97 protein-coding genes are annotated in these 113,756 nt (G+C 67.2%); 43 read left to right on the top strand and 54 right to left on the bottom strand.

Features of this window, described 5'->3' with window-relative positions; translation table 11 throughout:
* Positions 1–238 precede the first annotated feature (238 nt).
* Positions 239–2,215: a UvrD-helicase domain-containing protein gene (locus tag AC5P68_RS11235; RefSeq protein WP_164209180.1), complete on the bottom strand. Its 1,977-nt coding sequence runs from the start codon at positions 2,213–2,215 to the stop codon at positions 239–241.
* A gap of 99 nt (positions 2,216–2,314) precedes the next feature.
* On the opposite strand from AC5P68_RS11235, the gene AC5P68_RS11230 reads away from it, so the two are divergent.
* The 3 genes from AC5P68_RS11230 to AC5P68_RS11220 are packed head-to-tail and all read left to right on the top strand — an operon-like array spanning position 2,315 to position 4,445.
* A complete protein-coding gene (locus AC5P68_RS11230) occupies positions 2,315–3,043 on the top strand; it encodes an SEL1-like repeat protein (RefSeq protein ID WP_033833542.1) in 729 nt (242 codons plus the stop codon).
* A 40-nt stretch (positions 3,044–3,083) separates the two neighbouring features.
* Positions 3,084–3,815, top strand: a complete 732-nt coding sequence (locus tag AC5P68_RS11225) for an SEL1-like repeat protein (protein WP_111188660.1) — start codon at positions 3,084–3,086, stop codon at positions 3,813–3,815.
* A gap of 9 nt (positions 3,816–3,824) precedes the next feature.
* Positions 3,825–4,445: a thymidine kinase gene (locus tag AC5P68_RS11220; RefSeq protein WP_033833540.1), complete on the top strand. Its 621-nt coding sequence runs from the start codon at positions 3,825–3,827 to the stop codon at positions 4,443–4,445.
* 552 nt (positions 4,446–4,997) lie between these two features.
* Here the strand turns inward: AC5P68_RS11220 and AC5P68_RS11215 are convergent.
* The 4 genes from AC5P68_RS11215 to AC5P68_RS11200 all read right to left on the bottom strand — a co-directional run bounded on the left by AC5P68_RS11215 (position 4,998) and on the right by AC5P68_RS11200 (position 9,071).
* Complete coding sequence (locus AC5P68_RS11215) at positions 4,998–6,602, bottom strand: OpgD/OpgG family glucan biosynthesis protein (protein WP_033833539.1); 1,605 nt, start codon at positions 6,600–6,602, stop codon at positions 4,998–5,000.
* A 105-nt stretch (positions 6,603–6,707) separates the two neighbouring features.
* Positions 6,708–7,520, bottom strand: coding sequence for a bifunctional DNA-formamidopyrimidine glycosylase/DNA-(apurinic or apyrimidinic site) lyase (gene mutM / locus AC5P68_RS11210; RefSeq protein WP_005407488.1), 813 nt, complete (start codon positions 7,518–7,520; stop codon positions 6,708–6,710).
* A 19-nt stretch (positions 7,521–7,539) separates the two neighbouring features.
* Positions 7,540–7,872, bottom strand: a complete 333-nt coding sequence (locus tag AC5P68_RS11205; protein ID WP_231522473.1) for an EF-hand domain-containing protein — start codon at positions 7,870–7,872, stop codon at positions 7,540–7,542.
* Positions 7,869–9,071: a DesA family fatty acid desaturase gene (locus AC5P68_RS11200; protein ID WP_049452585.1), complete on the bottom strand. Its 1,203-nt coding sequence runs from the start codon at positions 9,069–9,071 to the stop codon at positions 7,869–7,871. Before AC5P68_RS11200 ends, AC5P68_RS11205 begins: the two co-directional genes overlap by 4 nt.
* 151 nt (positions 9,072–9,222) lie before the next feature.
* Between AC5P68_RS11200 and AC5P68_RS11195 the strand changes: the two genes are divergently transcribed.
* Entirely contained in the window at positions 9,223–10,044 is an 822-nt protein-coding gene (locus AC5P68_RS11195; protein ID WP_049452584.1) for an ABC transporter ATP-binding protein, read from the top strand.
* A 183-nt stretch (positions 10,045–10,227) separates the two neighbouring features.
* Here AC5P68_RS11195 and AC5P68_RS11190 read toward each other — a convergent pair whose 3' ends face one another.
* Together AC5P68_RS11190 and AC5P68_RS11185 are read right to left on the bottom strand one after the other, a co-directional pair.
* A complete protein-coding gene (locus AC5P68_RS11190; RefSeq protein ID WP_231522474.1) occupies positions 10,228–11,430 on the bottom strand; it encodes a DUF4785 domain-containing protein in 1,203 nt (400 codons plus the stop codon).
* An 11-nt stretch (positions 11,431–11,441) separates the two neighbouring features.
* Positions 11,442–12,320: a hypothetical protein gene (locus tag AC5P68_RS11185; protein WP_049432421.1), complete on the bottom strand. Its 879-nt coding sequence runs from the start codon at positions 12,318–12,320 to the stop codon at positions 11,442–11,444.
* A 262-nt stretch (positions 12,321–12,582) separates the two neighbouring features.
* On the opposite strand from AC5P68_RS11185, the gene AC5P68_RS11180 reads away from it, so the two are divergent.
* Positions 12,583–13,422 (top strand): acid phosphatase, encoded by an 840-nt coding sequence (locus tag AC5P68_RS11180; RefSeq protein ID WP_033833533.1) that lies wholly within the window; start codon positions 12,583–12,585, stop codon positions 13,420–13,422.
* A gap of 112 nt (positions 13,423–13,534) precedes the next feature.
* Here AC5P68_RS11180 and AC5P68_RS11175 read toward each other — a convergent pair whose 3' ends face one another.
* Positions 13,535–15,805, bottom strand: a complete 2,271-nt coding sequence (locus AC5P68_RS11175) for a TonB-dependent receptor (protein WP_049402969.1) — start codon at positions 15,803–15,805, stop codon at positions 13,535–13,537.
* A gap of 158 nt (positions 15,806–15,963) precedes the next feature.
* On the opposite strand from AC5P68_RS11175, the gene AC5P68_RS11170 reads away from it, so the two are divergent.
* Positions 15,964–16,980, top strand: coding sequence for a TIGR00266 family protein (locus AC5P68_RS11170; RefSeq protein ID WP_049432424.1), 1,017 nt, complete (start codon positions 15,964–15,966; stop codon positions 16,978–16,980).
* Positions 16,981–17,164: 184 nt separating this feature from the next.
* Positions 17,165–18,157 carry a patatin-like phospholipase family protein gene (locus tag AC5P68_RS11165; protein ID WP_423373151.1) on the top strand — a complete coding sequence of 331 codons (993 nt, stop codon included), beginning with the start codon at positions 17,165–17,167 and terminating at the stop codon, positions 18,155–18,157.
* A gap of 46 nt (positions 18,158–18,203) precedes the next feature.
* Here AC5P68_RS11165 and AC5P68_RS11160 read toward each other — a convergent pair whose 3' ends face one another.
* Both AC5P68_RS11160 and AC5P68_RS11155 read right to left on the bottom strand, forming a co-directional pair.
* Positions 18,204–18,947, bottom strand: coding sequence for a hypothetical protein (locus AC5P68_RS11160; RefSeq protein ID WP_414497991.1), 744 nt, complete (start codon positions 18,945–18,947; stop codon positions 18,204–18,206).
* 147 nt (positions 18,948–19,094) lie between these two features.
* Positions 19,095–19,580 (bottom strand): Lrp/AsnC family transcriptional regulator, encoded by a 486-nt coding sequence (locus AC5P68_RS11155; protein ID WP_005411782.1) that lies wholly within the window; start codon positions 19,578–19,580, stop codon positions 19,095–19,097.
* A gap of 125 nt (positions 19,581–19,705) precedes the next feature.
* Between AC5P68_RS11155 and phhA the strand changes: the two genes are divergently transcribed.
* Positions 19,706–20,599: a phenylalanine 4-monooxygenase gene (phhA, locus tag AC5P68_RS11150; protein ID WP_049402965.1), complete on the top strand. Its 894-nt coding sequence runs from the start codon at positions 19,706–19,708 to the stop codon at positions 20,597–20,599.
* Positions 20,600–20,709: 110 nt separating this feature from the next.
* On the opposite strand, the gene AC5P68_RS11145 is transcribed toward phhA, so the two are convergent.
* Positions 20,710–21,765, bottom strand: coding sequence for a LacI family DNA-binding transcriptional regulator (locus AC5P68_RS11145; RefSeq protein WP_495216999.1), 1,056 nt, complete (start codon positions 21,763–21,765; stop codon positions 20,710–20,712).
* Between the two features lie 238 nt (positions 21,766–22,003).
* Between AC5P68_RS11145 and AC5P68_RS11140 the strand changes: the two genes are divergently transcribed.
* The 4 genes from AC5P68_RS11140 (at position 22,004) to AC5P68_RS11125 (ending at position 24,991) form a co-directional block, all read left to right on the top strand.
* The gene (locus tag AC5P68_RS11140; RefSeq protein ID WP_005411799.1) at positions 22,004–22,594 is read left to right on the top strand and encodes a cysteine dioxygenase family protein; all 591 of its coding nucleotides are present in this window, start codon (positions 22,004–22,006) and stop codon (positions 22,592–22,594) included.
* 113 nt (positions 22,595–22,707) lie between these two features.
* The gene (gene eda, locus AC5P68_RS11135) at positions 22,708–23,346 is read left to right on the top strand and encodes a bifunctional 4-hydroxy-2-oxoglutarate aldolase/2-dehydro-3-deoxy-phosphogluconate aldolase (protein ID WP_049402962.1); all 639 of its coding nucleotides are present in this window, start codon (positions 22,708–22,710) and stop codon (positions 23,344–23,346) included.
* Between the two features lie 96 nt (positions 23,347–23,442).
* Entirely contained in the window at positions 23,443–24,471 is a 1,029-nt protein-coding gene (adhP, locus tag AC5P68_RS11130; protein WP_049402961.1) for an alcohol dehydrogenase AdhP, read from the top strand.
* A 127-nt stretch (positions 24,472–24,598) separates the two neighbouring features.
* Positions 24,599–24,991: a hypothetical protein gene (locus tag AC5P68_RS11125; RefSeq protein WP_414497992.1), complete on the top strand. Its 393-nt coding sequence runs from the start codon at positions 24,599–24,601 to the stop codon at positions 24,989–24,991.
* A 71-nt stretch (positions 24,992–25,062) separates the two neighbouring features.
* Here the strand turns inward: AC5P68_RS11125 and ligD are convergent, their stop codons facing one another.
* The 3 genes from ligD to AC5P68_RS11110 form a co-directional block, all read right to left on the bottom strand.
* Complete coding sequence (ligD, locus tag AC5P68_RS11120) at positions 25,063–27,549, bottom strand: DNA ligase D (RefSeq protein WP_414497993.1); 2,487 nt, start codon at positions 27,547–27,549, stop codon at positions 25,063–25,065.
* A 3-nt stretch (positions 27,550–27,552) separates the two neighbouring features.
* Complete coding sequence (gene ku / locus AC5P68_RS11115) at positions 27,553–28,473, bottom strand: non-homologous end joining protein Ku (protein ID WP_414497994.1); 921 nt, start codon at positions 28,471–28,473, stop codon at positions 27,553–27,555.
* A 164-nt stretch (positions 28,474–28,637) separates the two neighbouring features.
* Positions 28,638–29,036, bottom strand: coding sequence for a hypothetical protein (locus AC5P68_RS11110; RefSeq protein ID WP_014035432.1), 399 nt, complete (start codon positions 29,034–29,036; stop codon positions 28,638–28,640).
* Between the two features lie 148 nt (positions 29,037–29,184).
* Here AC5P68_RS11110 and AC5P68_RS11105 point away from each other — a divergent pair, with 148 nt between their 5' ends.
* Positions 29,185–29,529 (top strand): hypothetical protein, encoded by a 345-nt coding sequence (locus tag AC5P68_RS11105; RefSeq protein ID WP_033833524.1) that lies wholly within the window; start codon positions 29,185–29,187, stop codon positions 29,527–29,529.
* A gap of 155 nt (positions 29,530–29,684) precedes the next feature.
* On the opposite strand, the gene AC5P68_RS11100 is transcribed toward AC5P68_RS11105, so the two are convergent.
* Complete coding sequence (locus tag AC5P68_RS11100) at positions 29,685–31,778, bottom strand: TonB-dependent receptor family protein (protein ID WP_231522477.1); 2,094 nt, start codon at positions 31,776–31,778, stop codon at positions 29,685–29,687.
* 171 nt (positions 31,779–31,949) lie between these two features.
* Here AC5P68_RS11100 and AC5P68_RS11095 point away from each other — a divergent pair, with 171 nt between their 5' ends.
* From AC5P68_RS11095 to AC5P68_RS11085, 3 genes are all read left to right on the top strand, one after another.
* Positions 31,950–33,152 carry an amino acid aminotransferase gene (locus AC5P68_RS11095; RefSeq protein ID WP_033833522.1) on the top strand — a complete coding sequence of 401 codons (1,203 nt, stop codon included), beginning with the start codon at positions 31,950–31,952 and terminating at the stop codon, positions 33,150–33,152.
* A 342-nt stretch (positions 33,153–33,494) separates the two neighbouring features.
* Complete coding sequence (locus AC5P68_RS11090; protein WP_049402951.1) at positions 33,495–34,511, top strand: class 1 fructose-bisphosphatase; 1,017 nt, start codon at positions 33,495–33,497, stop codon at positions 34,509–34,511.
* A gap of 109 nt (positions 34,512–34,620) precedes the next feature.
* Positions 34,621–35,328, top strand: a complete 708-nt coding sequence (locus AC5P68_RS11085) for a 2OG-Fe(II) oxygenase (RefSeq protein WP_033833520.1) — start codon at positions 34,621–34,623, stop codon at positions 35,326–35,328.
* A 56-nt stretch (positions 35,329–35,384) separates the two neighbouring features.
* Here AC5P68_RS11085 and AC5P68_RS11080 read toward each other — a convergent pair whose 3' ends face one another.
* The 15 genes from AC5P68_RS11080 to dnaA form a co-directional block, all read right to left on the bottom strand.
* Positions 35,385–36,476: a PA0069 family radical SAM protein gene (locus AC5P68_RS11080; RefSeq protein ID WP_288415879.1), complete on the bottom strand. Its 1,092-nt coding sequence runs from the start codon at positions 36,474–36,476 to the stop codon at positions 35,385–35,387.
* A 123-nt stretch (positions 36,477–36,599) separates the two neighbouring features.
* Entirely contained in the window at positions 36,600–37,343 is a 744-nt protein-coding gene (locus AC5P68_RS11075; protein WP_005414976.1) for a pyridoxine 5'-phosphate synthase, read from the bottom strand.
* Positions 37,344–37,352: 9 nt separating this feature from the next.
* Positions 37,353–37,622 carry a hypothetical protein gene (locus AC5P68_RS11070; protein WP_005411742.1) on the bottom strand — a complete coding sequence of 90 codons (270 nt, stop codon included), beginning with the start codon at positions 37,620–37,622 and terminating at the stop codon, positions 37,353–37,355.
* 40 nt (positions 37,623–37,662) lie between these two features.
* The gene (gene cls, locus AC5P68_RS11065) at positions 37,663–39,123 is read right to left on the bottom strand and encodes a cardiolipin synthase (RefSeq protein ID WP_414497995.1); all 1,461 of its coding nucleotides are present in this window, start codon (positions 39,121–39,123) and stop codon (positions 37,663–37,665) included.
* A gap of 102 nt (positions 39,124–39,225) precedes the next feature.
* Positions 39,226–39,639 carry an ExbD/TolR family protein gene (locus AC5P68_RS11060; RefSeq protein ID WP_005411740.1) on the bottom strand — a complete coding sequence of 138 codons (414 nt, stop codon included), beginning with the start codon at positions 39,637–39,639 and terminating at the stop codon, positions 39,226–39,228.
* A gap of 3 nt (positions 39,640–39,642) precedes the next feature.
* Positions 39,643–40,068 carry an ExbD/TolR family protein gene (locus tag AC5P68_RS11055; RefSeq protein ID WP_005411739.1) on the bottom strand — a complete coding sequence of 142 codons (426 nt, stop codon included), beginning with the start codon at positions 40,066–40,068 and terminating at the stop codon, positions 39,643–39,645.
* Positions 40,069–40,130: 62 nt separating this feature from the next.
* Complete coding sequence (gene exbB / locus AC5P68_RS11050; protein ID WP_005411738.1) at positions 40,131–40,892, bottom strand: TonB-system energizer ExbB; 762 nt, start codon at positions 40,890–40,892, stop codon at positions 40,131–40,133.
* Between the two features lie 94 nt (positions 40,893–40,986).
* Positions 40,987–41,655: an energy transducer TonB gene (locus AC5P68_RS11045; RefSeq protein WP_033833517.1), complete on the bottom strand. Its 669-nt coding sequence runs from the start codon at positions 41,653–41,655 to the stop codon at positions 40,987–40,989.
* Positions 41,656–41,798: 143 nt separating this feature from the next.
* Positions 41,799–42,986, bottom strand: coding sequence for a tetratricopeptide repeat protein (locus AC5P68_RS11040; protein WP_005411736.1), 1,188 nt, complete (start codon positions 42,984–42,986; stop codon positions 41,799–41,801).
* A gap of 132 nt (positions 42,987–43,118) precedes the next feature.
* Entirely contained in the window at positions 43,119–43,925 is an 807-nt protein-coding gene (locus AC5P68_RS11035) for a M48 family metallopeptidase (protein WP_005411735.1), read from the bottom strand.
* 71 nt (positions 43,926–43,996) lie between these two features.
* A complete protein-coding gene (locus tag AC5P68_RS11030; RefSeq protein WP_033833516.1) occupies positions 43,997–44,842 on the bottom strand; it encodes a CPBP family intramembrane glutamic endopeptidase in 846 nt (281 codons plus the stop codon).
* 67 nt (positions 44,843–44,909) lie between these two features.
* Positions 44,910–47,369: a DNA topoisomerase (ATP-hydrolyzing) subunit B gene (gene gyrB / locus AC5P68_RS11025; protein ID WP_005411733.1), complete on the bottom strand. Its 2,460-nt coding sequence runs from the start codon at positions 47,367–47,369 to the stop codon at positions 44,910–44,912.
* A 112-nt stretch (positions 47,370–47,481) separates the two neighbouring features.
* Positions 47,482–48,576, bottom strand: coding sequence for a DNA replication/repair protein RecF (recF, locus tag AC5P68_RS11020; RefSeq protein WP_184013937.1), 1,095 nt, complete (start codon positions 48,574–48,576; stop codon positions 47,482–47,484).
* A gap of 994 nt (positions 48,577–49,570) precedes the next feature.
* On the bottom strand, positions 49,571–50,671 hold the full coding sequence (gene dnaN, locus AC5P68_RS11015) for a DNA polymerase III subunit beta (RefSeq protein WP_423373150.1): 1,101 nt from the start codon (positions 50,669–50,671) through the stop codon (positions 49,571–49,573).
* Between the two features lie 275 nt (positions 50,672–50,946).
* A complete protein-coding gene (dnaA, locus tag AC5P68_RS11010) occupies positions 50,947–52,278 on the bottom strand; it encodes a chromosomal replication initiator protein DnaA (protein WP_005411730.1) in 1,332 nt (443 codons plus the stop codon).
* 256 nt (positions 52,279–52,534) lie between these two features.
* On the opposite strand from dnaA, the gene rpmH reads away from it, so the two are divergent.
* The 6 genes from rpmH (at position 52,535) to AC5P68_RS10980 (ending at position 59,776) form a co-directional block, all read left to right on the top strand.
* Entirely contained in the window at positions 52,535–52,675 is a 141-nt protein-coding gene (gene rpmH, locus AC5P68_RS11005) for a 50S ribosomal protein L34 (RefSeq protein ID WP_005411729.1), read from the top strand.
* 5 nt (positions 52,676–52,680) lie between these two features.
* Positions 52,681–53,175, top strand: a complete 495-nt coding sequence (gene rnpA, locus AC5P68_RS11000; protein ID WP_005411728.1) for a ribonuclease P protein component — start codon at positions 52,681–52,683, stop codon at positions 53,173–53,175.
* The gene (gene yidC, locus AC5P68_RS10995) at positions 53,175–54,893 is read left to right on the top strand and encodes a membrane protein insertase YidC (RefSeq protein WP_111173401.1); all 1,719 of its coding nucleotides are present in this window, start codon (positions 53,175–53,177) and stop codon (positions 54,891–54,893) included. Before rnpA ends, yidC begins: the two co-directional genes overlap by 1 nt.
* A 163-nt stretch (positions 54,894–55,056) precedes the next feature.
* Entirely contained in the window at positions 55,057–57,729 is a 2,673-nt protein-coding gene (locus tag AC5P68_RS10990) for a polysaccharide deacetylase family protein (protein WP_049453513.1), read from the top strand.
* Positions 57,730–57,732: 3 nt separating this feature from the next.
* Positions 57,733–59,082, top strand: a complete 1,350-nt coding sequence (gene mnmE, locus AC5P68_RS10985; RefSeq protein ID WP_049453515.1) for a tRNA uridine-5-carboxymethylaminomethyl(34) synthesis GTPase MnmE — start codon at positions 57,733–57,735, stop codon at positions 59,080–59,082.
* Between the two features lie 106 nt (positions 59,083–59,188).
* On the top strand, positions 59,189–59,776 hold the full coding sequence (locus AC5P68_RS10980) for a sce7726 family protein (RefSeq protein WP_080264262.1): 588 nt from the start codon (positions 59,189–59,191) through the stop codon (positions 59,774–59,776).
* On the opposite strand, the gene AC5P68_RS10975 is transcribed toward AC5P68_RS10980, so the two are convergent.
* Positions 59,724–60,818, bottom strand: coding sequence for a beta family protein (locus tag AC5P68_RS10975; protein WP_231522871.1), 1,095 nt, complete (start codon positions 60,816–60,818; stop codon positions 59,724–59,726). The genes AC5P68_RS10980 and AC5P68_RS10975 overlap by 53 nt on opposite strands.
* 194 nt (positions 60,819–61,012) lie before the next feature.
* Between AC5P68_RS10975 and AC5P68_RS10970 the strand changes: the two genes are divergently transcribed.
* Entirely contained in the window at positions 61,013–62,119 is a 1,107-nt protein-coding gene (locus AC5P68_RS10970) for a glycerophosphodiester phosphodiesterase (protein ID WP_049453517.1), read from the top strand.
* A 158-nt stretch (positions 62,120–62,277) separates the two neighbouring features.
* Here AC5P68_RS10970 and AC5P68_RS10965 read toward each other — a convergent pair whose 3' ends face one another.
* Positions 62,278–63,048, bottom strand: a complete 771-nt coding sequence (locus AC5P68_RS10965; protein ID WP_049453518.1) for a rhomboid family intramembrane serine protease — start codon at positions 63,046–63,048, stop codon at positions 62,278–62,280.
* A gap of 106 nt (positions 63,049–63,154) precedes the next feature.
* Positions 63,155–64,117, bottom strand: a complete 963-nt coding sequence (locus AC5P68_RS10960) for a TerC family protein (protein ID WP_010487446.1) — start codon at positions 64,115–64,117, stop codon at positions 63,155–63,157.
* Between the two features lie 350 nt (positions 64,118–64,467).
* Between AC5P68_RS10960 and AC5P68_RS10955 the strand changes: the two genes are divergently transcribed.
* A complete protein-coding gene (locus AC5P68_RS10955; protein ID WP_005411721.1) occupies positions 64,468–65,637 on the top strand; it encodes a class I SAM-dependent rRNA methyltransferase in 1,170 nt (389 codons plus the stop codon).
* 210 nt (positions 65,638–65,847) lie between these two features.
* Complete coding sequence (locus AC5P68_RS10950; RefSeq protein WP_033833558.1) at positions 65,848–67,089, top strand: dipeptidase; 1,242 nt, start codon at positions 65,848–65,850, stop codon at positions 67,087–67,089.
* Positions 67,090–67,137: 48 nt separating this feature from the next.
* Here the strand turns inward: AC5P68_RS10950 and AC5P68_RS10945 are convergent, their stop codons facing one another.
* Positions 67,138–68,565, bottom strand: a complete 1,428-nt coding sequence (locus AC5P68_RS10945) for an amino acid permease (RefSeq protein WP_005411719.1) — start codon at positions 68,563–68,565, stop codon at positions 67,138–67,140.
* Positions 68,566–68,740: 175 nt separating this feature from the next.
* Positions 68,741–69,736, bottom strand: coding sequence for an aldo/keto reductase (locus tag AC5P68_RS10940; RefSeq protein WP_033833557.1), 996 nt, complete (start codon positions 69,734–69,736; stop codon positions 68,741–68,743).
* Between the two features lie 123 nt (positions 69,737–69,859).
* On the opposite strand from AC5P68_RS10940, the gene AC5P68_RS10935 reads away from it, so the two are divergent.
* Complete coding sequence (locus AC5P68_RS10935; RefSeq protein WP_033833556.1) at positions 69,860–70,762, top strand: LysR family transcriptional regulator; 903 nt, start codon at positions 69,860–69,862, stop codon at positions 70,760–70,762.
* 23 nt (positions 70,763–70,785) lie between these two features.
* Here the strand turns inward: AC5P68_RS10935 and AC5P68_RS10930 are convergent, their stop codons facing one another.
* Genes AC5P68_RS10930 through AC5P68_RS10920 form a run of 3 tightly spaced genes read right to left on the bottom strand, consistent with a single transcriptional unit; the run spans position 70,786 to position 72,832 of the window.
* A complete protein-coding gene (locus tag AC5P68_RS10930; RefSeq protein WP_033833555.1) occupies positions 70,786–71,220 on the bottom strand; it encodes a hypothetical protein in 435 nt (144 codons plus the stop codon).
* Positions 71,217–71,846, bottom strand: coding sequence for a leucine efflux protein LeuE (leuE, locus tag AC5P68_RS10925; protein WP_005411716.1), 630 nt, complete (start codon positions 71,844–71,846; stop codon positions 71,217–71,219). Before leuE ends, AC5P68_RS10930 begins: the two co-directional genes overlap by 4 nt.
* A 14-nt stretch (positions 71,847–71,860) precedes the next feature.
* Positions 71,861–72,832, bottom strand: coding sequence for a LysR family transcriptional regulator (locus AC5P68_RS10920; RefSeq protein WP_049402899.1), 972 nt, complete (start codon positions 72,830–72,832; stop codon positions 71,861–71,863).
* 91 nt (positions 72,833–72,923) lie between these two features.
* Here AC5P68_RS10920 and AC5P68_RS10915 point away from each other — a divergent pair, with 91 nt between their 5' ends.
* Positions 72,924–73,931, top strand: a complete 1,008-nt coding sequence (locus AC5P68_RS10915; RefSeq protein WP_033833553.1) for a zinc-binding alcohol dehydrogenase family protein — start codon at positions 72,924–72,926, stop codon at positions 73,929–73,931.
* Between the two features lie 79 nt (positions 73,932–74,010).
* Here AC5P68_RS10915 and AC5P68_RS10910 read toward each other — a convergent pair whose 3' ends face one another.
* A complete protein-coding gene (locus AC5P68_RS10910) occupies positions 74,011–74,616 on the bottom strand; it encodes a glutathione S-transferase family protein (protein WP_049402896.1) in 606 nt (201 codons plus the stop codon).
* Between the two features lie 45 nt (positions 74,617–74,661).
* Here AC5P68_RS10910 and AC5P68_RS10905 point away from each other — a divergent pair, with 45 nt between their 5' ends.
* The 3 genes from AC5P68_RS10905 to AC5P68_RS10895 all read left to right on the top strand — a co-directional run bounded on the left by AC5P68_RS10905 (position 74,662) and on the right by AC5P68_RS10895 (position 77,365).
* Positions 74,662–76,212: a DNA recombination protein RmuC gene (locus tag AC5P68_RS10905; protein WP_231522870.1), complete on the top strand. Its 1,551-nt coding sequence runs from the start codon at positions 74,662–74,664 to the stop codon at positions 76,210–76,212.
* A gap of 71 nt (positions 76,213–76,283) precedes the next feature.
* On the top strand, positions 76,284–76,682 hold the full coding sequence (locus tag AC5P68_RS10900; RefSeq protein ID WP_033833550.1) for a hypothetical protein: 399 nt from the start codon (positions 76,284–76,286) through the stop codon (positions 76,680–76,682).
* Positions 76,683–76,819: 137 nt separating this feature from the next.
* Positions 76,820–77,365, top strand: a complete 546-nt coding sequence (locus tag AC5P68_RS10895; protein ID WP_005411710.1) for a glutathione peroxidase — start codon at positions 76,820–76,822, stop codon at positions 77,363–77,365.
* Positions 77,366–77,471: 106 nt separating this feature from the next.
* On the opposite strand, the gene AC5P68_RS10890 is transcribed toward AC5P68_RS10895, so the two are convergent.
* The 6 genes from AC5P68_RS10890 to AC5P68_RS10865 are packed head-to-tail and all read right to left on the bottom strand — an operon-like array spanning position 77,472 to position 81,571.
* Complete coding sequence (locus AC5P68_RS10890; RefSeq protein ID WP_005414957.1) at positions 77,472–78,488, bottom strand: MlaA family lipoprotein; 1,017 nt, start codon at positions 78,486–78,488, stop codon at positions 77,472–77,474.
* 1 nt (position 78,489) lies between these two features.
* Complete coding sequence (locus AC5P68_RS10885; protein WP_033833548.1) at positions 78,490–78,801, bottom strand: STAS domain-containing protein; 312 nt, start codon at positions 78,799–78,801, stop codon at positions 78,490–78,492.
* Entirely contained in the window at positions 78,791–79,453 is a 663-nt protein-coding gene (locus AC5P68_RS10880) for an MlaC/ttg2D family ABC transporter substrate-binding protein (RefSeq protein WP_005411707.1), read from the bottom strand. Before AC5P68_RS10880 ends, AC5P68_RS10885 begins: the two co-directional genes overlap by 11 nt.
* Positions 79,450–79,974 carry an outer membrane lipid asymmetry maintenance protein MlaD gene (mlaD, locus tag AC5P68_RS10875; protein ID WP_005411706.1) on the bottom strand — a complete coding sequence of 175 codons (525 nt, stop codon included), beginning with the start codon at positions 79,972–79,974 and terminating at the stop codon, positions 79,450–79,452. Before mlaD ends, AC5P68_RS10880 begins: the two co-directional genes overlap by 4 nt.
* 59 nt (positions 79,975–80,033) lie before the next feature.
* Positions 80,034–80,783: an MlaE family lipid ABC transporter permease subunit gene (locus AC5P68_RS10870; RefSeq protein ID WP_005414955.1), complete on the bottom strand. Its 750-nt coding sequence runs from the start codon at positions 80,781–80,783 to the stop codon at positions 80,034–80,036.
* Positions 80,783–81,571 carry an ABC transporter ATP-binding protein gene (locus tag AC5P68_RS10865; protein ID WP_033833547.1) on the bottom strand — a complete coding sequence of 263 codons (789 nt, stop codon included), beginning with the start codon at positions 81,569–81,571 and terminating at the stop codon, positions 80,783–80,785. Before AC5P68_RS10865 ends, AC5P68_RS10870 begins: the two co-directional genes overlap by 1 nt.
* A 189-nt stretch (positions 81,572–81,760) precedes the next feature.
* Here AC5P68_RS10865 and recC point away from each other — a divergent pair, with 189 nt between their 5' ends.
* The 3 genes from recC to recD are packed head-to-tail and all read left to right on the top strand — an operon-like array spanning position 81,761 to position 90,662.
* A complete protein-coding gene (gene recC / locus AC5P68_RS10860; RefSeq protein WP_164208918.1) occupies positions 81,761–85,108 on the top strand; it encodes an exodeoxyribonuclease V subunit gamma in 3,348 nt (1,115 codons plus the stop codon).
* Positions 85,105–88,785: an exodeoxyribonuclease V subunit beta gene (gene recB / locus AC5P68_RS10855; protein WP_495216988.1), complete on the top strand. Its 3,681-nt coding sequence runs from the start codon at positions 85,105–85,107 to the stop codon at positions 88,783–88,785. Before recC ends, recB begins: the two co-directional genes overlap by 4 nt.
* Positions 88,782–90,662 carry an exodeoxyribonuclease V subunit alpha gene (gene recD, locus AC5P68_RS10850; protein ID WP_495216987.1) on the top strand — a complete coding sequence of 627 codons (1,881 nt, stop codon included), beginning with the start codon at positions 88,782–88,784 and terminating at the stop codon, positions 90,660–90,662. Before recB ends, recD begins: the two co-directional genes overlap by 4 nt.
* 543 nt (positions 90,663–91,205) lie before the next feature.
* Here recD and AC5P68_RS10845 read toward each other — a convergent pair.
* The 6 genes from AC5P68_RS10845 to AC5P68_RS10820 form a co-directional block, all read right to left on the bottom strand.
* Entirely contained in the window at positions 91,206–91,604 is a 399-nt protein-coding gene (locus tag AC5P68_RS10845) for a hypothetical protein (protein ID WP_049403448.1), read from the bottom strand.
* Between the two features lie 94 nt (positions 91,605–91,698).
* On the bottom strand, positions 91,699–93,738 hold the full coding sequence (locus AC5P68_RS10840) for an FUSC family protein (RefSeq protein ID WP_495216986.1): 2,040 nt from the start codon (positions 93,736–93,738) through the stop codon (positions 91,699–91,701).
* Between the two features lie 3 nt (positions 93,739–93,741).
* Positions 93,742–95,211 (bottom strand): efflux transporter outer membrane subunit, encoded by a 1,470-nt coding sequence (locus AC5P68_RS10835; RefSeq protein WP_049403450.1) that lies wholly within the window; start codon positions 95,209–95,211, stop codon positions 93,742–93,744.
* Positions 95,208–96,125 carry an efflux RND transporter periplasmic adaptor subunit gene (locus tag AC5P68_RS10830; RefSeq protein WP_005411697.1) on the bottom strand — a complete coding sequence of 306 codons (918 nt, stop codon included), beginning with the start codon at positions 96,123–96,125 and terminating at the stop codon, positions 95,208–95,210. Before AC5P68_RS10830 ends, AC5P68_RS10835 begins: the two co-directional genes overlap by 4 nt.
* A complete protein-coding gene (locus AC5P68_RS10825; RefSeq protein WP_010487502.1) occupies positions 96,122–96,331 on the bottom strand; it encodes a DUF1656 domain-containing protein in 210 nt (69 codons plus the stop codon). The genes AC5P68_RS10830 and AC5P68_RS10825 overlap by 4 nt, the downstream gene beginning before the upstream one ends.
* A 109-nt stretch (positions 96,332–96,440) precedes the next feature.
* Positions 96,441–96,896 carry a MarR family winged helix-turn-helix transcriptional regulator gene (locus AC5P68_RS10820; protein WP_012481667.1) on the bottom strand — a complete coding sequence of 152 codons (456 nt, stop codon included), beginning with the start codon at positions 96,894–96,896 and terminating at the stop codon, positions 96,441–96,443.
* A gap of 685 nt (positions 96,897–97,581) precedes the next feature.
* Between AC5P68_RS10820 and folE the strand changes: the two genes are divergently transcribed.
* The 4 genes from folE (at position 97,582) to AC5P68_RS10800 (ending at position 103,860) form a co-directional block, all read left to right on the top strand.
* The gene (folE, locus tag AC5P68_RS10815) at positions 97,582–98,193 is read left to right on the top strand and encodes a GTP cyclohydrolase I FolE (protein WP_004141296.1); all 612 of its coding nucleotides are present in this window, start codon (positions 97,582–97,584) and stop codon (positions 98,191–98,193) included.
* Positions 98,194–98,305: 112 nt separating this feature from the next.
* The gene (locus AC5P68_RS10810) at positions 98,306–99,775 is read left to right on the top strand and encodes a DUF3375 domain-containing protein (RefSeq protein ID WP_495216984.1); all 1,470 of its coding nucleotides are present in this window, start codon (positions 98,306–98,308) and stop codon (positions 99,773–99,775) included.
* Positions 99,762–100,463, top strand: a complete 702-nt coding sequence (locus tag AC5P68_RS10805; RefSeq protein WP_005411692.1) for a DUF4194 domain-containing protein — start codon at positions 99,762–99,764, stop codon at positions 100,461–100,463. The genes AC5P68_RS10810 and AC5P68_RS10805 overlap by 14 nt, the downstream gene beginning before the upstream one ends.
* Positions 100,464–100,479: 16 nt before the next feature.
* A complete protein-coding gene (locus tag AC5P68_RS10800) occupies positions 100,480–103,860 on the top strand; it encodes an ATP-binding protein (protein WP_033834568.1) in 3,381 nt (1,126 codons plus the stop codon).
* A gap of 152 nt (positions 103,861–104,012) precedes the next feature.
* Here AC5P68_RS10800 and AC5P68_RS10795 read toward each other — a convergent pair whose 3' ends face one another.
* Positions 104,013–104,792, bottom strand: a complete 780-nt coding sequence (locus AC5P68_RS10795; protein WP_005411690.1) for a sulfite exporter TauE/SafE family protein — start codon at positions 104,790–104,792, stop codon at positions 104,013–104,015.
* Between the two features lie 102 nt (positions 104,793–104,894).
* Between AC5P68_RS10795 and AC5P68_RS10790 the strand changes: the two genes are divergently transcribed.
* A complete protein-coding gene (locus AC5P68_RS10790) occupies positions 104,895–105,287 on the top strand; it encodes a YchJ family protein (protein ID WP_495216983.1) in 393 nt (130 codons plus the stop codon).
* A 3-nt stretch (positions 105,288–105,290) separates the two neighbouring features.
* On the opposite strand, the gene AC5P68_RS10785 is transcribed toward AC5P68_RS10790, so the two are convergent.
* Entirely contained in the window at positions 105,291–106,571 is a 1,281-nt protein-coding gene (locus AC5P68_RS10785; protein WP_495222152.1) for a GGDEF domain-containing protein, read from the bottom strand.
* A gap of 150 nt (positions 106,572–106,721) precedes the next feature.
* Here AC5P68_RS10785 and egtB point away from each other — a divergent pair, with 150 nt between their 5' ends.
* The 5 genes from egtB to AC5P68_RS10760 all read left to right on the top strand — a co-directional run bounded on the left by egtB (position 106,722) and on the right by AC5P68_RS10760 (position 112,048).
* Positions 106,722–107,993, top strand: a complete 1,272-nt coding sequence (gene egtB, locus AC5P68_RS10780; protein WP_049454827.1) for an ergothioneine biosynthesis protein EgtB — start codon at positions 106,722–106,724, stop codon at positions 107,991–107,993.
* The gene (gene egtD, locus AC5P68_RS10775; protein ID WP_495216979.1) at positions 107,990–108,964 is read left to right on the top strand and encodes an L-histidine N(alpha)-methyltransferase; all 975 of its coding nucleotides are present in this window, start codon (positions 107,990–107,992) and stop codon (positions 108,962–108,964) included. Before egtB ends, egtD begins: the two co-directional genes overlap by 4 nt.
* Positions 108,965–109,048: 84 nt before the next feature.
* Positions 109,049–110,317, top strand: a complete 1,269-nt coding sequence (locus tag AC5P68_RS10770) for a lytic murein transglycosylase (RefSeq protein ID WP_495203761.1) — start codon at positions 109,049–109,051, stop codon at positions 110,315–110,317.
* Positions 110,318–110,357: 40 nt separating this feature from the next.
* On the top strand, positions 110,358–111,224 hold the full coding sequence (locus AC5P68_RS10765; RefSeq protein ID WP_329755801.1) for a D-hexose-6-phosphate mutarotase: 867 nt from the start codon (positions 110,358–110,360) through the stop codon (positions 111,222–111,224).
* A gap of 50 nt (positions 111,225–111,274) precedes the next feature.
* Entirely contained in the window at positions 111,275–112,048 is a 774-nt protein-coding gene (locus tag AC5P68_RS10760) for a DUF2628 domain-containing protein (RefSeq protein WP_495216978.1), read from the top strand.
* A gap of 6 nt (positions 112,049–112,054) precedes the next feature.
* Here AC5P68_RS10760 and AC5P68_RS10755 read toward each other — a convergent pair whose 3' ends face one another.
* Positions 112,055–113,242, bottom strand: coding sequence for a benzoate/H(+) symporter BenE family transporter (locus AC5P68_RS10755; protein WP_495216977.1), 1,188 nt, complete (start codon positions 113,240–113,242; stop codon positions 112,055–112,057).
* Between the last annotated feature and the right edge of the window lie 514 nt (positions 113,243–113,756).

Below are 113,756 nucleotides of genomic sequence, written 5' to 3'. Positions count from 1 at the left end.
GAGGCCGGCCGGGTGGGCTGGGCGGGACCGTCCGCGGCATGGGCCCGAGGCATGCCTCGGGCGGGTTGGGCAGGACGCCCAACCCCGGTCTTGCCGTGTGCGCAGGACAGCGCACACGAGCAAGCCGCGGCCGAGCCCCCATGGATGGGTTTACGGCGTGTCCCGACCGGCCCCCCGCCCGGCCCCCACGAATGCATTGCGAACGGCGCCAACCACGAGGGGCTGCGCCGTTCGCCGATCAGTCGAACAACGCCTCGATCGCCGCCAACCCCGCACTCGCCCGTTCCTTCTTGCGCGCCGCATCGGCCACCGGATCAGCGCCATCACGCTGGATCTCCTCGGCCGGGATCTCATCGAAGAACCGGCTCGGCTTCAGCCGCACATGCTCACCGAACTTGCGCGTCAGCTTGCTGTAACTCATCCACAGCTGGATCTTGGCGCGGGTGATGCCCACGTACAGCAGCCGCCGCTCTTCCTGCAGGTTGCCCTCGTCCAGGCTGACCTGGTGGGGCAGCACGCCATCCTCGCAGCCAACGATGAACACGTACGGGAATTCCAGGCCCTTGGAGGCGTGCATGGTCATCATGCGCACCTGGTTGCCACCCTCGTCCTTGTCGCTGCGTGACAGCAGCGCCAGCTGGCCGGCCAGGTCAGCGGCAGTGGCGCCGCGCGGGCCGCCCTCGAACCACTGCGCCAGTTCCTCGATGTTGTTGGCGCGGCGCTGGTAGCTGGCCTCTTCCTTGGCCTGCTGGCGCAGTTCGCTGAGCAGGCCCGATTCCTTGGCGACCTTGCGGATCATGTCGCCCGAGGTGACCTGACGCATCTGCGCGCGCAGGTCGCGCAGGATGTCGGTGAAGCGGGCCAGGCTGTTGGCGGCGCGCGGCGGTAGCTGCTGCAGGGCGCCGATCGCCTCGGCAGCCTGTGCCATCGGCATGTCCTTTTCCTGCGCCAGCTCGGCCAGCCTGGCCAGCGTGCCGGCACCGACGTCGCGCTTGGGCGACTGCACCGCACGCATGAACGCGGTGTCGTCGTCCGGGTTCACCAGCAACCGCAGCCAGGCCAGCGTGTCCTTCACTTCCTGGCGCTCCAGGAACATGGTGCCGCCGGTCAGGTGGTAGGGAATGCGCAGCAGCTGCATCGCCTTTTCCAGCGGGCGCGACTGGAAGTTGCCGCGGAACAGGATGCAGAAATCACTCCATGGCACGTTGCGCGACTGCGCCACGAAGGCGATCTCGGCCGCGACCTTTTCCGCCTCGTGCTCGCTGTTGCGGCACTCCCACACGCGGATGCGCTCGCCGTCGGCCTGGTCGCTCCACAGCTTCTTCAGGTGCTCGTGCGGGTTGTTGGCGATCAGCGCATTGGCGGCGCGCAGCACGCGGTTGGAGCAGCGGTAGTTCTGCTCCAGCTTGATGATCTCCAGCGTGGGATAGTCGCGCCCCATCTGCTGCAGGTTTTCCGGGTTGGCACCGCGCCAGGCGTAGATCGACTGGTCATCGTCACCCACGCAGGTGAAGTTGCCCTTGTCGCCGGCCAGCTGCTTGAGCAACCGGTACTGCGCGTCGTTGGTATCCTGGCATTCGTCCACCAGCAGGTAGCCGATGCGCTCGCGCCACGCCAGCGCGATCTCCGGATTTTCCTCCAGGATCTGCACCGGCAAACGGATCAGGTCATCGAAGTCCACCGCATTGAACGCCGTCAGGCGCAGCTGGTAGCGCTCGTAGACGCTGGCCGCTTCCTTCTCGCGGTTGCTGCGCGCGGCGGCCATCGCCTGCTCGGGCGACAGGCCGGCGTTCTTGGCGCGCGACACCAGGTTCTTCATGTCCTCGATGTCGTCGGGCTTGGCCCCGTACATCAGGTCCTTGATCTGCGCAGCGGCATCATCGGCATCGAAGACCGAGAAGCCACGCTTCAGGCCCACGGCCGCGTGTTCGATCTGCAGGAACTTCAGGCCCAGCGCATGGAAGGTGCAGATGGTCACCTCGTCGGCGTCCTGCTCGCGCAGGCGCTTGGCCACACGCTCGCGCATTTCCTTGGCCGACTTGTTGGTGAAGGTGATCGCTGCGATGCGGCGTGCCGGGTAGCGACCGCTGCCGATCAGGTGGGCGATCTTTTCCACGATCACGCGCGTCTTGCCGCTGCCCGCGCCGGCGAGCACCAGCAACGGACCTTCGATGTGCAGGACGGCGGCGGCTTGGGGGGGATTGAGACCGTGCATGGGAATGGGATTGTAGCGGGGCCGCAGCGGGCGGACCTGACTTGCATGCACACCGTTCCTAAGCTATTGATTCGCCACCGGAGCACTGGAGCCAGGTGCATGCGCCCGACCGCCCCTGCCGCCCTGCTGGGCACCCTGCTGTTGCTGCTGGCGCCGTTGGCTGCCCGCAGTGCGGACTGCGCGCCCGATGCTCGCGCATCGTTGCGGTCTGCGCTGATGACCCCGGGCTTCCTGCAGGCTCATCCTGACCTGCACTGGCGCGAGCTGGGCCTGCAGTCGTGGCGCCAGGGCCGGCCCGATCATGCGCTGGTGCGTTTCAAGCGGGCGGCCGCGCACGCCGACAAGCTGTCGCAGTCGCTGGTCGCGCGCATGTACCAGGAAGGCACGGGTACCGCCCCTGATCCGGTGCTGGCCTACATCTGGATGGACCTGGCCGCCGAACGCGGCTACCGCGACCTGCTGCTGGAACGCGAGCGCTACTGGAACCGCCTGGATGCCGCGCAACGGCAACGGGTGCTCGCCGAAGGGCCGGCGCTGTATGCGGCCTACGGCGATGCCACGGCCAAGCCGCGCATGGAGGCTGCCATGCGCGTGGACCGCAGCGGCATGACCGGCAGCCGCACCGGCTGGGTCAGCTCGATGCTGCAGGTGGAACTGTCCGACGGCCCGGAAGCCGGCTGGCCGACCCGCGGCGATGACTATTATCGGGATGCGTACTGGGACCCTGCAGCGTACTGGTGCATGCAGGACCGCATCTGGGAACAGGAGTTCGGCGGCCGCAGCGTCGAGGTCGGCCCACTCAGCCCCGTGGAAGGCGCGGGGCGCTGACGTTCGTATTTCATGGTCATTGCCAGGAGGGCGATCAAGTATGAAAGCGAAGCACGCTCCACGCTTCTGCCTGCTGCTGGGCCTGTCGATGGCCGCTGCCGTGACCGCCAGGGAATGCCCGGTGGAGGCCCCGCGGCAGATCCCGCCTACCGTCCTGACCGGAGGCTTCTTCGATGCCCATCCGGACCTGTTCTGGCGCAGCATGGCCCAGCGGGCCGAACGGGACAGACAGCCCGCCAGGGCGCTGGACTACTACAAGCGTTCGGCGCGCTACGCCGACAAGTTCTCCCAGGCCATGGTGGCGCGGCTGTACCAGGAGGGCGTCGGTACCCGGGCCGATCCGGTGATGGCCTACATCTGGATGGACCTGGCCGCCGAGCGCATGTATCACGACTTCCTGGTGCTGCGGGAGCACTACTGGGCACGCCTGGACGCACTGCAGCAGGCACGGGCGATCGAGCGCGGCCAGCAGGTCTATGCCGACTACGGCGACCGCGCAGCCAAGCCTCGCATGGAGCGCGCCCTCAGGGACGGCCGCCAGCAGATCACCGGCAGCCGCCTCGGGTACGTGAGCTCCGGCCTGATCGTCGTCCAGCGCCGCGGCAACGAGCAGGGCATCGTGACGCCGGGCAGCATCGTCTACGACAACGACTACTGGCGCGCCGCCGACTACTGGTGCCTGCAGGACAACTACTGGCGCCCCGCGCGGACCCCCAGCGTCGAGATAGGACGGCCGGACACGGTCCGCGACGACGAGGCGGTGGACGACTAGAATTGGCCGATGGCCAAGCTCTATTTCTACTATTCGGCGATGAACGCCGGCAAGACCACGACCCTGCTGCAGAGCGCGCACAACTACCGCGAACGCGGCATGCGGGTGGCGATCCTGACCCCGCGCCTGGATGATCGTGCCGGCGCCGGCGTGGTGGCCTCGCGTATCGGCCTGCGTGCGGACGGCATGGCCTTCGACCGTGACACCGACCTGCAGCACTGGGTCGAACAGGACCTGGCCGCCAACGGCCCGATGGGCTGCGTGCTGGTGGATGAAGCGCAGTTCCTCACGCGCGCCCAGGTCTGGCAGCTCAGCGAGGTGGTCGACCAGCTGCGCATTCCGGTGCTGTGCTACGGCCTGCGCACCGATTTCCGCGGCGAGCTGTTCGAGGGCAGCCAGTACCTGCTGGCCTGGGCCGACGAGATGCAGGAGATCAAGACCATCTGCCACAGCGGCAAGAAGGCAACGATGACGGTACGCGTGGACGAACATGGGCACGCGGTGCAGGACGGCCCGCAGGTGGAGATCGGTGGCAACGACCGCTACGTGTCGGTCAGCCGTGCCGAGTTCAAAAAGATCACCCGCGGTGAAGGGCGGATCGATCCGGCGCAGGCGCCCCTGCCGCTGTAAAGGGTGTTCTTTTGCAGGGCTTGCAGCCCTGCACCCGCGGTAGTGCCGGCCGCTGGCCGGCAACAGCAACAGCAACAGCTGGCATTGCGTGTGATGGCGGGCCGGTGTGGGTGGGCAGGACACGCCGTAAACCCGTCCCTGGGGGCTCGATGGCGCCATCCATGGCGCCAACGGTCCTGCCCACCCACACCGCCCCACCTCTGACAGATCCCCGCGGCTGTTGGTGGGTGCCGACCGTTGGTCGGCACATCTGTCAGATATCGAAATTCATCTATCGAAATTCATCTGGGGTCAGAGCCCGTTGCGCAGCAACGGGATCCGACCCCGTGCTCCGACAGATCGCGGAGGTCTGTCGAAGGCGGGGTGGGTCCGGTGGCGGGAGTGTCCGCGGCATGGATGCCGCGGCCAAGCCCCCATGGACGGGTTTACGGCGTCTCCCGCCACCGGACCCACCCCGACTACCCACAGAAAACCAGCTTCTGCTTCGGCTGTTGCTGTTGCTTTGGCCTCGGCAGGTGCAGGGCTGCAAGCCCTGCAAACCCAACACCCCTCTCAGTACAGCGTGCGCTCCGGCGCACCCGCCGGCGGCGGGGTGTACTGGTACAGCCAGGTCTCGGTCAGGGTCTTGCCGCCACTGCGCAGGAACAGGCGGATGTCGATCTGCTCGGTACTGCCCTCCGGCGGCACCAGGTCGAACATCGCGCGGTAGCCGTTGATCTCGCGCAGCGGACGCGCCGACACGATCTCGACCCGGCCGCGGCTGGATTCCACCACCGCCTCGACCTCGCCCTTGTCGATCAGCCTGGCCAGCTCGCCACCTTCGAAGTCCACCGCGAAGCGCCAGCTGAAGTACTCGCGCTTCTTGCCGACCACGCCACCCAGGCCGGTGCGGCTGGCCACGCAGTGCGCCAGCGGCGGCCGTGCCGGTGGTTCGGCACCCCAGTACAGGCGGTAGCCAACCAGCAGTTCCTGGCCCGGCTGCGGTTTTTCCTTGGGGTTCCAGAACGCCACGATGTTGTCGAAGGTTTCGTCCACGGTGGGGATCTCCACCAGCTGCACCGAGCCCTCGCCCCACTCGCCCTTCGGCTCCACCCACAGGCACGGGCGCTTCTCGTAGAACACGCCGTCGTCCTGGTAATGGTCGAAGTTGCGGTCGCGCTGCAGCAGGCCGAAACCACGCGGGTTGCGGTCGACGAACATGTTGAAGCGCAGGTTGCGCGGATTCAGCAGCGGCCGCCAGATCCACTCACCGGCACCGGTCCACAGCGACAGGCCGTCGGTGTCGTGGATCTCCGGGCGCCAGTCCCAGGCCATGCGGCGGTCGTTCTCACCCACCTGGTACATGCTGGTGCACGGGGCGATGCCCAACCGCTCGATCGCCTTGCGCGGGTACAGCGCGCTGTCGATGTCCATCAGCAGCACGTCGCCATTGGTGATCGCGAAGCGATAGGCGCCGGCCACGCTGGGCGAATCCAGCAGGCCGTAGACCACGATCGTGTCCGAATCAGCCGAGGGTTGTTCCAGGTAATAGGCGATGAAGTCCGGGAATTCCTCCGGCTTGCCCATGCCGGTATCGATTGCCAGGCCACGCGCGGACTGGCCGTACTGGCCTTCCTTGCCGACCGCACGGAAGTAGCTGGCGCCGAGGAAGGCGGCGAAATCGCGATCGGTGTCCTTGCGGGTGTTCAGGCGGAAACCGGCGAAGCCGAGATCGGCCGGCAGCTCGCCGTCCTTGATGCCGCTCTTGCCGTAGTTGAAGGCCGCGCCGTCATAGGCCAGCTCCTGCGCCTTGCCGTCGACCACGTCGAACATGCGCACCGGCGAATGGAAGTACAGGCCCAGGTGGAAGAACTTGGCCTGGAACTTGCCCGGCTGGTCGGCCCACAGCGCATGGTCCTGGCGGTAACCGATCGACTGGTACTGGTCCCAGTCCAGCCCTTCCAGGCGGCCCGGCAGCACCCGCTTGTGGCTCTTGTAGGGCGCCTGTGCCAGCGCGCGCGCCTGGCCCTTCAGGGTGGCGAAGTCGAACGGCTGCGGTTGGCCGAGGCGGCGCAGGCCCATCTGGCCGCTCCTGCTGGCCGCGCACGCGGGCAGGGACGGCAGGCCGAATGCAGCCAGGGCGAGGGAGGCATTGCGGATGAAGTCGCGTCGTTGCATGCAGGCGCGTCAGGCACAGAAGGAAGGTCGGCCATCATAGGCAGACAAACGTTAACGGGCAGCGGAGACGTGCCCTGCCCGTTCAGCTGCCGCTGGCCGCCCGCCTCAGCGCTGGCAGTGGCTGCACCAGACGCTGGCGCGCTGGCCGATGGTGGCGTGCTTCAGCGCGCGGCCACAGTTCGGGCAGGGCAGCCCGTCACGGCCGTACACCAGCAGTTCCTGCTCGAAGTAACCCGGCGCGCCATCGGGGCTGATGAAGTCACGCAGGGTGGTGCCACCACGGGTGATGGCGTAGCCGAGGATCTCCTTCACCGCATCGGCCAGCCGCTGGTAGCGCTCGCGCGAGATTTTCCCGGCCTCGCGCAGCGGACTGATGCCGGCCTTGAACAGGCTCTCGGCGGCGTAGATGTTGCCCACGCCCACCACCACCGCCTGGTCCATCAGGAAGGTCTTCACCGGCGCGCTGCGGCCACGGCTGCGGGCGAACAGGTAGTCCCCGTCGAAGGCATCGTCCAGCGGCTCCGGGCCTAGCCCCTGCAGCAGCGGGTGGACTTCGCCGGCCGGCTGCCACAGCAGGCTGCCGAAGCGGCGCGGGTCGTTGAAGCGCAACAGGCGGCCGTTGTCCAGGCTGATATCCACATGGTCGTGCGCGCGCAGCGGGGTATCGCCGGGCAGCACACGCAGGCTGCCGGACATGCCCAGGTGCAGCACGGCGCTGCCGATGGCGGTGTCCAGCAGCAGGTACTTGGCGCGACGGCGGATGTCCTCGATGCGCTGCCCCGGCAGCAGCTCGGCCACTTCCGGCGGAATCGGCCAGCGCAGGTCGGCGCGGCGCAGGATCACGCCATGCACGCGGCGCCCCTGCAGGTGCGGCGCCAGGCCGCGGCGGGTGGTTTCGACTTCGGGCAGTTCAGGCATGAACCGATTCTACGCCCGCTCAGCGTGGCGGCGCCGCCAGCTCTCGCGCATCCAGGTAGCCATCGCCGTTGGCATCCTGCTTATGGAAGCGCTGCACGATCACCTGCCGCTGCTGCTCGCGGCGGATCGCCCTGCCCTCGCGGCCGGGCAGCTCGTCAGCGCTCAGCACGCCATCACCATTGCGGTCCATGCGGTCGAAGGCATACAGCATCCACTGCACGTACTCCGCTTCGCTGACCTTGCCGTCGCCATCGCTGTCCATCCGCTGCAGGTAGCTGGCGGTATCGGTGACCTGGGCCAGCGCCGCGCCTGGCAGCAGCGCGGCCAACACAAGCCCATACCCTGCCCTCACGCGCCCACCAGGCTGTAGCCCTTCAATCGCGCAGCGTAGGCCTGCAGCGCCGCGATTCCGCTTTCCTCGGCCTCGCGGCACCAGGCCTGCAGCTGGTGCAGGCGCTCGGCGGCATCGTGGCCGCGGGCCTCGAGCAGCGCCGCCAACCGCGCGCGGTACTCGACCAGGGTGTGGATGCGCGGGCGCTGTGCCACCCATGCGCTGAGCTGGGCGCGACTGTCCGGCTTCAGCCAGCGACCGTCGTTGACCAGGCCACGGCGCAGCCGGCGCGGCAGCAGGCGCCGCAGCTTGGCGCCAGCGTGGGCGGCTTCCTCGCGCAGGGCCGGCATGAACACGTTGCGCTGGTAGTCGGTCATCGCCTGGAAGCGGTGCGAGAGCAGCGCCTTCAGGGTTTCGGCATCGGGCACGGCGATGTTCGGGCGTACGTCCATGGCCGGTGCAACGCGAAGCACCTTGGCCAGGCGCAGCGCCTGCAGCAGGCGGATCGCACTCCAGCCGATGTCGAATTCCCAGCGCCGCATCGCGAAGCGCGCCGAGCTGGGGAAGGCATGGTGATTGTTGTGCAGCTCCTCGCCACCGATCCAGAAGCCCCACGGCGTCAGGTTGGTGGAGGTATCGGCCGATTCGTAGTTGCGGTAGCCCCACCAGTGGCCGAGGCCGTTGACCACGCCGGCCGCCCAGAATGGAATCCACGCCATCTGGATCGCCCACAGGGCCACGCCGGGCAGGCCGAACAGCACGCTGTTGATCGCCAGCAGCAGCACCGGGCCGAGCGTGGCGTGCGGGGTGTACAGGTGGCGCTCGATCGCATCATCCGGGGTGCCACGCCCGTACTGCTCGATGTCCGCGCGCATGCCGCGCGCTTCGCGGTACAGCTCCACGCCATGCCAGAACACCTTGCCGATGCCACGGGTGACCGGGCTGTGCGGATCGTCCTCGGTTTCCACCTTGGCGTGGTGCTTGCGATGGATGGCCACCCACTCGCGGGTGATCATCGACGTGGTGAGCCAGAGCCAGAACCGGAACACGTGGGCCAATGCCGGGTGGAAATCGACCCCGCGATGGGCCTGGCTGCGGTGCAGGTACAGGGTCACCGAGAAGATGGTGATCTGGGTGAAGACCAGCAGCACCGCCAGCATGGCCCACCAGCCCAGGCCCAGCACACCACCGGTCAACAGGGACATCAGGGCATCGGGCATGGCGGCTCTCCGTATCGACGCGGGGATGGCAGACATCATGGGCGCTTGCGTTGCAAACTGCATCCCTGCGGCGGTGATTGCCACCGCCATCCGTGGCACCGTTCACAGTTGGGGACCTGAGTTGTCGAGCCTTGATCCACGCGCCAGCACCATGACCGCCGCCCCGCCCGTTGCGGAGCTGCCCCCCTTGATCGAACTGGACCGCGCCACCGTGGTGCGCGGCCAGGTGAAGGTGCTGCACGGGCTCAGCCTGCGTATCGCGCAGGGCCAGCACACTGCCCTGCTCGGCCCCAACGGTTGCGGCAAATCGACCTTCATCAAGCTGATCACCCGCGAGCTGTACCCGCTGGCGCAAAGCGACGGCTCGGTGGCGGTGAAGGTGCTGGGCCAGAACCGCTGGCAGGTGGACCGGCTGCGTTCGCAGCTGGGCATCGTCACCGGCGACCTCAGCAGCAATCTGGCCGACATGCCCGGGCTGACCGTGGAACAGGCGGTGCTGTCCGGCTTCTTCGCCAGCTACGTGGTGCCGGCCTTCCGCGAAGTGACCGCCGACATGCGCACGCGCGTCGGCGAGACACTGGCGATGACCGGCGCCCTGTCCCTGCGCGAACGCGCCTATGCCGAGCTGTCGGCCGGCGAGACCCGCCGCGTGCTGATCGCCCGCGCGCTGGTCAACCGGCCGCAGGCACTGCTGCTGGACGAGCCATCCACCGGGCTGGACCTGGTCGCCCGCGAGCAGCTGGTGGCGACCATGCGGGTGCTCGCCCAGCAGGGCATCACCCTGGTGCTGGTGACCCACCACATCGAAGAGATCATTCCCGAGATCGAACGCGTGGTGCTGCTGCGCGACGGCCGTGTGCTGGCTGATGGCACCCGCGCCGAACTGCTGCGCAGCGCGCCGCTGTCGGCGGTGTTCGGTGGCGCGATCACCGTGTGCGAGCAGGAAGGCCGGCTGACCGCGTACGCGGGGTGAGGCGGAGCCCTCGGCGGAAACAAGGGGCCTGGAAACCGACAGGCCTGGGAGACCGACTCTACCCCGTCGTGATGTCATTCCCGTCGTGATGTCATTCCCGCCGTCACGCCATTCCCGTCGCGGTGCCATTCCGTCGCCATGCCGGTGCGGCGGGCCGGATGTTCCGGCCCGCCACCGCCTTGCTCAGAACCTCAACGCCAGCGCGCGTGACTCGATCGGTGCCATCCGGCTCTGATCCTGCAGCTGCAGGTCGCGCAGCTCGTACGGCGCACCGAACCCAGCCGGCAACGCGGCCTGGTCGAACGGCAGCACCAGCTGGCCCGCGCCCGGACCGTCGAACCACGCGGCCGCGTGCGCCTGCGCCACCGGCTTCAGCTGGCCATCGCGGCCGGTGGCATACAACGTGCCACGCGCCTCGTAACGACCGGCGGCGGCCACCTGCAGCGGCAGCGCCACCTGGCGGCTGGCCGGGTCCGGTGCCGCCTGGCCACTGAAGCGCGCGGTCGGCCGCGCCACCGCGAAGGCCACCTTGCCATCGCGCAGCACGCCATCGGCCTGGGCGAACACCTGCAGTTCCCACAGCCCCTGCACGTTGCCGACATCAGCCGGAATCCGCACCTGCGCACGCAGGGCACCATCGGTGGTACGCAGCAGGCGCTGCGGCCAGCTGCGGCCATCGGGCGCGACCAGCAGGGCTTCACCGCCCAGGCCGCCACGACGCAATGCCAGCTGCGCGGTGGTGGCGCCGTCTTCCAGCAGGCGTGCCTGCAGCTGCACGTTGCCACCGGCCAGCACCTGCGCCTGGTTGGCCTGCACTTCCAGCCGCAGCGGGCTGTTGGGTTCCAGTACCTGCACCACGTAGCGGCCCTGTGCCTGTGCGCTCTGCAGCGTGTACGCACCGGCCGCACTGGTTGCGCCGGTACGCAGCATGCTGCTGCCATCCCTCACCGGCATGCCGGCCTGCTGCAGCGCGCGGGCATCGACGCTGCGCGCCACGCTGCTGCGGCCGGCCGGGTCGCGCACCTGCAGTGTGTTGGCCGGCACTGCACGGGCACCGTCGGCCGGGCTCAGCTGGATCACCGCATCGGCGGCCGTCAGCGGTAGATCGATGCCGCGTTGCAGCTGCGCGCCATCGACCTGCTGCCAGTAGCTGCGGCTGACCGAGGCATACGGCGTAGCCGCCTGCAGCGATTGCGCCGGGTCCAAGGCCCAGGCGAAGGACAGCGGTGCGCGTTCGCTGTCATCGGCCGGCAACGGCGCGGCCACCAGCGCAGCGGGCACCTGGTCGCCCGCGCGGGCGGCCTGCAGCGGCTGCGCCGCCTGCACTGCGGAAAGGGACAGTACTGCCAGCACGGCGCCGGCCAGCAGGGTGGATTGAATCGTCATGGTCGTCTCCCTCACTGGGTCAGGTCGTTGCGCAGCAGGGTGCCGAGGCCGAAGCACTCGCGGCGGCTCTGGTTGTGGCTGAGCGGTTCTGCGCCCTGGGTACGCGCCTTGTCGGTGAACCAGGTGGTGCCGGCGGCCTTCTGGCTGCTGCACTCCAGGAAGCCATCGGAGCAGGACGACAACCAGTTCTGGGTGAACTCCAGGCCGACGTTGGCGGCATAGCCGCCGCAGTAACTGTTGCTGTCCCACACCGCCGATTCCACGTCGCTGCCGACCACCGCGCGGAACGGCTTGGGCAGCGCCGGGCGACCGGCCGTGCCATACAGGTTCTGCGCGTTGTAGGTGGCCATGCTCGCCACCTGCTGCTGGCGTACCGCGTCGTTCTTGTAGCCCAGCAGCCAGCCCAGCGACGTTTCGAAGGTATTGCCGTTGAGCACCGCATCGGCCAGCGGCGTGCCCGCCGAGGAAGGTGCCAGCGCGGTGACCTTGCGCACCGTGCGGATGATCTTCGGATAGCGGCTGTCGTAGGTCGGGTTGGACAGGATCCAGCGCATCACGTTGCCGCCGTTGGAGTGGGTGATCACCACCAGCTGGGTGATGCCACGGCTGTCGATGAAGCCGGTCAGCTGGTTGGCCAGGCAACCGGCCGCTTCCGGTTTCCACATGTACTGGGTGAAGTCACAGTTGATGACGACGTAGTTGCTGCTGTTCGGCAGGCCCTGGCGCACGGTGTCGATGATCGCCGGCTGCCAGTAGTCCTGGGTGGCGTTGGTCTGCGCGCCGGTGCCATGCACGAAGGCCACGCCGACCACGTCGGCGGCCTGCGCCGGCGCTGTTGCAAGCCCGAGGAGCAGGGCCAGGACGGTACTTCCTGTTGCGGTGCTGCGCATCGCTTCTCTCCCTCTGTCTTCGGATCCCCCCGACCCGGCTGGAACTGGACGGCCCTGGCGCTTGCCGTTGTGCCGATGCTCGCGGTGCAGCGGCGTGAAAGTCCGTGCGCTGCGCCCGGAATCAGGAGACTGACGTCAAACGATGACGCTTTTCATATCGCGACAATGACCATGCCGGGTCTGGCCGTATGACCGATGGCCACTGCAGTGTCGTATGGGGGCTGCGATCATGGCGCGTTGTTTTCTCTCCCGGAGCCTGTCCATGTCGCTGATTTCCCACCCTGCCCGCCCGCTGCTCGGCCTTGCCGTCGTCGCGGCCCTGGCCGGTTGTGCCGCCACCGCCACCAAGCCGACCGCCGTCGAAGCCAACATCACCACCAAGGCGGTGGGCTATCTGGACCAGAGCGCGGTTCCGGCCAGCCTCGACCTGGTACCGGCACCACCGGTGGCCGGTTCGGCCGCGCTCGCCCTGGACGAGCAGGTCAGCCGTGAAGCCCGCGCGCTGCGTGGCAGCCCGCGCTTCGCCCAGGCCGGCGTCGATGCGGAGCTCGGCTTCCCCGAAGGCGCCAACCACTTCTCCTGCGCCGCCGACATCGACGTCGACGCGGTGAAGACCCCGGCGCTGTATCGCCTGCTGGAGCGCAGCCGGATCGACGCCAGTGCGGCGACCAAGGCGGCCAAGAACCACTACCAGCGCCCGCGCCCGTTCATGGTCAACGGTGAACCGACCTGCTCGCCGAAGGACGAGGAAGGCCTGCGCAAGAACGGTTCCTACCCGTCCGGCCACACCTCGATCGGTTGGGCCTGGGCACTGATCCTGTCCGAGATCGCGCCGGACCGCGCCGATGCCATCCAGGCCCGTGGCCGCAACTACGGCGAGAGCCGCCTGGTCTGCAACGTGCACTGGCAGAGCGACATCCTCGAAGGCCGCTTCATGGGCGCCGCCGCGGTGGCCCGCCTGCACGACAACGCTGCGTTCAACAAGGACCTGCTGGCCGCACGCAAGGAAATCGCCGCCGCACGCAAGGCCGGCCTGCACTCCAGCCGCGATTGCACTACCGAGAACGCGGTGCTGAAGGTGCGCCCGCAGAGCGCGCTGTAAGCGCGCGCCGGATCACTCGTTGCCGGCCAGCGGCCGGCACTACCAATGGGCGTAAGGAAGAAGGGCCGGCATTGGGCCGGCCCTTCTTCATTGCATCAACGCAGCCACCGCATCAGAACTTCGCGGTGAACTCCACGCCCCAGGTACGCGGCTCGTTGAGGAAGCCGGTCAGGTTGTTGAAGTCGATCGCACCGACCACGCGGGTCTGGTTGGTCAGGTTGCGGCCGAACACGGCCACGTCGTACTGGCCGTAATCCCAGTTGTAGCCCAGGCGCAGGCCGCCTTCCAGCGAACTACGGCCGCGGAATTCCGGCGACTCGTAGATGAAGAAGTTCACCGCGCTGCGGTAGGCCCAGTCCGTGTAGGCGTACAGCTCGCTGCCATCGCTGAGCGGGAAGCCCACGCGCAGGGTCGCGTTGTGGATCCACTTCGGTGCCTGCGGCAGCGGGTTGCCGTTCACCAGCGCATAGGTCTGGCCGTTGATCACCGTGGTCGGGTCGTTGATGGTGCAGCCACCGCCGCAGATCGCCACCGCCAGATCCTTGTCCTTGATCTCGGTGTCGTTGTAGCTGCTGCCAAAGGTCAGCAGGACGTTGTCGGCCAGGTAGGCTTCCAGGTCCAGTTCCACGCCCTGGCCGATGGTCTTGTCGGCGTTGAGCAGGGTGGCGGTGTTGTTGCTGCCACCCACCGCGATCAGCTGCTGACCATCGACGTTGTAGCGGAACACGCTCAGGCCCACGCGCGCGCGGCGCTCGAACAGGTCGGCCTTGATGCCGGCTTCATACGAGATGACCTTCTCCGAGTCGGCCTGCGACAGGCCCGGCGCGAAGGCCAGGCGGCCCTGGATCGACGGTGCGCGGAAGCCCTTGGCCACGCGGGCGTAGGCGTTGATGTCGTCGGTCAGCTTGTAGACGCCGCTGACATCCCAGCTGACGTCGTTGACGTCGGTGTTGGCCAGGTACGGGCCGCTGACCGGGGTGCCGAACGGAACGGCCTGCAGCACGCTGGCGCTGAAGTCCTTCTTGTCCTGGGTGTAGCGCACGCCGGCGCGCAGCTTGAAGCGATCGGTGACATCGAAGTCGCCCGAAGCGAACACCGCCCACGCCTTGTTGCGCTGGTTCTGCACCACGTGGCCGGTCTGTGGATTGCCCGGGGTCAGCGAGTCGTAGTTGAAGTTGTTGATGGTCACGTCTTCATCGAAGTAGAAGACGCCGGCCTGCCAGTCGAAGCGGCCCCATTCGTTGGACTCGATGCGCACTTCCTGCGTCCACTGCCGGTGGTGCGGCAGGCCGTCGGCCGACTCCGACGAGAACGGAATCAGGCCCGGACCGTAGTTGCCGGCACCGAGGAAGGCCGCACCGTAGCCGCCGTCGATGTCACCGCGGTTGAGCGATTCGGCGGTCTCGTAGCCGGTGATCGAGTGCAGGGTCACCGAGCCGAGGTTCCACTGCAGGCGCGCGCTGCCGCCCCAGGTTTCCAGGTCGGAGAAGTTGACGCCGTCGTTGGCCACCTTGTCGCGGTCGAAGTTCTCGACCAGCGAATTGCCGCCCTTCTGGATGATGTTGGCGCGGAACAGGCGCGCGGTGCCGTTGAGCTTGCGCTTGTGCAGGTTGAACAGCGCTTCGAAGTCGTCGCCTTCGTACAGGAACTGCACGCGGCCGGCGGCTTCGTCATAGCCTTCGAAGCCACTGTTGGGGGCACCGGCGCGGGTGTTGTCGACCCAGTCATCGCGGCGCTGGTAGATCGCCGAGACACGTGCCGACCAGCGGTCGGTCAGCGGGCCGCCGTAGGCGCCCTGCACGTTCCAGCTGTTGTAGCTGCCGTAGCCCACGCGCACGTAGCCGTCGGCATCCTGCGACGGTCGCGCCGAATCGAACTTGACCACGCCGGCCGGGGTGTTGCGGCCGAACAGCGTGCCCTGCGGGCCACGCAGCACTTCCACGTTGGCCAGGTCGAACAGCGGGAAGCCCTTCAGCAGCGGGCTTTCCTGCACCACGTCGTCATACACCAGCGACACCGGCTGCGAAGCATTGAGGTCGAAATCGGTGTTGCCCAGGCCGCGGATGTAGAAGCGCGGGAAGGCACGGCCGTAGGACGACTCGATGTTGAGGCTGGGCACGCGCGCGGCCAGGAAGCGGATGTCATCGCCGGCCGAGCCGAGCACATCCAGCTTCTCGCCCTGGATCGCGCTCAGTGCGACCGGTACGTCCTTGGCGTTCTCGACGCGGCGCTGCGCGGTCACCTGCAGGGCATCGAGGGCAACCGGATCCTTGGCGGCGGGGGTTTCCTGAGCGGCTGCTACCAGCGGCAGCAGGGCGGAAAGAGCGGCAACGAGGGGGCGCGCGACCGGAAGGCGGCCACGGGAAGTACGGGTCGGGGACATGGCGGTAGGCTGTGTTTGGAGGGGTGGTAAAACGGCGCTACCAGATAATTGTTGCAATACAGCACCTACGCCGCAAATGCCCGCCGTTCATGGCCCCGTCGCCGGCGCCCCCGGGCGCTCGCTAGACTCGGGGTTTCCAACGCGACGGACCCGCCGCCATGACCCAGTGGTACTTCCATGCCTCCGCCCAGGCCGAGCGCATCGGCCCGCTTGATGACGAGGCCGCGCGCCGCTACGCGCAGGCCAATCCACGCGCGCTGGCCTGGTGCCAGGGCATGAGCGGGTGGACACCGATCACCGAGGTGGCCGAGCTGCAGGCGGCGGCCCCGGGCATGCCCAACACCCCACCGCCGGTCCCCGCCGGCGCCAGCGGCCGCGCCGACGACATCGAGTTCCGCATCGTCGGCCATGAAATGCAGTTCGTGGAGATCGAGCTCGACCCCGGCGAGAGCGCCATCGCCGAGGCCGGCGCATTGATGTTCAAGGACGCCACGGTACAGATGGACACGGTGTTCGGCGCCGCCAACGGCGACCAGGGCGGCGGCTTCATGGGCAAGGTGATGGCCGCCGGCAAGCGCGTGCTGACCGGCGAGAGCCTGTTCGCCACCGTCTACACGCAGAGCGGGCACGGCAAGGGCAAGGTCGCCTTCGCCGCGCCCTACCCGGGCACGGTGCTGGCGATGAAACTGGACCAGCACGGCGGCCGCCTGATCTGCCAGAAGGACAGCTTCCTGGCCGGTGCGCGCGGCGTGCAGATCGGCGTGCAGTTCCAGCGCAAGATCATGACCGGCCTGTTCGGCGGCGAGGGCTTCATCATGCAGAAGCTGGAAGGTGACGGCTGGGTCTTCATCCACGCCGGCGGCTGCGTGGTCGAGCGCGAGCTGGCTGCCGGTGAACGCCTGGACGTGGATACCGGCTGCGTGGTGGCCTACCACCCGACCGTGGACATGGACGTGCGCCGTGTTGCGGGCATCAAGAGCATGCTGTTCGGCGGCGAGGGCGTGTTCCTGGCCACGCTGACCGGCCCAGGCAAGGTCTGGCTGCAGTCGCTGCCGTTCTCGCGCCTGGCCGGCCGCATGTGGATGGCCGCGCCGCAGGGCGGTGGCCAGAACCGCGGCGAGGGTTCGGTACTGGGCGGCCTGGGCCGGATGCTGGACGGCGACAACCGCTTCTGACCGCCTCCGGTCGTGCCGGCCGCTGGCCGGCAACCCCATGGACCGTTGCCAGTTTCCCTATGGTTGCCGGCCAGCGGCCGGCACTACCTTTATGAATGGGCGATATTTCCCACCCTGCCCGCCCCGCCACAGCTTCGGTATGCTGGCGCCCTTTCCTGAATCCGGCGCCGCGAGCGCACTGCCGATGAGCCTGTTCCGCCCCCGCATGCTGCTGTCCGTCGCCCTGATCGGCCTGCTGGCCGGCTGCGGTGGCGATCCGGTCCGCCCTACGCCGCCGCCGGCGCCGACCGTGGTGCCACAGGCCAAGCCGGTGAAGATCGGTATCGCCCTCGGCGGTGGCGCGGCCAAGGGCTTTGCCCACATCGGCGTGATCAAGATGCTGGAAGCCAATGGCTTCGAGCCCGCGGTGGTGTCCGGCACCAGTGCCGGCAGCGTGGTCGGCGCGCTGTACGCCAGCGGCATGGACGCGTTCCAGATGCAGAGCAAGGCGGTGGCGCTGGATGAAGCCAGCATCCGCGACGTGCGGCTGTTCTCCGGTGGCCTGGTGCAGGGCCAGAAGCTGCAGGACTACGTCAACGAACAGGTTGCCAACCGTCCGGCCGAACGCCTGAAGAAGCCGTTCGCCGCCGTCGCCACCCAGCTGGAAACCGGCGAGCGGGCGATCTTCGTGCGCGGCAACGTCGGCCAGGCGGTGCGCGCGTCGAGCAGCATTCCCGGCGTGTTCGAACCGGTGAAGATCGGTGGTCGCAACTACATCGATGGCGGCGTGGTCAGCCCGGTGCCGGTGGATGCCGCGCGCCAGCTCGGCGCCGACTTCGTGATCGCCGTGGACATCTCCAGCAAGGCCAGCGGCAAGGCGCCGACCGACATGCTGGGCATCGTCAACCAGTCCATCTCGATCATGGGCCAGCGCCTGGGCGAACAGGAACTGGCACGCGCCGACATCGTCATCCGGCCGAAGGTGCTGGACATCGGCGCTGCCGATTTCAGCCAGCGCGGCACGGCGATCCTGGAAGGCGAAAAGGCCGCGATGGCCGCAATGCCGCAGATCCGCGCCAGGATCCAGCAGCTGCAGCGTGCGCGTGTTGCGGCCGCTGCACCGGCGCCGGTGGCTGCCCCCAAGTGCGAGGAAGCCTCGCGCCTGGGCAAGCTGATGGGCCGCAAGGACAAGTGCTGAGGGCAACCCGCTCCATGCGGGTCACCCCCAGGGGCCTCACGACGGGTCAGGCGCCGATCTGGGCCAGTGCGTCGTTGGCTGCGGCCGTCACCGAGCTGCCGTAGCCATGGATGTACGAGCCGTTGCAGACCAGCGTGGCGTGCAGAATGACGCCATTGATTTCGGCCTTCTCGAAGTTGCAGCTCTGGCCTGCCGCCGTGGAGTAACGCATCAGTCGCATGGCGATGACGTTGGCGTCATCGATGCTGGCACCGAGCCCACTGATGGACCAGTTCTTCAGGGTCTGCGTGTTGCCGCAGTCGTAGCGGAAACGGAAGCCCCAGGATTCCGGATAGTACGAACCCTGCAGCGGCGCTGCGCAATGGGTACCCGTGGCCGCCATTTCCGTCGCGATGGCCAGCGAGTTGCGCGCCGCGGTGGTGGGTGAGTTGCCCACGCCGGCGATCGACCAGCCATTGCAGACAAACTGGGCGAAAACACCCTTGCCGTAGGCACCACTGACGATGCTGCTGGCATCCGCGCTGCAGCTCACGCCGGCCTGCAGCACCGCCATGAAGCCGTTGAGGTTCTCCACCGCTTCATTGACCGAGACGCCGATTCCATAGACATAGCTACCATTGCACTGGCGCTTGGCCAGCGTCGACGAGTTGCTGGTCATGCCGACGAATTCAGTGGTACCGCAACTCAGCGCCAGAGGTTGGGCGTTGGCGATCTGGGGGGAAGCACCCGCAGCGGCCGGCATCAGGCCAGCGACAAGCAGGGCAATGACTGGAGCAAGGCAGACTTTCATGTCGATCTCTCCGGACAGGGTTGTCCAGTGAGTCTAGGAATGCTGATTGCGTCACTCTGTCGGAGGTTCATCCGTCTCGCCGTAGGAAAATGCCTTGCGTCGCCCAGGATGCAAAGCAAGTCACGCTCTCCCACATCCGCCGGATGATCACGACTCCAGCTGCGAAAGCGGCAGTGCCTGGAAACCCTTCACCGTGCGCAGCACGAAGCTGGAATTGGCATCGGCCACGCCACCGGCGTTGAGCAACCGGTCCAGCAGGAAGCGAGAGAAGTGCTCCAGGTCGCGCACGTAGACGTGCAGCAGGTAGTCCATGTCGCCGGTCAGCGCATGGCAGGCCACCACCTCGTCCCACGCTTGCACGCTGTCCACGAAGTGGCCGATGGCGGCCTGGTCGTGCTTTTCCAGCTGCACGCGCACGAAGGCCTGCAGGCCCAGCCGCAGCTGCCGCGGCTCCAGCCGCGCGCCATAGCCGACGATCACACCCTCGCTTTCCAGCCGCTGCAACCGCCGCAGGCAGGCCGAAGGCGAAAGATTCACCCGCGCCGCCAGTTCGGCGTTGGTGGCGCGCCCATCCCGCTGGATTTCAGCCAGCAGGCGTATATCCGTGCGATCAAACTGGACTTCTCCGGCCATTGTTGCCCCGCAACATGGTGAGTACGCAAGGATATTGCGCCAACAGGGCCAACGGGCGCAACTTTTGCAACCCTGTTGCGCGTGCTCTGCCCTAGCATCGTAGGCATCCCGTCAAGGAGTGCCCCATGGACCTCGCCCAGCCCCGCCGCGTCGAACACCAGCAGACCGACAAGGGCTACGTGCCGGTGTACACCACCGCGCTCGTCGAGCAGCCGTGGGACACCTATACCGCCGACGACCACGCCACCTGGAGCACGCTGTACCAGCGCCAGCGCGAGCTGCTGGTCGGCCGCGCCTGCCAGGAGTTCCTGGATGCACAGGACGAGATGGGCATGAGCGCGCACATGATTCCGCGCTTCGACCAGCTCAATGAAGTACTCGGCGCCGCCACCGGCTGGACCCTGGTCGGCGTTGAAGGCCTGCTGCCGGAACTGGATTTCTTCGACCACCTGGCCAATCGCCGTTTTCCGGTGACCTGGTGGATCCGTCGCCCGGACCAGATTGATTACATCGCCGAGCCGGACCTGTTCCACGATCTGTTCGGCCATGTGCCGCTGCTGATGAACCCGGTGTTCGCCGACTACATGGAGGCGTACGGCCGTGGCGGCGTCAAAGCCCACGCGATCGGCCCGGATGCACTGCAGAACCTGACCCGCCTGTACTGGTACACGGTGGAGTTCGGCCTGATCGATACGCCCGAAGGCCTGCGCATCTACGGCGCCGGCATCGTGTCGTCGAAGGGCGAGTCGCTGTACTCGCTGGAATCGGCCGCGCCCAACCGCATCGGCTTCGACCTGCAGCGGATCATGCGCACGAAGTACCGCATCGACACTTTCCAGAAGACCTACTTCGTCATCGACAGCTTCGAACAGCTGATGCAGGCGACGTCGCCGGACTTCACCCCGATCTACGCGGCACTGGCCAGCCAGGCGCATCTGCCGGCCGGTGACGTGCAGGGCGATGACCGCGTGTTCCAGAAGGGCACCGGTGATGGCTGGGCCGACGGCGGCGACGTGTAAGCGCACGGCGTACAGCGCTTCGCATTGAAAGGAAAACGGCGCACCTGGATGCGCCGTTTTCGTTGTTGTCTGCCTGCGCCATTGCAGCGGCGCAGGCGAGGGCAGGGCAGTCAGGCGTCCACGGCCCGGCAGGAACCGCGCACCATCAGCTGCGGATGCACGCTGGCCACATCCGGCGCCTCCGGTACGTCGGCCTGCACCAGCATCGCTGCGGCCATGCGGCCGATGTCCGACACGTGGCGGCGCACCGAGGTCAGCGGCGGCCACAGCCGCGAGGCCAGCGGGCTGTCGTCGTAGCTGACGACCGACAGCTGCTGTGGCACGGCAATACCCGCACGCAGCGCGACCTGGTAGACACCGGCCGCCATCTCGTCGTTGCCGGCGAAGATCGCACTGGGGCGGCGTTCCCCCAGCAGCAACCGTTCGGCGGCATGCACGCCGGATTCGAAGGTGTCGCCCGCTTCCAGCACGCGCTCGCCCGGCAAGGTCAGCCCCACCTGGGCCAACCGGTCAAGGAAGCCATGGGTACGCTCACGCGCCGCGCGCCGGTCACCCGGTCCGGCGATCACCGCGATGTCGCGGTGGCCGAGCGACAGCAGGTAGCCCGCTGCTGCTGCCGCGCCATCGCGATCGTGGGTGACCACCGCCTGCACGTCTTCTTCCGACGCATGCGCGTTGATCCGCACGTAGCGGCAGTCGATGTCGTCCAGCATCTGCGCGAGTGCAACCGATTCGGATGCACGCGGGCCGAGGATCACCCCATGCAGCTTCTGCTGCTGCACGAAGCGGCGCACGCCCTGCGCGCACTCCGGGTCCTGGCTGTCGCAGGGATGCACCACCAGCTCATAGCCGGTGCCGCGCAGCGCTTCAAGCGCGCCGTGCTGCAGGTCGACAATGCATTGGGCGCCGGGGTCGTCGTACACCAGCCCGATCAGGAAGGAGCGGCGGAACGCGAGTCCGCGCGCCAGGGGGTCGGGCACGTAACCGACCTCGCGCATCAACGCCTCGACCTTGTCGCGGGTGTCTTTGCGCACCAGCGGCGAGTTGTTGATGATTCTTGAAACCGTTTTCTTGGAAACTCCCGACAGTCGTGCGATGTCGTTGATCGTGGCAGCCTTGCCTTTCGATGCCGGTAACGCGGCATCGCTCATATTTCGCACTGACATGTATAGAACCAGGTAAGTCGGAGAATTCTAGCCTTGCGCCCGTCGGGCGCGAAGTTGCGGAATGTCGCAGCTGGAGCGGCACAGACCGTGTTCGACACGTTCCACCGCGTGAGGTTCCATTGTGATCGCTCTACTGCGTTTGCATCTGAACCGTTTTTCACGCGTGCTTGCCACGAATGCGGGTGCGACGCGCGCGAACACCAACATTCCCTTAACCATGCTCCGCTACAGTCGGGGCATGGACCTGCAGACCTCTCCGTTTCCGGCGTTCCGTGGCCGCGACCGGTTGATCGCCGCAGTCGACGCGGCGATGACCTCCGGTGATGCCGGGCGCATCACCGCCGACCTGCAGCTGGCGCTGCAGGAAGCCATCGCGGACAGCCGCATCGAGCTACCCGAATGCGTGCACCGTCCGGTCAGTGATCATTACGCGCGACGCCCGCTGTACCACAGCCAGGAACACGGCTACAGCGTGATTGCCATGAGCTGGGGCCCAGGGCAGGGCACGCCGCTGCACGACCACGATGCCATGTGGTGTGTGGAGGGCGTGTGGTTGGGGGAACTGGAGATCACCCGTTACGAACTGCTGGAATGCGCCGGCGAACGCTGGCGCTTCCGACGCCACGCCGCGCTGCGCGGCGGCTGCGGCAGCGCCGGCAGCCTCATTCCACCTCACGAATACCACACCCTGCGCAATGCCAGCGATGAAGCCCTGGCCATTTCGGTGCATGTATACGAAGCGCCGATGGAACGTTCGGCGGTGTTCGACCCGCTTGGGGGTGACTGGTACCAGCGCCGCATCCAGGCACTGCAGGCCGACGCAGTCTGAATCCGCCGCAGGGCAGGATACCAGCACCTTCGCAGCGTGCATGGCATCATGCGCCGCTGCGCTGCCGGACCCGGCGGCGATCCGCGATGCCCCATCGGGCAAGGAGCAAGACCATGTCCAGCGCTGATCCGCGCCTGCGCGCGCTGTTGAAGCTGGCACCGGTGATTCCGGTGTACACCCCCGAAGACGTGAATGAAGCCGTCGAGGTAGCCCAGGCACTGTTCCGCGGTGGCCTGCCGGTGATCGAGGTGACCCTGCGCACGCCGCAGGCGCTGGACGCCATCAAGGCGATGGTCGAGGCCGTGCCGGATGCGGTGATCGGCGCCGGTACCGTGCTCAATGCCGCACAGATGCAGGCGGCGAAGCAGGCCGGCGCGCGCTTCGCGGTGTCGCCCGGGGCTACACCGGCCCTGTATGCCGCCGCACGCGATGCCGACCTGCCATACCTGCCCGGTGCCGCCACCGCCTCGGACCTGATCCTGGGCCTGGAACACGGCAAGGACACCTTCAAGTTCTTCCCGGCCGTGCAGGCCGGCGGTGCCGCGCTGCTGGCGGCCTGGCACGGCCCGTTCGCCGACGTGCGCTTCTGCCCGACCGGCGGCATCAGCGCGCAGACCGCGCCGCAGTTCCTGCACCTGCCCAATGTGCTGTGCGTGGGCGGTTCGTGGCTGACCACCCCGGCGCTGCTGCAGACCCGTGACTGGGAGGCGATCGAGCGCCTGGCGCGCGAGGCATCGGTGCTGGCCAGCTGAACACGCTGCACGAATCTCCAAAGGTTTGATCGTGATCAAAGCGCCGGCCTCGAGCCGGCGTCATTCTGTGGGCAAGCGCACTGCGGAGATCCGAACATGCAATCCACCATGAAGGCCGCCGTCGTACGCGAGTTCGGCAAGCCACTGGTCATCGAGGAAGTCTCGGTACCGCGCCCGGGGGCGGGCGAGGTGCTGGTCAGGATCGAGGCCTGTGGCGTCTGCCACACCGACCTGCACGCCGCCGAGGGCGACTGGCCGGTGAAACCGAACCCGCCATTCATCCCCGGCCACGAGGGCGTGGGGCACGTCGTGGCCGTGGGAGGCGGGGTAGGGCACGTCAAGGAAGGCGACAGGGTCGGCATCCCCTGGTTGTACTCGGCGTGTGGCCATTGCGAACACTGCCTGGGCGGCTGGGAAACGCTGTGCGAAACGCAGCGCAATACCGGCTACTCGGTCAACGGCGGCTTCGCCGAGTACGCACTGGCCGATGCCAACTATGTCGGCCTGCTTCCGAAGGAAGTGGGCTTCGTCGAGATCGCGCCGGTGCTGTGCGCCGGCGTGACCGTCTACAAGGGCCTGAAGGTCACCGACACCAAGCCCGGTGACTGGGTGGCGATCTCCGGCATCGGCGGCCTGGGCCACATGGCGGTGCAGTACGCCCGCGCGATGGGCTTGAACGTGGCCGCGGTGGACGTGGACGACAGCAAGCTGGCGCTGGCGCGGCAGCTCGGTGCGCAGGTCACCGTCAACGCACGCACCACCGATCCGGCCACGTTCCTGAAGAAGGAAATCGGCGGCGCGCACGGCGCTCTGGTCACCGCAGTGTCGCCCAAGGCGTTCGAACAGGCTCTGGGCATGGTCCGCCGTGGCGGTACCGTTTCGCTCAACGGCCTGCCGCCCGGCAACTTCCCGCTGGATATCTTCGGCATGGTGCTCAACGGCATCACCGTGCGCGGCTCGATCGTCGGCACCCGGCTGGATCTGCAGGAATCGCTGCAGTTCGCCGCCGAAGGCAAGGTCGCGGCCACGGTCAGCACCGACCGCCTGGAAAACATCAACGATGTGTTCGCGCGGATGCACGCGGGCACCATCGAAGGCCGCGTGGTGATCGACTTCGCCGCCTGACCGCCTGTGCATGGCCGCCGCTGCTCCGTACCCCTCTCCCACGGGCACGGCGGCCATGCCGATCCATCGGTAGTGCCGGCCGCTGGCCGGCAACCCGGGCACTCCGTGGCAGCCGTACAATGCGCGCATGCCTGGCCTGCTCAAGACCCTGTTCCTGTCCATCGTCGCCCTGATCGGCGGCGTGCTGTCGCTTGCCCTGGTCAGCAGCGTCGCCAGCTGGCTGCCGCCGCTGCTGGGCCTGTCACCGGACAACAACAGCATGCAGCTGGGCTGGGATCTGGCCTTCAGCGTGCTCGGCGGCATCGCAGGCATCGCCTTCGCCACCTACTACGCGCCCTGCTGGCCGCGTTCGCACGGCTTCTCGATCTGGTCGCTGATCGCACTGGGCTGTGGCTACGCGATGTGGACGGCGGGTGCGGACTTCCCGTTCTGGTTCGTCATTTCGCTGTTGGCATCGCTGCCGTTGCAACTGCTGGTCGGTTGGTGGTTCGGGCGCCGCCCCTCGCGCGATCTGCGCTGAGCGCATGCAGGTAGTGCCGGCCGCGGGCCGGCAACTGCAGGATGGCCGAGGTTGCCGGCCCGCGGCCGGCACTACCGCTTCAGCGACGGCAGCCTCTGCTTCAACCGCGCGATGCCCTGCCATGGGTCACCCTTCAGCCGCTTGGCGCGCGCCAGCGCCTTGGCCATCGGAAACGCGTCGGCCGCGCTCACCCGGGCCAGTTCTTCCCAGCGCAGCGGCACCGCCACGCCGGCAGCATCTCGCGCGCGCAGCGACCATGAACACACGCTGGTGGCACCGCGTGTGTTGCGCAGCCAATCGATGAAGATCACGCCGCCGCGCTTGGCCTTGCTCATCGTCGTCACGTAGCGATCAGGCTGCTCCAGCGCCATTGCCTGCGCGAACGCCTCGCAGAACGCCTTGGCCTCGTCCCAGCCAGCCTTGGGCTGCAGCGGCACCACCACGTGCACGCCCTTGCCACCGGACAGCCGCACGAAGCTCTGCAGGCCCACCTCCTGCAGGCGGTCACGAACATCGCGCGCAGCGGCCTTCACCTGTGCCCAGCTCACCCCTTCACCTGGATCGAGATCGAACACCAGACGATCCGGGTGCTCGGGATCGGCCACGGTCGCGCCCCACGGATGCAGTTCCAGGGTGTTCATCTGCACCAGCTGCAGCAGGCCCCGCGCATCGTCGACGTAGACGTAATCCTCGCGGCCGCTCTTCTGCTGCAGGGGTACCGCATGTACCGCGTCCCCCAGGCCGGGGCCATGGTGCTTCTGGAAGAAGCAGGCCTTGCCCACGCCGTCCGGGCAGCGCAGCAGTGACAGCGGACGTCCGGCAATCTCGGGCAGGATCCAGCGCGCCATTCGCTGGTAGTAGTCGGCCACGTCACCCTTGCGCAGTTTCTGCCTTGGAAACACCACCCGCTCCGGATGAGTGATCTCGACCTCGCCTCCGGTCTCGGTATCTGCGGTGCTCATTCCCAGGTCCTCCTTCTGCTTGTCGCTGCGCAGTCGCTTGAAACTGGCCTGGCGCAGCAGGCCTTCCTTGCCCCAGCCACGGAAGGCCACCTCGGCAACCGCCACCGGCTTCACCCAGCGTACGCTGGCAGCGCGGAACGGCACATGCGCCGGCAGCTGCAGCACGGGCGTCTTCACTGCCAACGGCTGCAGTGCCTTGAGCAGCGTGCGCAGGCTTTCGTCGTCGAAGCCGGTGCCAACGCGGCCCACATAGCGCAATCCGCCCTTCTCCGGCGTCGCCAGCAGCAGCGAGCCGAACCCCACCCGGGAACCCTTGGGTGCCGTATAGCCGACGATCAGGAACTCGTCGGTTTCTTCGTGCTTCACCTTCACCCAGCTGCGCGCGCGGGTATTCACGTACGGGGCATCCACCTGCTTGCTGACGATGCCTTCGAATCCGGCCTTGCCACTGGCATCGAACACCTGCGGGCCATGGTCGATCACGTGCTCGCTGAAGGCCAGGGTGCCAGGCGCGGGTCCAATGAGCTCTTTCAGGAGTGCTTTGCGCTCCAGCAACGGCGCACGACTGATATCCGCTCCAGCCACGCCCGGAAGATCGAACACGATGTAGCGCAGCGGTTGCTTCGAATTGCCGTCGATCACCCGCTGCAACGCTGCGAAGTCACTGCGTCCTTCCTTGTCCAGCACCACTAGTTCGCCATCCAGGCGCGCATCGCGCACCGGCAGCGCCTGCACGGCCTGCACCACTTCGGGAAAATCATCGGTCCAATCCAGACCATTGCGGGAGCGCAGCTTGACTTCGCCATTGTGCAGATCAGCCAGCAGGCGATAACCATCCCACTTGATCTCGTGAAGCCAGCGGTCGCCGTCCGGCGCACTGTCACGATGATCGGTCAACTGCGGCTTGAAGGCGCGTGGGTAGGGTGCGTCACGTGCGCCGTGCAGTTTCAGCGCGCGTGCATGCCAGCGCGAATCGGCCTTGCGTGTGGTCGTGCGTGCGACGGGTGCAGCGCGCGCCGCCTTGTCCACGGAACGCTTCTTCGCCGCAGGTGCTCGTTTCGGCATCGGTGCCGTCAGCAGGTCATCCGCCTCCGCGTCGCGCGCTTCCCCGTCGCCGCGCTTGATCAGCAGCCACTGCACCTGGCGGCCTTTCATCGCGGTCCGCACCAGCTTCCAGCCACCGGCCAGGCGTTGCCCGTGCAGCACGAAGTCGATCTTGCCCGCCGCCAATGCCTGCAGTGGATCGCCTTCACAGGCCCAGGTGCCGTGGTCGAAGACATCCACGTGGCCCGCACCATAGTGGCCTTCAGGAATGTCTCCCTCGAAACCGGCGTAGGACAGCGGATGGTCTTCCACTTCCACGGCCAGCCGCTTTTCACCGACGCGCAGCGAAGGCCCCCTGGGCACCGCCCAGCTCTTCAGTACGCCGTCCATTTCCAGGCGGAAGTCGTAGTGACGCGAGCTGGCATGGTGCAGCTGGATGACAAAGGTCGGCCGCCGCTTCGGGTCACCGGGAGCACGCGTGTCGTCAGGTTCCGGCGTCTGCCCGGCGCCACCACCAAGCCGGCGTTTGCGCCGATACTGGTGCAACGACATGGCTCACCCCGCCTTGCGTCGGGGTGCGGTCTTCTTCGCAGCCTTCTTCGTTGTCTTCTTTGCGGCCTTCTTCACTGGCGACTTGGCGGCAGCTTTGGGCGTTGCGGCCTTCTTCGCTGGCGTTCGCTTGTTCGCATCCAGGCTCTTCCGCAGCAGCGCCATGAAGTCGACCACATTGGTACTGGCGTCCTCGCGCGGTGCCGGCTCATCGTCCACCCGCGTGGTGCCCCCCTTGGACTTGATGCGCTTGTTCAACACCTGCTGCAGGCGCTCGCGGAACTCATCGTGGTAGTGCGACGGGTCCCACTCACCGGACATCGACTCGATCAACTGCTCGGCCATCGCCGTTTCCTTGCTGGTGATGCGGTAGTCGGACAGTTTGCCGGTGGGCAGCGTGTAATCCTCGGGATCCACCAGTTCCTGTGGATAGCGCAGGATCATCAGCACCAGCGCGTCCTCATGCGGCATCACCGCGCACAGGTATTCGCGCGTGCGCACCACCACCCGCGCGATGCCCACCTTGCCGGTGCTGCGCAGCGTTTCGCGCAGCAGCACATAGCCCTTCTCAGCCTTCTTGCCGGGCACCAGCAGATACGGCTTCTCGTAATAGCGCGGGTCGATCTGGGCCGCATCCACGAACGATTCCACCTCCACCGTTTCGTGGCTTTCCGGCGCGGCCGAGCGGATATCACCTTCCTCCAGCACGACATAGCTGCCCTTGTCGTACTCATAGGCTTTGACGATGTCCTTCCAGGGCACTTCCTCGCCGGTGTCGGCGTTGACCCGTTCGAAACGGATCGGCTTGCGATCGCGGGAATCGAGCATGCGGAACTGCAGGTCGACCTTGCGTTCGCCGGACATCAGCGACACCGGCACGTTGAGCAGGCCAAACGACAGCGTGCCGGTCCAGATCGGGCGGGCCATGGGCGTACCTTTGGCGGGGCAGGGCGTCCAGCTTCGGATGGGCGGTGTAAACCACCCGTGTCGATACCGTGCACGCGGGTTCTACGCAGATGCGGTAGTGCCGGCCGCTGGCCGGCAGAGCTCGCGGCCTGGAGTTTCCTGGGGTTGCCGGTCAGCGGCCGGCACTACTGCAGCAACGGCCTCACCGCCGCGGCCGGAATATGGTCCAGCGCGCGCCAGGCGTCTTCCACCACCGGCCGCGCCTGCGACCAGCCCAACCGTGACTGTCCGCGCATCTGTTCCCAGTGCTCGGCCAGTTCCTCGCAGGTATCGGCGGCATCACCGCGTGGCCAATCGGCAGCATGCGTGGTCAACGCGAAGGCATACACCGGGCACAGGTCACGCCAGTTGCGGTGGCTCTGCCCGCGGCGTTCCTCATAGTCGCTGAGCATGTACTGCAGGTAGTCCTGCGCCACCGCCTGGGGGTCTTCGTGGCGACGCGTACGGCGCTGTGCGGTGCGCTGGCCGAGCGGATCGAGCAGGGCGTTGAACACGGACGGTGCGGGTCGTTCAAGACGGGGCATGGCCGGCTCCTGCAGCGGGGGCGGGTGGGCAGGAATACGCGCGGTGCCGTTACCGGGGGGTGAGCGAGATGTTCATGACGCCAGGTTCGCGGCAGCTTTACCTTGCCGGCGGTGTAGTAGGAGCCCCCCGAGCGCAGGTAGCCAGACCATGAGCCGAGAGACCTCCCGAGACCCGCTGCGGGAAAACCACCCGCCCATTCCCGGTGAACAGCGCGGCAAGCGCGATGCCGACAACGCCGACTACCGCGGCACCGGTGCGCCGTTCTTCGATGCTGCGCAGGGCGACGAACACCTGCCGGTGAAGCACGAGGCTGAACAGGCGGCCCAGGACCGCAAGGATGGCGGCGACCGCCATCGCGGTGGCCAGGAGAGCCCGCTCAAGCGCCGCGAGCGCAAGCAGCGCGCCAGCGACAACCAGGACGAGGCGCTGGAGGAGACCTTCCCGGCCAGCGACCCGACCTCGCCGTTCGTGCCAGCCAAGGCCCCCGACTGACCGGTAGTGCCGGCCGCTGGCCGGCAGCCTCCTGACGTCCTGCACGGCGCGATGCCGGCCAGGGCCCCCGCTTTACGGGTAGTGCCGGCCGCTGGCCGGCAACCTCCTGACGTCGTGCACGGCGCAATGCCGGCCAGCGGCCGGCACTACCCCTTTCAGCGCCACGACCATTGCAGGCCGACGTTGGCTCGCCGTCCCGGTCCCGGCTCGTAGAAGCGACCATTGCCGTCATTGACGATCACCGAGCCGATGTAGGCCTGGTCCAGCACGTTCTCCAGTCGGGCGAAGGCGCGCAGCTCGCCGCCCGGCAGCGTCCATCGACGGCCGGCTTCCAGGTGCAGCAGGGCGTAGCCCGGCGCGCGCTCGGTGGCCACGTCATTGACCACGGTATCGCTGCTGGCCATTGCCTCCAGCGCCCACTGCCAATCGGCAGGGCTCCACTGCAGCCGGGCGAAGGCCTGCTGGCGCGGCACGCCGGGCAGACGGCTGCCTGCAGCGACCAGGGTGTTCGAGGTCAGGTACGGCGAGCGCGCCTGCGCCTGCAGCCAGGTCCACGCCAGCTGCAGTTCCAGTTGCTCGGCCAGCGGCTGTCGGTACTGCAGCTCCAGCCCCTGGCGGCGGGTGCGGCCAATGTCGCGGTAGGTGCTGCGTCCGCCGATATTGCTGGCAACGGCCAGCTCATCGTCGGTATCTGCACGGAACAGGCTGATATCGATTTGGTTGCCATCCTGTGCGTGCCACTTGCTGCCAACCTCGATGGAGCGGCTGCGCGCGGCGGCCAGATCCAGTGCCAGCCCGGCTTGGCCGTCGGCGCGATAGCCCAGTTCGTTGAAGGTGGGGGTCTCGAAACCACGCCCCACGGCCGCGTGCAGCCGCCACTGCGGGCTGGCCTCGAAGCTGACGCCTGCCACCGGCGTGATCGCCTGGTAGCGGCGGTGGCCACTGTCGTCGGGGTTGGCGCCGACGATGTAGCGGTCATTCGATTCGAATCGCACGGCGCTGTGGCGCAGCCCGGCCAGCAGCGACCAACGCGGGCTCCATTGCCACCAGGCCTGGGCGAACTGATCCACGTTCTGCACGACGTCGATCTGGTCACGACGCAGCCGCCCACGCACGCCCAGGGCGCTGCCGATGAAGTTCTCGAAGCCGGTGCGGTGCTGGCGCTGGCGGTCGGCGCTGAGCCCGGCTACCAGGTCCAGCGGTCGCCCGGCCAGATCACCGTGCCAGCCCCAGCGCGCGTCCAGCCCGCCATAGCCGCCCTGCAGATCGATCACGCCGCCGGCATGCAGCGGGCTGTTGGTCTGGGGTGCCGGCGGAATCGGCAGGTACTGGCGTACCGCGCGCTGGCCGGCATAGCCCATCAATTGCCAGCGCTGCGCTCCCGTTTCACGGGTCCAGCGCAGGCCGGCCTGCTGCTGGCGCACGGTTTTGCGGGTGTTGTACTGGTGCGCGACTGCCGTGGCCTGGCGCGGATCAGCCGCCACCTGGGCACGGGTCAAGCCCAGCGGATCCTGCGCATCGGGGGCGTCAAGCGCATTGAGCAGCAGCTCCAACCGCCCACCGCCCAGCTCTCCACCGATGCGTGCGTTGAGCGATTCACGGCGCGCGCGGCTATGGTCCCGCCAGCCATCGGTGCGGAAGTGATTGGCGGCGATGTTGTAGTCCAGCACTTGACCGGCACCCTTCAGCTGCGCACCGACACTGAGCGTGTTGTCGGCGCCGGCATTCACGCGCAACCGCCACGGGTCAGCGGCCTGGCCCTGCGCGCTCCAGACCTGCAGCACGCCGCCGGAGGAATTGCCGTACAACGCCGAGAACGGCCCGCGCAGCACCTCGATGCGCTCGGCGCCCAACAGGCTGGCATGCGACAGCTGACCCTGGCCGTCCGGCATGGTCGCCGGCACCCCGTCGATCAGCACCCGCACCCCGCGCACGCCAAAGGTCGAGCGTGCGCCGAAGCCACGAATCGACAGCTGCGTGTCCTGGGCGAAGTTCTGCCGGTCACGTGCCAGCAGTCCGGGGACTCCGGCCAAGGCCTCAGACAGCTGCGCGCCGGTGCCCGCGCGGCTGGCGTCGATCCAGACCGTGTCCTGGCTGGCCGGCAGCGCGAACGGATCGATGCCCGGCACCCGGGCGGCCTGTACCTGCACCGCAGGCAGGGCGGTGGGCGCAGGCTCGGCCACGGCCGTCCAGGGCGACAGCAGCAGGGCGGACAGCGGCAGGCAACGGCGTCGTGCGGCGGGATTCATGATTCAGGTTGATGGATCGGGCGGCAACGCACGCCATGGTACGGGGCCGCAGATGACGATGGCGGCGGCCAGCCCCGGCAGGCTTTGTTACGATGGGCTGTTTCCGGCCGAAAAGCCGCGGACCGCGTAGCGCACTTCCTCCCCCTTTCCGTCTACCGAACGAGTACCGCCGTGTCCTTCTTTGCAAACGTGGAACTGGTCCCAGGCGACCCGATCTTGGGCCTGACCGAGGCGTACAACGCCGACAGCCGCCCGACCAAGGTCAACCTGGGTGTGGGCATCTACTACGACGAGAGCGGCCGCATTCCGCTGCTGCGCGCCGTCAAGCAGATCGAGCAGCAGCTCGCCGCCGAGGCCAAACCGCGCGGCTACCTGCCGATCGATGGCCTGCCGGCGTACACGCAGGCCACGCGTGAGCTGGTGTTCGGCAAGGACTCGCCGCTGCTGGCCGCCGGCCGCGTCACTACCGCACAGACCGTCGGCGGCAGCGGTGCGCTGCGCGTCGGCGCCGACGTGCTGAAGAAGCTGCTGCCGCACGCCACCGTTGCGCTGAGCAACCCGAGCTGGGAAAACCACCGTGCGGTGTTCAGCGCCGCCGGTTTCGACGTGCTGGATTACACCTACTTCGACCCGGCCACCCATGGCGTCGATTTCGACGGCATGCTGGCCGACCTGGGCAAGCTGGACGCCGGCACCGTGGTGCTGCTGCATGCCTGCTGCCACAACCCTACCGGTGCCGACCTCACGGTCACCCAGTGGAAGCAGGTCGCGCAGCTGCTGAAGGACAAGCAGCTGTTCCCCTTCATCGACATGGCCTACCAGGGCTTCGACAAGGGCATCGAGCAGGACGGCGCCGCCGTGCGCATCATCGCCGAAGCCGGCATCGACAGCTTCATCGTCGCCAACTCGTACTCCAAGTCGTTCTCGCTGTACGGCGAGCGCGTGGGTGCGCTTTCGATGGTGGCACCGACCGCCGCTGACGCCAAGGCGGTGCAGTCGCAGGTCAAGCGCGTCATCCGCACCATCTACTCCAGCCCGTCCACCCACGGTGCCGCGCTGGTGGCCGGCGTGCTGACCAACCCGGAACTGCGTGCGATGTGGGAGCAGGAGCTGACCGAGATGCGCGAGCGCATCCACGCCCTGCGCCAGGGCCTGGTCGAGAAGCTGGCTGCCGCTGGCGCGCCGCAGTTCGGTTTCATCAACGAACAGGCCGGCATGTTCTCCTACTCCGGCCTGAGCCGCGAGCAGGTCGAGCGTCTGCGCGACGAGTTCGGCATCTACGCCGTCGGCACCGGCCGCATCTGCGTGGCCGCGCTGAACCAGAACAACCTGGAGTACGTCGCCAAGGCCGTGGCCACCGTCGCCAAGGGCTGAAGCAACGCTCCAGTGGCTTGAAGACAAAGGCGCCGAAAGGCGCCTTTGTTTTTTGCTCTTGCTCTTGTCATTGCCATTCCCACCGCGCTCGCGGCGAACCAGGAAGCGCAGTGAGAGGGGCACCGTGGCCAGGACCGTGAGGCGCATGGATGCGCCGATCGAGCCCCCAGGGATGGGTTTACGGCGTGTCCTGGCCACGGTGCCCCTCTCGCTGCGCCTACATGAAGAGAGGGCGCCACGAGCGCAACGCATCTGGAAACGATTACGACTCCCCGCGCTCACGCACGCGCTGGCCGGAAGGGCGACAATAGGCGTTTTCCCGCTGCCGAGACCTGCCCGACCATGTCCCGTACTTCGTTGACCCGCTTCCTGATCCAGGAACAGCACGCCGGCCGCATCAATGCCGACCTGCGCCAGCTGATCGCGGTCGTCGCCCGCGCCTGCACCAGCATCTCCATCGCCGTCAGCAAGGGCGCCCTCGGTGGCGTGCTCGGCGACGCCGGTACCGGCAACGTGCAGGGCGAAGCGCAGAAGAAACTGGACGTCATCAGCAACGAGATTCTGCTCGAAGCCAATGCCTGGGGTGGCCACCTCGCGGCCTGCGCCTCGGAGGAAATGGACCACAGCCAGCCGGTACCGGACATCTACCCGCGCGGTGATTTCCTGCTGCTGTTCGATCCCCTCGATGGCAGCTCCAACATCGACGTCAACGTCTCCGTCGGCACCATCTTCTCGGTGCTGCGCTGCCCGACCAACGTGGAGCTGCCGGGCGATGACGCGTTCCTGCAGCCGGGCAGCAAGCAGATCGCCGCCGGCTACTGCATCTATGGGCCCAGCACCCAGCTGGTGCTGACCGTCGGCCACGGTACCCACGCTTTCACCCTGGACCGCGAGAAGGGCGAGTTCGTGCTGACCACCGAGAACATGCAGATTCCGGCGGCTACCCAGGAGTTCGCGATCAACATGTCCAACCAGCGCCACTGGGAAGCGCCGATGCAGGCCTATGTCGGTGATCTGCTGGCGGGCAAGGAAGGCACGCGCGGCAAGAACTTCAACATGCGCTGGATCGCCAGCATGGTCGCCGACGTGCACCGCATCCTGACCCGCGGCGGCATCTTCATCTACCCGTGGGACAAGAAGGATCCGTCCAAGGCCGGCAAGCTGCGCCTGATGTACGAGGCCAACCCGATGGGCCTGCTGGTCGAACAGGCCGGCGGCGCCGCCTGGACCGGCCGCGAGCGCATCCTCGACATCCAGCCCGACCAGCTGCACCAGCGCGTGCCGGTGTTCCTGGGTTCGCGCGAGGAAGTGGCCGAAGCCGTGCGCTACCACCACGCGCACGACGACGCGCAGGGCTGATTGGCGGTTGCCTGACCACGGTCATGGCAGATCGATGACCATGACCGTGGGGTGACACCGAGGGCGGCAAGCGGCACCATCAAGCCGTTGCCGCCTAAGGAATGCACGCATGCACGAGCAGGGCCCGGTCGATTTCATCGAGGTCATCCACAACGCGGTCCCCAGCGAGGTCTGCGCGGCGATCGTTGAGCGCATGCGGGCGGCGCGTGGCCTGCAGCCCGGTGCCGTGGGCAGTGGCGTGTTCCCGGAACTCAAGCACAGCAAGGATCTGCGCATCAGCGGCCTTGATGGCTGGCAGGATGTGGACCATCAGCTGCAGCACGCGGTGTTCAACGGCCTGCTGACTTATCTACGCCGTTATCCACAGGCGTTGATCGCGCCGCTGATGTTGCAGATCCAGGACAGCAAGGGCCAACCGCGACGCCTGTCTGCCGAGGACTTCCCTGACATGCCGCAGCAGCAGCTGGCCGACCTGGCCCGCACCTGCCTGCGCCCGGGCGCCATCAACCTGCAGTGGTATGCGGCGGGCGAGGGCGGTTATCCGTACTGGCACTGCGAGCTGTACCCCAAGGATGCGCAGGCCGAGACCCTGCACCGGCACGTGTTGTGGACGCTGTACCTCAACGACGAATTCGAAGAGGGCGAAACCGAGTTCCTGTTCCAGGGGCGGAAGATCGCACCACGCACCGGCAGCCTGCTGATTGCGCCGACGGCGTTTACGCATACCCATCGTGGCAACAGGCCGCAGGGTGGGGACAAGTTCATCGCGACGAGTTGGATCCTGTTCCAGAGCGCGCAGAAGTTGTTTGGGGGGTGACGCCGAGCTGCTCGTCGGCCTCGGATGTAGAGTTGAGCCATGCTCGACTGATGGACTCAGAACAACGACCCCTGTGGCGAATCCTTCTTCGGCGGCAAGGGCTTCTGGAACCGGCTGCAATCCAGCTTCGGCCAATGGCTGTTCTGCGCATTGAAGCCGAGACGCTTTCGCGCCAGCTTGAAGCGATTGTTCAACAGATCGGCATACACACCCTGGCCACGCATGCGGGTGCCGAACTGGCTGTCGTAATCCTTGCCGCCGCGCAGCTGCTGGATGGTGCTCATCACGTGCGCGGCGCGATCGGGATGATGGGTGTCCAACCAATCGCGGAACAGCGGGGCCACTTCCAGCGGCAGGCGCAGCAGCACGTAGCCTGCGGTGCTGGCGCCAGCATCATGCGCGGCCTCCAGCACGGCTTCCAGTTCGCTGTCGTTGATCCACGGGATCACCGGCGCCACCATCACACCCACCGGAATGCCCGCTTCATGCAGGCGCTTCATCGCACGCAGCCGTGCATGCGGCGCCGACGCGCGTGGCTCCAGCTTTGCGGAGAGATGCGGGTCCAGCGAGGTCACCGAGAAATGCACGCTGACCAGGTTCTCCGCCGCCAGCGGTGCGAGCAGATCGATGTCACGTTCGACCAGTGCGTTCTTGGTGATCAGCGAGAACGGATGCTTGGTTTCCAGCATCACTTCGATCAGCTGGCGGGTGAGCTTGAACTTGCGTTCGATCGGCTGGTACGCATCGGTGTTGATGCCCAGCGCGATCGGTTGCGGAACGTAGCCAGGCTTCGACAACTCCTTGCGCAGCAGCCGCGGCGCATTGGTCTTGGCGAACAGCTTGGTCTCGAAGTCCAGGCCTGGCGACAGGTTCAGATAGGCGTGCGAGGGGCGCGCGAAGCAGTAGGAGCAGCCATGCTCACAACCGCGGTACGGATTCACCGATTGGCTGAAGCCGACGTCCGGTGAGGTGTTGCGGCTGATGATGCTGCGTGCGGTCTCGGCACGTACTTCAGTGCGCAGGCGTGGGGCGAGGAATTCCTCGCTCTCATCGACCGCCCAGCCGTCGTCCACCGCCTCGCTGACGGTGCTTTCAAAGCGCCCGGCAAGGTGGGACGTGGAACCTCGGCCCTTGATCGCGATACCCATTGCGGCAGGTTACGCCGCAGCCGTCTCAATGGCTGCGACGGCTGCCTGAAGGGTTCAGCGCGAAGCTCTGCAAGGCAGCCGTATCACTGTAGCGCCGAGCCCATGCTCGGCTGCATCCATCGGTCACAGCAGGGCCAGGTACCCGCGCACGGTGGCATCCAGGCCGTCGTACAGCGCCTCACCGATCAGCGCGTGACCGATCGACACCTCCAGCACGTCCGGCACGTGGGCCAGGAAATCGCGCAGGTTGTCCTGCGACAGGTCGTGCCCAGCGTTGACGCCCAGGCCCACCGCCTGCGCCCGCCGCGCCGCAGTGGCGAACAGTTCCAGCATCGCCGCAGCGTCTCCGGCCGCGTGTGCTTCGGCGTAGGGGCCGGTATACAGCTCGACACGATCTGCACCGACGTCGGCCGCCTGCTCCAGCAGTGGGTTGCCCGCATCGACGAACAGGCTGACCCGGCAGCCCATCGCCTTCAGTTCGGCGATCAGTGGTCGCAGCCGCTCGGCATCCCGCTCGAAGTCGAAGCCATGGTCGGAGGTGATCTGTCCATCGCCATCCGGCACCAGCGTCGCCTGCGCCGGGCGGGTCTGCGCGCACAGCGGCAGCAGGCCTGGGTAGCCCTCGCGCGGCGGTGCGAACGGGTTGCCTTCGATGTTGAACTCGACACCACGCGCGCGGGTCAGCGTGGACAGCGCCAGCACGTCCTCGGCGGTGATATGGCGGCGGTCCGGCCGCGGGTGCACGGTGATGCCATGTGCACCGGCATCCAGGCAGGCCTGGGCGGCGCGCACCACGTCCGGTTCGGCGCCGCCGCGCGAATTGCGCAGGACGGCGATCTTGTTGACGTTGACGCTGAGCTGGGTCATGGAACGGAACTACTTGGAAAGAGGGGACGGATCGTGGTCGTTGGCGTCGACATTGCGGCGGGCCTGGGCCTGCTCGCGCAGGCGGCGCAGCTCCTCGGCATCGACAAGGGTGGCAGGGTCCCGCTGAAGGTCGCCGAAGCGGGCTACATAGCGACCGCGCACCCAGGCCAGCAGGAAGGCGAGGGCGGCCAGCAGGCACAGGGTCATCAATGCGGCGCTGGGGGTCTTCAGGGCGAAGGCGAAACAGCCCAGCGCCAGCAGCAGGTACAACCAGTACATAGTCGGGCTCCCCGGATGATCGCCGCAGTGTAGCGCTGCGTCAGAGCAGCGGCGAGGCCAGCCGGGCGAAGGCCTCGGGCAGGCGGTGCAGCCACAGCGAGCGCCCGGCCTGGTCATGCACCCGGGTGGCGCGATCGAATTCACCCTGCAGCAGCTCGGCCAGGGCCGCCACGCGGTCCCGGTCGCTGATCATCATCGACAGCTCGAAGTTCAGGCGGAAGCTGCGGTGGTCGAAGTTGGCACTCCCGACAATGCAGACGTCGTCGTCGGCGATGAACGCCTTGGTGTGCAGCATGCGCGGGCCGTACTCGTAGATCTTCACGCCGGCATGCAACAGTTCGTCGAAGTACGAGCGCGCGGCCTGGGTGACGAACCAGGAATCGCTCATTTTCGGTACCAGCAGGCGCACGTCCAGGCCGCCCAGCGCGGCCGAAGTCAGCGCCATCCGCGCCGCTTCACCCGGCACGAAATAGGGCGTCACCAGCCACACCCGCTCGTGCGCTTCCTGGATGGCGGCGACGTGCAGCCGGTGGATCGTCTCCCAGCCCGAATCCGGGCCGGACACCAATACCTGCGCGTTGATCGCGCCATCCCCGCGCAGCGGCATATCGGCCGGCCACAAGCGGGCGATATCCATCCGCGAGGGTTCCTGGCCACTGGCGTAGAGCCAGTCCTCGGCGAACACCAGCTGCAGACTGCGCACCACATGACCGCGGATGCGCATGTGCAGGTCGCGGTAGGCGTTCGGCTTGCGGCTCTCGTCTTCATCGTCGGTGATATTGATGCCACCGGTGAAGGCCAGCCGGCCATCGACGATCACCAGCTTGCGGTGCGTACGCAGGTTCAACCACGGCCGCTTGAACGGCTTCAGCAGCTGCCGGGGATGGAACCAGACCGCCTCGCCACCGGCATCGATCAGCGGCTGCAGGAAGCGGCGAGGCAGGGCGGAAGAACCCACTGCATCCAGCAGCAGGCGCACCTTCACGCCGGCACGGGCGCGCTCGACCAGGGCGTCGCGCAGGGCGGTGCCGGCATGGTCCGGATTGAAGATGTAGTACTCCAGGTGCACGTGATCGCGAGCCTGCGCCACCGCTTCCAACAGAGCGGCGTAGGTAGCGGCACCATCCACCAGCCAGGTCACCTCGGTCGCGCTGCTCGGCGCCAGGCCCGTGGTGGCCTGCGCGATCTTGGCCAGCTCGGTGCAGTCGGCATCCGGTGGGCAGACATCGCTGTAGTGCTCCATGCCCGAACGTGCGCGTCCGCGGCGCAGCCGTTGCCGCTTCACCTTCTGCGGGCCAAGCAGGTAGTAGATGAACAAGCCGAGGTAGGGCAGCAGCGCCAACGACAGGATCCAGCTCAACGTGGCGACCGGCTCACGCTTCTGCAGCATGATCCAGCCCGCCAGCGCGAACAGATACAGCAGGTAGGCCACCGCCAGGATCGAGCCAAGGTGGGCGATGCCGTCGAGCCAATGACGCAGGGAGTCGAAGAGGGCGAGCATCCGCCGATCATAGCGGTCCAGGCCGGCAGGCATAAAAAAAAACGCCCCTGTCTCCAGGGGCGTCTGCAGTCGCGTCATGACTGTTGTGTTGCGGTGTAGCGATTACTGCTGCACAAAACCGATCTTCTTCATCTGAGCATTCTTCGCGGCGGCCAGAACCTTGGCCATCACGTCGTACTCGGAATCCGGGCTGGCGTCGATGCGCAGTTCCGGCTGGTTGGTCGGGTCACGCTGGACCTCCTGCTCCATCCGCTGCTGCAGCTCGCTGGTATTGATCGGGCTGTTGTTCCACGAGACCTGGTTGCTGGCGTCGATCTTCAGTTCGATCGGCGGCGGCGGTTCGACCAGCTGCGGCGGTGGGTTGAGCACGCGCTGCGGCAGGTCGACGGCGATCGGGTACGTCATGATCGGCGCGGTCACGATGAAGATGATCAGCAGAACCAGCATCACGTCCACGAGGGGCGTGACGTTGATGTCTGCCATGGGGCCCTTGCCACCACCACTACTGAATGCCATGGCTTATTGCCCCTTTTCTTTGGTCGCGACGAAGCCGACGTCCAGCATGCCCTGCTCCTGCGCGACCTTGGTCAGGTCGTTGATGACGCGCATCTTGGTGGTGCGGTCACCACGCAGGTTCAGCGGCGGCTGCGGGGTCTGCTGGGCGGCGGTCGCCAAGCGCGACTCGAGAGTCTGCTTGTTGATTTCTTCGTCGTTCCAGTAGATCGAGCCGTCTTCCTTGACTGCCAGGGTGATCGGTCCGGAACGCTTTTCAGCGTCTTCCGGCTTCTGGATCAGGTTGGCTTCCGGCAGATCCACCTTGACCTTGTGGGACATCAGGGGCGCCGTGATGATGAAGATGATCAGCAGCACCAGCATCACGTCCACGAGGGGCGTAACGTTGATGTCGGCCATGGGGCCGCCGCTGTTACCACTACTGAAAGCCATAACGGGCTCCGTCTAGATCTTGGTGACTACTTACGTTCGTCGCTGGGTGACGCGCGCCGCAATTAGCGGACGCGCGAGCCGGTGGCGAAGAAGTCGTGCAGGTCGTGCGCGAAGGTATCGAACTTGCTGATGGTCGCGCTGTTGATCTTGCTGAAGAAGTTGAAGGCGAACACGGCCGGGATCGCGACGAACAGACCGATCGCGGTCATGATCAGCGCTTCACCCACCGGGCCGGCAACGGCGTCGATCGAAGCGGAGCCGGTGGCACCGATCTTGATCAGGGCGCCGTAGATGCCCCACACGGTACCCAGCAGACCGACGAACGGAGCGGTCGCGCCGACGGTGGCCAGCAGGGTCATGCCCGACTGCAGCTTGTTGCTTTCGCGGGTGACGGCCTGACGCAGGGCGCGGTCGACGAACTCCGAACGGCTCAGGTTCTCACCCACGCCGCCGGTGGCGCCGCCTTCAGCGCGCTGGTGGTGCGCAGCAGCCTGGGCAGCGTCCAGGGCGATCTTCGAGAACGGCTCCGAAGCCGGCTGCTCTTCCATGGCACGGATGGCGTCCTGCGCGTTCGGGGTATCCCAGAACAGGCTGACGACGCGATCAGCAGCGCTCTTCAGGCGGGTCGCACGGAAGATGTTGATGACGGTCCAGTACCAGGACATGGCCGACATGGCGATCAGGGTCAGCAGCACGACCCAGGAAACCGCGAAATCACCCGGCTTGGTGGTCATTTCGTGGATCAGGTGCTCGAAGCCCATCTGCGACAGGGCGTTGGACGGATTGCCCCCGGCAGCAGCGGCGATGAAAATTTCCTGCAGCATGACGCTTACCTTTGTTGTGTGTGGTGATAAAGGGTGTAGCTAAGCTAAACAATCGAACCGGGAGCAGGGGTGGCCAAGCGGCCACCCGGGCGCATCAGTTCAGCGCAAAGTTGACCGGGACGCGAACGCGACCTGCCGTCTTCTTACCGCCAGATTCAGCGGCGTTGAAGCGCCACTTGCGAGCCGCTTCCATCGCGGCACGGTCCAGGTCGCGGTTACGGCTGGACTTTTCCACCGTGACATTGGTGACGTTGCCGCTGGCATCGACATCAATGATCAGGATCACTTCGCCCTGGATACCCGCGCGGAAGGCTGCCGGCGGGTAGCGCGGCGGATTCATGGCCTTCGACGAGATGTCCACGCTGGCCTCGATCGAGGTCGCAGGTGCCGGCGGCGCGGGGGGCGACGGCGGGGTGACGATATCGCTCGGGCGCGGCTCCGGCACGTCCACGACCGGCGCCTGCGGCGGCGGCGGGACCGGCGACGGCTTCGGCGGCGACAGATTCTTCACCGGCGGCGGCGGAGTATCGGTCGGCGGCGGCGGCGGCGGCGGCGGGGGCGGCGGCGGCGGCGCATCGACGATGGTCACCATGACGTTGCGCTCCTTCTCAGCCACGGCCTTGGGAGCCACGGCGGGAATGAGGAGCATCATGAAGGCGGCCAGATGCAGGGCAATTACAAACGCGATGCCGACGATGCGAGGCCAGCTCAGCCCCTTGTCATCGGGTTGTTCGTACCGGTGAACGACTAGTTGTTCCGTCATGCGCCAAGAGCTCAATAGTGGGGCCGGGATGCCGGGGGCGGAATCCCTGATCAGCGGTGCATGACACCGCAGGAACCTCCAAGCTTATACCAATCCTGAGCGCCTGCGCATCAACTGGGCAGGCATTCAGGCGTTATTCCTACTTACTTCAGGTTGATGATTTTCTTGGCATCAGCCTGGTTCTTCACACCCTTCGCCAGCGCCTGCTGGGCGGCCTGCTTGGCCTCCGGGATGCGACCTTCGGCATGCAGGACGCGTGCCAGGTTCAGGTAGGTCTCACCGTCCTTGGACAGCGGGGCAGCCTTCTGCCACGCATCGATCGCCTGCGGCACCTGGTCGGAGTAGTAGTAGGACTGGGCCAGCGCCAGGTAAACCTGGTAGTCCGGCTTCAGGATGCCCTTCTGCAACCCTTCGTTGATGACCGCGATGACGTCCTTTTCCTTTTTGTCGGTGTTGGCATAGATGGAGTACAGCTGCTTGTACTCGCGCTCTTCGGTGAGCTGGCCGCTGCTGCGCAGCTTGTCCATCACCGCGGCCGCCTTGTCCATCTGGTCGGCCTGCATGTACATGCTGGCCAGGTTCAGCTGGGCCTTCTTGTCGTTCGGGTTCTTGGCGGCCAGCGCCTCGGCTTCCTTGACCGCTTCGCCGGACTGGCCGGCTTCGGACAGGGCCGCCATCAGCAGCTGGTTCCAGTTGTCCTTCGGTTCGGCGGAGCCGGCGATGGCCTGCTTCAGCACCGGAATCGCTTCCTGGTAGCGCTCCAGCTGGTACAGCGCCTGGCCCTTGGCGATCAGTTCTTCCGGCTTGGTCGACTTGCTCTCGGCGAAGTACTTGTCGAGGGTTGCCAGGCCTTCGGCTGTCTGGTCTTCCTGCAGCTGCAACTGGCCCAGCATCAGCATCGACTGGAAGTGGCCGTTGTTGTCCAGGCCGTTGAACTGCAGGACCTGCTTCAGGTAGGCGATGGCAGCCGGAGCGTCATCGGTCTGGTAGGCAGCCTGCGAGGCCAGCTGCGCGGCCAGCGACTTGTCGTACTCGTTCGCGGCGCTGTCAGCCAGGATGGCGTCGGCCTGGGTGCGGGTTTCCGGGAACTTTTCCTTGTTGTAGCTGTCGATCATTTTCTGCAGCTTGCTGCCCATCTTGGCCGAAGCCTTGACCGTCGGCTCCTGGCGGGTCGCGTTCGGGTACAGCGCCTCGGCCTTGGCCTGCTTGCCGCCACGGTTGCCGCGCTCGGAGGAACGCGAGGACTGCGCGAAGGCATCGGTGACCACGGCGCCGGTCAGGGCGGTCGCGACGAGGACGGAAAGCACAGCTTTGTGGTTACGGAAAATCATCGTTCACCTCGATCGAACCGCCGGTTAGCGGCAAAGTCGGACTGTCAGAAAAATCTGAGCCGCCAAACGTATCAGAAACAGATGGCGTGAGAAATCGTTTTATGTGCTGCAATACAGCATAGAACTGCGCACTCATCCGCACTTTGGCCGTAGCCCGGCCGCCTGCGCCTGCTGATAGACCGGCGTCAGGCCCGGGGCATCACGTCGCAGTTCCTGGATCCGGTTGGCCGGATCCGGGTGGGTGGACAGCCATTGCGGGCTGCGACCGCCGCTGGCGGCCATCATGTTCTGCCACAGATCGACCGCCTGCGCCGGATTGAATCCGGCCTGGGCCATCAGCCGCTGGCCAATCACGTCAGCCTCGCTTTCCTGCGTCCGCGAGCCCGGTAGCAGGAAGGCAGTCTGCGCGCCCATGCCGCCGAGCTGGTTGACGGTGCTGGCAGCACCTTCGCCGTAGGCTGCGCCAGCCAGCGCGCCGAGCACGGCCAGCCCGGTCTGTGCGCCCATCTGGCGGGTGATCCGCTCTTCGTGGTGGCGGGCGATGACATGGCCGATTTCATGGCCGATCACGGCAGCCAGCTGATCCTGATTCTTGGCCACGGTGAAGATGCCGGTGTTCACGCCGACCTTGCCGCCGGGCAGGGCGAAGGCGTTGGGCTCCTTGTCGACGAATACCGCCGTCTCCCACCGTACGCCACGGTATTGAGCTGGCAGCTGCGCGACCAGGGCGTTGACCACGCACTGCACGTAACCGTTCTGGCGGCCGTCGGTGCTGATCTTTTCCTTCTGCTTGGTTTCGGCGAACGCCTGTGCGCCGAGCTGGTCCAGCTGCGCCTGCGAGACGCCGCCCACCATCTGCCGGCGACCGGTAGGGGAGGTGGTGGTCGCGCAGGCGCTGACCAGGGTAGTGATGACAAGGGCCAGCAGCAGTTGTTTCATGGAAACTCCCCCGTGTTCATATGCGGAGTGTGTAGCGTAGCGGCTTAATCTTTCGTCAAGCGGACGCGGCGTTACGTTGACCCCAGGAACACCATCGCGGCAAGGGCGACCGCATTGTTCAGTGCATGGGCGGTGATCGCCGCCCACAACGTGCCGGTGCGCCGGTAGAGCCAGCAGAACGCGGCCCCCATGCCACCATAGACCAGCCACAGCTGTGCGATTTCGGCCGGGCCATTGGCACTCGTGCCAGGGATCTCATGGATCAGGGCAAATGCGAGGCTGCTCAGTACCACGCCCAACCCTGGCCGCCCGGCCTGCCACAGGCGGCCAAACAGCACGCGGCGGAACAGCAGTTCCTCGTAGGCCGGCGCCAGGACCACCGCGAACAGCACCAGGAACAACGGGAAACGTGCGATCGCGCTCTGCATCAGCGCCAGATTGGTGGGGACCGGCTCGACGCCGACCTGCTTGGCCAGGAAGGCGATGCCGTTGCTGCCGAGCACGATCAGGGTCGCCACCAGCAGGGTCCAGCCCCAGGTGGAGGGGCGGCGCAGCGCCTGGCGCGAGGCGTGGCGCTCGGCGGCGTTGGCCGGCCGTCGCCAGAAGTACAGCAGCAACGCGGCGCCACCGGTGGCGAACAGCGCCATGAGAATCTGCGCAAGCGCGCCGGGCTGGCCCAGCGACGCCGCTACCGAACTGGCGTCGGGTGCGCCAGCGCCAGCCTGCGCGTTCGCGTAACCAACCACCACGCCACGGTACAGACCCCACAGCAGGCCGCTGACCAGGCTCAGGCCGAACAGGGTGACAGCGGCGATGCCCAGGTCGATGAAGAACCCCGCCAACGGCGAAACGGCACGCGGCGCGGCAGAAGCCGGCGGAACCGGGGGCGGAGCGGAAACCGGGGCGGATGCTGACATCAGGTACCTGTGTTCAAGAGTCGAAGGCCGGCGCGCCTCCCCGCGCGCCGGCCGTGTCCCGATTGTGTCAGATATCCAGGTTTGCGACCTTCAGCGCGTTGTCTTCGATGAAATCGCGACGCGGTTCGACGACATCGCCCATCAGGGTGCTGAAGATCTGGTCGGCTGCGACAGCGTCCTCGATACGCACCTGCAGCAGTCGGCGGGTTTCCGGATTCACCGTGGTGTCCCACAGCTGCTCCGGATTCATTTCACCCAGACCCTTGAATCGCTGGATCTGGCGGCCGCGCTTGGCCTCCTCGAGCAGCCAGTTCTGTGCCTTGGCAAAGCTGTCGACTTCGATCGACTTGGCGCCGCGGGAAATGGTCGCGCCTTCGCGGACCAGACCGTGCAGCAGCTTCGATGCCTGGTGGATCGCGCGCAGTTCGCCGCTTTCGAAGGCCGACATCGGCAGCACCTGGATGTGCTGTTCGCCCATGTGGCGACGGGTCACCAGCACAGCGGCCGGGCGCTCGTCGTTGGCTTCCTGCAGTTCCAGCGTGAAACGCGGGCTGCCCAGGCTGCCCTGGTTGAGGCGCTTGGCCAGTGCATCCAGGCCCTCGCCTTCGCCGGCAGCGCGCAGGCTTTCCAGGTCCATCGGCACGAAATCGACCAGCGCTTCAAGCAGGTTGCGGTCGTAGCGATGTGCGTTGCGCTCGATCGAATCCAGCGCGGCTGCGTAGGCCAGCAGCAGCTTTTCCAGCGCAAGGCCTTCGATGCCAGGCTCGCCGGTGGCCGGCACCAGCGCAGCGTTTTCCACCGCGCTGCTGGCCAGGTAGCTGTCCAGCGCCGGGTCGTCCTTCAGGTACAGCTCCTGCTTGCCCTGCTTGATCTTGTACAACGGCGGCAGGCCGATGTAGACGTAACCGCGCTCGATCAGCTCCGGCATCTGACGGTAGAAGAACGTCAGCAGCAGGGTGCGGATGTGGGCGCCGTCGACGTCGGCGTCGGTCATGATGATGATCTTGTGGTAACGCAGCTTGTCCGGGTTGTACTCGTCTCGGCCGATGCCGGTGCCCAGCGCCGTGATCAGCGTGCCGACCTGGTCGGAGGACAGCATGCGGTCGAAGCGCGCGCGTTCCACGTTGAGGATCTTGCCGCGCAGCGGCAGCACCGCCTGGTTCTTGCGGTTGCGGCCCTGCTTGGCCGAGCCACCTGCCGAGTCACCCTCGACGATGAACAGTTCGGACAGCGCCGGATCCTTTTCCTGGCAGTCGGCCAGCTTGCCCGGCAGGCCGGCGATATCCAGCGCGCCCTTGCGGCGGGTCAGGTCGCGGGCCTTTCGCGCCGCTTCACGTGCACGCGCGGCGTCGACGATCTTGCCGGCGATCGCCTTGGCTTCGTTCGGGTTCTCCTGCAGGAACTCTTCCAGGCGCGCACCGAAGGCGTTTTCCACCGCCGGACGCACGTCGGAGCTGACCAGCTTTTCCTTGGTCTGGCTGGAGAAGCTCGGGTCCGGCACCTTCACCGACAGCACCGCGATCATGCCTTCTCGCATGTCGTCGCCGGTCAGGTTGATCTTGGCCTGCTTGGCGATGCCGTTCTGCTCGATGTAGTTGTTGAGCACACGGGTCAGCGCACCGCGGAAACCGGCCAGGTGGGTACCGCCGTCCTTCTGCGGAATGTTGTTGGTGAAGCAGTACATCGTCTCCTGATAGGAGTCGGTCCACTGCAGCGCCACATCCACGACGATGCCGTTGTGCTCGCCGGTGACTGAAATGACATTCGGGTGCAGCGGCGTCTTCAGCTGGGCCAGATGCTCCACGAAGCTGCGGATGCCACCCTCGTAGTGGAAGTCATCGCGACGGCCGTCGCCACGCTCGTCGGCAAGGACGATCTTGACGCCGGAGTTCAGGAACGACAGTTCGCGCAGGCGGCGGGCCAGGATGTCGTAGTGGAACTCCACGTTGTCGTGGAAGGCGACGGTGGACGGCCAGAAGCGCACGGTAGTGCCGCGCTTGGTGGTGGTTTCCAGCTTGGCCAGCGCGGTCACTGCGGCGCCGTTGCTGAATTCCTGCTGGTAGTGGAAGCCGTTCTGGAACACGTCCACCAGCAGCTTCTGCGACAGCGCGTTGACCACGCTGACGCCGACGCCGTGCAGGCCGCCCGAAACCTTGTAGCTGTTGTCGTCGAACTTGCCGCCTGCGTGCAGGACGGTCATGACGACTTCGGCTGCAGACACTTCGCGACCGAGCTTGGCACTCATCTGCTCGTGCTTGCCAGTCGGGATACCACGGCCGTTGTCGGACACCGAGACCGAACCGTCGGCGTGGATCGTCACCGCAACGTGGTCGGCGTGGCCGGCCAGCGCTTCGTCGATCGAGTTGTCGACGACCTCGAACACCATGTGGTGCAGACCGGTGCCGTCATGCACGTCACCGATGTACATGCCGGGACGCTTGCGGACAGCCTCCAGGCCTTCCAGGGCGGTAATGCTGTTGGCGTCGTAATTGCCGTTGTTTGCCGGGGTGTTCTGTTCGTCGCTCATTGCGCTTGCCGTAGGCTCCGCAGGTCGGCCACCGCTTGGAGCGATGTGCCGAGAATGAAAGGATTTCAACCCGAATTATACCAGCCGGGGTCGAGCGGCCCTGGTGTGCCCACTATGGCACAGCCACGATTTGTGCATGTTCCACGTGGAACCGGGCGATGTGGGTCAGGTCCAGCAGCGCCGCCGGGGCTTCGGTAGCGGTGATGAAAATCTGTGCCGGCCCATTGAGCAGGCGCTCCAGCACCCGCGCCTGATGGGTGCGATCCAGCTCCGAGGCCAGATCGTCCAGCGCGATCACCGGCCATTCGCCGCGCTGTTCCGCATAGTCCTCGGCCTGCGCCAGCAGGCAGGCCAATGCCGTCAGCTTGGCCTGGCCACGGGACAACGCATCACGCCCCGGAATGCTGTGGAAATCCACACTCCAGTCTGCCCGGTGTGGGCCGACCGAGGTATAGCCGGCCTGCCGGTCACGTTCCCGGGCCAGCAGCAGGGCATCGGCCAAGGGAAGCTCATGCCGCCGCCAACCGGGGCTCAGTTCCAGCCCCTGGATGCCGAGTTGCGGAGCCAGGCGGGCGGCCAGGGCCACCGTGCGCTGCTGCAGACGCTCCAGGTAGTGCTGACGGCGGCTGGTCAGCGGCTCCCCGGCCTCGGCCAGCTCGTGATCCCAGGTATCGAGCATCCGCGACGGCCCGCCTTGCTTGAGCAGAGCATTGCGCTGCTTCAGCGCCCGGGAATAGCGGCGCCACAGGGAGAGAAAATCCGGTTCCACGTGGAACAAACCCCAATCGAGGAAACGCCGGCGGGGTTCGCCCCCCCCACTGACCAGTGCATGGCTCCCCGGCTCGAACGTCACCACGGCCAGCGCTGCGCAGAGATTGCCCAGCTGCGCGACGTCTTCACCGTCCAATCGACCCTTCCAGTCCTGGCCACTGTGGCGCAGCCCGGCCTTTCGGCGGTGGGGCGGGTGATCGGCACGCTGTTCGTCCCATTCCACGAAGATTTCCAGCGCTTCCTGACCCTGGCGCACCAGACCGTCGCGCACCCGGCCACGGAAGCTGCGCCCGTAGGCCATCAGGTGCAACGCTTCGAGCACGCTGGTCTTTCCGGCACCGTTGTCGCCGGTCAGCAGGTTCAATCCCGGCTGGGGCGACAGGTCCACCGCGCTGAAGCGACGCAGTTGGTGCAGGGCGAGGCGGCGGATAAGCATGGGGCGCGAAAGACCATCCGCACGAGGCGGTAGTGGGGCAGGGAATCCATCAGCTTACTGCATCGGTCAAGCCAGCCGTGGCGCGCCAGACATCGCCACTGTGCTGAAGCCTCCGCCTGGCAACCCCACGCGTGTTCCACGTGGTGGCGCTCCCTCACCTGCGCTCGCCTGGGTCTGGATATGCCCGGGAATCCTTGAATTCTGAGCGGCGGCGCAGAGTACAGGCCTTCAGATTTCAGCGATTTCAGCCTCATTCCGCGAGCATCGCCAGGTGCCCCCGACGGTGGGTTGCGCGAACACCGCGCGGATTTCTTGAAATCTACGATGCGATGCCGTGGAGGGTTCCACAGATTTCAAAGAATTCAGCCCATTCGTTTCACGCTGTCCACAGCGGGCCTGTATGACTTATACACAAGGTATGGGCAAACTGTGGATAAAAAAGCCCTTTTGCCCGACCTGCGAAACTATCCACAGGTTCCCCCCCAGCCTGAGGGGCCTCTATACAGGGGGTTTCAGCTGCATAAATCTCTTGAAAATCAATTGGATAATGCATTTTTCCACGAAATCTGGGCCTACCATCACCACCATGCTTTAGATTTATACCCAGATTTAGAAGCTAGGCCAGCTTTGATCCGGCCCCAATCAGGCCTGTGGACAGTGACGTCTGCAGATGAAGCAACCACTGCGATAGGGGATGCGATCCGCTTCATCCATTCGACCAGATCGGGTTACCTGCAATCAGGCTGAAGACCTGGAACTGCGTACTCGATCAAAGTTGGCTGGGCAGCGCCCAGGTCAGCAATCTGGATTCCTAACGCGCAGGGCCGATTGCATCGGAGGGGCAACCAAGAACAATCGGCAAGCAGCAATCTCGAGCAAGACATTCGACCAGACCCGGAGATTCCGCGATCCCCGATGCTCCACGTGGAACCTGCAAAAAAAACGCCCGGGGAGATCCCGGGCGTCCTTCGGTTCCACGTGGAACAGGTTGCTGTCAGAGACGCAGCGGCATCACCACGTGGCGCGACCTCTCGCTGCTGGATTCACGAACCAGCGCAGAAGAGTTGGAGTCGCGCAGCTGGATGATGACCTCCTCATCGCGCAGCGCGGAGAGGGCGTCCAGCAGGTAGTTCACGTTGAAGCCAATGGCCAGATCACTGACCGTGGTGTCGGCTTCGATCTCTTCCTGGGCTTCTTCCTGTTCCGGATTGTGCGCGCTGATCTTCAGGTTGCCCGGCGAGACTTCCACGCGGATGCCGCGGTACTTCTCATTGGACAGGATCGCGGCGCGCTGCAGCGAGGCACGCAGTGCTTCACGATCCACCTTCACTTCGCGGTCGGCACCGATCGGAATCACCGCTTCGTAATCCGGGAAACGACCGTCGATCAGCTTTGAGGTGAAGGTGACATCGTCGCGCTTGACGCGCACGTGGCTGCGGCCGACTTCCAGTTCGATCTCGCGATCGCCGCTCTCCAGCAGGCGCTGCAGTTCGGTCACGCCCTTGCGCGGCACGATGATCTGGCGCTTGGAACCGCTGGGCTTGGCCAGATCGGTTTCACACAGGGCCAGGCGATGGCCGTCGGTGGCGACCGTGCGCAGCGCATCGCCGCGCAGGTCGAACAGCAGGCCGTTGAGGTAGTAGCGCACGTCCTGCTGGGCCATCGCGAACGCAGTGCGCTCGATCAGTTCCTTCAGGGTTGCTTCGCCGATCGCCACGCGCTCGGTAGCTTCCACTTCGTCCACCGACGGGAAGTCGTTGGAGGGCAGGGTGGCAAGGGTGAAGCGGCTGCGGCCGGCCTGCACGGTGATCTTGTCACCGGTCTGCGAGACGGTAATCCGGCTGCCGTCGGGCAGGGCGCGGATGATCTCGAACAGCTTGCGGGCGGGAATGGTGGTTTCGCCGTCCTGGGCATCTTCAACCGCGATCCGCGACACCATCTCCACTTCCAGGTCGGTACCGGTCAGCGACAGCTGGCCGTTCTGCACCTGGACCAGGAAATTGGCCAGAACCGGAAGGGTCTGGCGGCGTTCGACCACGTTGACGACCTGTGCCAACGGCTTGAGAAAGGCTTCGCGCTGCAGTGTGAAACGCATGTGGTTCCGTGCCCCTATGCTTTAAAAAATGTGGAATAAATCAAAAGCTTGGTGGTGCTGGTAGAGACAGAATCGCTGGAAAACAACGCTAAGTCTTTGTAAATAAAAGGATTCCAGGCATCGAAACCCTCTGTATTACCGACCCCCAGAGGGTGGGGAAAGCTGTGGATAAAACCGACGCGATTTCAAACGCCATTTTTATCCACAACGTGTCCCGCGCTTGCTACCGGATTCTGCACCGTTTTGTGCGATGACGCCTCATCGGCATCCGTGCATCATTCGCTCAGCTTCCGGATCAGCTTGTCCCAGTCCTCGCGGAGCTTGCCGTCGGTTTCCATCAGGGTCCGGATCTGGCGGCAGGCATGCAGCACCGTGGTGTGATCGCGACCGGCAAAGGCATCGCCGATCTCGGGCAGGCTGTGCTCGGTCAGTTCCTTGGTCAGGGCCATGGCGACCTGGCGCGGGCGTGCCAGCGAGCGGGTCCGACGCTTCGACAGCAGATCCTTGATCTGCAGGCCGTAGTAGTCGGCAACGGTTTTCTGGATGTTGGGAATGCTGATCGCCTGCTGCTGGGCGCGCAGCAGGTCGCGCAGGGTTTCCTGGGCGAACTCGGTGGTGATCGCGCGGCCGGTGAAATTGGCGCGGGCGGTCAGGGTATTGAGCGCGCCTTCGAGGTCGCGCACGTTGGAGCGCATCTTCTTGGCGATCAGGAACGCAACATCATCGGGAATCTCGGCACCGCGTTCGCGTGCCTTGGCCAGCACGATCGCGGCGCGGGTCTCGAAGTCCGGCGGTTCGATCGCGACCGACAGGCCCCAGGCAAGCCGCGACTTCAGGCGCGCTTCCAGGCCCTCGACTTCGCGCGGATAGCGGTCGCAGGTCAGGATGATCTGCTGCTTGCCATCGAACAACGCGTTGAAGGTGTGGAAGAACTCTTCCTGGGTGCGGTCCTTGCCGGCGAAGAACTGGATGTCATCGATCAGCAGCGCGTCCACCTGCTGGAACTGGCGCTTGAACTGATCCATGGTCTTTTCCTGCAGGGCCCGGATCATTGCGCTGAAGAACTGTTCCGAACGCAGGTACAGCACCTTCGCGCCCGGATTGGCCTGGCGCATGGCGTTGCCGGCGGCGAACATCAGGTGGGTCTTGCCCAGGCCGGTGCCCCCGTACAGCAGCAGCGGGTTGTGCGCGCGGTCGCCCGGCTTCTGCGCCGCCTGGAAGGCGGCGGCCAGGCCCAGCTGGTTGCTGCGGCCTTCGACGAAGTTGGCGAACGTGTAGTGGTTGTCCAGGTTGCCGGCGAACGGCACCTGCGGTTCGCTGGACACATGCGCCGACGGCGTGGAAACCGGCGCGTTCTGCGCCTCGACAGGGCGCGGGCGCGAGCCGATTTCAAGAAAAACGTCGCTGAAACCGGCGAAGTGCGCCAGCAGTTCGCGGATCCGGGCCAGGTACAGCTCGCGGACCTGGTCGACGATGAAGGCATTCGGTGCATACAGCACCAGGCTGTCCACGCGCAGATCGGCCTGCAGTGGCTTCAGCCAGGTATGAACGTCTTCCGGCGGGAACTCCGCTTCGAGGCGCTCGAGACTACGGGACCAAGCATCCATCAGCAATAATCGTCCGGTGGCCGGGGCATGGACGCGACAAGGCGCCCAAACACAGGCCTGAAAGGGGGGGAAATGGATGGCTCAGACTACCACCGAGCGCCCGCCTTCGGAATGCTTGTCCCCTACTTATTCACAAAAACATCCACAGCTATTGCACAGCCCGGTGAATTCGCGTAGCTGCCAGGGGTTGACTTGGGGCAGGGTACCTCTCTAGAATTTCCGGTTCTTTCCGTCCCATTCATACGAGAGGCCCCCAATGGCCACGAAGCGCACCTACCAGCCCAGCAACCTCAAGCGTAAGCGCGACCACGGCTTCCGTGCCCGTATGAAGACCGCTGACGGCCGCAAGATCCTGTCGCGTCGCCGCGCCAAGGGCCGCAAAGTCCTGAGCGCCTGATTGCCATGCCGCACCCCGCGGCAGACGCAATCCCTTCGACAGTGAATACTGCAGACCCGCGCAAGCGATTCCCTCGCTCTGCGCGGGTTCGCACGCGTGCCGAATACTCAACGGTCTTCAACGGCGCCCGCCGTGTGTCCGATCCGCTGATGACCCTGCACTGGCTGCCGGCTGACCGGCCGGCCAGGCTGGGTCTGGCGGTTTCCCGCAAGGTTGATCCGAACGCCGTCGGGCGTAACCGGATCAAGCGCGTCCTGCGCGACATCCTGCGTCAGACACGTACCGACATCCAGCCAGGCGACTTTGTCGTCGTGGCTCGTAGTGCTGCGCGTTCCGCCAGCAACGACGAGATCCGCCAGGCCTTCCTGCGCCTGCTGCGTCGCCTGCGTGCATTGCCCACGCCGGGCGTGGACGGCACAATGCCGCCGCCTGATGGCATCGCAACTCCTTCTTTGACCGAGCCGGCATCGCGTCCCGGCCCCGCCGAGCCTGTCCGCTGATGAACCAGACCCGCGTATTCCTCGTTTTTGCCTGGCTGATGGTGGCCGTGCTGCTGTGGATGGAGTGGAGCCGTGAAAAGGCTGCTCCGACCCCGGCACCAACCACGACGTCGGCCCCGGCAGCCGCACAGAGTGTTCCGGGCGCGAACCCCGGCGCCATCCCCAGCGCCCAGGTGCCGGGCGCCCCCGGCCAGGCGGCCGCTGCACAGGCCCAGGCCAGCGCTACCCCGGCCAGCCAGCGCGTGACCGTCACCACCGACGTGCTGCGCCTGGTGCTCGACGGCGGCCGCGTGCTCGATGCCGAGCTGCTGCAGTTCCCGCAGACCAAGGACGAAGGCAGCCCGCCGGTCCGCCTGCTGACCGAAGACCCCGCGCACCCGTACAGCGCGATCAGTGGCTGGGCCAGCGAAGACAAGAACACCCCGGTCCCCGGCGCTGACGGCTTCAAGCTGGTGGGGGACACCAAGGACTTCGTGCTGGCCAAGGGCCAGAACGAGCTGCAGATCCCGTTCGTGTGGACCGCCGACAGCGGCGTGACCATCAAGCGCACCCTGACCGTCTCGCGCAACGAGTACGCCGTGCGCTTCAAGGACGAAGTCAGCAACGCTGGCGCCGCGCCGTGGAACGGCTATGTCTACCGCACCCTGGACCGCACCCCGACCATCCTGTCGCGGAGCATGACCAACCCCGATTCCTTCAGCTTCAACGGTGCCACCTGGTACGACAACGACAAGAAGTACCAGCGTCGTGCGTTCAAGGACTACCTGGAAGACGGCACGCTGAACCAGAACATCACCGGCGGCTGGCTGGCGATGCTGCAGCACCACTTCTTCACCGCCTGGATCCCGCAGAAGGACCAGACCGCACACTACGTGCTGTCGCAGGTGGCTGGTCGTGACCTGATCGAAGCGCGTGGCCCGGCCTTCACCGTGGCCCCGGGCCAGTCCACCAGCACCGAAGCCCGCCTGTGGGTCGGCCCGAAGCTGGTCAACCTGATCGCCAAGGAAGACGTGCCGGGCCTGGACCGCGTGGTCGACTACAGCCGCTTCTCGATGATGGCGGTGATCGGCCAGGGCCTGTTCTGGGTGCTGAACCAGGTGCACAAGCTGGTCGGCAACTGGGGCTGGGCGATCGTCGGCCTGGTGGTGCTGCTGAAGCTGGTGCTGTACCCGCTGTCGGCGACCCAGTACAAGAGCGGCGCCAAGATGCGTCGTTTCCAGCCGCGCATCGCGCAGCTGAAGGAACGCTATGGCGATGACCGCCAGAAGTTCCAGACCGCGATGATGGAGCTGTACAAGAAGGAAAAGATCAATCCGATGGGGGGCTGCCTGCCGATCCTCATCCAGATGCCGATCTTCTTCGCCCTGTACTGGGTGCTGGTGGAATCGGTCGAACTGCGCCAGGCGCCCTGGTTCGGCTGGATCCAGGACCTGACCGCACGCGACCCGTACTTCATCCTGCCGGTCATCAACGTGGCAGTGATGTGGTTCACCCAGAAGCTGACCCCGGCACCGGGCATGGACCCGATGCAGCAGAAGATGATGCAGTTCATGCCGCTGGTGTTCGGCGTCATGATGGCCTTCATGCCGTCCGGCCTGGTCCTGTACTGGGTGGTCAACGGCGGCCTGGGCCTGCTGCAGCAGTGGTGGATGACCAAGCGCCATGGCGGCGAGCCGGTCCCGGCCACCACCGCGCCGGCCCCGGTCAAAAAGAAGTAATCCCGACCTGTAGAGTCGACTGTTGGTCGACTGGGAGTAGAGCAGTCGACTAACAGTCGACTCTACTACCGCCCCGGTCGATGAGAAGCCCGCCGCAAGGCGGGCTTTTCGCATGCGGCGTTAGAATCGCCGGCACACCGTTCCTCCCACCTTCGAGTCCTCCATGCAGCGTGCGCCGTCGTTCCGCCTGTTCCTGCCGTCGCTGTTGTTGACCCTGGTCGTTGCCGGCTGTGGCGACAAGGACGCGAAGGCGCCGGCGACCACGGTCACCCAGCCCAGCGCGCAGGCCGCGGCCGCCGCCGATCCCGCCGCTGCACCGTTGCTGGCCGCGCTGCAGAAGCAGCTCGACGGCTACCGCCGCATCATCGTGCTGCTGGCCGACGAGGAACAGCAGTCGGCTGCCGACCGCGGTACCTCCACGCGCGTGGGCCAGCAGCTGTTCCACGATGGCCTGGAACAGCGCACGGCCATCGCCGCGCAGTTCGACACGCTGCTGCGCGACTCCAGTCCGCAGCGCTTCGCCACCCTCGGCACCGTGCTGGACTACATCGAGTCGGCGCCGGAACTGTTCGACGCCGACCGCCTGGCCTTCCGCGAAGTGCTGCGTGACCTGCATGAACGGGTCGGCACCGATTCGTCGCTGCCGGCGGTGAAGCTGCACCAGCGCATCGGTGAGGACCTGGAGGCGCTTGATGAGATCGAGCGCAACTACAACCAGGAACTGACCCGCATCTTCAGCCGCTTCGAGCGCACCCGCGCCATCGAGTTGAAGCGCGAGAAGTGGGACGACTACATCGCCCACCTGCACAAGGACTACAGCCGCGAAGCGATCCTGCGCGACTACGGCGTGATCGAGCCGTACCCGATGTCGATGAAGGACAGCGACCGCGAGATCTTCGGACGCGACCTGCCGGCCAAGACTGTTGTGCTCACCTTCGACGATGGCCCGCACAAGGCCTATACCGATGAAGTGGTGGCCATCCTCAAGCGCTACGACGTGCCGGGCGTGTTCTTCGAAGTGGGCCGCAACCTGGGCAAGGTCGAGGCCGACGGCAAGGTCAGCCTCGGCCCGATGGCCAGGATCAGCCGCAACCTGATGGAAGAGGGCTATGCGGTCGGCAATCACAGCCTGACCCACGCCCAGCTGTCGCGCGCCACCGGTGACGCGCTGCGCCAGCAGGTGCTGGATACCGACACGCTGCTGAAGGATGTCGACAGCAAGCGCGCGCCGCTGTTCCGCTTCCCCTATGGCGCACGCAATGCCGAAGGCCTGCAGCTGCTCAACGAAGCCGGGCTGAAGTCGATCATGTGGAACATCGACTCGATGGACTGGGCTGACCCGGTGCCGGAATCGATCGTGCAGCGCGTGCTCGACCAGGTGAACAAGGAACAGCGCGGCATCATCCTGTTCCACGACATTCACGATCGTGCGGTGAAGGCGCTGCCGCAGATCCTCGACCGGCTGATCGCCGATGGCTACCAGTTCGCTGGCTGGAACGGCCGCGACTTCACCGTGGCCCGTGCGCGCAAGGGCGATACCGGTGCCGCCACCGTCACCACCGGCTACGAGAAGTCCTGGGCAATCGTGGTCGGCATCGACAACTACGCCAAGTGGCCGAAGCTGGAGTACGCCAGCCACGATGCGCAGGCGGTGGCCGATACCCTGACCGGGCAGTTCGGCTTCCCGTCCTCGCAGGTGATCGTGCTGAAGAACGAGCAGGCCACGCGCAACAACATCCTGGCTGCCTTCCACGACCGCCTGGCCGATGACCGCACTGGCAAGAACGATCGCGTGTTCGTGTTCTTCGCCGGCCATGGCGCGACCCGCCAGCTCGCCTCCGGGCGCGACCTCGGCTACATCATCCCGGTCGATTCGGACCCGAAGGAATTCGCTACCGACGCCATCGCGATGACCGACATCCAGAACATCGCCGAGAGCATGCAGGCCAAGCACGTTATGTTCGTGATGGATGCCTGCTACAGCGGCCTGGGCCTGACCCGTGGCGGTTCATCGTCGTCGTCGTTCCTGCGCGAGAACGCGCGGCGCAGCGCGCGGCAGATGCTGACCGCCGGCGGTGCCGACCAGCAGGTGGCCGACGCCGGTCCGAACGGCCACTCGGTGTTCACCTGGGTGCTGCTGCAGGCATTGGCCGGCAAGGGCGACCTCAACGGCGATGGGCTGATCACCGGTACCGAACTGGCCGCCTACGTTGCGCCGGCCGTCTCAGCCGTTTCACACCAGACCCCGGCCTTCGGCAGCCTGCCCGGTTCGCAGGGCGGCGAGTTCGTGTTCCAGGTGCCGGACAGCCAGGAGTTCCTCAATGCCGATACGCGCCAGTTGACCGCCGATGCGATCGCCCTGAACAACAAGGTTGAAGCCGCCAGCGAAGCCAAGGGCAGCCAGGCGCCGGTGACGGTGGCCGACCTGCAGGGCGGCAAGGCCAAGCTGGTGGTGCCCACTGCGGGCCCGGCGTCCGACCGCCAGCGCGCGCAGCAGGCCAATGACCGCGGCCTGCAGCTGTACCGCGAGAAGCAGTACGACGAGGCGGTGGCGCAGTTCACCGAGGCACTGAAGCTGCGTCCGGACTTCGCCCAGGCCGCCAACAACCTCGGCTTCGTCTACTACCGCCAGCAGCGCTATGCCGAAGCGGCGCGCTGGCTGGAGAACACGCTGAAGATCGACCCCTCGCGTGCAGTGGCCTATCTCAACCTGGGTGATGCCTACTTCAACGCCGGCGACAAGGCCAAGGCCAAGCAGGCCTACACCACCTACCTGGCCTTGCAGCCGCAGGGCAGTGGCGCGGCCCAGGCGCGCGCACAGCTGGAGAAACTCTGAGCCATGAACGACGCGATCCGCACCGACACCATCGTCGCCATCGCCAGCGCCCCTGGCGCCGGCGGTGTCGGCCTGCTGCGCCTGTCCGGCCCGCGTGCTGCGGCCATCGCCAATGCACTGGGTGCACCTGCACTGCGTCCGCGCCACGCGCACTACGCGCGCCTGCGTGATGCCGACGGCGAGGTCATCGACGATGGCATCGTGCTGTGGTTCCCGGCACCGAACAGCTTCACCGGAGAGGAAGTGGTGGAACTGCAGGGCCATGGCAGCCCGGTGCTGCTGCAGCAGCTGGTCGCGCGCTGCATCGCGCTCGGCGCGCGCCAGGCGCGGCCGGGTGAGTTCAGTGAACGGGCATTCCTCAACGGCAAGCTCGACCTGGCCCAGGCCGAGGCCATCGCCGACCTGATCGCCGCGGGCGACAACCGCGCCGCGCGCGCGGCACGCCGTTCGCTGGATGGCGTGTTCTCGCGCCGCATCGACGCCGTGGTCGAGCAGCTGGTTCTGCTGCGCATCCACGTGGAAGCGGCCATCGACTTCGCCGACGAACCGCTGGATACGCTCGGTGGCGCGCAGGTGCGGCGTGGGCTGGAACAGGCGCGCAGCGATCTGGCCATTCTGCGCCGCGATGCCGAACGCGGCCGTCGCCTGCGCGATGGCCTGCACGCGGTGCTGATCGGTCCGCCGAACGCCGGCAAGAGTTCACTGCTCAACGCGCTGGCCGGCAGCGAACGCGCCATCGTCACCGACATCGCCGGTACCACCCGCGACACCCTGCGCGAGACCATCCGCCTGGACGGCCTGGAGCTGACCCTGGTCGACACCGCCGGCCTGCGCGACGGCGGTGACGCCATCGAACGCGAAGGCATGCGCCGCGCCCATGTGGAAATCGAGCGCACCGATCTGGCGCTGATCGTGCTGGATGCGCGCGATCCGGCGGCTGGCGAAGCGGCGCTGGGCGAGGCCGTGGCGGCGGTGCCGCACAAGGTCTACATCCACAACAAGTCGGACCTGCTGGAGGCGTTGCCGTCGCTGGACGATCCGGACCGGGTGTTCGTTTCGGCCGCCACCGGCGCCGGGCTCGACGATCTGCATGCGCGTCTGCGTTCGATTGCTTCGGCCGGGGCAGGGGAGCAGGTGGATGGCGAGTTCTCCGCGCGCACGCGGCATGTGGACGCAATCGAGCGTGCGCAGGAGCACGCGCAGCGCGCCGATGGCGAGCTGGCGCATGAGCACCTGGAACTGGCCGCCGAGGAACTGCGGCTGGCGCATGACGCGCTGGGCGAGATCACCGGGCAGATGAGTGCCGATGACCTGCTTGGAAGGATCTTCTCCAGTTTCTGCATCGGGAAGTAGATCCGAGGTCAGATTCCCGAAGGGGCTCTGACCGCCTCGCTTACTCATGACTGACGGCTGGGGGTTTCAATCCTGTGCGCGACACCTCCTTGATATCATTCCCGCCATGAACCCGATAACCGACAGTGACGTGCGATCAGCTCTGCTGGGCAAGGTCATTGCTGAGCATGTCGCAAATCCGAACACGCTTGTGGTGGAGGAAATGGGGCTTGCGCGCGGCGCCTGCCGGGTCGATGTCTGTGTCATCAATGGCCATCTGCACGGCTACGAGATCAAGAGTGATGTAGACACCCTGCGGAGACTTCCATTGCAGCAGCAGTTCTACTCCGATGTCCTCGACAAGGCGACGATCGTGGTGGGCAAGCGCCATTTGGACCATGCCCTGGATACGTTGCCTGCTTGGTGGGGGGTCAGGCTGGCATCACGTGGAGCGCGCAACGCAGTGAGGCTAGAACTAGTGCGGCCTGCAAAACTCAATCCATCAGTGAGCGCGACGGCCGTCGCAGCACTGCTCTGGCGCGATGAAATTTCTGCTCTGATCGGCAGGCGGACGCCTGAAAAATCAGCGCTGCGCGGCAACCGCGCAGCGCTATGTGAACGTCTGTCGGAGCTCTACAGTCTTGCGGAAATCCGTGCGCTGGTCAGGGAACAGTTGAAGCGCCGGTCAGACTGGCGAGGTCGCGAACAACCTTAGTCATATGGTGGTTGGTCGCCACCGTTGGCCAGGTCGAGCTTCCCCCGGTACTGGTGACACTGATTGCGCAGTCTTCGATGTACGCATCGCCCCAGCTGTAGCCGCGCCCCATGAAGACCACCGGCAGATCGGAGACCAGGTGCCGGCACAGATCACGGTACTGGTCGCGGCCGTTGCGCTTGATCTGGGTACCTACAACGATCCGCCACTGATCATCGATCGTGTACTTGATCTTGGCGTTGGGGTCGAACAGGCGAGGATCCATCAATTCCGTCTGTGGAGAAGCGCAGCCATAGTCACCAAACCACGGCATTCGTTCAGTGTGCATGCGGGCTAGCCGCGTGTACGCGCGCCATTCCCGGCGGTTCACATCGCCATGTGGGCGATAGCTTGAAGAGGGGCTTAGGCTGGCAGGGAAACTACCACCCACGAGGGTGATCGATCTCCAGTCGGCCAGATCCGGAACGGCCGCAATCCATGCCTGCCAGGTCGATGCCTGCAGCGTGGGCGAGTCGGCGACATCGGTCGAGCTGTCGAGGATCAGGTCCACCTGACCTGATACCACGCCCAACAGTTTCAGCAACCCTGAGATCCGGGCCAGGTGCCCTCCTTCAAGATCATCCGGCACCAGCCGTAATCCGCAGCCACGATCATCGCGGGCGACGATGCGTGCCACCGCCTGCTGGTAGTCGACATGCCGGTCAATGCCGGTCACGGGAATGGCCTGGCATCCTGCGGTGCGAGTGAGGTGGAAGATCCGCTCCAGATGGTGCTGGCCGTCCGCCATGGTGTCGTCACCGGCAAGATAGGGCGAATCGAACAGGCAGCGCCGCGCCTTCCAGTTACTGCTCAGACGCCTGCCTACGTTCTTCAGGTGGTCATCGAGTGACTTGGCCGGTGCATCGTTCTCGAAGTCCCACTGCTCGATCGGGATCTCGAACAGGGGATAGATCCCATCCTTGACTCCTTCGCTGGTACGACCCACCGCGAGATACTCTCCCTGTCGCCATTTGAGAATCGGCATGTACATCAGTTGTTTCATGATCTGCCCCTGACAACTTCGCTGTTGGTCATCCGAGGCTAGTCGCGGGCCGTGCAGCGCTTCAATCAGAATTGTTTGAAGAATGGGGGGAGCGCTCAGGTCGGAGCCCCTGCGGGGATCCGACCCCAGGTCCCCCACCTGTCACATTGCCGCCGCATACTGACGCCCATCACATACCGATTGGGGAAGTCGCAGTGAAGTCGTGGGGTTGTGCGTTGCTGTTGTCGCTGGCCGTGGCACCATCGGTGGCCATGAGTGCTGAATCCTCCACCCCGGCCGCGCACAAGGTGTCGGTCTATGGCCATCGCGGGGCGAGCGCATTGCTGCCCGAGCACACCCTGGCCGCCTATGCGCAGGCGATCGCCGATGGCGCCGACTACATCGAGCCGGACCTGGTGATGACCAGGGACGGAGTGATGGTGGCCCGCCACGAGAACGAGATCAGCGGCACCACTGATGTGGCCTCGCATCCCGAATTCGCCAGCCGCCGCACCAGCAAGGTCATCGACGGGCAGAAGGTGGACGGCTGGTTCACCGAAGACTTCACCTTGGCCGAGCTGAAGACCCTGTACGCGCGCGAGCGCCTGCCGGAACTGCGCAGCACCGCCTATGACGGCCAGTTCCGCATCGCCAGCCTGGACGAGATCCTCGCATTCCTTGTCCAGCAGGCCGGGCGTGCCAACCGTGGCATCGGCCTGGTGCCGGAGATCAAGCACCCGACCTACTTCCAGTCGATCGGCCTGCCGATGGAAGACAAGCTCCTGACCGCGCTGCGTGGCAATGCCTATACCAACGTCGGCCCGGTCACCATCCAGTCGTTCGAGACCGCCAACCTGCGCTACCTGCGCGGCAAGATCCCGCGCGGCAGCAACATCCGCCTGCTGCAACTGCTGTGGAAGGGCGACACCCAGCCGGCCGACATCGCCAAGGCCGGTGGAAAGCTGACCTACGCGCAGATGATGACCCCGGCAGGACTGAAGGACATCGCCAGCTACGCCGACAGCATCGGCCCGGAACTGCGCTCGATCATTCCGCTGGACGCCAAGGGCGCGCTGAGCACTCCGACCACGCTGGTACAGGACGCACATGCAGTGGGCCTGATGGTGATTCCGTACACCTTCCGTCCGGAGAACCACTTCCAGGCCAGCAACCTGCGCAAGGGCGCCGACAACGCGCGCAATGCCGAGGGTTCGATTGCCGAGATGCGTGCCTATCTGGCCACCGGCATCGATGCGTTCTTCACCGATGACCCGGCACTGGGCCGGCAGGCGGTGGATGGCATGGGCGCGGCGGGGAACTGAGCGATCAACGCCGTCGGGCATGGCCCGGCGCTACCCGGGGTGCCGGTGTGCTGTGGTAGGTGCCAACCTTGGTTGGCACACAACAACCGCGCCGACCAAGGTCGGCCACTACCGGATCATGAGGGTGCCGGCCAGCGGCCGGCACTACCGGGGCATTTTCAGCCGCGCGGCTCGTCTGGCCGGCGGAACGGGATCACCACGTAGTCCTGGCCTTCGCGGGGCTGCCACAGCACCGGCACGCGCTTTGGCGCCGGCGGCTCCAGTTCGTCGTCGGCCAGCGGTTCGATCTCGTCCTCTTCGTCTTCCCAGCTGTAGCGCTGGCGAGGTGGCAGCGGGTCGGCGTTGCGGAACAGCAGCGCGGCGATGATGCCGGCGAAGGCACCGCCCATGTGCGACTGCCAGGACACGCCATCGGCGTGTGGCAGGATGGTCATCAGCATGCCGCCGTAGAACAGCATGCCGATCAGGCCGGTGGCGATTGCCGCACGGTCGCGCCGCAGCAGGCCCAGGCTGGCCAGCAGGAACATCAGGCCGTGGGTCACGCCACTGGCGCCCAAATGCACGCTGCCGGGGTTGCCCAGCATCCATGCACCGAGGCCCGAACCCAGCCACAGCAGGGGCAGGGCGCGCACGGTGGCCTTCGGATAGACGCTGCCTGCCAGGGTGCCGAGGATCAGGATGGCGATGCTGTTGGCGACGATGTGCTCGACCGAGGCATGCAGCATCGGGCCGCCGATCAGGCCGAGCAGTCCCTTCGCTTCCAGTGGCGCCACGGCCCAAAGCCGCCAGTCGAAGGTGCCCTGCAGGGCGAACACGGCCACCAGCACCAGCACGGCGGCCAGGCTGACATTGAACGCCCGCAGGATGCGCGAGCGGTCATTGCGGGGGGCCGGTACGTCGCCGGCAGGCAGGGGCGCGTTGTTGTCCATACCTCAGCAATGGCGGTGACTGGCGCGAAACCAAGGCCACCGCGGCGGGAAAGTGGATACGGCCGGCGGGACAATCCCACCGGCCGCGCCGTTCAGCCGTTCAGGCTCAGGCCTGGCCTTCGCCCTCCTTCGGCGGGTACTTCAAGCTGAGCACCACGGTGGCGGCGATGATCACCGCCACCACGCCCAGCGAGACCGGGGTCGGGATCTTGAACAGGTCGATGATCATCATCTTGATGCCGATGAAGCCCAGCACCAGCGCCAGCCCGTACGGCAGCAGGTGGAAGCGGTCGGCCATGCCGGCCAGCAGGAAGAACATCGCGCGCAGGCCCAGCACCGCGAACACGTTGGAGGTGAGCACGATGAACGGGTCGGTGGTGATCGCGAAAATCGCCGGGATGCTGTCCACGGCGAAGATCACGTCGGTGACCGCGATCAGGATCAGCACCGCGAACAGCGGGGTGAACCAGCGCACGCCGTCGCGCTTCACGCTCAGTGCGTTGCCGGCATAGTCCGGCAGCAGGCGCAGGTGCTTGCGCATCCAGCGCAGGGCGGGATTGGTCTCCAGGTCTGGCTCCTGGCCGGCGGCGAACCACATCTTCCAGCCCGTGAACAGCAGGAAGGCGCCGAACACGTAGAGCAGCCAATGGAACTGGCTGATCAGCACGCTGCCGGCGAAGATCATGATCGTACGCAGCACGATCGCACCCAGGATGCCGATGATCAGCACCTTCTGGCGCTGCTCCTCCGGCACCGCGAAGTAGCTCATGATCATCAGGAACACAAAGATGTTGTCGACCGCCAGCGCCTTCTCGACCAGGTAGCCGGTCAGGAATTCGAGGCCGACCTTGTTGGCCACCACCTGGCCGGCGGTCTCATTCAGGTAGTACCAGAGGCCCGCATTGAACAGCAGGGCCAGCGCGACCCAGCCGATGGACCACCACAGGGCCTCCTTGAAGGTGACCTTGTGCGGTCCACCATGGCGCATCAACACGAGGTCGACCAGCAGGGCGATGACCACCACCGCTGCGAAGCCGCCCCACAACCACACGTTACCGATCGTCTGCATTGGGAATGTCCGTTGGAAAGATGAATGCCAGGCCGGACGGCGAGGATCTGCAACGGAGGATCGGGAGGGGGATCCAGGGACAGAGCTTCGCCAGTACGGCGAAGGTCTCGCTCGCAGTTCCAGTCGGCTGGAACTGCCGTTGCACCGGAGCCTGCGGGCTCGAAATGACGGCGACAACGTCTGGGAGCTACTCCCCTTCTGGCGCCGATTCTGCCGTCTGGCCCCGCCGCCGTCAAATGGGGGGGAGGCCAGGGGTCGGATCCCCAAAGGGGCTCCGACCCCATCGTCGCCACACCGGGGTCAGAGCCCCTGCGAGGATCCGACCCCGGCGCCCGGTTTACAATGGGTGGATGAATACCCCCCTTCCGATTGTCCGCCTCAAGAATGCGTGGCGTTCCAGCCACCCGTGGATCTTCCAGAAACTGGTCGAGAAGCCGACCGTCCGGCCCAAGCCCGGTTCCATCGTCGACGTGGTCGGCATCGATGGCGAGTTCATTGGCCGCGGGTTCTACAACGGGCACTCGCGCATTGCCGTGCGCATCCTTGAAACCGATCAGAACGTGCCGGTGGATGCCGGCTGGTTCTCGCGCAAGATCGCCCAGGCGGTGTCGCTGCGCCGTGAGGTGCTGAAGCTCGACGCGGTCTCCGACGCCTGGCGCGTGGTGCACAGCGAAGGCGACGGCCTGTCCGGCCTGGTGGTGGATCGCTACGGCGACCTGGTGGTGGTCGAGTTCTTCGCCGCCGGCATGTTCCGCCACCGCGAATGGATCTACGACGCCCTGCGCGAGCAGTTCCCGGGCTGCCGTTTCCACAGCTTCGCCGACGAACACGTGCAGAAGCAGGAGAGCTTCGACTTCCACGGCAACACCACCACCGAGGCGTCGGTGATCACCGAGTACGGCATCAAGTTCCGCGCCGACCCGGCCGGCGCGCACAAGACCGGTTTCTTCGCCGACCAGCGCGAGAACCGCGAGTGGCTGAGCCAGCAGGTGGAAGGCAAGAGCGTGCTGGACCTGTGCTGCAACACCGGCGGTTTCGCCGTGTATGCCGCTGCGCGTGGCGCTTCGGAAGTGGTCGGCATCGACATCGATGAGGACGTCATCCAGATCGCCAAGGGCAATTCGCGCCTGAACAACGTGCGCCCGAAGTTCATCCAGTCCGACATCTTCCCGTGGCTGCGCGACGCCGCCAACCGCGGCGAGCAGTACGACGTGGTGATCCTGGATCCGGCGAAGATGACCCGCGACCGCGACCAGGTCATCACCGCGCTGAAGAAGTACCTGGACATGAACAAGCTGGCGCTGGGCGTGGTCAAGCCGGGCGGCCTGTTCGCCACGTTCTCCTGCACCGGCCTGGTGGCCGAGGACCAGTTCCTCGACATGCTGCGCCGCGCGGCCTATTTCTCCGGCCGCACGATCCAGATCCTGAAGGTCGCTGGTGCGGGTCCGGACCATCCGTTCATGGCCCACGTGCAGGAATCGCGTTACCTGAAGGCCGTGTTCTGCCGCGTGGTCGACTGACCGCGGGACGATGTAGAGGCGAGCCGAGCCACCTGATCCTGGGGGCGCCATTGTTTCGAACGCATCGCAATGCGCGGGAAGCTGGCCGCTGGGCCGTGAATACGATTCATGCTCGACTCGCGGTGCCTGGCAGCCGAGCGTGAGCCCGACTCTACAAATCTGCCGGCCGCAGCGCTATGGTCGGGCTCTTCCCATTGCCGGTGAGAGCCCATGCCATCGTTGCGCCACCTGTCCGTCGTGCTTGCCCTGGCGCTGTGTGCGCCGCTGTCGGCTCATGCCATCGAGTTCAGCGCACAGGAACTGGCCCGCGCCAAGGCCCTGCAGCAGCGCCTGGTCACGCTCGACAGCCACCTGGATACGCCGGCCAATTTCGGCCGGACCGGCTTCGACATCGAGCAGCGCCACGACCGCAACGCACTCTCGCAAGTGGACTACCCGCGCATGGTCGAGGGCGCGCTGGACGGCGGCTTCTGGGCGATCTACACCGATCAGGGCGACCGCAGCCCAGCCGCGCACCTCGCCGAGCGTGACCATGGCCTGCAGCGGCTGCTGGAGATCCGCGAAATGCTGGCCGCCAATCCCGAGCGTTTCGCGCTGGCATTGACCGCCGATGACGCGGCACGCATCAAGGCCGCCGGCAAGCGCGTGGTCTACATCAGCATGGAAAACGCCAGCCCGCTGGTGGAAGACCCCAGCCTGCTCTCGTTCTACCACCGTGCCGGCCTGCGCCTGCTCAGTACCGTGCACTTCGCCAACAACGAGTTCGCCGATTCGGCCACCGACCCCAAGGGTGCGGAATGGAAAGGCCTGAGCCCGGCCGGCAAGGGCCTGGTGCAGCAGGCGGTGAAGCTGGGCATCGTGATCGACCAGTCGCATGCGTCCGACGCGGTGTTCGATGACCTGCTGGCAATGATGCCGGTGCCCTTCGTGCTGTCGCACAGCTCAGCCAAGGCGGTCTACGACCACCCGCGCAATCTTGATGACCCGCGCCTGCGCAAGCTGGCCAAGGCCGGCGGCGTGATCCAGGTGAACGCCTATGGCGGCTACCTGATCGACACGGCGAAGACACCCGAGCGCAAGCAGGCCGAGGAAGCGCTGAGCAAGCAGTTGGGTGGCTGGGAAGGCATGGGCATCGAGCAGGGTGTTGCCCTGCTGAAGGCCGAACAGGCGCTGGACCACGAGCACCCGGTGCGCCATGCCAGCCTCGACGACTTCTTCGCCCACTTCGAGCACATCCTCAAGGTGGTCGGCCCCGAGCACGTGGGCATCGGCCTGGACTGGGATGGCGGCGGTGGCCTGAGCGACCTGCCCGATGTCAGCCAGCTGCCGAAGATCACCGCGTGGCTGCTGCGCAAGGGTTACACCGAGCAGCAGATTGCCGGCATCTGGGGCGGCAACCTGCTGCGGGTGATGCGCCAGGCGCAGGACTACGCGGCAAAGCAGGGCGGTTGACCGCCCTGCGGTAGTGCCGGCCGCTGGCCGGCACTACCGGCGATCCGGTTATTTCGCGATCAGCGCGTGGCGACGGCTGTACAGGAAGTACAGCACCAGGCCGGCCACGTTCCACAGCAGGAAATACAGCTGGGTGGTGTGCGGCAGGCTGAGGAACAGGTAGATGCAGCCCAGCGCGGCCAGCGGGCCGACCACGAAGGCCAGCGGCGTGCGGAACGTGCGCTCGCGGTTCGGCTCGCGCAGGCGCAGCACCACCAGGCAGATGCCGACGGCGGTGAACGCGGCCAGGGTACCGGCGTTGGCCAGCGCGGCAATCTCGTCCAGGCGCGCCACACCGGCCAGCGCCGACACCACCACTGCGGTGAACAGCGTGGTCGCCACCGGCGTGCCGGTGCGTGCGTTGACCTTGGACAGGCCACGCGGCAGCAGGCCATCGCGGCTCATCACAAAGAAGATGCGGCTCTGGCCGTACAGGAAGGCCAGCAGCACCGTCGGCAGGGCGATGATCGCGATCACGCCGATCACCATTGCCGCGGTCGGATGGCCCAGCTGGCGCATGATCAGCGCCAGCGGCTCGGCGCTGTGGCCGAACACCGCGTAGCTCATCGCACCGACGGCCGCCAGCGCCACCAGCACGTAGACGATGGTGCAGCCGATCATCGAACCGATGATGCCGATCGACAGGTCGCGGCCCGGGTTCTTGGTCTCCTCGGCGGCGGTGGAGATCGCATCGAAGCCGTAGAAGGCGAAGAAGATGATGGCTGCCGCCGCCATCACGCCGTGCTCGACGCCGTCGGGGCCCATCGACTTGGCGAAACCATACGGCATGAACGGCTGCAGGTTGGCGCTGTCGAAGGCGGGCAGGGCCACGGCGACGAAGATGGCCAGCGCGATCAGCTTGAACACCACCAGGATGGCGTTGAGCGTGGCGCTTTCCTTGGTGCCGGCCATCAGCATGCCGGCCACCAGCCAGGTGATGATGATCGCCGGCAGGTTGATCATGCCGCCTTCCACGTGCGGGCCGGCGGCCAGCCAGGCCGGCAGGTGCACATTCCAGCCGAACTGGGTATGGACCCATTCGAGGAAGCCGACGAAGTAGCCTGACCAGCCCACCGCCACCGTACTCACCACCAGCGAGTACTCCAGGATCAGGCTCCAGCCCACCACCCAGGCGAACACCTCGCCCAGCGCACTGTAGCTGTAGGTGTAGGCACTGCCGGCGGCCGGCATCATCGTCGACAGTTCGGCGTAGGACAGTGCCGCGCAGGCGCAGACCGCACCGGCAATCGCGAAGGAGATCAGCACGGCCGGGCCGGCCAGGTTGGCACCCACGCCGATCAGCGTGTAGATGCCGGTACCGACGATGGCGCCGATGCCCAGCGCGATCAGGTGCGGCCAGCTGAGCGTCGGGATCAGGCGCCTGCCGGCTTCGTGGACGGTGACGGAATCTAGGGACTTGCGCCGGAACAGGGACATGCAGGCCTCGGAAGGGGTGACTAAGAACGACAAGTTCCCGAGTGTGACCGAACGCAGCGCAGCATTACCACTGACGGGGGTCATGCATGGCCGGGCGCGCGCTGCGCCCCGGCCAGGCTGCCGGAATCGGCACAATCCGGCGGTAGCCACCGGTGTGCGTCCGTCCCGGCCGCTGCTACGACTCGATGTTGGCCATGCCGCTGACCGAGTAGCGGTCACCGGCCGCGGCATGCAGCGGGAAGGCCGCGTCCAGTGCGTCCAGCGTGGCCGTGTCCAGTTCCACCTGCAGCGCAGCGAGGTTCTCGTCCAGCCGTGCCCGCCGCGTCGTGCCCGGGATGGGCACGATGTGCTCGCCGCGCGACAGCACCCAGGCCAGCGCCAGCTGCGAGGCGGCGATGCCGCGCTCGGCGGCCAGCGCCTGCACGGTATCCACCAGTGCCAGGTTGCGCTGGAAGTTTTCGCCTTCGAAGCGGGGCGAGGTGCGCCGGTAATCGTCGGTGTCGAAGTCATCCGGGCTGCGGATGGCGCCGGTCAGGAAGCCACGGCCCAGCGGCGAATACGGCACGAAGCCGATGCCCAGTTCCTCCGTGGTGGCCAGCACCGCGTTCTGTTCCGGCTCGCGCGACCACAGCGAGTACTCGCTCTGCACCGCGGTGATCGGGTGCACCGCATGGGCGCGGCGGAGGGTGGCCGCCGAGGCCTCGGACAGGCCCAGCCAGCGCACCTTGCCCTGTTCCACCAGACGTGCCATCGCACCGACGGTGTCCTCGATCGGCACGCTGGGGTCGACGCGGTGCTGGTAGTAGAGGTCGATGTGGTCCACGCCCAGCCGGCGCAGGCTGGCCTCGCAGGCGGCCTGCACATAGTCCGGATGGCCGTTGACCTGCCGCGCCTTCGGGTCAGCCGGGTCCAGGCCGATGCCGAACTTGCTGGCCAGGAACACCTGGTCGCGGCGGCCGACGATCGCGCGGCCGACCAGCACCTCGTTGGTGTGCGGGCCATACACATCGGCGGTGTCGAGCAGGCTCACGCCACGGTCCAGCGCGTGCCGGATGACGGCAATGCCGTCATCGTCACTGCCACGGCCGCCGTAGTAGGCGCTCATGCCCATGCAGCCCAGTCCAAGGGCGGACACGGTGGGGCCGGCAGGGCCGAGAGTACGGGTCTTCATGCGGATCTCCTTGGGGGAAGGGCGCCACGCCTGGAGGGGCAGCGGCGAGGGGCACAGCATCCTCCACGCCATCATGTGGATAAACTGCCGATCACCGGACTTACCTTGAAGGCTGGCTTCACAATGGATGCCTCCGTCCCCCTCACCGCTGTGGTCGCCTTCGTCCACGTGGCCGAGCATGCCAGCTTTACCCGCGCCGCCGATGCCCTGGGCGTGTCGACCTCGGCGCTGTCGCAGAGCGTGCGCGCGCTGGAAGCGCGGATGGGCGTGCGCCTGCTGCAGCGGACCACGCGGCGGGTCAGCCTGACCGAACACGGCGCGCGTTTCCTGCAACGCGTGCGCGGCGGCCTGGACCAGATCGACCAGGCCTTTGCCGAACTGGACAGCGCGCGCTCGGTGCCTGCCGGGCGACTGCGTGTGACCCTGCCGCGCATCGTCGCCGATCGCATGGTCCTGCCGCGGCTGCCCGATTTTCTTGCGCGTTACCCGCAGGTGCAGGTGGAACTGTGCGTCGACCCGGCGCTGACCGATCTGGTGGCCGAGGGCTTCGATGCCGGCATCCGCCTCGGCGAATCACTCGCACAGGGCATGATCGCGGTGCCGGTCGGGCCACCCGAGCGGCAGGTGGTGGTGGCCACGCCGGCCTATTTCGAACGCCATGGCGTGCCGCAGACCCCGCATGACCTGCAGGGCCATGCCTGCATCGTGCACCGCCTGGCCAACGGTCGGCTGATGCCCTGGGAGTTCAGCCGCGAAGGCCACGACCTGGACGTGCAAGTGAGCGGGCGGCTGGTGTTCAACGATGCCGGCGTCGCCCATGGTGCCGTGCTGGCGGGTCTGGGCATGGCCCAAGGCTTCGCCTCGTTGCTGGCTGACGACATCAACGCGGGGCGACTGCAGAGCGTGCTGCAGGACTGGCAGCCGCCATTCCCCGGCTTCCACCTGTACTACCCCGCGCGTGAGCAGATGGCGCCCAAGCTGCGGGTGTTCATCGACCACCTGCGCGCGGAGATGCACGACCGGTAGATGCCAACCTTGGTTGGCATGCTTCAATCGACCACGCGCGCCGCTACGCCTCCCGGCCAATGGCAGCCATCCTCCTGCCACGCCTCGCCGTCATCGTGGAAGGTGGTGCGACGGCCATCACGGGCGCGTTCGTAGCTCAGGTCCAGCACCAGCGCGCCCTGGGTGCTCAGCAGGTAGCGGCCGTTGAGGCGCCCATCGATGCGCTCTTCCCAGACGCTGTCGAACTGGTACGGGCGGTCTTCGTCCAGCACCGTCGTTTCCTGCGACACCCGTTGCAGCTGCAGGCGGCCGCGCTGCCCGGCGTACTGCACGTCGGCGCTGCCATCGTCCAGCCAGCGCCACAGCAGGTGGATGCCGTCGTTGCGACCGCCCGTCAGGCAGCGATGGTCCTGCACGCTGGCCGCTGCGGTGTCGGCCAGAAGCCCGATGAACACCAGCACCAGCGCGCGCCGGATCATCCGTTCAACCCCAACCGGATGCCGAACCCGACCAGGAACAGGCCGGCCACCCGGCGCAGCGCATCGCTGATGCGCGGATGCTGGATCAACCGGCGGCGGGCCAGGTTGCCCACGCCGATCAGCATCGAGCAGTAGGCGATGCTGACCACCAGGATGATGCCGGCCAGGGCCGCGAAGGTCGCGATGCCCTGGTGCGCCTTCGGATCGATGAACAGCGGCAGGAAGGCCATGTAGAACAGGATCGCCTTCGGGTTGAGCAGGCTGACCAGGATCGCCTGCTGGAAGTAGCGGCCCGGCTGCATGCGGATCGGACCAGCATCACCGCCCTCGTGCTTCGGCGTGCGCAGCAGGCTGATGCCCACCCACACCAGGTAGGCCGCACCCAGGTACTGCACAGCGTGGAAGACCAAGGGATTGGCCTTCAGCAGTGCGGCCACACCGGCCAGCGCCAGCCACATCAGGATCTGGTCACCGACCAGCAGGCCGGCCAGTGCGGTGTAGCCGCCGCGCACGCCGCCCCGGCCGGTGGCGGTCAGCAGGGTGAAGGTGCCGGGGCCAGGCAGGGCGAGAAACACCAGCACGGCGACCAGAAACGTCCACAGGTCCTGGATGCCCATCCACGGCATGGCGGTGTTCTCTCTTACGGGGGGCCGCCATTGTCGGCCAGCACCGGGGTGGGCGACAGGGGGCGGGGAAGTCCATCTGGCATGCCAGACAGCAGCGGTTGCAGGTGCTGGCGCAGCTGCGCGTGCAGTTGCCGTACCGCGGGCGAGAACTGCTTGCGGTGCGGGCATACCAGCTGCAACGGAATGCTGCTGCCAACACCGTCGAGCAGCAGCTGCAGGCGCCCGGCCAGCACGTCCTCGCGCAGGTCCAGCCAGGACTTGTAGGTGATGCCTTCGCCGGCCACCGCCCAGCGCCGCACCACGTCGGCGTCGTCGCAGACCAGCGGGCCGCGCACCGGGATCACGGTGCGGCGCCCGTCGACCTCGAACGACCAGCGATCGTAGGCACGGCCACTGAGCTGGTAGACCAGGCAATCGTGCTCGCGCAGTTCGTCCAGGCGCACCGGCGTGCCCCGTCGCTGCAGGTAATCGGGCGACGCCGCGAGCACACGACGGTTGCCTTCGAGCAGGGGCAGGGCGACGTAGCTGGCGTCGTCGAAGTGGCCGATGCGGATCGCCACGTCGACCGGGTCGCGGAACACGTCGGCCACTTCATCGGACAGCCGCAGGTGCAGGCGCAGCCGTGGATGCGCGGCTCGGAACGCGGTCAGCCACGGCAGCAGCAGGTTGCGACCAAAGTCCGACGGTGCCGACAGCTGCAGCGTGCCATGCAGTTCGGCGTCCTCGCCCTGTACGCGGGCCCGCCCTTCGCGCAGGGTAGCCAGTACCTCCTGCGCATACGGCAGGTACAGCGCGCCCTCGCCGGTCAGGCGCAGGCTGCGGGTGGTACGTACGAACAGGCGCAGGTCCAGTTCGCGTTCCAGCCGCGCCACGGCAGCAGCGACCTGGCCGGGTAACAGATCGGCCTCGCGGGCCGCCTGCGAGAAGCTGCCCAGTGCGGCCGTGCGGACGAACAACTGCAGGTCGTCGAAGCGGATCATCTTCATTGCCGGAGTGAAAGTGCTGCCCGATTCTGCGCCTTTCTGAGCGACCGTGCGCGGCGCAACCTGTGCACTCCTTCCCCACTGGACCGCTGCCATGCGCGCCATTGCCTACACCCACGCCGGCCTGCCGATCGACGACATCCGGGCCCTGATCGATATCGAACTGGAACTGCCGCAGCCCGGCCCACGCGACCTGCGGGTGGCGGTGCGCGCGGTGGCGGTGAACCCGGTCGACACCAAAGTCCGCCGCGGCGTGGCCACCGACGGCCCGCGCGTGCTGGGCTGGGATGCGGTCGGCATCGTCGACGCGGTGGGCAGCGAAGTCACCCTGTTCCAGCCTGGCGACGCGGTCTACTACGCCGGCGTGATCGACCGCCCGGGCAGCAATGCCGAGTACCAGCTGGTGGACGAGCGCAGCGTCGGTCGCAAGCCGGCCAGTCTCGGCGATGCGGCCGCCGCCGCGCTGCCGCTGACCGCGATCACGGCCTGGGAGCTGCTGTTCGACCGCCTGCGCATTCCCGAGGGCGGCGGTGAAGGCCAGACCCTGCTGGTGATCGGTGCTGCTGGCGGTGTCGGTTCGATCCTGGTGCAGCTGGCGCGGAAGCTGACGAAACTGACGGTGATCGGCACCGCATCGCGCCCGGACACCCAGGACTGGGTGTATGCGATGGGCGCGCACCACGTGATCGACCACAGCCTGCCGCTGGCCGAGGGACTGGCACGGCTGGGCATCAGCGAGGTGCAGCACGTGGCCAGCCTGACCCACTCCGACCAGCACTACGCGCAGATCGTGGAGCTGCTGGCGCCGCAGGGCCAGTTCGGCCTGATCGACGACCCCGGCCAGGTGGATGTGATGGCGCTCAAGCGAAAGGCACTGTCACTGCACTGGGAGTCGATGTTCACCCGCCCGCTGTACAAGACCGCGGACATGCAGCGCCAGCACGACCTGCTGAACCGGGTGGCCGAGCTGATCGATGCCGGCGTGCTGCAGACCACCCTGGGCGAGCATTTCGGGCGCATCGACGCGGCCAACCTGCGGCGCGCGCATGCGCTGCTGGAGAGTCACCGCGCCAAGGGCAAGATCGTGCTGGAAGGCTGGTAAGGCCGGGTCGTTCCCGCGCCCTTGGGGTCGCTCTTGGGGTCAGGTCCCTTTCCCCCGGGAAAGGGATCTGACCCCTGCCTCAGGCCACGCCATTGTCGACGTGTTCGGCGAAACCGGGCTGCTGGCGCAGGCGTTCGAACCACGCCGCGAGGTGTGGCAGCGCGGGCTTGTGGCCGGGCGTGCTGCGCCAGCGCTGGGTCGACAGCCCCAGCACGATATCGGCGAGGGTAAAGGTGTCGCCCGCCACATAGCCGTCGGAAGCGGCCAGCTGTGCATCAAGCACCCCCATCAACCGGTTCCACTGCGCCAGGCTGGCCTCGGCGCGGGCATCGTCCGGGTAGTCCGGATGCTGGCGCACGCGCGCCATGAACACATGGCGCCAGGCGCTGTTGAGGTCGCTGGCCTGCCAGTCCATCCACTGCTCCACCCGGGCCCGGGCCTGCGTTGCTGCGGGCAACAGGTCGTCACGGCCGGCGCGGGCGGCCAGGTAGCGGCAGATGCTGTTGGACTCCCACAGCACGAAGTCGCCATCGCGCAGCACCGGTACCTGCCGGTTCGGATTCAGTGCGGCCAGCAGGTCCGCGGGTGGCGCAGGCTCGTGGCGCAGGGGCAGATCCAGCCCCGCGCACAGCCACAGCACCTTGCGCACGTTGATGGAGGTGGGCTTTCCGTACAGAGCGAGCATGGTTCTGGCGCAGCAGCTGAGACTCCGCCAGCCTACACTTGCCCCATGCAAACCGAATATCTGCTCATTGGCGGCCTTCTATTGGCCGTGCTCATCCTGCAGCTGGTCGCCCTGCTGCGCCGCCCGCCGCACGACCGCCTCGAACAGGCGGTGCGTGAGGAGGCGCGCGCCGGGCGCAGCGAGCTGCGCGAACAGCTCGATGGCTTTGCCCGCGCGCTGACCGATCTGTCCACCCGCACCGGCCAGCGCCTGGACCTGCTGCGCGAGGCGCTGGGCGAGGACGCCCGCAAGGCGCGTGCCGAGGCGGCGGAGAGCCAGCAGCGTGGCGCCGCACTCATGGGGCAGCGCCTGCAGGAACTGCGCGGCCAGCTGGAAACCTTCGGCCAGCAGCAGGAAGCGCGCATCCACGCCTTCGGCCAGCAGCTGCAGGAACTCACCGGGCGTACCGACACCCAGCTGGGCGCGCTGCGCCAGACCCTGGTGGACGATGCGCGCAAGGGGCGTGAGGAAGGTGCGCAGTCGCAGCAGCGCCTGACCGAAAGCCTTGGCCTGCGCCTGCAGGAACTGACCCAGCGCAACGAACAGCGCATCGCCGAGATGCGCGCCACGCTGGAAGAGCAGCTGCGCGCGCTGCAGAACGACAATGCGCAGAAGCTGGAGCAGATGCGCCACACCGTGGACGAAAAGCTGCAGTCGACGCTGGAAACACGCCTGGGCAACTCCTTCAAGCTGGTTTCCGAGCGCCTGGAACAGGTGCAGCGCGGTCTTGGCGAGATGCAGCAGCTGGCCACCGGCGTTGGCGATCTCAAGCGTGTGCTGACCAACGTCAAGAACCGTGGCAGCTGGGGCGAAGTACAGCTGGAGAACATCCTCGAACAGACGCTCACCCAGGAACAGTACGCGCGGGCAGTGAAGGTACGCCCGGACAGTGGCGAGATGGTCGATATCGCGGTGCGCCTGCCGGGTCGCAGCAGCGACGACACGCCGGTGTGGCTGCCGATCGACTCCAAGTTCCCGCGCGAGGACTACGAGCGCCTGCTCGACGCGCAGGAACAGGGTGACGCCGAGGGCGTGCGCCTGCAGGGCATCCAGCTTGAACGCGCGGTGCGCGTGCAGGCCAAGTCGATCTGCGACAAGTACATCGCGCCGCCGCACACCACCGACTTCGCGGTGATGTTCCTGCCCACCGAAGGCCTGTATGCCGAAGTGATCCGGCGCCCGGGCCTGGTCGACCTGTTGCAGCGCGAGCACCGCGTGGTGGTGGCTGGACCGACCACGGTCACCGCGCTGCTCAACAGCCTGCAGATGGGCTTCCGCACGCTGGCCATCGAGCAGCGTTCCAGCGAGGTGTGGAGCCTGCTGGGTGCGGTGAAGAGCGAGTTCGGCAAGTTCGCCGGCATTCTCGAGAAGGCCGAGAAGCAGATCACCACGGTCGGCCGCAGCATCGGCGAAGCCAGCCGCAAGACGCGCACCATCGAACGGCGCCTGCGCGGCGTGGAGTCGCTGGCGTCAGAGCAGGCGCAATCCCTGCTGGGCGGCCTGGCCGATGCTGATGCCACGGCCGAGGACGAAGGCGACGACGGCGACGAAGCCTGAGCTACGTCGACACGCCGCCTGCATGGTCGATGCGTATGCTGGCGGCCTGTCCTACTGGATCAGGTAACGCCATGCGCCTGCGCCTCTGCACCAGTCTCATCCTGACCACGCTGCTTGTCGCCTGCAGCAGCGCACCGCCGGCTGCCAATCCGGCGGCGGCACCTGCCGCAGCCACCAGCCCCGAAGCGGCCGAGGCCTACCGCGAAGCGCGCGATGTGGACTGCCAGGCCGCTGGCGGCACCCTGCAGCGGCTGGGCCGGCTGCAGCGCGAACAGTGCGTGATTCCCTACGCCGATGCCGGCAAGGCCTGCAGCCGCAAGAGCGACTGCACAGGCCAGTGCCTTGCCGGCGGCGAAGTGGCGGTTGGCGGCCCCGCCACCGGCACCTGCCAGCGCGATGCCCGCCAGAACTTCGGCTGCCGCCAGCGCATTGATGAGGGCAAGGCGCAGGGCATGATCTGCGTGGACTGATCGTAGTGCCGGCCGCTGGCCGGCAGCCTCATGAAGCCTTGCGAACGATCGCACGATTGCCGGCCAGCGGCCGGCGCGACCGACATCGCGCGGCGCTATGCTGGTGGGCCATTCCCCGCTGTTGCCGGAGCCCCCGCGTGAGCACTTCGATCCAGGACATTTCCCTCACCACCATCGACGGCCAGCCGTCCTCGCTTGCCGACTACCAGGGCAAGGTACTGCTGCTGGTCAACGTCGCCTCCAAGTGCGGCCTGACCCCGCAGTACGAAGGCCTGCAGGCGCTGTATGCGGAAAAGCACGCACAGGGCCTGGAAGTGCTGGGCTTCCCGGCCAACAACTTCCTCGGCCAGGAGCCGGGCAGCGAAGCGGAGATCCAGCAGTTCTGCCAGCTCACCTACGATGTCAGTTTCCCGATGTTCTCCAAGATCAGCGTGGCCGGTGACGACACCCACCCGCTGTACCAGCAGCTGACCGCTGCGCAGCCGCAGTCGATCGGCGAAGGCCCGCTGCGCGAGCGCCTGGCCAGCAAGGAGATTCCGATCCACGCCGCGCCGGCGGTGCTGTGGAACTTCGAGAAGTTCCTGGTCGGCCGCGACGGCAAGGTCATCGCCCGCTTCGCCCCGGACGTGGCGGCTGACGACGCGCGCCTGCGCGAAGCCATCGAAGCCGCGCTGGCTGCCTGATCGGCCGGGGTCGGATCCCTTTCCACGGGAAAGGGCTCCGACCCCACCCACGGCGCCAAAGAAAAACCCCGCCGAGGCGGGGTTTTTCATGCGTCGCTGACAGGACTCAGTGCGTCCACTGCGGCATCGGCATCGCATCGACCGGGATCGGCGAATTGGCGTCGTCGTGGCCACGCTCGCGCTTGCTGCGCAGATCGTTCTCGATCTGGTAGTTGCGACGCTGCATCCATGCATCGCGCACCAGCGAGTACTCGTCCACGGCAGTGTCACGCAGGTCGTCGATCGCCAGCAGCTGCGCGCGGGTATCGACCAGCTGCAGGCCCTGCAGGCCGATGCGGACCTTGTCCTCTTCGATACGGCGGATCGGCGACAGCGGAATGTCGCCGGCCAGGCCGAACACGTCGCGCACGGTACGCGGGCCGAAGAACGGCAGTTCCACGTAGCGTGAACGACGCCAGCCCCAGGCACCCAGGGTCTGGCCGAAGTCCTCATTGCGGCGCGGTACCATCGCCTTGCTGGCCGGATCGAACAGGCCACCGATGCCCAGCGTGCTGTTCATCAGGAAGCGGCCGAGGCTGTCCCATGCATCGGCACCGCGGCCCTGCAGCAGCTGGTTGGTGATGGTCACCGGCGCGCGCAGGTTGCTGAAGAAGTTGCTGACGCCAGTGCGGGCGAAGCGCGGCACCACGTGGGTATAGGCGGTGGCCAGCGGACGCGCGACGCCGCGGTCGACCGCGTTGTTGAACTTGTGCACCTTGCGGTTGAATGGTTCCCACGGATCGTAGGCCGCTGCGTTGGTGGTGTTGCCGGCACCGCCATAGAGGGCATCGAAGTCGTCATCGCCACCGGGCGCGGTGGCGGCTGAGGTCTTCGCCGCGCTGCCGTCGCCGCTGTCGGTGGGCGCAGCCGGCGACGATGCGGCAGCAGCCGGCGGATTGGCCACCGGCGCGACCGGAGCAGCGTCAGCCGTGCCGGCATCGGTGGCCGCGACGGCGGGCGAGGTGGAAGAACTGGCCGGGACCACGGTGCTGGCTGCCGGTGCATCGCTGCGCGCGGGCTTGCCGGCACAGGCGGTGAGGGCGGTGGCCAGGACGATCAGGGGGAGAGTGCGCACGACGTTCATGTCAGCTCGCAGCAGAAGTAGCGTTGAAATCCAGGTTGGGCGACAGCCGGTAGGCCGCGCTCAGTTCGTTGTAGCCAGCCGGCGCGCCGGCGATCACCAGCGGATGGCCGGCCTTGCGCGCACGTGCCGCCAGCTCGGCCAGCAGGGCCAGGCCGGCGCTGTCCACGCGTTCGACCTCAGCCAGATCCAGCCGTGCCAGCTTTGCCGGCAGGGCCTGCAGCTGCGGCCATAGCGCGATCACCGCAGCGCGGTCGAGCACCCCGCGCAGGCGCAGGGTGTCGCCTTCCAGCAGTGCCAGTGCGTTACTTGCCATTGCCCGCGGGCCCGGCCTGCATGCTGCCGCTGTGCAGCTCGCTGGCCACCTGCTTGATGCCCTTCTGGCGCAGCGGGGTGTCGAACTGGTTGCGGAACGTCTGCACGTAGGAGATGCCTTCGATGTTGACGTCGAAGATCTTCCACTGGCCGTTCACGTTGCGCATCCAGTACTCGACCGGGGTCGGCTCGCTGCCGGCACGCACCAGCTCGGTGCTCACGCGCACGCCGCGGTTGCCCGGCAGGGGGCTTTCACCCTTCAGGCGGAAGCTCGGCTTGCCCTGGATGTTGAGCAGGGTCGAACCGTAGCGCTGCATGAGGCTGTCGGCCATGGCATCGGCGAACAGCTTGATGTCGGCATCCGAGGCACCACGGGCGTGCGGGCCCAGCACCAGGCGCGCGGCATAGTCGCGGTCGAAGGTGCGGTTCAGTTCGCTGTCGATGTAGTTGCGCAGGCTGGCCGGGTTGCTGCCGAATTCGCTCCTGCGCTGCTGCAGGGTGGTGAGGATGCGCGTGCTGGCATCGATCACCACCTTGCCGGCCTGGCCCTGCGCCGCGGCAGCGGCGGGGGCGGCGGCCTGGGCCTGGGCGAGGAACGGAGTGGCCGCCAGCAGCGCCGAGGCGAGCAGGGCCGGGATCAGTTTCATCTTCATGGTTGCGGTTCCGTTGCAGGCGCCTGCGCGCCATCGTTGGGCTTCTGAGCAGCGCCGCCACCGGCACCGCCACTGAACATGTACTTGCCGACCAGCTGGATCAGGTCAACCGCCGGCTGGGTGAAGACAATTTCGTCGCCGGCCTTCAGCACGTCCGGATCACCGCCCGGCTGCAGTCCGATATAGCTCTCGCCGAGCAAACCACTGGTGAAGATGCCGGCCGAGGTGTCCGCCGGCAGGTCCTTGACCTTGCTGTCCATGCGCAGGGTCACGATCGATTCGAACTTCACCGGGTCCAGGTCGATGGAGGCGACCTGGCCGACGGTGACGCCGCCGATCTTCACCGGCGCCTGCTTGCGCAGCTGGCCGACCTGGGAGAAGCGCGCCTTCAGCTCGTAGCCCTGGCTGCCCCAGCTCCAGCGCTGGTTGGTCGAGGCCACCGCCAGCACCATCAGCGAGGCCAGGGCCAGCAGCAGGAAAGCGCCGACGGAGAATTCGAGTCTGGGACCGCGGATGGCCATGTGGATTACCTGATCGAGTCGTGGTGGCCGCGCGCGCCTGCGCACCGCCGGTGGAGGGGTTAGGTGAACAACATTGCCGACAGAACGAAGTTGAACATCAGCACCAGCAGCGAAGCGTTGACCACTGCACGGGTGGTCGCCACCGACGTGCCTTCGATGGTCGGCTCGGCATGGAAACCAACATAGGCGGCGACCAGCGCGGCGGTGCCGCCGAAGATCGCCGACTTCAGCATCGCCACGCCGAAGTCATCCCAGAAATCGACGCTGTTGCGCAGCGCCGACCAGAACACGCCATTGTCCAGGCCCAGCACGTGCACGGCCTCGAAGTAGCTGGCACTGATCGCCAGCGAGCAGAAGATGCCGGTCAGCAGCGGCACGGTCAGCACCGCCGCCCAGAAGCGTGGCGCCACGGCCTTGGCCACCGGGTCGATCGCCATCAGCTCCAGCGCCTTGATCTGGTCGGTGGCGCGCATCAGGCCCAGCTCGGCGGCGATCGAACTGCCGGCGCGGCCGATGAACAGCAGCGCGGTCAGCACAGGCGCCAGTTCGCGGTACAGCGACAGGCCAAGCAGGGTCGACAACGCGTCGGCCGCGCCGAAGGTGGTCAGCGTGCGGTAGCCCTGCAGGGTCAGCACCAGGCCGACGAAGGCGCCACCGACGGCGATGATCGGCAGCGAGCGCGCGCCGATCTTGTAGATCTCGCGGGTCAGCTCGGCCAGGAAATCACGGGTCGGCAGGGAACCGCGCAGCACGGTCAGCGAGAACAGCCCGGCGCGGCCCAGCGAGCGGGTGGCTTGGACGAACGGCATTAGGCAACCCTCGCGCGTGGCGCGGCATCGAACGGAATCGGGCCATCCGGCTGGCCATGCAGGAACTGCCGCAGCAGCGGATCCTGGCTGGACTGCAGTGCCTCGGGCGTCCCCTGGAACACGACGCCGCCATTGGCGATGGCGATCACCTGGTCGCAGATCGGCAGGGTCTCGTGCACGTGGTGGCTGACGATGATGCTGGTCAGGCCCAGGCTGTGGTTGAGGCGCTGGATCAGGCTCATGATCACCCCGGAGGCGATCGGGTCCAGCCCGGTCAGCGGCTCGTCGTAGATCATCAGCGGCGGGTCCAGCGCCAGCGCACGGGCCAGCGCCACGCGGCGCGCCATGCCGCCGGACAGTTCGCGCGGCCAGGCGTCGGCGGCGGCCAGCAGGCCCACCGCATGCAGCTTCATCTCCACCAGCCGGCGCAGCACGGCGGCCGGCAGGCGGGTATGCGTACGCAGCGGCAGGGCGACGTTCTCGGCCACGGTGAGGTCGGTCAGCAGACCATTGCCCTGCAGCAGCACGCCCACGCTCTTGCGCATCTCCAGCAGCGCGCTGCTGTCATGCGGGATCGACTTGCCGAACAGGGTGACGTCGCCGGCCACCGGTCGCAGTTCGCCGGTCAGCGCCGCCAGCAGGGTCGATTTGCCGCTGCCGGAGGGTCCGAGCACGGCGGTGATGCTGCCCTGCGGCACCTGCAGCGACACGTCACGCAGGATCGTGCGTCCGCTCCGGTCGATGCGGACGTTGGACAACTGCACCAGACTGGAGGTGGAAGCCGACATGGGCACCATTAACGTTTTTTAGACATCGAAGGATCGGGCCAGCCGGCTGAACATAAGCAGACTGGACGGTCCAGTATTGTTGCACGGCAGGGCGTGGCGCAGGCCGGGACAATCGGCCGGCAGCCCGGAACAATCCGTACCGTCGATGGGCCGACCATTGAATACTGCCTGCCGTCCTGCACACTGTGCATGATGAGTGACCCAGGCAGCGATTTCCGCCTCTACCATTCCAACTCGCTGGACGTGCTGGCCGCGCTGCTGGCGCGCAACGTGCGTGCGCCGGTGCCAGGCCAGCCGTTGCTGGCGCCGGAAGTGGTGTTGATCCCGCAGGTGGCGATGCGCCGCTGGCTGCAAGCGACACTGGCCGCCGAATTCGGTGTCGCCGCCAACCTCGAATTCCTCACCCCGGGCGAGTTCGTGGCCCGCGCGCTGAAGGCCAACGTCAGCGGCGAGCAGGACGATCTGGACGCGGCCGGCCTGCATTGGAAGCTGTACCAGGCCCTGCGCGACCCGACATTGCTGGCGCAGCCACCGATGCGTGCGCTGCAGTCCTATCTTGCCGGCGGTGACGCATTGAAACCCTGGGCGCTGGCCGGCGAGCTGGCCTCGGTATTCGAGAAGTACCAGGCGTGGCGCCGTGACTGGCTGCTGCGCTGGGCAGCCGGTGCCGATCCTGCCGACCCGCAGGCGATCCTGTGGCGCACCATCACCCAGGGCCACGACTACCGCGCGCGCCGCATCCAGGAATACCTGGACCGTTTCGAAGGGGCCGGCCAACCGCTGCCGAAGGGCTTGCCACCGCGCATGTCTGCGTTCGCAACGCTCAACATCTCGCCCGACGTGCTGCGGGTGATGGCCACCCAGGCGCGGGTGGGCGAGCTGCATTTCTATATGCCTACCCCGGTGCAGTCGTACTGGGGCGACCTGCAGACGCTGGCCGAACGCCTGCGCAGCGGCGCACCGGACCCCTTCGGCGAAGCGGCCGGCGAGAACCGCCTGCTGGAAGCCTGGGGTGCGGCCGGGCGCGACTTCATGGCGGTGCTGGGCAGTTACGAGGTGGTGCATCCGGCCGGCGAAATCGCTGCCTATTCCGATCCGGAGGAGGACACCCGCCCGACCCTGGACGAAGGCGGCCTGTCCGACAGCCTGCTGCATCGCCTGCAGCGTGACCTGTTCCACCGCCGCGCGCTGCCCTCGGGCGAGCTGCGCGACGGCCTGCGCAGCGACGACCCCAGCCTGCAGGTGCATGCCTGCCATACCCGCCTGCGCGAGCTGCAGGTGCTGCACGACCAGCTGCGCAGCCTGCTGCAGGACCCGCGCTTCGACCCGCCGCTGCAGGCGCGCGAGATCGCGGTGCTGGCACCGGACATCGATCCCTACGTGCCGTACCTGGAAGCGGTGTTCGGCGGTCGCGGCGGCGAGGAGGAACACATTCCGTATGCGCTGGCCGACAGCAGTCCGCTGGCCGGCGAGCCGTTGGCCGATGTGTTCGTGCACCTGCTGGGCCTGCCGGTCTCGCGCTTTGGCTTGAACGAAGTGCTGGACCTGCTGGCCAGCGCGCCGCTGGCCGAGGCGGCCGGGCTGGAAGCGGTGGACTTCGACCGCCTGCATGGCTGGCTGCAACAGGCCGGTGCACGCTGGGGCCTGGATGCGAAACACCGCAACCAGCACCAGGCACCGGCCGACGACGCCTACACCTGGCAGTTCGCGCTGGATCGCCTGGTACTCGGCCACGCCGCCGGCAGCGAGGCCGACCTGGCCGGCGTGGCGCCGTGGATCGAACTGGAAGGCGGTGCGCTGGACGCGCTGGACCGGCTGCTGCGCCTGCTGCGCGTGCTGGCCATCTACCAGCGCCGACTGGGCGAGCTGCTGACCCCGGCGCAGTGGCGGCAACGCCTGCTGTCGCTGCTGGATGCACTGCTGCCCACCGCGCCCAGTTCCCCCAACAGCCAGCGCGCGCTGGAGCGCCTGCGCAAGCTGCTCAACCAGTTCGCCGAAGATGCCGCCAAGGCCGGCTTCGAGGAAGGCGTGCCGCCGGAGGTGGTGCGCGCGCACTTCGCCGGCGCGCTGGGCGAGGCCGATACGCGCGCACCGCTGCTGACCGGTGGCATCAGTTTCGGCCGCATGGTGCCGATGCGCCTGCTGCCGTTCCGGGTGATCTGCGTGCTCGGCCTCAATGATGGCGATTTCCCGCGCCGTGACCCCGCTGCCGGTCTCAACCAGCTCACCGCCGAGCTGGATACGCCGCGCCGCCGTCCGGGCGACCGCTCCACCCGCGAGGATGACCGCTTCCTGTTCCTGCAGCTGTTCGCCGCCGCGCAGGAGGTGTTCTATCTCAGCTATCTCGGCGCCGATCCGCGCGATGGCAGCGTGCGCGAGCCGTCGGTGCTGGTCAGTGAACTGATCGATGCCGCCGCCGCGTATCACCTCGATCCGCCTGCGGCGGTCCGCGACTTCACCGTGCGCCACGCCCTGCAGCCGTTCTCACCGGCGGCGTTCGGTGATGGCGATCCGCGTCGCTTCAGCTATCGCCGCCAGTGGCATCCGGCCGCCGGTCGCCTTACCGGCCAGCGCGGCGGCCTGCAGCCGTGGTTCGATGCACCGTTGCCGCCGCCGCTCGACGACGCGGTGGAGGGGGAGGTCGCGCTCGATACCCTGCGCCGCTTCCTGTGCGACCCGGCCGGACAATTCCTCGCTCAGTCGCTGGGCCTGCGCCTGGCCGACGAGGTCGAGGAGGTGGATGACCTGGAACCGCTGGTGCTGTCCTCGCGCGGGCCGGAAAAGCGCAGCGTGCAGGCGGCGGTAGTGCGCGCCACGCTCAGCGGCGATACCGAGCCGTTGTACCCACGCCTGCGCGCGCGTGGCCTGCTGCCGTCGGGTCCATTGGGCGAGCGTCAGTTCGAGGTGGAGCAGTTGAAGACACGCCCGTATGCCAGTGCGCTGCTGGGCTGGATGCAGGGCGAACCACTGGAAAGCCGTCGCTACGAAGTGGACATCGATGGCGTGCGCCTGCATGGCCGCGTGGCCGATCGGCATCCGGAAGGGCTGGTGCGCCTGCGTGCCGGCACGCTCAATGGCAATGCAGTGATCCGCCACGGCCTGGACTGGCTGCTGGCGAACGCGGCGGGCGACGCGCTGCCGCTTGTGCAGTTCCATGACGGCGGCGACGCCGGTCCCGGCCCGCATGTACTGCCGACACTGAGCGTTCCCGCTGCACGTGCGGCGCTGCGTGCGCTGCTGCAGCTGCGCCAGCGTGGCCTGCGCGAGCCGCTGCGCTTTGCCCCGTACACCGGCTGGGTGCTGTACAACGCGCCAGCAGAAAAGCAGCGCAGCGAAGGCTGGAAGCAGTGGCACGGCAGCGACCGCAGCTGGGGTGAATCCAGCAGCGACGCCTGGCAGCTGCTGCTGCGGGGTGCCGACCCGTTCGCTACCGATGCCGGCTACGCTGACCTGCTGCGCAACAGCCAGCTGGTCTTCAGCGCGGTGCGCGAAGGCCGCGCTCTCGGCACCGAAGCACGCCAGGAGGGCAACGCATGAACACCGCCATCGCCGAAGACGGCCTCGAATCCCTCAGCCGCGATCCCTACCTGGCGCTGCCGCTGGAGGGCATCCGGCTGATCGAAGCCAGCGCCGGCACCGGCAAGACCTTCACCCTGGCCACGTTGTTCACCCGCCTGGTGGTGGAGCAGGGCCTGCGCATCGGCCAGATCCTGGCGGTGACCTTCACCGATGCCGCCACCCAGGAACTGCGCAAGCGCATCCGCGAGCGCCTGGCGCTGGCCGCGCGCCTGGTCGACCTGGAAGCGGCCGACGGTGAAGCACCGGAGGTACGATTGACGCGTGACGTGCTGCAGCGCCATCTGCGGGGCGGCACCGAGAGCGCCGCCGCACTGAAACGCCGCCTGCAGGTGGCCGCAGACGAGATCGACCTGGCGTCCATCTTCACCATTCATGGTTTCTGTACCCGCGTGCTGCGCGAGCATGCGCTGGAAAGCGGCCACACCTTTGATCCGCCGGAACTGCTGGCCAGCGACCGTGAACTGCTGGAGGAGCTCGCGGCCGATCTGTGGCGCGTACATGCCAACGACCCGGCCACGCTGGAGCCGCTGACCTGGCTGTGGTCCAACCCCGACGCGCTGGCCGCCGATCTGCGCGCGCTGCTGGGCACGCCGCCGCTGCATCCGCTGCCACGGCCGGCGGCGCTGGCCGATCCACGCCCGGCATTGCAGAGCGCGGCGGAAGCCCTGTCCGCAAGCGTGCGCGAGCATGGCGAGCAGTTCTTCATCGACCTCTGCGATGCCGTCGACAACAAGTGGCTCAACGGCGTGTCATACAAGCTGGGCTGGCTGCACCCGCTGGGCCGGCAGCTGCTGGCCTGGGCCGAGCGCGCCGACCCGCGCGAGCTGCTGGCCAGCGATCGCCTGCCGGCACTGCTGCCGGAGGTGCTGTCCGACAAGACCAACAAGAAATTCCCTGATCGCACGCCGTCGTCGCCATTGCAGGCGCCGTTGGCGCGCTATGTTGCGCTGCTGGCCGAACGCGATGCCTGGCTGCGTGGCACCGCGCTGGATTTCCTGCACACGCTTCGCGCCGAAGCCACGCAGCGCCTGCAGGCGCTGAAGCGTACGCGCCGGGTACAGACCTACGACGATCTGATTGATGGCGTAGCGCTCGCCCTGGAAGGCCCGCAGCGGCTGACGCTGGTCAGGCAACTGCGTGCGCAGTACCGCATCGCGCTGGTCGATGAGTTCCAGGACACCGACGATCGCCAGTGGGGCATCTTCCACACCGTGTTCGGCGATTCGCCGGAGGTGCGCGAACTCGGCCTGACGCCGGCGCTGTTCCTGATCGGCGACCCCAAGCAGGCGATCTACGGTTTCCGCGGTGGCGACATCCACACCTACCTGAAGGCCAAGCAGGTGGCGCAGCAGGCGCCGGTGCTGGACCAGAACTTCCGCTCGCGACCGTCTGTGTTGCGCGCGTTGCAGGCGCTGTACGACAACGGTGGCGAAGACGCCTTCCTCGAACGCGACATCCGGTTCGAGCCGGTGCGGCCCGGTGGCGTGCGCAGCGATGCGGACTACCTGCGCGCCGGCCAGGCCGCCAAGGCACTCACCCTGCGCGTGCTGCGCAGTGGCGGTGACAAGGCGATGGGCGCCGATGCCTCGCGCGATGCGGCGACCCAGGCCTGCGTCGCCGCGATTCACCAGATCCTGGTCGATGCGCGCGCGGGCAATGCCGTGTTGCGTGGGCGACCGGTGCAGCCCGGTGATATCGCGGTGCTGGTGCGCTCGCATCGCGAGGCCACCCTGGTACAGCGTGCGCTGGCCGCGGTCGGCATTCCCGCGGTGGCGGCCGGCAAGCAGAGCCTGTTCGCCACTGCTGAAGCCCGCGACCTTCGTGCGCTGCTGCTGGCACTGCTGCAACCGGCCGACGAAGGCCGCCTGCGTGCAGCGCTGGCCACCGTGCTGCTTGGCCAGCGGGCCAGCGCGATCGCGGCAATGGAACGCGAAGGTGACCTGCAACGCGGGTTCCAGGCACAGCTGCTGCATTGGCGCGAGCGCTGGCAGCGCGGGGGACCGTTCGCAGTGATTGCCGATGTCTGTGCCGCACAGGGTGAACGCCTGCTGGCGCTGATCGATGGCGAGCGCCGCCTGACCAATTACCTGCAGCTGGGTGAACTGCTGCAGGAGGCCTCGGCGCAGGCGCTGGGCATGCATGGCCTGCTGGACTGGCTGCAGGGGCAGATGGCCAGTGCCGACCAGGATGACGAGCAGCAGCTCCTGCGCCTGGAGTCGGATGCGCGCCGCGTGCAGATCATCACCCTGCACAAGAGCAAGGGCCTGGAGTATCCGCTGGTGTTCCTGCCCTTCGTCGGCATCGACGGCGGCGCGCCGAACACCGCCTCGCACTGCACCGTGCACTTTGGGGGCCAGCGCCAGCTGCACTGGAAGCTGGACAAGGACGAGGCCTGGGAAGCGGCCAACGCGCAGCGTGAGCGCGAGCAGCGTGCCGAGGATGCGCGCCTGCTCTATGTAGGACTGACCCGCGCCGAGCATGCGCTGTGGATCGCCGTGGGTGATCTGGCCGGGCTCGGCAGGACGCGTCTGGCGCCACTGCTGGGTGACCTGCAGGCGCTGCGCGCGCATGCCGATGTGCATATTGATGACAGCGAGGCACCGGCCGCGCTGCCGCAGCTGGCGGCCGAAGTGGAAGGTGACCTGCCGGCGGTACGTGCACTGACCCGGCGCGTGCCGCATGACTGGTGGGTCTACAGCTTCACCCAGCTGGCGCATGCCGATGCGGGCGCTGGCAGTGATATTGAAGCCGCCGCCACCGAGCTGCCGGCACCGGCCGCCGATGAACCGGCCGGCCCGGAACTGCCGCTGGAACCGGCGCTGCCCGAACCCACCGCCGTCGTCGAAGACAGCGCGCCGATCGACCCGCGCTTCATGGGCAGCCGCTTCGGCAACGTGCTGCACGAGGCGATGGAGAACGTCGACTTCGCTGCCTGGGGTGACTGGCAGCCGGGCCGGGAAGCGCCCGAGGGACAGGCCGAGGTGCTACGCAAGGCGCTGCATGACGAAGGCTATGCCGACGTCGACCTGGACGATGGCGTGGCCGTGCTGGTGCCGCTGGTCGGCCACACGCTCACCGTGCCGCTGCCCGAAGGCGGCGCCCTTTACAGCCTGGGCGAAGGCGAGCGGCGCGCGGAAATCGACTTCCATTTCGCCATCGAGCCGACCACGGTGCCGGCGCTGCTGCAGGTGCTGCATGCCCACGGTGTTTCCAGTGGTCGTCGAGGCTTCGGCCAGCGCCGCCGCCTGGAAGGGCTGATGACCGGCATGATCGACCTGACCTACGTGCGCGACGGGCGCTGGTACGTGCTCGACTACAAATCCAATCGTCTGCCCGGCTACAGCCAAGACCTGCTGGCCATCGCCATGCGCCACAGCGAGTACGACCTGCAGGCGCTGATCTATACCGTGGCCCTGCATCGCTGGCTGCGCTTCCGCCTGGGCGCGGCCTACGACTACGAGCGTGACATGGGCGGCATCCGCTACCTGTTCTGCCGCGGCCTCGATGGCACCGACAACGGCGTGCATGTGGACCGTTTCCCGCTGGCGCTGGTGGATGCACTGGATGCGTTGTTCGCCGGTGGCGAACAGGCCCAGGCCGAACTGGCCGCACGTGCCCGTGGGGCCGGCGCATGAGCCTGCTGAAGGAACTGCACCAGAAGGGCCTGCTGCGCACCCTCGACCACGCGTTGGCGACCAGCCTGATGCGGCTGCGCGGCGACACGCCGGAGAGCGTGGCGCTGGCGGCGGCGCTGGCCTCGCTGGCGGTGGCGCAGGGCCACGCCGGCTTCGATCCGGCGCAGCCGCAGCGCCTGCTGGAAGGGGTGCCCGAGTGGCCCGCCTCGCAGGACTGGCTGGCACAACTGCGCGCATCGCCTTGGGTGGCTATACCCGAGCAGGCCGACGCCATCGCCGAGGATGCGCCGCTGGTGCTGGAGAACGGCCTGCTCTACCTGCGCCGCTACCGCGAGTACGAACGGCAGTTGGCCGCCGGGCTGCAGCGCATCGGCCGGCATCCGCTGCCGGCACCGGACATGGCCGCGCTGGCACCGTTGTTCGCGCAGCTGTTCCCGCAGGCACTGGGCAGCGAGGATCACCAGGCCCGTGCCGCCGGCGTGACCCTGCGCCATCCGCTGGCGCTGGTGACTGGCGGCCCCGGCACCGGCAAGACCACCACCATCGCGCGCCTGTTGCTGCTGCTGGCGGCGCAGGCGCGGCATGCCGGCCAGCCGCTGCCCGAAGTGGCGCTGGCCGCGCCTACCGGACGCGCCGCCGAGCGCATGGCCGAGAGCCTGCGTCTGGCCGTGCAGCGCCTGCAGGAGAACGGCGTGGACCCGGCGCTATGCGCGGCATTGCCCAGTACCGGCACCACCCTGCATCGCCTGCTCGGCGTGATCCCGGATTCGCCGCGCTTCCGCCACCACGCCGACAACCCGCTGCCGGTGGACGTGGTGGTGGTCGACGAAGCCTCGATGATCGATCTGCCGATGATGGCCAAGCTGGTCGACGCGATCGCCAGCGGCACCCGCCTGATCCTGCTTGGCGACCCCGATCAGTTGCCCTCGGTCGAAGCCGGTGATGTGCTCAGCGCGATCCTGCGCGCCAGCGGTGATGGCATCGGCACCCGCGCCGATGATGCGCAGGCACTGCAGGGTCTGTTGGCACCGGCCACGTTGCAGCCGCGGGCCACGCCGCGCGCCTTCGCCGGCCGCCGCGTGCAGCTGCAACGTGGTTTCCGGCAAAGCGATGCGCTGGACCTGGCACCGCTGGCGCATGCCGTGCGCGAAGGCGACAGCGGCACCGCATTGCAGCTGCTGCGCGGTGGGTCGCTGGCAGGAGTGCATTTCCACGAAGGCGAGGCCGATCCATTGCGTGGCCAGCGCGAGCACCTGCTGGGCCATTGGCGTGCGTTGGCCGACGCCGCCGATCCGGTGCTTGCCCTGCAGCAGGCCGGGCGACTGCGCGTGCTGACCGCGCTGCGCGAAGGCCCGCAGGGTGCGCGCGGGCTCAACAGCCGCATCGAACAGCTGCTGGCTGGCAACACCCCGGGCTACTTCCAGGGTCGCCTGCTGCTGGTGACCGAGAACAGCTACCGGCACCGCCTGTTCAACGGCGATATCGGCATCTGCCTGCGCGATGGCAGTGGCGCGATGGTGGCCTGGTTCCCCGGCGACACGGTCGAGCAGCCGCGCGCCTTCCACCCGGCCGCACTGCCCGCGCACGAAAGCGCCTTCGCGATGACCGTGCACAAGGCGCAGGGCTCGGAGTTCGATGAAGTGTGGCTGCAGCTGCCGCGCCAGGACAGCCGCGTGCTGTCGCGCGAACTGGTCTACACCGGCCTGACCCGCGCCCGCCAGGTGCTGCATGTGGCAGGCAGCGCAGAGGTGCTGCAGGCCGCGTTGAAACGCCACGCCAGCCGATTGGGTGGCCTGGCCTGGCGGCTGGGTGCGGAAGCGGTGGCCGAAGCACCGGCGCGCATCGAACAGCCCACGGTGCAGGGCCAGTTGTTCTGAATCGGGGTCGGATCCCGTTCCCATCGGGAACGGGCTCTGACCCCTTCACCTGATCGCCAGGCAGAAGCAGTCGAGCATGGCTCGACTTTACAACAGCGTACTTCGATCATTCCGACGTTCATCCACGCATGCCGTGGATCTACCGTGTCGACCAAGGTCGACACCCACCAGAGCAGAACGCCGTGCCGGCAGATCGCAGGAAACTGTCGACGGCGGGGTGGGTCCGGTTGAGGGGGCGTGAGCCGCATGGGCCCGAGGCATGCCTCGGGCGGGTTGGGCAGGACGCCCAACCCCGGTCTTGCCGTGTGCGCAGGACAGCGCACACGAGCAAGCGGCGACCGAGCTTACATGGGTGAGGGCGCTTTGCTTGCGAAGCACTGCTTCGCAAGCGCCCGAACGCACAGCCGCCAGGGGCTGGGCCGGGCCCCGAAGGGGGACTTGCAGCGCCCCCCGCAGCCGGACCCACCCCGCCAACCCACGGATAGCGCGCATTTGACGTTGCCGTTGATTCGGCAGGTGCAAGGCGCAGCCCTGCCGCCACACCTATTCCGCGATCAGTACCAGCCCATCCGGGAACACGATCGCCGCTTCATCAGCACTCACGTCGAAGAAGCCCACGCCGTGCTTCTCGGCCAGGTCCTGCACGCGGCCGTGCGCGCGCTCGGCCACCGAATAGGCAAACGCGCCGTAGATCACCTCGCGGCCGATGCTGTACTCGGTCACCTCGGCACGGTCGTCATCGTCGTTGCTCAATGGGCCGTTCATCGGCGGGAAGTCCTGCGCCATCTCCGCGAACCACGCCTGCAGCGCCGGGCTGCTGACCGCCGGGTCGTCATACTCGTGGCGCTCGTTCCACTGCGTCTGCTTCTCGAACCAGGCGATGAAGGCCGCCGCCTCACGTGGCGCGGCGCTGGTCTCGAACACCATCATGTCGTAACTCATTGGATCTTCCTGTGCAGAGCAGGGGTCAGAGCCTTCGCTCGCGGCGAAGGATCCGACCCCGGCAACGAGGTCTGTGGCTGCACAGGGTATCGCGCTACGGCTGTCCGGCTGCACTCATCGCCAAGCCCGGCGCCAGCGCCTTCGCCTCCGGGAACAGCGCGAAGCGCAGGCCGATCAGGCCCATCAGGGCTTCATCGCGGGCCTTGCAGGCGGCCACGCTACCGACCCGGCCCAGCGAAGTATCCAGCCGCTCGCGCAGCGCCTCGGCCGCCACAATAGGTTTGCGCGCGGCGATCTGCCGGCGGTAGTGCACGGCGACCTCTTCCAGAATGTGCTCGACCGCCTCGCGGCTGCGCTCGGGCAGTTCCAGCCGTGCGCGACGCAGCTGCAGGATGTTCAGGCCGATGCGCGCCTCGTTGAGCATGTCCACCGAGGCGATGTCGCTGCCCTCCGGCGTCGCCGCCAGACGCGGCGCGAGCAGGCCCAGCAGATCGAGCATGCGCGCAGCGAAGCGCTGCCGGTCCTGCTGGCCACGGCCTTCGGCGGCTTCGGCCAGCGTGGTCCAGCCCTGCCGCACCAGCCGGCGCGCGGTCCACTCGGCACCCACCGAACGGAACAGGCGGGTCATCACCACCGCAAAGCCAATGCCGATGAACATCGCGATGGACGAGTTGAGGAAGGTCTGGATGTTGGCGCTGTAGGTGTTCTGCAGGCTCAGCAGCGCGGCCAGGTTGACCGTCAGCGGCAGCGCGAACAGCGCGCTCTTGGGGTGGTGCAGCATCAGCCCCAGCGGCAGGAACGCCACCGCCAGCACCAGCGCCAGCAGGCCGAAGTCGTGCACGGCCGGGAACACGCCGAACAGGTACACGCCGGCCACCACCGAGGCGACCATCGCCCACACCAGGAACGACACCATGCTCGGTGCCGGATCGTCCTGCGCGGCGAAAAATGCGGCGGTCACCGCGGCCATCATCGCGCCGTTGCCGCCGCCTTCCCACCCCAGCGCGATCCACAGCACGCAGTAGCTCATCAGCGCCGCGCCGGCACTGAGCGCGGAGAACAGCGCCATGCCATAGTCGACGTGCTTGTCGGCGGCCACGCGTTCGGTGCGGATGCGGTAGTGCGCACGGTCCAGCGGCGCAGTGCCCCGGTCGATCGCGTGCTGCAGGGTGCGGCAGTCCTGCCACAGGTCCACCAGTTCCTCCAGGCGCAGCAGCAGGCTGGCCAGCTGCAGGTGCTGCAGGTCGCGGTCCACCTGCGGCTTCAACGCACTGATGCGCGCACGCAGGCGCGCGTACTCGCTGGCGTTGGTGGGCCCGTCCAGCCAGTCATGGATGTCGTCGACCAGCGCCGGCAGGCCTTCCGGCAGGGCCTGGCCGTCGCTGCGCAGCGCACTCAGGCGGTCGGCAATCGAGGACAGCACCGGCAACAGCAGCAGCATGCGCTCGCGCAGCCGCTCCATCGACACTGCCGAACCGGCATGGCGCGGGTCGTCGCGGCGCAGGAACTCGATCAGCGCCTCGAACTGCACCAGGTCGGCGGCGAGCCGGTTGCGCGGCGCGTGTGCGCGGCCGCGTTCGAGGATCTGCCGGCACCACTGCGCCGCATCCTCCATCCAGTTGCCGATGCGCGCGCGCAGCATCGGGCGTACCGAGGCCGGGAACAGCAGCGAAGCAAACAGCACTGCCACCACGGTGCCGAGGATGATCTCCTCGCTGCGCGCCACCACGGTGTCGAAGATGGTTTCCGGCGAGGTCACGGCCGGGAAGCCGATGAAGGCCGTCGTGTAACCGGCCAGCAGGAACGCGTAACCGCGCGGGCCACGGTTGAGCAGGGCCATGAACAGGCACCCGGCCAGCCAGATCGACATCGCCGCGCTCAGCACCAGCGGCGTTTCCACCAGCGCCGGCAGCACCAGCAGGGTGGCCAGGCCGGCCACCAGGGTGCCAACGATGCGGTACACGCCCTTGGCGCGGGTTGGGCCCAGCAGCGGCTGGCTGACGATGTACACCGTGCCCATCGCCCAGTACGGGCGCGACAGGTTGCCGGCCATGGCGATGTACAGCGCGGCCACCGCGGCCAGGTAGGTCTTGATCGAGAACAGCCAGGCCTGGCGATCGGTCAGCGCGTTCATGGCTTACTTCGCCGAGGCCTGTGCGGTGGACGGCGCGGGCGGGGCAACCGATGCCTGCCAGCCGCCACCCAGCACCAGGAACAGATGGATCTGGTCGCGCGAGACCTGCGCTTCGGCGGCGGCCAGGGTGGCGTCGCTGGTGGCCAGGCTGCGGTCGGCATCCAGGCTGGACAGGTACGGCGTACGGCCACCCTGGTACAGCCGGCGGCTCTGCTCGGCGGCCAGTGCGGCCTGCTCCTGCGCGATGCGCAGCGACTGCAGCCGGCGCAGGTCCTGCGCATAGCGGTCCAGCGCGGTCTGGGTCTCGCGCAGCGCCTGCAGCACGGTGTGGTCGAACTCGGCCAGCGCGGCATCGGCACCCGCCTCGGCGGCGTGGATGCGTGCGTGCGTGCCGGACGACGGCAGCGTCCACGAGATCAGCGGGCCGATCGACCACTGCTGGGTCATCGGCGTGCCGAAGTCTTCCAGCAGGCCGGCGGCACCCACCGAGGCACCCAGGCGGATGTCCGGGTACAGCTCGGCGGTGGCGACCCCAATCCGCGCCGTGGCCGAGGCCAGCTTGCGCTCGGCCTGGCGCACGTCCGGGCGGCGCTGCAGCAGCGCCCGGCCATCACCGACCGGCAGCGGCTGCGCCAGGCCGGGGGCGTGCGCACAGTCGATCACGCCGGCTGGCAGCTGGCCCGGGGTTTTCCCAAGCAGCGCGGCCAGCGAATAGGCGGCCGCCGAACGCTGCGCGCGTAGCGGCGGCAGTGCCGCCTCCAGCAGTGCCACCTGCGCATTGGCGCGGGCCAGTTCCGGCGGCGTGCCGCGGCCGGCCGCGATCAGGCGCTCGGTGACCGTGCGGCTGCGCTGCTGCAGCTGCAGCGAATGCTCGGCCACGTGCAGTTCGTGGTTGGCGTGGCAGATTTCCAGGTAGCTGTCGGCGACCTGCGCGACCACGCTGACCTGGGCCAGGTCGCGCGCCGCAGCAACGGACTGCTCGTCGGCACGCGCTGCCTCGGCGCCGCGCTTGAGCTTGCCGAACAGGTCGAACTGGTAGCTGACCGCGAACTTGCCATCGGCCAGGTTGATCACCGGCAGCTCGTGCTCCTGCAGGAACGATTCGGCCGACAGCTGCGCGCGGCTGACACCGGCCTCGGCCTCGTACTCGAAGCCACCGGCGTCCAGCGCCTGTTCGTACACCGCCGCGGCACGACGCAGGTGTGCATCGGCGGCCTTCAGTTCCACGTTGTCGCGCAGCGCCTGGGTGATCAGGCCGTCCAGCACCGGGTCGTTGTACAGCGACCACCAGCGGTCGGGCAGCGCCTGGTTGGCGGCCACCTGCGGGTTCTGCGTATCGATGAAGGCCGCATTGGCCTCCGGGCGCTTGAACGCCGAGCCTTCCGGCAGGGCGTAATCCGGGCCGACGGTCCTGCAGGCCGCCAAGCTGGCCAGCGCAACGATCAGACCGAGACGGGGCAGGGCGGCGTTCACAGGCCCGCCTGTGTCGGCGCAGTGCCGGCCTTGTCGTTGTGCGGATGGCGGCCGGTGTCCACGGTCACCGTGGCGGTGCGGCCGGCGATCAGTTCCACGCCCTTGGGTACTTCGTCGATGGCGATGCGCACCGGAATGCGCTGTGCCAGCCGCACCCAGTCGAAGGCCGGGGTCACGTTCGGCAGCAGGGTGCTGCCGTTGCTGCGGTAGCGGTCCTCGATGCCGGCGGCGATGCTTTCCACGTGGCCACGCAGCGGGGCCGACTCGCCCATCAGGCGGATGTCCACGCTCTGCCCCGGGGCCACGCCGCGCAGGCGGGTTTCCTCGAAGTAGCCATCGATGCGGAACGAGCCGGTATCCAGCAGCGCCAGCACCGGCTTGCCGGCCACCACGTAGTCGCCTACGCGCAGGGTGCGGTCGTTGACCCGGCCATCGGCCGGCGCGCGCACCTCGGTGCGGCCCAGGTTGAGCTCGGCCAGGTCGACCGCCGCCTGTGCGGTGGCCAGCGCCGCCTGTGCGGCCTGCAACTTGGCGCGGCGCACTTCGGCGTCCTCGGCGGCGACCAGGTCCTGCAGGCTGCGGTCACGGCCGATCTCGCGGCGCAGCTGCGCCACCGATGCCTGGCGCTCGGCCAGGTTGGCGCGGGCCTGCTCCAGCGCGATGCGGTAGCGGGCGCGATCGACCACGAACAGCAGGTCACCCTTCTTCACCGCCTGGTTGTCGGCCACCTGCACCGTTTCCACCAGCCCGGACACGTCCGGCGCCACCTGCACCACGTCGGCACCGACATGGGCATCGCGGGTCCATGGCTCATCCATGTAATAGACCCACAGCTGGCGCAGCACCAGCAGGGCGATGATCACGGCTGCGCTGGTGAGCAGCACCGGCAGGGTCTTCTTCACGATCTTGTTCACGATTGCATCCAACGCAGGAGGTGGAACAGCAGGCCAAGCACGATCCCGTACAGGGCCAGGTTGAACAGCGCCGGGTGCCATACGTGGCGATAGGCGCCGGCACGCTGCAGCAGCGCGTGCAGGCCGCTGTTGACCAGGTAGGCCAACAACATCAACCCGAGCAGGGTCGGGACGAATACTCCGTGGAGACTGAATTCACCGGGCATCGGTAGGGGCGGGGGCGAGGTGGGGGGAGGGGAGGAACAACGAAAAAACGGCAACGGGCAAAAGCCGCTGGCGTGTGCACGGCAGCGGCGGTGTTCGGGGGCAGCGGTCTTACGTGATGCGGTCGGCGGCCTCGGCCAGCAGGCGCCATGCCTTCAGCACGGCGTGCAGTTCATCCATGGAAAGCTCGCCGAACACGTCCTGGCGCAGGCCGATCAACTGGTCTTCCAGCTCGCTGACCAGCGCATGGCCCGCATCGGTCAGCCACAGCAGGTTGGCGCGGCGGTCGCTGGCGTCGCTTTCGCGGCGGACCAGGTCGCTGGCGCACAACTTGTCCAGCAGGCGCACCAGGGAGGGTCCTTCCATGCCCAGCTGCTGCGCCAGCGCCACCTGACGGATGCCACCGCCGGAGCGGCCGATCATCAGCAGCGGCATGGTGCAGGCGGTGGAGATGCCGTAGCTGCCGAGCCGGCTGTCGGCCAGGCGCTGCCACTGCCGCCCTGCGTACAGCAGGCCGGAGCTGAGCTGCATCTGCAGCACGGTGCGCTCGTCGAGGGGTCGGTCCATAAGAGATAGATAGGATACTACTAATTTCACTCCTATCAATAGGTTTTTCTGAATGGGTGGGTGTAGTGAGGAAAGCGTTGCGCCTGCCTGGTGTCGGGTGGGGCAGCGGGCGCCGGACGGTGCAGGACACGCCGTGAACCCCCCTCCGGGGTCCGGCCCAGCCGCTGGCGGCTGGGCGTTCGGGCGCTTGCGAGGCATGCCTCGCAAGCAAGCGCCCTCACCCTTGGGGGCTCGGCCGCGGCATCCATGCCGCGGACGGTCCTGCCCCGCCCGGCCCCCGCTGCCTTCCCATCCCCCGCGAGCGCGGTGGGTTGGCTCTTAGAAGCAAGCGCAGAAGCAGTGCGGACCAACGGTCCGCACCCACCAATGCACAAAACACCACAGCAGCGGCGCGCCGCTTCCGAAGCCATGAACCCCCGCTTTTGCCCCCGCTTTCGGGCGGTCCGGCCGCGCCCGCGGGAAACTGTCAGGGATGGGGAAGGGCGGCAGGGCAGGACCGTGAGGCGCATGGATGCGCCGACCGAGCCCCCATGGACGGGTTTACGGCGTGTCCTGCCCTGCCGCCCTTCCCCATCCAGACCCGTAACAGGCAGGCGCCGCCAGACCCCCGATGAACCCGACCAACAGGACGACCCACCCCCCGGTCGGGTACGATGCTCGCCCCCCGTTCGGGACGCTGTACGCAATGAGCAAGAACAACGAAAAGGCCGCCCCGCAGGGCGACGTGACCCAGGACCAGGCCGAGGATGCCGTGCGCACCCTGCTGCGCTGGGCCGGTGAGGACCCGTCCCGTGAAGGCCTACTGGATACCCCCCGCCGTGTCGCCGAAGCCTATGGCGACTGGTTCAGCGGTTACCGCGACGACCCGCGCGCCTACATGGAGCGGACCTTCGAGGAAGTGGCCGGCTACGACGAGCTGATCGTCCTGCGCGACATCGAGTACGAAAGCCACTGCGAGCACCACATGGCCCCGATCATCGGCCGCGTGCACGTCGGCTACCTGCCGGCCGGCAAGGTGGTGGGCATCAGCAAGCTGGCCCGTGTCGTCGAAGCCTACGCCCGCCGTTTCCAGGTGCAGGAGAAGATGACCGCGCAGATCGCCCAGTGTATCCAGGATGTGCTGCAGCCGATCGGCGTCGGCGTGGTCGTCGAAGGCGCCCACGAGTGCATGACCACCCGCGGCATCCACAAGCGCGGCGTCAGCATGGTCACCTCCAAGATGCTGGGCAGCTTCCGCGACGACGCGCGCACCCGCGCCGAGTTCCTGCGCTTCATCGAAGTGGGCGGCAAGCGCTGAGCCGCTTGCCCGCACCACGCCGGCTCCTGCAGGCCGGCATGCCCACGGCTGTCCACGCGGCAGCTGTGCATGGCGGTTTGTCCCTGTCAGCCCTACAGACTTCTTTCGCTGCATGAAGCATCGCGAACGCATTGCCCGTTATCGCCACCTGCGCGAACAGCCCCAGTGGAAGCTGCTTGCCGCCGACCACGCTCCGGAAATCATCGGCCTGCTGCAGGGCCTGCTGATGGACGGCGAGCGCACGTTGCCGTCCTCGGTACTGAACGAGCGACTGCAGCGCGCGCTGGACCAGCTGGCCGGCGATGAACTCTCGCGCGAGCTGCCGCGCACCGCGCAGGCCTACATCGCGCACTGGCTGGCCCAGGGCTGGCTGGAACGCCGTCTGCCCGAAGGCGCCGACCAGGAGCAGTACGAGCTGGCGACCGCGGCACTGCAGGCGATCCGCTTCGCCGACGGCCTCGAGCAGGCCCGCGTGGCCGCCACCGAAAGCCGCCTGGCGCTGGTCATTGAACAGCTCTCGGCGCTGGCTGCGCAGACCGAAGCCGATCCCGATGCGCGCCTGTCCGCGCTGCACGACGAGCGCGACCGCATCGATGCCGAAATCGCCCGGGTCGGTACCGGCCGCATGGTTGCGCTGGACGGCAAGCGCGCGCTGGAACGCACCCGCCAGATCATCGGCCTGGCCGACGAGCTGACCGAGGACTTCCGCCGCGTGCGCGATGACTTCGAGCAGCTCAACCGCGATTTCCGCGAACGCATCATCGACGACGAGGGCGAGCGCGGCGATGTGCTGTCGCAGCTGTTCGAAGGTGTGGATGTCATTGGCGAAAGTGACGCCGGGCGCAGTTTCCAGGCCTTCTGGCGCCTGCTCAACGACGCCGAACAGAGTGCCCAGCTCGATGCCGCGCTGGAAGCGGTGCTGGCGCGCGGCTTCGCCCGCCGCCTGGACCGCAACGAACGCAACTTCCTGCGCAGCTTCACCAGCACCATGCTCGAGCGCGGTGGCCAGGTACACGACGTCCTGCAGAACTTCGCGCGCAGCCTGCGCGGCTTCGTGCAGAGCCGTGGCTACCTGGAACAGCGCCGCCTCAACCAGTTGTTGAAGCAGGCGCAGTCCGAAGCGCTGGCCCTGCGCGACGAATTCCCCGCACAACGCGGCATCGGCCGCGACCTGCAGCTGACCACCAGCCGCCTGCGCTCGTGGTCGCAGTGGAAGCTGCATGATCCGCGCAGCGCCCAGGTCGACGGCAATGTCGAGTACAACGACGCGGCCGCGATCAGCCTGGAGAGCGTCGGCGACCTGGTCGCTTCGTCCGAAATCGACTTCCGCACCCTGCGCCGCGACCTGCACGACCTGCTCGACGCACAGCCGCGGCTCAGCATCGCCCAGGCCCTGTCGCAGCGCGAGGCGCCGCAGGGTCTTGGCAGCGTCATCGGCTATCTGTCGCTGGGCACGCGCTTCGGCAACGTGGTCGCCGGCGAGCAGGAGCTTGCGCAATGGCGTGGTGGCGACGGCCAGGTCCGTCGCGCCCGCATCCCGCTGGTTTGGTTCACCCAGGAGAGACGCCATGAGCTGGCATGAAGATCCCATCGACGCAGCGCAGGCCGACGTGGCGGAAGACGCCTACGAGGCCGAACCGGTGGCGGCCGTGGCGCAGCCCCGCCGTGGCAACGACGTCTATTACCTCGGCGACACCGGGCGCCTGCCGCTGGATGCGCGCCGCGCGCTGTGCCAGCTGCTGATCGGCCCCAGCATCGACCAGCTGCGCCACGCCAAGCTGTGGCCGGCACTGATCCGCAGCGAAGCGGCCATCCGCTCGTCGCTGGCGGACCTGTTCCTGGAACTGGTGCTCGACCGTGACAGCGGCGTGGCGTTCACCCGCCAGGCCGATACCGAAGACGTCGATGCGCCGGTGCTGCTGCGCACCTCGCCGCTGACCTTCATCGACTCGGTGCTGCTGCTGTACCTGCGCCAGCAGCTGGCCGAAGCCGATGCGCGCGGCAACCGCGCGGTGGTCGCCGATGCCGAAATGGCCGAAGCACTGGCCATCTACGAAAAGAACCTGTCCACCGACCGCGCCGGCTTCAACCGCCGCGTCGCCTCGGCGGTGCAGAAGATGAAGGACAACCACATCCTGACCCGCCTCAGCGGCCAGGAAGACCGTCACGAAGTCTCGCCGGCGCTGAAGCTGCTGTTCTCCGCCGAAGACGTGTCCCAGCTCTCGGCGGTCTACCGCCAGCTGCGCGAAACCCCGGCCGCCGAGGCCTGAGAGACCCGACCATCGCATGGCTATCTCCAAGCACACTCCCGCCCTGTTCAACGAAGGCCTGCCGGACCCGCGCCTGCAGCAGTTCCGCATGCGCCGCCTGCAGGTGCACAACTGGGGCACCTTCAACGGCCTGACCGAAGTACCGATCGCCGAGCGCGGCTTCCTGTTCGTCGGACGTTCCGGCTCGGGCAAGTCGACACTGCTCGATGCCATGTCCGCGCTGCTGACGCCGCCGGCCATCGTCGACTTCAACGCTGCTGCGCGTGAAGCCGAGCGCAGTGGCCGCGACCGCAACCTGGTGTCCTACGTGCGTGGCGCGTGGGCTGACCAGCAGGACAGCGGCACCGGCGAAATCGCCACCCAGTACCTGCGCAAGGGCGCCACCTGGACCGCACTGGTGCTGGAATACCGCGCCGGCGATGGCCGCGTGGTCAGCCTGGTGCGCCTGCTGTGGATCTCCGGCAACGGCACCTCGGCCGGTGACGTGCGCAAGCACTACATGATTGCCGAGCGCCCGTTCGACATCGCCAAGGATCTTGGTGGGTTCGACCTGGACCTGCGCAAGCTCAAGCAGAAGCTGTCCGACCTGCACCACTTCGACACCTTCTCCGGCTACGCCGAGCGCTTCCGCGACCTGCTCGGCATCGACAACGAGATGGCGCTGCGCCTGCTGCACAAGACGCAGTCGGCGAAGAACCTGGGCGACCTCAACGTCTTCCTGCGCGACTTCATGCTCGACACGCCGAAGACCTTCGACGCCGCCGAACGCCTGGTCAGCGACTTCGCCGAGCTCGATGGCGCGCACCAGGCGGTGGTCACCGCCCGTCGCCAGGTGGAGACCCTGCTGCCGGCACGCGCCTACTACAACGACCTGAAGGAAATGCACCGCCGGCGCGGCGACGACGAAGCCCTCAAGCTCGGCGTCGACAGCTTCCGTGAAAGCCGCCGCCAGGCGCTGATCGAAGCGCGCCTGCGCGAGATGGACGTGCGTGACCGTGGCCTGCTCGGCGAAGAGGCCCAGCGCCGTGCCGCACTGGACAATCACACCGAGCGCCTGGCCGAGCTGGAACTGCAGCGCCGCCAGCAGGGCGGTGAGCGCATCGAAGAACTGGAACGCGAGCAGGGCCGCGCCGAAGCCGAGCGCGACCGCCGCCAGGCCAAGCGCGAGCAGGCAAGCCTGGCCGCGCAGCAGCTGGGGGCCGAACTGCCGGACGACGCACACGGCTTCGCCGAACTGGTCGAGCGCGCACAGAACGAGCTGCAGGACCGCCAGCGCGCCTCTTCGGCGCTGGACGATGCGATCAGCGATCGCCTGGGTGGCAAGCGCGATGACGAGCGCCGCTTCGGCGAAGTCCGTGCGGAACTCGAAGCGATGCAGCGCACGCCCTCCAACATCCCGGCGCCGATGCAGAAGCTGCGCGCGCGCCTGGCCGAGGAAACCGGCATCGCTGAAGCGGCGCTGCCGTTCGTCGGTGAACTGATCCAGGTCCGCTCGGAAGAGCAGGGCTGGCAGGGTGCCATCGAGCGCGTGCTGGGTGGCTTCGCGCTGTCGCTGCTGGTCGACGACAAGCATTACAACGACGTCGCCGAGTGGGTGAACCGTACCCACCTGGGCATGCGCTTCACCTACTACCGCGTGCGCCGCAACGATGATGCGTTCGCCCGTGAGCCGTCGGCGAAGTCGCTGCTGCACAAGCTGGAACTGCGCGAACACGTGTTCGAAAGCTGGCTGCGCCGCGAGCTCGGCAAGCGATTCGACTACGAGTGCGTGGACGCCAAGCAGCTGCGCAACGTCGACCGTGGCATCACCCGCGAAGGCCAGGTCAAGCATCCGGGCGACCGTTTCGAGAAGGATGACCGCAGTGCGGTGGGCGACCGCCGTCGCTGGATCCTCGGTTTCAACAACCACGACAAGGTGGGCGCCTTCGAGCGCGAAGCTCAGGAACTGGCCAAGCGCATCGCCAGCTGCGAGACCGACATCGCGCGCCTGCGTGGGCAGCGTGACCGCGACAACGAACGCCGCCTGGCCTGCCACGAGCTGGTCAGCATCAGCTGGAACGAGATCGACATCGCCGCCCCGCAGCAGCGCCTGAGCGACATCGAGGCCACGCTGCGCGACCTGCGCGAAGGCAATGCCGACCTCGCCAAGCTGGCCAGGCAGATCGACGCCGTGCGTGCCGACATCGAGCAGGCCCGCCGCACCTATGAAGACGTCCGCGTCGAGCGCGGGCAGCTGGTCAAGGAACGCGATCGCCTGGACCGCGCGCGCCAGCAGAGCCGTGCGCTGGTGCTGCCGAGCCTGGCCCAGGAGCAGGAAGCCGGCCTTGCCGAGCGCCTGCAGGAGCAGGGTCCGCTCAGTCTGGAAACGCTGGAAGCGCACATGCGTCAGGTCAGCAACGCGCTGAACGAGCAGCTGTCGTCCTCGCAACAGGACCTCAACCGCATCGAGAACCAGCTGATCGGCTGCTTCCGTCGCTTCATCCAGCAATGGCCGGAGGAATCGGGCGACTTCACCGTGTCGGTGGCCTCGGCCGAGGACTTCCTCGCACGCCTCGAACGACTGGAGCGCGATGGCCTGCCGCAGCACGAAGAGCGCTTCTTCGATCTGCTGCAGAACCAGAGCAAGAACAACCTGCTGGCCCTGCAGCGCCACAGCGCCGAGGCCCGCAAGTCGATCGGCCAGCGCCTGGATGAAGTGAACGCCAGCCTGGAACAGGTGCCGTTCAACCGCGGTACGCTGCTGACCATCGAGCTGAGCGACCGCCGCCTGCCGGAAGTGGGCGAGTTCCAGCTGCAGCTGCGCGAAGTGCTGTCGCAGCAGCAGACCGAGCAGCGCGAGCTGGCCGAATCGCAGTTCACCGTGCTGCGCCAGCTGGTCAACCGCCTGGGCTCGCAGGAAGGCGAGGACAAGCGTTGGCGGGAGCTGGTGCTGGACGTGCGCATGCACGTGGAGTTCATCGGCGTCGAGCTGGATGCGGAAACGCGCCAGCAGGTCGAGATCTACCGCAGCGGCGCCGGCAAGTCCGGTGGCCAGCGCCAGAAACTGGCCACCACCTGCCTGGCCGCGGCACTGCGCTACCAGCTCGGCGGTGCTGACAGCCAGCTGCCCAGCTACGCCGCAGTGGTGCTCGACGAAGCCTTCGACAAGGCCGACAACGAGTTCACCGCACTGGCAATGAACATCTTCGACAACTTCGGCTTCCAGATGGTGGTTGCCACCCCGCTGAAGTCGGTGATGACGCTGGAACCGTTCATCGGCGGCGCCTGCTTCGTCGAAATCAGCGGTCGCCACGATTCCGGCGTGCTGCTGATCGAGTATGACGAGGAAGGCAAGCGCCTGAAGCTGCCCGAGCGCAGCCGCCAGCAGGCCAACGAACCGGAAGAAGCCGAGGCCTGACCTGGCCGATTGAAGGGGAATGCCGGTCAGCGGCCGGCACCACATGGGCGGGGTTCATGACCCGATCGGATGGGGATGCCGGCCAGCGGCCGGCACTACCCATGGGCGGGGTTCATGACCCGGTAGTGCCGGCCGCTGGCCGGCAACCGCGTTCACGCAGCGCGGAACGTATCCCACGCCATCCGCGCGATCAGCACCACCACCAGCCCCACGAACAGCTTGCGGATGAACGGCGTGCCGCCCTTCAGCGCCAGGCGCGTGCCCACCACCGAACCGATGATGTTGGCCGCCGCCATCGGCAGCGCGAACAGCCACAGGATGTTGCCGGTCGGCACGAAGAACGAGATCGCCGCCACATTCGTCGCCAGGTTCACCACCTTTGATGCCGCCGAGGCGCGCAGGAAATCCAGCCCGAAGAAGCGCACGAACAGGAAGATCAGGAAGCTGCCGGTGCCCGGCCCGAAGAAGCCGTCGTAGAAGCCGATCGCCGCACCGATCGCCAGCGCGATCACCAGTTCACGGCGGCCGATCTCCTGTGGCCGGTGCAACGCGCCGAAGTCCTTCTTCCACAGCGTGTAGGCCAGCATCGCGACCAGCAGCACCAGCACCAGTGGGCGCACCGCGTCCTTGGGCAGCAGGCTTACTGCGGTGGCGCCGGCGAAGGAGAAGATGAAGGCCGTGCCGGCCGCGAACAACACCGGCTTCCACGGGAAGCGCACGTTGCGCGCATAGCGCCAGGCGGCCGCACCGGTACCGAACATCGAACTGAACTTGTTGGTACCAAACAGCATCGCCGGCGTCTGCTGCGGCAGCACCGTGAACAGGCCAGGCAGCTGCACCAGCCCACCACCACCGACGGCGGCATCGACCAGCCCGGCGATGAAGGCGATGACCACCAGCCACCACAACTCAGGGGGAACCAGTTCCAGCACGGCGATCAATCGATATGGGGGCGCGACAGCATACGCCTGTCCTGCACTGGTTGACCGGTGCCCCGCGTGGATCCATCCGCACAACCCGGCGACAATGTCCGCATGAGCCGAAAACCCACCGATCCCTGCCCCTGCGGCCTTCCCGCCGAGTACGCCGCCTGCTGTGGCCGTTTCCATGCCGGTGAGGCCGCCCCCGATGCCGAGCACCTGATGCGATCGCGTTACAGCGCCTATGTGCGGGGGCTGGCGGACTATCTGCGCCAGAGCTGGCATCCGGATACCCGTCCGGCCGAGTTGTCGCTGGATGATGCGCCCGGCCAGCGTACGCATTGGCTGGGCCTGACCGTGCACGAGCACACCGTCACCGGCGCCGACAGCGCCGAAGTGCGCTTCACCGCCCGCTACCGCGTGGGAGGCGGCAGCGCGGTGAAGATGGCCGAGCACAGCCGCTTCCTGCGCGTCGACGGCCGCTGGTACTACCTCGACGCTGCCTGAGCCTCAGCCAGCGCGTACTGCCAGCGCGTCCTGTTCGGCATGCGCGCGCACCTGGTTGCGGCCACCGTCCTTGGCTGCGTACAGCGCCTGGTCGGCGGCCTTGATCACTGCCGCTGGCCGCTCATCCACGCGGCTGTCTGCCAGCCCGATGCTCACCGTCACCTGCACCGTCTGCCCGCTTCCGCCGCGTCCGCGCTGCCGGCGCCCCGTTTCATCGTCGCGGCTGCGTGTGCTCCGGTCGCGCAGCTGCATGCGGGTGTCCTCGATGGTCTGCCGCAGCGCCTCGACTGCATCCACGCAGGCGGCTGCGGGACGATCCAGGAACACTACCGCGAACTCCTCGCCGCCATAGCGGAACGCCCGGCCACCATCGCCTACCCGCGCCAGCCGCGAGGCCACCAGGCGCAGCACATCGTCGCCGGTGTCGTGGCCGTGGGTGTCGTTGAACGACTTGAAGTGGTCCACGTCCACCATCGCGATGCTGTAGGTGCCGCGCGCACGCTGCAGGGTCTCATTGAAGGCGCGGCGCCCCGGCAGGCCGGTCAGCTCATCGCGGAAGGCCATATGGAAGGACTCCTGCATCATCGCGCCCAGCATCAGCAGCAGGGCCGCACTGGCCAGTGCCGGCAGCAGCACCGGCTGCAGGAACACCCGTGGCAGCATCCACCACAGGCACAGCAGGGCCAGCAGCATCGCCGTGTGCAACGGGCGCGGATGCCGCCAGGCCTGCCAGCCCAGCGCGGCGGTTGCCAGAAGGAACAGCAGCGCTGGCAGCTGTGCCAGCGCGTTCCAGTCGGCCGGAATCCAGCTCCAGTGGCGGTTGGACAGCAGATCGTGCATGCCCCGGGGTTGCTGCGTGGCCAGCAGCAGGAAGATCACCAGCGCGGCGCCACTGGCAACACCCCGCAGCAGCAGGTCGCGGCGGCGGCGGCCGCGCTCGGGCCACAATGCCAGGCCCGCGAACAGCAAGGGCAACCAGGCCGAAATGGCATGGAAGCGCAGCGGTGTCAGCGCCGTGACATGGCCGCTGTGCAGGTAGCCGCCCACGTCCTGGTGCAGCAGCGCGAACATGACCGCCACCACCAGCAGCAGGCAGAGCGTACGCACCTGGTGGTAGAGCAGGGCAAGGCCGGCGCCGAGGCAGGCCAGCAGCCAGGGCAGGATGCGTTGGGCCGGGCTGGCAACGTCTTCGTTGCCCAGTGCTGCCCACAGCACCACGGCAACCAGCACGGCGGGCAGCACGAACAGGTAATGCGCAGGCTGGCGGAGCGGATGCAGGGGCAAGCAGGAATTCCAGCGCGGTGACGACGCGGCCGCAGCATTGCCGTTAGCGGCGTTCGCACCGGCTTCTTGAATGCGGGATGGTCACGCATGTGAACGCGTTGACGTCGAACGATGACATCGCACTCACCCTGTTGCGCAGATGCTGCCCGGATGGACAGCGTAGCCACCGCCGTCGCTGCCCCGCAGCGCGATCTCGCCCGCCAGTACGCATGTGTGCGGAACCGCAGCATGCACCTGGCAGCCCCCCTCAGCGCCGAAGATGCCATGCTGCAGAGCATGGCCGATGCCAGCCCGAGCAAATGGCACCTGGCCCACACCACCTGGTTCTTCGAACGCTTCGTGCTGGCCGGCTTCCCACCTGCACCGGCGCATGACCCTGCCTGGGACTACCTGTTCAACAGCTACTACAAGAGCCTCGGCCCGGCGCACGCCCGGCCGCAGCGTGGGCTGCTGTCGCGGCCATCGCTGCAGCAGGTGCGCGACTACCGCCAGCAGGTCGATGCACAGGTGCAATCGCGGCTGGCGGCAGGCGACCTTGATGAGCAGGCACTGCAGCACCTGCAGTTGGGCCTGCAGCACGAGCAGCAGCACCAGGAACTGCTGCTCACCGACATCAAGCACGCGTTCTGGTGCAATCCGTTGCAGCTGGCCTACCGCGAGGACCTGCAGCCTGCAACCAGCGCTGCCAGTGCGCAGGGCTGGATCGAGTCGCCCGAGCGCATCGTCACCATCGGCGCCGCAGCCTGGCCGCAGCACACCGCCTTCGCCTACGACAACGAATCGCCGGCGCATCGCGTGCTGCTCCCCGCGCACGCACTGGCCGAGCGTCCCGTCAGCAATGCCGAGTACCGCGCCTTCATCGACGCCGGCGGCTACCGCGAACCGCGCTGGTGGCTCAGCGAAGGCTGGGCGCTGCGCGAAGCCGAGAGCTGGCAGCACCCGCTGTACTGGGATGACGCCCTGCAGCGCGAGTACACCCTGGGCGGTTGGCGCGAACTGGATCCGCATGCGCCGGTCTGCCACCTCAGCTACTACGAGGCCGATGCCTGCGCCCGCTGGGCCGGTGCGCGCCTGCCCAGCGAGTTCGAGTGGGAGGCTGCCGCCGCAACGCTGCCGCCTCGCGGTCATTTTGCCGATGACGATCGGCTGCACCCGCAGGCTGCAGGGGGCAGTGGACTGCGTCAGCTGTTCGGCGATGTATGGGAATGGACCCACAGCGCGTATGGCGCCTACCCGGGCTTCCGCCCTTTCGCCGGCAACCTCGGTGAATACAACGGCAAGTTCATGTGCGGGCAATGGGTGTTGCGCGGTGGCAGCTGCGCCACGCCGCGTGGCCACGTGCGTGCCAGCTACCGCAACTTCTTCATGCCCCCGGCGCGTTGGCAGTTCTCCGGGCTGCGCCTGGCCAGGGACCTCGCATGAGTACGGTGCACGACGCACTGCAGGCGCTGACCGATCTCACCCCCGGCCGCCAGCAGATCCTCACCGACGTGGTGGCCGGGTTGTCGCGCACGCCGCGCCAGCTGCCGTCCAAGTACTTCTACGATGCGCGCGGCTCGCGCCTGTTCGAGCAGATCACGCAGACCCCCGAGTACTACCCCACGCGCACCGAGCTGGCCCTGCTTTCACGGGTACTGCCGGACATCGCCCGAAGCGTCGGGCCGCACCTGCACGTGGTGGAACTGGGCAGCGGCAGTGGCCGCAAGACCGCGTTGCTGCTGGCCGCCCTGCACGACCCGGTGGCCTACACGCCCATTGAAATCTCGCGTGCCGCGCTGCTGTCCAGCATCGACCACCTGGCCCCGGCGCTGCCCGAGGTGGAGATGCTGCCGGTCTGTGCCGACTTTACCGTCCCCGTCGCCGTACCCATGCCCGAACGCGAACCCGCACGACGGCTGCTGTTCTTCCCCGGTTCCACGCTGGGCAACTTTGAAGGCGAGGACGCGGTCGCGCTGCTGCGCGCGATGCGCCAGACCATGGGGCGTGATGGCCTGGCCCTGGTAGGCATCGACCTGCACAAGGACCCGGCGCTGATCGAGGCGGCCTACAACGATGCGCAGGGCGTCACCGCCGCATTCACCCTGAACCTGCTGGCCCGCCTCAACCGCGAGGTCGGCAGCGACTTCGATCTGCAGGGCTTCCGTCATCGTGCCCGCTACAGCGTCGCGCGGCTGCGCATCGAGACCGATCTGGTCAGCCAGCGGGCACAGGACGTCCATCTGGATGGCCGGACCTTCCATTTCGAGGCCGACGAACCGATCCGCGTCGAATACAGCCACAAGTACACCGACGAGAGCTTCGAAGCGCTGCTGCAGCCGGCTGGCCTGCAGGTCATGCAGCGCTGGGATGCTGAAGGCCCGGCCTATGGCCTGCGCCTGTTGCGTGCCATCTAGGGCGGACGGCCAGCCGGTACCGCTTCAGGTTCAGCAGCACCGCTACCCCTAAGATGGCCGTGCAACGGCAACACGGAGGACGCCATGCCCATTCTGACCACGCTCGGCCTGGCGGCCGCTCTTGCCTCGGCGCCGACAGCGCCCGCCGCGCCTGCCGGCGACATCGATCCGGCGTTCAGCCGCTGCCTGTCGGGCCTGCAGGCCACCGCTGCGACACAAGGCATCAGTCCCGACCGTTTCAACGCGATCACCGCCGGCCTCACCCCGGACCCCAGCGTGCTCGGCCTGCTCGATGCACAGCCCGAATTCACTACGCCGATCTGGGACTACCTGGCCGCGCTGGTCGATCGCCCGCGCGTGGCTGATGGCCGCGCCCTGCTGCAGCAGCACCGCGACCTGCTCGATCGCGTGTCGGCGCAGTACGGCGTCGATCCGGCCACCATCGTCGCGGTCTGGGGCGTGGAGAGCGACTACGGCCGCGTGTTCGGCAAGCGCCCGCTGCTGCAGTCATTGGCCACGCTGTCCTGCGCCGGCCGTCGCCAACCCTTCTTCCGCGGTGAACTGCTGGCGCTGCTCAAGCTGATCGACCGCGGCGACCTGCAGGCCCAGGGGCTCACCGGCTCCTGGGCCGGTGCCTTCGGGCATACGCAGTTCATGCCCAGCACCTATGCGCGCATCGCCGTGGACGGTGATGGCGATGGCCGCCGCGATCTGGTCGGCAGCATTCCCGATGCGCTGGCGTCCACCGCCAACTACCTCAAGCGCGCCGGCTGGCGCAGCGGCGAGCCGTGGGGCGTGGAAGTCCGCGTTCCTGCGGGCTTCCACGCCAGCCAGGCCGGCCGCACCCAGCGTCGCGCCCTGGCCGACTGGCGTGCGCAGGGCGTGACTGCGCTGGATGGCAGCGTGTTGGCTCCGGCCAATCTGCCGGCGGATGCGCGCGCGGCGCTGCTGCTGCCGGCCGGCAACAAGGGCCCGGCATTGCTGGTGTTCCGCAACTACGACGCGATCTACAGCTACAACGCCGCCGAAAGCTATGCGCTGGCGATCGCGACGCTGGCTGACCAATTGCGTGGCGGCAACGGGTTGGCCACCGCCTGGCCGACCGATGACCCGGGCCTGGGCCGCGATGAGCGCCGCCAGCTGCAGACCCTGCTGCTGGCCCGCGGCCACGATATCGGTGCCGCCGACGGCATGATCGGTACCGCCACGCGCCGCGCGATCCAGGCCGAGCAGCAGCGCCTGGGCTGGAGCGAGGTGGACGGCCGCGCAGGCCAGCGCATCCTGCGCACGCTGCAGGAAGAGGCGACCGCCATCGCACCCGCTGGGCAGAAAGCCTTGCCGGCGGCACGTTGACCGCGACATCATCGCCGCGGTCTTCAAGGAGCGTCATCGCATGCAGTCGAATCCGGACATCAGCACCGGCCTGTATCACGGCCTGGAGGCCTGGCAGGTGCGAACCGCCAACGCCACGGCGGTCGTCAGCGTGTTCGGCGGCCAGCTGCTGTCGTTCATTCCTGATGGGCAGCCCGATCTGCTGTGGCTTTCGCCCACGCGCGCCGAGCTGCCCACGCCCATCCGCGGTGGCGTCCCGGTGTGCTGGCCGTGGTTCGGTCGCCAGGGCCAGAGCGCCGATGTACCGGCGCATGGCCTGGTACGTACCGCGCGCTGGGAGCTTCTGCAGGCCAGCCAGCGCGATGATGGCGAGGTCGAGCTGCAGTTGGCGCCTGCGCCCGGCGCCGATCGCGGCCTGCGCCTGCAGATGCAGCTGCGCATTGGCCGCCAGCTGCGCCAGCAGCTGGTCACCGAGAACACCGGAACCTCGCCGGTGACCTTCACCCAGGCCCTGCACAGCTATTTCCGGGTGGGCGATGCCAAGCGGGTCGAGGTCGAGGGCCTTGACGGCCTTCAGTACCTGGACAAGTACGAGGACTATGCGCAGCTGCGCCTGCAACAGGGACCGTGGTCATTGCGCGATCCACGTGATCCCGGTCGCAGCGATCGCATCTATACCGGTGCCGGCGGCCATTACGTGCTGCATGATCCCGTACTGCAGCGGCGGATCGAGATCCGCAGCGAAGGCAGCCAGACGCTGGTGGTCTGGAATCCGGGCGCCGAGGCGGCAGCCAGGATGGCCGATGTCGGCGAGGGCTGGCGCGATTACGTATGCCTGGAAGTGGCCAACGCAGGCCCGGAGCAGATTACGCTTGCGCCGGGTGCGCGCCATCAACTGGTGCAGACCCTGGGCAGTACCGCGCTGTAGGCGCGGGCAGCGATTTCAGTTTGTCGATGCAGGTAGCAAGGACGGAAAACATGCAGGAAGCACAATGGTGGTACGCCAATGGCAGGCAGAGCAGTGGGCCGGTGGATCTGGCCGGTCTTCGCCAGCTGCAGCAGGAAGGGACGGTTACGGCGCGCACTCTGCTCTGGTGCGAAGGCATGCCCTCATGGCGGCCGTTGGCGGAACTGGAGCAGGCTTCCACCCCCGTCGAGGTGGTTCCGGCCCTGGATATCGACGCAGCCCCCGCGGTTGAGGGCATCGCGCCGGATGTCGGCGACCCGTCCGATCCCTATCGTGCACCGGTCGCTGCACCGGACAGGGCTGCGGCTGCCGGGCTGGAGGGCGCGATGGCCTTGTACGCCAGCGTGGTCGGCGGCAACTTCCCGATCTATCGCCAGCGCTGGCGGCTGGATCAGGGCATTGCCACGGGCAGTGGCACCTGGCATTGGCCGGCCTTCCTGCTCGGCCTGATCTGGATGATGTACCGCCGGATGTACCGCCTGGCGGCGATGTGGGCTGGCCTGCTGCTGCTGATCAGCGTGGTGGAGACCTGGCTGGATGTGCCGGATGGCCTGTCGCTGGTCATCACCTTCGCGCTGAGCATCACCACAGGCATCTTTGGCAACAGCTGGTACTTGGCGCACTGCCAGCGCCTGATCGCCCAGGCCCGTGCCCTCACCGGCGACGATGATGCACGGCTGCGCAGCGAGCTGACCGCGCGTGGCGGCACCAGCGTGGTCGCCACACTGATCGCCATCGTCATCGCGGTGGCGCTGAGCATCGTCGGCGCCGCATTGGCCGGGTAGGGGGGGTCAGCGGTCCTGACGGGGCCGCAGCACCAGCAGGCACAGCGAACCGGCCACCAGGCCCCAGAACGCCGAGCCGATGCCGGCCAGTGAGACGCTCGAGGCGGTGACCAGGAAGGTGACCAGTGCCGCCTCGCGGTCCCGCTCTACCGCCAGCGCACTGGCCAGGCTGTTGGCGATGGTGCCGAACAGCGCGATACCGGCCACGCAGGCCACCAGCTCCTTGGGGAAGGCGGCGAACAGTGCGGCCACGGTGGCACCGAACAGCCCGATGACGATGTAGAAGGCACCTGCCGCCATGGCGGCGGTGTAGCGTCGTGCCGGGTCCTCATGTGCATCACGGCCCATGCAGATCGCGGCGGTGATTGCCGCCAGGTTCAGCGCGTACGCACCGAACGGCGCCAGTAGTGTATTGACCACACCGATCCAGCCGATCAGCGGCGACACCGGGGCGTCGTAGCCGGATGCCCGCATCACCGCCACGCCCGGAATGTTCTGCGAGGCCATGGTGACCACGAACAGGGGCAGGGCGATGCCGGCCACCGCGGTCCAGGACAGGGATGGGGTCACCCATTGCGGTACCGCCAGTTGCAGCTGCACCTGCTGTGCGTGCAGCAGGCCACGGCTGGCCGCAACCGCGATGCCGATCAGCAGGGTGGCGATGACCGCATAGCGCGGGAACAGGCGGCGTCCGGCCAGCCACGTGGCGAACATGGCAAGCGCCAGTACCAGCTGGGTGTTCATGGCCACGAACACGTCCAGACCGAAGCGCAGCAGCACCCCGGCCAGCATGCCGGCGGCCAGCGCTATCGGCACCCGTTGCATCAACCGGGCGAAGATGCCGGAGAAGCCAGCCAGCATGCCCAGAACCGCAGCGAGCAGGAATGCACCGGTGGCCTCGGAAAGAGATGCGCCGCCGGCACCGACCACCAGCATCGCCGCGCCCGGTGTCGACCATGCGGTCACCACCGGTACCCGATAGCGCAGTGACAGCCCGATGCAGGTGACACCCATGCCCAGTCCCAGTGCCCACATCCATGAAGCGATCTGCGCCTGGTTGGCACCGACAGCTTGTGCAGCCTGGAACACGATGACGGCCGAACTGGCGAAGCCGACCAGCACAGTAATGAAGCCGGCAACGAGGGCCGGTACTGAAAGGTCGCGCCACCACGCTTGCCGCACCTGCATGTTCATTGCCGTCTCTCCACTGTGCATCCGTGCATTGATAGCCCTTGTGGCGTTGACCGCGCAACGCGCGGTCAACGCCACAGTGATCTTCGAGCGTATGCCATGCGTGACGTTGCCTTGGTTCTGTCATCACCCTGCAAAAAAATGCTTGACGAAATCTGCAGGATCTCTAGAATTCGCTCCCTTGCTGCAGCGCACCGCCTCTTCGGAAACGGCACGCAGACAGCAATGCCACCACCGACGAACGAGATGATCGAACGAAGGTGTTGACGGACTCGAAAAGTCCGGCATAATAGGCGGCTCGCAACGACGAAAGGCCTTCGGGTCCAACGCCGAAGCAGCATCGGCAACAACGTCCACCCCGGTGAGACGGCCTTGAAAAAAAGGTGTTGACGAAGCGGAAAAGCCGGCTATAATGGGCGGCTCGCTACGAAGGAAACTTCGCAGCACACGGGAACGGCGCTGAGGCCACTTCCCTCGATCTTTGAAAGTATGCGCAGGTATCTTGTGAAGGCGCCTG

This window comes from Stenotrophomonas sp. YJH_SMC_58 (genome assembly GCF_059369635.1).
Note: the sequence above shows the minus strand (reverse complement) of the source record. Positions and strands in the feature narration are given on the sequence as shown.

Bases quoted from the DNA above. Each gene is read 5' to 3' on its own strand.
- cls (WP_414497995.1), bottom strand. From the start codon at position 39,123: ATGCTCGCCCTCTTCGACTCCCTGCGTCATTGGCTCGACGGCATCGCC.
- AC5P68_RS11235 (WP_164209180.1), bottom strand. From the start codon at position 2,215: ATGCACGGTCTCAATCCCCCCCAAGCCGCCGCCGTCCTGCACATCGAA.
- recD (WP_495216987.1), top strand. From the start codon at position 88,782: ATGAGCCTGCTGAAGGAACTGCACCAGAAGGGCCTGCTGCGCACCCTC.
- AC5P68_RS10930 (WP_033833555.1), bottom strand. From the start codon at position 71,220: ATGATCCGGCGCGCGCTGGTGCTGGTGTTCATCGGGCTTCTGGCCGAC.
- AC5P68_RS11200 (WP_049452585.1), bottom strand. From the start codon at position 9,071: ATGCCCGATGCCCTGATGTCCCTGTTGACCGGTGGTGTGCTGGGCCTG.
- AC5P68_RS10870 (WP_005414955.1), bottom strand. From the start codon at position 80,783: ATGCCGTTCGTCCAAGCCACCCGCTCGCTGGGCCGCGCCGGGCTGTTC.
- AC5P68_RS10825 (WP_010487502.1), bottom strand. From the start codon at position 96,331: ATGCCCGGTGAATTCAGTCTCCACGGAGTATTCGTCCCGACCCTGCTC.
- AC5P68_RS11110 (WP_014035432.1), bottom strand. From the start codon at position 29,036: ATGCCCCGTCTTGAACGACCCGCACCGTCCGTGTTCAACGCCCTGCTC.
- ligD (WP_414497993.1), bottom strand. From the start codon at position 27,549: ATGTCGTTGCACCAGTATCGGCGCAAACGCCGGCTTGGTGGTGGCGCC.
- AC5P68_RS11185 (WP_049432421.1), bottom strand. From the start codon at position 12,320: ATGCGCAGCACCGCAACAGGAAGTACCGTCCTGGCCCTGCTCCTCGGG.
- exbB (WP_005411738.1), bottom strand. From the start codon at position 40,892: ATGCTGCAGGAAATTTTCATCGCCGCTGCTGCCGGGGGCAATCCGTCC.
- AC5P68_RS11105 (WP_033833524.1), top strand. From the start codon at position 29,185: ATGAGCCGAGAGACCTCCCGAGACCCGCTGCGGGAAAACCACCCGCCC.
- mnmE (WP_049453515.1), top strand. From the start codon at position 57,733: ATGAACGACGCGATCCGCACCGACACCATCGTCGCCATCGCCAGCGCC.
- AC5P68_RS10950 (WP_033833558.1), top strand. From the start codon at position 65,848: ATGCCATCGTTGCGCCACCTGTCCGTCGTGCTTGCCCTGGCGCTGTGT.
- AC5P68_RS11070 (WP_005411742.1), bottom strand. From the start codon at position 37,622: ATGTACTGGTTGTACCTGCTGCTGGCGCTGGGCTGTTTCGCCTTCGCC.
- AC5P68_RS10905 (WP_231522870.1), top strand. From the start codon at position 74,662: ATGCAAACCGAATATCTGCTCATTGGCGGCCTTCTATTGGCCGTGCTC.
- AC5P68_RS10960 (WP_010487446.1), bottom strand. From the start codon at position 64,117: ATGCAGACGATCGGTAACGTGTGGTTGTGGGGCGGCTTCGCAGCGGTG.
- AC5P68_RS10845 (WP_049403448.1), bottom strand. From the start codon at position 91,604: ATGAGTTACGACATGATGGTGTTCGAGACCAGCGCCGCGCCACGTGAG.
- AC5P68_RS11165 (WP_423373151.1), top strand. From the start codon at position 17,165: ATGAGCCTGTTCCGCCCCCGCATGCTGCTGTCCGTCGCCCTGATCGGC.
- AC5P68_RS11090 (WP_049402951.1), top strand. From the start codon at position 33,495: ATGTCCCGTACTTCGTTGACCCGCTTCCTGATCCAGGAACAGCACGCC.
- AC5P68_RS11040 (WP_005411736.1), bottom strand. From the start codon at position 42,986: ATGATTTTCCGTAACCACAAAGCTGTGCTTTCCGTCCTCGTCGCGACC.
- dnaA (WP_005411730.1), bottom strand. From the start codon at position 52,278: ATGGATGCTTGGTCCCGTAGTCTCGAGCGCCTCGAAGCGGAGTTCCCG.
- recB (WP_495216988.1), top strand. From the start codon at position 85,105: ATGAACACCGCCATCGCCGAAGACGGCCTCGAATCCCTCAGCCGCGAT.
- AC5P68_RS10900 (WP_033833550.1), top strand. From the start codon at position 76,284: ATGCGCCTGCGCCTCTGCACCAGTCTCATCCTGACCACGCTGCTTGTC.
- AC5P68_RS10990 (WP_049453513.1), top strand. From the start codon at position 55,057: ATGCAGCGTGCGCCGTCGTTCCGCCTGTTCCTGCCGTCGCTGTTGTTG.
- folE (WP_004141296.1), top strand. From the start codon at position 97,582: ATGAGCAAGAACAACGAAAAGGCCGCCCCGCAGGGCGACGTGACCCAG.
- egtD (WP_495216979.1), top strand. From the start codon at position 107,990: ATGAGTACGGTGCACGACGCACTGCAGGCGCTGACCGATCTCACCCCC.
- AC5P68_RS11100 (WP_231522477.1), bottom strand. From the start codon at position 31,778: ATGAATCCCGCCGCACGACGCCGTTGCCTGCCGCTGTCCGCCCTGCTG.
- AC5P68_RS10955 (WP_005411721.1), top strand. From the start codon at position 64,468: ATGAATACCCCCCTTCCGATTGTCCGCCTCAAGAATGCGTGGCGTTCC.
- phhA (WP_049402965.1), top strand. From the start codon at position 19,706: ATGGACCTCGCCCAGCCCCGCCGCGTCGAACACCAGCAGACCGACAAG.
- eda (WP_049402962.1), top strand. From the start codon at position 22,708: ATGTCCAGCGCTGATCCGCGCCTGCGCGCGCTGTTGAAGCTGGCACCG.
- AC5P68_RS10805 (WP_005411692.1), top strand. From the start codon at position 99,762: ATGAGCTGGCATGAAGATCCCATCGACGCAGCGCAGGCCGACGTGGCG.
- gyrB (WP_005411733.1), bottom strand. From the start codon at position 47,369: ATGAGCGACGAACAGAACACCCCGGCAAACAACGGCAATTACGACGCC.
- AC5P68_RS11140 (WP_005411799.1), top strand. From the start codon at position 22,004: ATGGACCTGCAGACCTCTCCGTTTCCGGCGTTCCGTGGCCGCGACCGG.
- mlaD (WP_005411706.1), bottom strand. From the start codon at position 79,974: ATGGCCATCCGCGGTCCCAGACTCGAATTCTCCGTCGGCGCTTTCCTG.
- AC5P68_RS11220 (WP_033833540.1), top strand. From the start codon at position 3,825: ATGGCCAAGCTCTATTTCTACTATTCGGCGATGAACGCCGGCAAGACC.
- AC5P68_RS10935 (WP_033833556.1), top strand. From the start codon at position 69,860: ATGGATGCCTCCGTCCCCCTCACCGCTGTGGTCGCCTTCGTCCACGTG.
- AC5P68_RS10965 (WP_049453518.1), bottom strand. From the start codon at position 63,048: ATGGACAACAACGCGCCCCTGCCTGCCGGCGACGTACCGGCCCCCCGC.
- AC5P68_RS11125 (WP_414497992.1), top strand. From the start codon at position 24,599: ATGCCTGGCCTGCTCAAGACCCTGTTCCTGTCCATCGTCGCCCTGATC.
- ku (WP_414497994.1), bottom strand. From the start codon at position 28,473: ATGGCCCGCCCGATCTGGACCGGCACGCTGTCGTTTGGCCTGCTCAAC.
- AC5P68_RS11035 (WP_005411735.1), bottom strand. From the start codon at position 43,925: ATGAAACAACTGCTGCTGGCCCTTGTCATCACTACCCTGGTCAGCGCC.
- egtB (WP_049454827.1), top strand. From the start codon at position 106,722: ATGGACAGCGTAGCCACCGCCGTCGCTGCCCCGCAGCGCGATCTCGCC.
- AC5P68_RS10790 (WP_495216983.1), top strand. From the start codon at position 104,895: ATGAGCCGAAAACCCACCGATCCCTGCCCCTGCGGCCTTCCCGCCGAG.
- AC5P68_RS10760 (WP_495216978.1), top strand. From the start codon at position 111,275: ATGCAGGAAGCACAATGGTGGTACGCCAATGGCAGGCAGAGCAGTGGG.
- AC5P68_RS11225 (WP_111188660.1), top strand. From the start codon at position 3,084: ATGAAAGCGAAGCACGCTCCACGCTTCTGCCTGCTGCTGGGCCTGTCG.
- AC5P68_RS10755 (WP_495216977.1), bottom strand. From the start codon at position 113,242: ATGAACATGCAGGTGCGGCAAGCGTGGTGGCGCGACCTTTCAGTACCG.
- AC5P68_RS11060 (WP_005411740.1), bottom strand. From the start codon at position 39,639: ATGGCATTCAGTAGTGGTGGTGGCAAGGGCCCCATGGCAGACATCAAC.
- AC5P68_RS10885 (WP_033833548.1), bottom strand. From the start codon at position 78,801: ATGGCAAGTAACGCACTGGCACTGCTGGAAGGCGACACCCTGCGCCTG.
- rnpA (WP_005411728.1), top strand. From the start codon at position 52,681: ATGCCGCACCCCGCGGCAGACGCAATCCCTTCGACAGTGAATACTGCA.
- AC5P68_RS10865 (WP_033833547.1), bottom strand. From the start codon at position 81,571: ATGTCGGCTTCCACCTCCAGTCTGGTGCAGTTGTCCAACGTCCGCATC.
- AC5P68_RS10765 (WP_329755801.1), top strand. From the start codon at position 110,358: ATGCAGTCGAATCCGGACATCAGCACCGGCCTGTATCACGGCCTGGAG.
- AC5P68_RS10820 (WP_012481667.1), bottom strand. From the start codon at position 96,896: ATGGACCGACCCCTCGACGAGCGCACCGTGCTGCAGATGCAGCTCAGC.
- AC5P68_RS11080 (WP_288415879.1), bottom strand. From the start codon at position 36,476: ATGGGTATCGCGATCAAGGGCCGAGGTTCCACGTCCCACCTTGCCGGG.
- AC5P68_RS10910 (WP_049402896.1), bottom strand. From the start codon at position 74,616: ATGCTCGCTCTGTACGGAAAGCCCACCTCCATCAACGTGCGCAAGGTG.
- AC5P68_RS11045 (WP_033833517.1), bottom strand. From the start codon at position 41,655: ATGACGGAACAACTAGTCGTTCACCGGTACGAACAACCCGATGACAAG.
- AC5P68_RS10975 (WP_231522871.1), bottom strand. From the start codon at position 60,818: ATGAAACAACTGATGTACATGCCGATTCTCAAATGGCGACAGGGAGAG.
- recF (WP_184013937.1), bottom strand. From the start codon at position 48,576: ATGCTTATCCGCCGCCTCGCCCTGCACCAACTGCGTCGCTTCAGCGCG.
- AC5P68_RS10800 (WP_033834568.1), top strand. From the start codon at position 100,480: ATGGCTATCTCCAAGCACACTCCCGCCCTGTTCAACGAAGGCCTGCCG.
- dnaN (WP_423373150.1), bottom strand. From the start codon at position 50,671: ATGCGTTTCACACTGCAGCGCGAAGCCTTTCTCAAGCCGTTGGCACAG.
- AC5P68_RS10945 (WP_005411719.1), bottom strand. From the start codon at position 68,565: ATGTCCCTGTTCCGGCGCAAGTCCCTAGATTCCGTCACCGTCCACGAA.
- AC5P68_RS11085 (WP_033833520.1), top strand. From the start codon at position 34,621: ATGCACGAGCAGGGCCCGGTCGATTTCATCGAGGTCATCCACAACGCG.
- adhP (WP_049402961.1), top strand. From the start codon at position 23,443: ATGCAATCCACCATGAAGGCCGCCGTCGTACGCGAGTTCGGCAAGCCA.
- AC5P68_RS10980 (WP_080264262.1), top strand. From the start codon at position 59,189: ATGAACCCGATAACCGACAGTGACGTGCGATCAGCTCTGCTGGGCAAG.
- AC5P68_RS10920 (WP_049402899.1), bottom strand. From the start codon at position 72,832: ATGAAGATGATCCGCTTCGACGACCTGCAGTTGTTCGTCCGCACGGCC.
- AC5P68_RS10770 (WP_495203761.1), top strand. From the start codon at position 109,049: ATGCCCATTCTGACCACGCTCGGCCTGGCGGCCGCTCTTGCCTCGGCG.
- AC5P68_RS11180 (WP_033833533.1), top strand. From the start codon at position 12,583: ATGTCGCTGATTTCCCACCCTGCCCGCCCGCTGCTCGGCCTTGCCGTC.
- mutM (WP_005407488.1), bottom strand. From the start codon at position 7,520: ATGCCTGAACTGCCCGAAGTCGAAACCACCCGCCGCGGCCTGGCGCCG.
- AC5P68_RS10810 (WP_495216984.1), top strand. From the start codon at position 98,306: ATGAAGCATCGCGAACGCATTGCCCGTTATCGCCACCTGCGCGAACAG.
- leuE (WP_005411716.1), bottom strand. From the start codon at position 71,846: ATGCCGTGGATGGGCATCCAGGACCTGTGGACGTTTCTGGTCGCCGTG.
- AC5P68_RS11055 (WP_005411739.1), bottom strand. From the start codon at position 40,068: ATGGCTTTCAGTAGTGGTAACAGCGGCGGCCCCATGGCCGACATCAAC.
- AC5P68_RS11075 (WP_005414976.1), bottom strand. From the start codon at position 37,343: ATGACCCAGCTCAGCGTCAACGTCAACAAGATCGCCGTCCTGCGCAAT.
- AC5P68_RS11215 (WP_033833539.1), bottom strand. From the start codon at position 6,602: ATGCAACGACGCGACTTCATCCGCAATGCCTCCCTCGCCCTGGCTGCA.
- AC5P68_RS10890 (WP_005414957.1), bottom strand. From the start codon at position 78,488: ATGAACGTCGTGCGCACTCTCCCCCTGATCGTCCTGGCCACCGCCCTC.
- AC5P68_RS11190 (WP_231522474.1), bottom strand. From the start codon at position 11,430: ATGACGATTCAATCCACCCTGCTGGCCGGCGCCGTGCTGGCAGTACTG.
- AC5P68_RS11030 (WP_033833516.1), bottom strand. From the start codon at position 44,842: ATGTCAGCATCCGCCCCGGTTTCCGCTCCGCCCCCGGTTCCGCCGGCT.
- AC5P68_RS11230 (WP_033833542.1), top strand. From the start codon at position 2,315: ATGCGCCCGACCGCCCCTGCCGCCCTGCTGGGCACCCTGCTGTTGCTG.
- AC5P68_RS11145 (WP_495216999.1), bottom strand. From the start codon at position 21,765: ATGTCAGTGCGAAATATGAGCGATGCCGCGTTACCGGCATCGAAAGGC.
- AC5P68_RS10940 (WP_033833557.1), bottom strand. From the start codon at position 69,736: ATGAAGACCCGTACTCTCGGCCCTGCCGGCCCCACCGTGTCCGCCCTT.
- AC5P68_RS11170 (WP_049432424.1), top strand. From the start codon at position 15,964: ATGACCCAGTGGTACTTCCATGCCTCCGCCCAGGCCGAGCGCATCGGC.
- AC5P68_RS11155 (WP_005411782.1), bottom strand. From the start codon at position 19,580: ATGGCCGGAGAAGTCCAGTTTGATCGCACGGATATACGCCTGCTGGCT.
- AC5P68_RS11175 (WP_049402969.1), bottom strand. From the start codon at position 15,805: ATGTCCCCGACCCGTACTTCCCGTGGCCGCCTTCCGGTCGCGCGCCCC.
- yidC (WP_111173401.1), top strand. From the start codon at position 53,175: ATGAACCAGACCCGCGTATTCCTCGTTTTTGCCTGGCTGATGGTGGCC.
- rpmH (WP_005411729.1), top strand. From the start codon at position 52,535: ATGGCCACGAAGCGCACCTACCAGCCCAGCAACCTCAAGCGTAAGCGC.
- AC5P68_RS10840 (WP_495216986.1), bottom strand. From the start codon at position 93,738: ATGAACGCGCTGACCGATCGCCAGGCCTGGCTGTTCTCGATCAAGACC.
- AC5P68_RS10880 (WP_005411707.1), bottom strand. From the start codon at position 79,453: ATGAAGATGAAACTGATCCCGGCCCTGCTCGCCTCGGCGCTGCTGGCG.
- recC (WP_164208918.1), top strand. From the start codon at position 81,761: ATGATGAGTGACCCAGGCAGCGATTTCCGCCTCTACCATTCCAACTCG.
- AC5P68_RS11195 (WP_049452584.1), top strand. From the start codon at position 9,223: ATGACCGCCGCCCCGCCCGTTGCGGAGCTGCCCCCCTTGATCGAACTG.
- AC5P68_RS11160 (WP_414497991.1), bottom strand. From the start codon at position 18,947: ATGAAAGTCTGCCTTGCTCCAGTCATTGCCCTGCTTGTCGCTGGCCTG.
- AC5P68_RS10915 (WP_033833553.1), top strand. From the start codon at position 72,924: ATGCGCGCCATTGCCTACACCCACGCCGGCCTGCCGATCGACGACATC.